General features: G+C 67.9%; 94 protein-coding genes, 2 tRNA genes and 3 pseudogenes (2 of these 99 running past the window's edge). 47 read left to right on the top strand and 52 right to left on the bottom strand.

Annotation, left to right across the window (positions count from 1 at the left end):
* The 7 genes from ACFJGT_RS21115 to ACFJGT_RS21085 form a co-directional block, all read right to left on the bottom strand.
* A protein-coding gene (locus tag ACFJGT_RS21115; RefSeq protein ID WP_377842007.1) for a M20 aminoacylase family protein crosses the window boundary here: on the bottom strand, positions 1 to 776 show its 5' portion. It extends 385 nt beyond the left edge of the window; only the first 776 of its 1161 coding nucleotides appear in the window; its start codon is at positions 774 to 776; the stop codon falls past the left edge of the window.
* A 23-nt stretch (positions 777 to 799) separates the two neighbouring features.
* Complete coding sequence (locus ACFJGT_RS21110) at positions 800 to 2299, bottom strand: M81 family metallopeptidase (RefSeq protein ID WP_377842004.1); 1500 nt, start codon at positions 2297 to 2299, stop codon at positions 800 to 802.
* A 195-nt stretch (positions 2300 to 2494) separates the two neighbouring features.
* Positions 2495 to 3064: a peroxidase-related enzyme gene (locus ACFJGT_RS21105; protein WP_377842002.1), complete on the bottom strand. Its 570-nt coding sequence runs from the start codon at positions 3062 to 3064 to the stop codon at positions 2495 to 2497.
* Between the two features lie 78 nt (positions 3065 to 3142).
* On the bottom strand, positions 3143 to 5455 hold the full coding sequence (locus ACFJGT_RS21100; protein WP_377842000.1) for a molybdopterin-dependent oxidoreductase: 2313 nt from the start codon (positions 5453 to 5455) through the stop codon (positions 3143 to 3145).
* Positions 5452 to 6687 (bottom strand): CaiB/BaiF CoA transferase family protein, encoded by a 1236-nt coding sequence (locus tag ACFJGT_RS21095; RefSeq protein WP_377841996.1) that lies wholly within the window; start codon positions 6685 to 6687, stop codon positions 5452 to 5454. The genes ACFJGT_RS21100 and ACFJGT_RS21095 overlap by 4 nt, the downstream gene beginning before the upstream one ends.
* 37 nt (positions 6688 to 6724) lie before the next feature.
* Positions 6725 to 7474 (bottom strand): CoA-transferase, encoded by a 750-nt coding sequence (locus ACFJGT_RS21090; protein ID WP_377841993.1) that lies wholly within the window; start codon positions 7472 to 7474, stop codon positions 6725 to 6727.
* Positions 7471 to 8286: a CoA transferase subunit A gene (locus ACFJGT_RS21085; protein ID WP_377841991.1), complete on the bottom strand. Its 816-nt coding sequence runs from the start codon at positions 8284 to 8286 to the stop codon at positions 7471 to 7473. The genes ACFJGT_RS21090 and ACFJGT_RS21085 overlap by 4 nt, the downstream gene beginning before the upstream one ends.
* A 254-nt stretch (positions 8287 to 8540) precedes the next feature.
* Here ACFJGT_RS21085 and ACFJGT_RS21080 point away from each other — a divergent pair, with 254 nt between their 5' ends.
* The 8 genes and pseudogenes from ACFJGT_RS21080 to ACFJGT_RS21045 all read left to right on the top strand — a co-directional run bounded on the left by ACFJGT_RS21080 (position 8541) and on the right by ACFJGT_RS21045 (position 17101).
* Positions 8541 to 9683, top strand: a complete 1143-nt coding sequence (locus ACFJGT_RS21080) for an ABC transporter ATP-binding protein (RefSeq protein ID WP_377841989.1) — start codon at positions 8541 to 8543, stop codon at positions 9681 to 9683.
* Positions 9680 to 11467 (top strand): ABC transporter permease subunit, encoded by a 1788-nt coding sequence (locus tag ACFJGT_RS21075; protein WP_377841986.1) that lies wholly within the window; start codon positions 9680 to 9682, stop codon positions 11465 to 11467. Before ACFJGT_RS21080 ends, ACFJGT_RS21075 begins: the two co-directional genes overlap by 4 nt.
* A 33-nt stretch (positions 11468 to 11500) precedes the next feature.
* The gene (locus ACFJGT_RS21070; RefSeq protein ID WP_377841984.1) at positions 11501 to 12592 is read left to right on the top strand and encodes an extracellular solute-binding protein; all 1092 of its coding nucleotides are present in this window, start codon (positions 11501 to 11503) and stop codon (positions 12590 to 12592) included.
* A 93-nt stretch (positions 12593 to 12685) separates the two neighbouring features.
* Positions 12686 to 13441, top strand: coding sequence for an IclR family transcriptional regulator (locus tag ACFJGT_RS21065; protein ID WP_377841981.1), 756 nt, complete (start codon positions 12686 to 12688; stop codon positions 13439 to 13441).
* Positions 13442 to 13512: 71 nt separating this feature from the next.
* Positions 13513 to 14509 (top strand): annotated as a pseudogene (locus ACFJGT_RS21060) (MDR family oxidoreductase).
* A gap of 88 nt (positions 14510 to 14597) precedes the next feature.
* Entirely contained in the window at positions 14598 to 15287 is a 690-nt protein-coding gene (locus ACFJGT_RS21055) for a class II aldolase/adducin family protein (protein ID WP_377841979.1), read from the top strand.
* A 63-nt stretch (positions 15288 to 15350) separates the two neighbouring features.
* Complete coding sequence (locus ACFJGT_RS21050; RefSeq protein WP_377841976.1) at positions 15351 to 16307, top strand: carbohydrate kinase family protein; 957 nt, start codon at positions 15351 to 15353, stop codon at positions 16305 to 16307.
* A gap of 47 nt (positions 16308 to 16354) precedes the next feature.
* On the top strand, positions 16355 to 17101 hold the full coding sequence (locus ACFJGT_RS21045; RefSeq protein ID WP_377841974.1) for an SDR family NAD(P)-dependent oxidoreductase: 747 nt from the start codon (positions 16355 to 16357) through the stop codon (positions 17099 to 17101).
* 301 nt (positions 17102 to 17402) lie between these two features.
* On the opposite strand, the gene ACFJGT_RS21040 is transcribed toward ACFJGT_RS21045, so the two are convergent.
* Positions 17403 to 19049: an IclR family transcriptional regulator C-terminal domain-containing protein gene (locus tag ACFJGT_RS21040; protein WP_377841972.1), complete on the bottom strand. Its 1647-nt coding sequence runs from the start codon at positions 19047 to 19049 to the stop codon at positions 17403 to 17405.
* 159 nt (positions 19050 to 19208) lie between these two features.
* On the opposite strand from ACFJGT_RS21040, the gene ACFJGT_RS21035 reads away from it, so the two are divergent.
* The 6 genes from ACFJGT_RS21035 to ACFJGT_RS21010 all read left to right on the top strand — a co-directional run bounded on the left by ACFJGT_RS21035 (position 19209) and on the right by ACFJGT_RS21010 (position 24795).
* Positions 19209 to 19997: a ribonuclease activity regulator RraA gene (locus tag ACFJGT_RS21035; RefSeq protein ID WP_377841970.1), complete on the top strand. Its 789-nt coding sequence runs from the start codon at positions 19209 to 19211 to the stop codon at positions 19995 to 19997.
* The gene (locus ACFJGT_RS21030) at positions 19990 to 20442 is read left to right on the top strand and encodes a nuclear transport factor 2 family protein (protein ID WP_377841967.1); all 453 of its coding nucleotides are present in this window, start codon (positions 19990 to 19992) and stop codon (positions 20440 to 20442) included. The genes ACFJGT_RS21035 and ACFJGT_RS21030 overlap by 8 nt, the downstream gene beginning before the upstream one ends.
* A gap of 30 nt (positions 20443 to 20472) precedes the next feature.
* Positions 20473 to 21429: a hypothetical protein gene (locus ACFJGT_RS21025; RefSeq protein ID WP_377841965.1), complete on the top strand. Its 957-nt coding sequence runs from the start codon at positions 20473 to 20475 to the stop codon at positions 21427 to 21429.
* Positions 21426 to 22241 (top strand): NAD-dependent epimerase/dehydratase family protein, encoded by an 816-nt coding sequence (locus ACFJGT_RS21020; protein WP_377841962.1) that lies wholly within the window; start codon positions 21426 to 21428, stop codon positions 22239 to 22241. The genes ACFJGT_RS21025 and ACFJGT_RS21020 overlap by 4 nt, the downstream gene beginning before the upstream one ends.
* 109 nt (positions 22242 to 22350) lie before the next feature.
* On the top strand, positions 22351 to 23529 hold the full coding sequence (locus ACFJGT_RS21015; RefSeq protein WP_377849031.1) for an ABC transporter substrate-binding protein: 1179 nt from the start codon (positions 22351 to 22353) through the stop codon (positions 23527 to 23529).
* A 177-nt stretch (positions 23530 to 23706) separates the two neighbouring features.
* On the top strand, positions 23707 to 24795 hold the full coding sequence (locus ACFJGT_RS21010) for a mandelate racemase/muconate lactonizing enzyme family protein (protein ID WP_377841958.1): 1089 nt from the start codon (positions 23707 to 23709) through the stop codon (positions 24793 to 24795).
* A gap of 343 nt (positions 24796 to 25138) precedes the next feature.
* Here ACFJGT_RS21010 and ACFJGT_RS21005 read toward each other — a convergent pair whose 3' ends face one another.
* Positions 25139 to 25759 carry a TetR/AcrR family transcriptional regulator gene (locus ACFJGT_RS21005; protein WP_377841955.1) on the bottom strand — a complete coding sequence of 207 codons (621 nt, stop codon included), beginning with the start codon at positions 25757 to 25759 and terminating at the stop codon, positions 25139 to 25141.
* Positions 25760 to 25960: 201 nt separating this feature from the next.
* On the opposite strand from ACFJGT_RS21005, the gene ACFJGT_RS21000 reads away from it, so the two are divergent.
* The 3 genes from ACFJGT_RS21000 to ACFJGT_RS20990 are packed head-to-tail and all read left to right on the top strand — an operon-like array spanning position 25961 to position 29229.
* Positions 25961 to 26419 carry a (2Fe-2S)-binding protein gene (locus tag ACFJGT_RS21000; RefSeq protein ID WP_377841953.1) on the top strand — a complete coding sequence of 153 codons (459 nt, stop codon included), beginning with the start codon at positions 25961 to 25963 and terminating at the stop codon, positions 26417 to 26419.
* A gap of 3 nt (positions 26420 to 26422) precedes the next feature.
* Positions 26423 to 28603: a molybdopterin cofactor-binding domain-containing protein gene (locus ACFJGT_RS20995; RefSeq protein ID WP_377841951.1), complete on the top strand. Its 2181-nt coding sequence runs from the start codon at positions 26423 to 26425 to the stop codon at positions 28601 to 28603.
* Entirely contained in the window at positions 28603 to 29229 is a 627-nt protein-coding gene (locus ACFJGT_RS20990; RefSeq protein ID WP_377841948.1) for an Isoquinoline 1-oxidoreductase subunit, read from the top strand. The genes ACFJGT_RS20995 and ACFJGT_RS20990 overlap by 1 nt, the downstream gene beginning before the upstream one ends.
* Before the next feature lie 284 nt (positions 29230 to 29513).
* Here ACFJGT_RS20990 and ACFJGT_RS20985 read toward each other — a convergent pair.
* Positions 29514 to 29590 (bottom strand) — tRNA-Arg (locus ACFJGT_RS20985).
* Positions 29591 to 29851: 261 nt separating this feature from the next.
* Positions 29852 to 30061: a hypothetical protein gene (locus ACFJGT_RS20980; RefSeq protein ID WP_377841946.1), complete on the bottom strand. Its 210-nt coding sequence runs from the start codon at positions 30059 to 30061 to the stop codon at positions 29852 to 29854.
* Between the two features lie 244 nt (positions 30062 to 30305).
* Here ACFJGT_RS20980 and ykgO point away from each other — a divergent pair, with 244 nt between their 5' ends.
* Complete coding sequence (ykgO, locus tag ACFJGT_RS20975) at positions 30306 to 30431, top strand: type B 50S ribosomal protein L36 (protein ID WP_038363015.1); 126 nt, start codon at positions 30306 to 30308, stop codon at positions 30429 to 30431.
* Between the two features lie 140 nt (positions 30432 to 30571).
* The gene (locus ACFJGT_RS20970) at positions 30572 to 31225 is read left to right on the top strand and encodes a tetratricopeptide repeat protein (RefSeq protein WP_377841943.1); all 654 of its coding nucleotides are present in this window, start codon (positions 30572 to 30574) and stop codon (positions 31223 to 31225) included.
* A gap of 176 nt (positions 31226 to 31401) precedes the next feature.
* Here the strand turns inward: ACFJGT_RS20970 and pyk are convergent, their stop codons facing one another.
* The 3 genes and pseudogenes from pyk to ACFJGT_RS20955 form a co-directional block, all read right to left on the bottom strand.
* Positions 31402 to 32841 (bottom strand): pyruvate kinase, encoded by a 1440-nt coding sequence (gene pyk / locus ACFJGT_RS20965; protein WP_377841941.1) that lies wholly within the window; start codon positions 32839 to 32841, stop codon positions 31402 to 31404.
* 173 nt (positions 32842 to 33014) lie between these two features.
* Complete coding sequence (locus ACFJGT_RS20960; RefSeq protein WP_377841937.1) at positions 33015 to 33458, bottom strand: DUF1036 domain-containing protein; 444 nt, start codon at positions 33456 to 33458, stop codon at positions 33015 to 33017.
* A gap of 2 nt (positions 33459 to 33460) precedes the next feature.
* A pseudogene (locus tag ACFJGT_RS20955) lies at positions 33461 to 34736 on the bottom strand (glycerate kinase).
* A 292-nt stretch (positions 34737 to 35028) separates the two neighbouring features.
* On the opposite strand from ACFJGT_RS20955, the gene ACFJGT_RS20950 reads away from it, so the two are divergent.
* Entirely contained in the window at positions 35029 to 35271 is a 243-nt protein-coding gene (locus ACFJGT_RS20950) for a DUF2312 domain-containing protein (protein WP_061971296.1), read from the top strand.
* A 125-nt stretch (positions 35272 to 35396) separates the two neighbouring features.
* Here ACFJGT_RS20950 and ACFJGT_RS20945 read toward each other — a convergent pair whose 3' ends face one another.
* Positions 35397 to 35984: a nitroreductase family protein gene (locus ACFJGT_RS20945; RefSeq protein WP_377841933.1), complete on the bottom strand. Its 588-nt coding sequence runs from the start codon at positions 35982 to 35984 to the stop codon at positions 35397 to 35399.
* Positions 35985 to 36170: 186 nt separating this feature from the next.
* On the opposite strand from ACFJGT_RS20945, the gene ACFJGT_RS20940 reads away from it, so the two are divergent.
* The gene (locus tag ACFJGT_RS20940; protein ID WP_377841931.1) at positions 36171 to 37163 is read left to right on the top strand and encodes a LysR family transcriptional regulator; all 993 of its coding nucleotides are present in this window, start codon (positions 36171 to 36173) and stop codon (positions 37161 to 37163) included.
* A 78-nt stretch (positions 37164 to 37241) separates the two neighbouring features.
* Positions 37242 to 37850 (top strand): glutathione S-transferase family protein, encoded by a 609-nt coding sequence (locus ACFJGT_RS20935; RefSeq protein ID WP_377841928.1) that lies wholly within the window; start codon positions 37242 to 37244, stop codon positions 37848 to 37850.
* 3 nt (positions 37851 to 37853) lie between these two features.
* On the opposite strand, the gene ACFJGT_RS20930 is transcribed toward ACFJGT_RS20935, so the two are convergent.
* From ACFJGT_RS20930 to ACFJGT_RS20920, 3 genes are all read right to left on the bottom strand, one after another.
* On the bottom strand, positions 37854 to 39644 hold the full coding sequence (locus ACFJGT_RS20930) for a DUF882 domain-containing protein (protein ID WP_377841925.1): 1791 nt from the start codon (positions 39642 to 39644) through the stop codon (positions 37854 to 37856).
* 186 nt (positions 39645 to 39830) lie between these two features.
* Positions 39831 to 41747: a murein L,D-transpeptidase gene (locus ACFJGT_RS20925; protein WP_377841922.1), complete on the bottom strand. Its 1917-nt coding sequence runs from the start codon at positions 41745 to 41747 to the stop codon at positions 39831 to 39833.
* 106 nt (positions 41748 to 41853) lie between these two features.
* The gene (locus ACFJGT_RS20920) at positions 41854 to 43350 is read right to left on the bottom strand and encodes a sigma-54-dependent transcriptional regulator (RefSeq protein WP_377841920.1); all 1497 of its coding nucleotides are present in this window, start codon (positions 43348 to 43350) and stop codon (positions 41854 to 41856) included.
* A 205-nt stretch (positions 43351 to 43555) separates the two neighbouring features.
* Here ACFJGT_RS20920 and ACFJGT_RS20915 point away from each other — a divergent pair, with 205 nt between their 5' ends.
* Positions 43556 to 45397, top strand: coding sequence for a M3 family oligoendopeptidase (locus ACFJGT_RS20915; protein WP_377841917.1), 1842 nt, complete (start codon positions 43556 to 43558; stop codon positions 45395 to 45397).
* Between the two features lie 109 nt (positions 45398 to 45506).
* On the opposite strand, the gene ACFJGT_RS20910 is transcribed toward ACFJGT_RS20915, so the two are convergent.
* Entirely contained in the window at positions 45507 to 47042 is a 1536-nt protein-coding gene (locus ACFJGT_RS20910) for an outer membrane beta-barrel protein (RefSeq protein ID WP_377841915.1), read from the bottom strand.
* Positions 47043 to 47192: 150 nt separating this feature from the next.
* Between ACFJGT_RS20910 and ACFJGT_RS20905 the strand changes: the two genes are divergently transcribed.
* From ACFJGT_RS20905 to ACFJGT_RS20880, 6 genes are all read left to right on the top strand, one after another.
* A complete protein-coding gene (locus tag ACFJGT_RS20905; protein WP_377841912.1) occupies positions 47193 to 48167 on the top strand; it encodes an SIS domain-containing protein in 975 nt (324 codons plus the stop codon).
* Between the two features lie 94 nt (positions 48168 to 48261).
* Positions 48262 to 48681 carry a helix-turn-helix domain-containing protein gene (locus ACFJGT_RS20900; RefSeq protein WP_377849030.1) on the top strand — a complete coding sequence of 140 codons (420 nt, stop codon included), beginning with the start codon at positions 48262 to 48264 and terminating at the stop codon, positions 48679 to 48681.
* Positions 48682 to 48987: 306 nt separating this feature from the next.
* Entirely contained in the window at positions 48988 to 52335 is a 3348-nt protein-coding gene (locus ACFJGT_RS20895) for a helicase-related protein (RefSeq protein WP_377841910.1), read from the top strand.
* A gap of 21 nt (positions 52336 to 52356) precedes the next feature.
* Positions 52357 to 52665 carry an RNA-binding S4 domain-containing protein gene (locus ACFJGT_RS20890; RefSeq protein ID WP_377841907.1) on the top strand — a complete coding sequence of 103 codons (309 nt, stop codon included), beginning with the start codon at positions 52357 to 52359 and terminating at the stop codon, positions 52663 to 52665.
* A gap of 169 nt (positions 52666 to 52834) precedes the next feature.
* Positions 52835 to 53170, top strand: coding sequence for a ferredoxin FdxA (fdxA, locus tag ACFJGT_RS20885; RefSeq protein WP_377841905.1), 336 nt, complete (start codon positions 52835 to 52837; stop codon positions 53168 to 53170).
* 375 nt (positions 53171 to 53545) lie between these two features.
* Entirely contained in the window at positions 53546 to 54142 is a 597-nt protein-coding gene (locus ACFJGT_RS20880) for a CarD family transcriptional regulator (RefSeq protein ID WP_377841902.1), read from the top strand.
* Between the two features lie 178 nt (positions 54143 to 54320).
* Here the strand turns inward: ACFJGT_RS20880 and ACFJGT_RS20875 are convergent, their stop codons facing one another.
* From ACFJGT_RS20875 to ACFJGT_RS20865, 3 genes are all read right to left on the bottom strand, one after another.
* Positions 54321 to 55190 (bottom strand): dienelactone hydrolase family protein, encoded by an 870-nt coding sequence (locus ACFJGT_RS20875; RefSeq protein WP_377841900.1) that lies wholly within the window; start codon positions 55188 to 55190, stop codon positions 54321 to 54323.
* A 100-nt stretch (positions 55191 to 55290) separates the two neighbouring features.
* Positions 55291 to 56718, bottom strand: a complete 1428-nt coding sequence (locus tag ACFJGT_RS20870) for a M48 family metalloprotease (protein WP_377841898.1) — start codon at positions 56716 to 56718, stop codon at positions 55291 to 55293.
* Positions 56719 to 56779: 61 nt separating this feature from the next.
* Complete coding sequence (locus ACFJGT_RS20865; protein ID WP_377841894.1) at positions 56780 to 57556, bottom strand: hypothetical protein; 777 nt, start codon at positions 57554 to 57556, stop codon at positions 56780 to 56782.
* A 28-nt stretch (positions 57557 to 57584) separates the two neighbouring features.
* Here ACFJGT_RS20865 and ACFJGT_RS20860 point away from each other — a divergent pair.
* A tRNA-Arg gene (locus tag ACFJGT_RS20860) sits at positions 57585 to 57661 on the top strand.
* A gap of 66 nt (positions 57662 to 57727) precedes the next feature.
* Here the strand turns inward: ACFJGT_RS20860 and ACFJGT_RS20855 are convergent.
* Positions 57728 to 58879 carry an MFS transporter gene (locus ACFJGT_RS20855; RefSeq protein WP_377841892.1) on the bottom strand — a complete coding sequence of 384 codons (1152 nt, stop codon included), beginning with the start codon at positions 58877 to 58879 and terminating at the stop codon, positions 57728 to 57730.
* A 250-nt stretch (positions 58880 to 59129) separates the two neighbouring features.
* Here ACFJGT_RS20855 and ACFJGT_RS20850 point away from each other — a divergent pair, with 250 nt between their 5' ends.
* Positions 59130 to 59717, top strand: a complete 588-nt coding sequence (locus ACFJGT_RS20850; RefSeq protein ID WP_377841890.1) for a hypothetical protein — start codon at positions 59130 to 59132, stop codon at positions 59715 to 59717.
* Between the two features lie 7 nt (positions 59718 to 59724).
* On the opposite strand, the gene ACFJGT_RS20845 is transcribed toward ACFJGT_RS20850, so the two are convergent.
* The 9 genes from ACFJGT_RS20845 to proB form a co-directional block, all read right to left on the bottom strand.
* Entirely contained in the window at positions 59725 to 60249 is a 525-nt protein-coding gene (locus ACFJGT_RS20845) for an RNA pyrophosphohydrolase (RefSeq protein ID WP_377841888.1), read from the bottom strand.
* Positions 60246 to 61328 (bottom strand): divergent polysaccharide deacetylase family protein, encoded by a 1083-nt coding sequence (locus ACFJGT_RS20840; RefSeq protein ID WP_377841886.1) that lies wholly within the window; start codon positions 61326 to 61328, stop codon positions 60246 to 60248. Before ACFJGT_RS20840 ends, ACFJGT_RS20845 begins: the two co-directional genes overlap by 4 nt.
* Positions 61329 to 61728: 400 nt before the next feature.
* Positions 61729 to 63072: a S41 family peptidase gene (locus ACFJGT_RS20835; RefSeq protein WP_377841885.1), complete on the bottom strand. Its 1344-nt coding sequence runs from the start codon at positions 63070 to 63072 to the stop codon at positions 61729 to 61731.
* Complete coding sequence (locus ACFJGT_RS20830; protein WP_377841884.1) at positions 63072 to 64418, bottom strand: murein hydrolase activator EnvC family protein; 1347 nt, start codon at positions 64416 to 64418, stop codon at positions 63072 to 63074. The genes ACFJGT_RS20835 and ACFJGT_RS20830 overlap by 1 nt, the downstream gene beginning before the upstream one ends.
* Positions 64415 to 64894, bottom strand: coding sequence for a 23S rRNA (pseudouridine(1915)-N(3))-methyltransferase RlmH (rlmH, locus tag ACFJGT_RS20825; protein WP_377841883.1), 480 nt, complete (start codon positions 64892 to 64894; stop codon positions 64415 to 64417). Before rlmH ends, ACFJGT_RS20830 begins: the two co-directional genes overlap by 4 nt.
* A gap of 12 nt (positions 64895 to 64906) precedes the next feature.
* Positions 64907 to 65446 carry a ribosome silencing factor gene (rsfS, locus tag ACFJGT_RS20820; RefSeq protein ID WP_377841882.1) on the bottom strand — a complete coding sequence of 180 codons (540 nt, stop codon included), beginning with the start codon at positions 65444 to 65446 and terminating at the stop codon, positions 64907 to 64909.
* The gene (locus ACFJGT_RS20815; RefSeq protein ID WP_377841879.1) at positions 65388 to 66011 is read right to left on the bottom strand and encodes a nicotinate-nucleotide adenylyltransferase; all 624 of its coding nucleotides are present in this window, start codon (positions 66009 to 66011) and stop codon (positions 65388 to 65390) included. Before ACFJGT_RS20815 ends, rsfS begins: the two co-directional genes overlap by 59 nt.
* A gap of 15 nt (positions 66012 to 66026) precedes the next feature.
* The gene (locus tag ACFJGT_RS20810; protein ID WP_377849029.1) at positions 66027 to 67268 is read right to left on the bottom strand and encodes a glutamate-5-semialdehyde dehydrogenase; all 1242 of its coding nucleotides are present in this window, start codon (positions 67266 to 67268) and stop codon (positions 66027 to 66029) included.
* A 109-nt stretch (positions 67269 to 67377) separates the two neighbouring features.
* A complete protein-coding gene (gene proB, locus ACFJGT_RS20805) occupies positions 67378 to 68502 on the bottom strand; it encodes a glutamate 5-kinase (RefSeq protein ID WP_377841876.1) in 1125 nt (374 codons plus the stop codon).
* 343 nt (positions 68503 to 68845) lie between these two features.
* Between proB and ACFJGT_RS20800 the strand changes: the two genes are divergently transcribed.
* From ACFJGT_RS20800 to ACFJGT_RS20785, 4 genes are all read left to right on the top strand, one after another.
* A complete protein-coding gene (locus ACFJGT_RS20800) occupies positions 68846 to 69220 on the top strand; it encodes a DUF6481 family protein (protein WP_377841874.1) in 375 nt (124 codons plus the stop codon).
* A 262-nt stretch (positions 69221 to 69482) separates the two neighbouring features.
* A complete protein-coding gene (locus ACFJGT_RS20795; protein WP_377849028.1) occupies positions 69483 to 70064 on the top strand; it encodes a sigma-70 family RNA polymerase sigma factor in 582 nt (193 codons plus the stop codon).
* Positions 70065 to 70112: 48 nt separating this feature from the next.
* Positions 70113 to 70805 (top strand): anti-sigma factor family protein, encoded by a 693-nt coding sequence (locus ACFJGT_RS20790; protein WP_377841872.1) that lies wholly within the window; start codon positions 70113 to 70115, stop codon positions 70803 to 70805.
* Between the two features lie 61 nt (positions 70806 to 70866).
* Positions 70867 to 72354, top strand: coding sequence for a S8 family serine peptidase (locus ACFJGT_RS20785; protein ID WP_377841870.1), 1488 nt, complete (start codon positions 70867 to 70869; stop codon positions 72352 to 72354).
* Between the two features lie 16 nt (positions 72355 to 72370).
* Here the strand turns inward: ACFJGT_RS20785 and ACFJGT_RS20780 are convergent, their stop codons facing one another.
* Positions 72371 to 72844, bottom strand: coding sequence for a 2TM domain-containing protein (locus ACFJGT_RS20780; RefSeq protein WP_377841868.1), 474 nt, complete (start codon positions 72842 to 72844; stop codon positions 72371 to 72373).
* Positions 72845 to 72986: 142 nt separating this feature from the next.
* Between ACFJGT_RS20780 and ACFJGT_RS20775 the strand changes: the two genes are divergently transcribed.
* Entirely contained in the window at positions 72987 to 74141 is a 1155-nt protein-coding gene (locus tag ACFJGT_RS20775) for a glycosyltransferase (RefSeq protein ID WP_377841866.1), read from the top strand.
* On the top strand, positions 74138 to 74818 hold the full coding sequence (locus ACFJGT_RS20770) for a class I SAM-dependent methyltransferase (protein ID WP_377841864.1): 681 nt from the start codon (positions 74138 to 74140) through the stop codon (positions 74816 to 74818). Before ACFJGT_RS20775 ends, ACFJGT_RS20770 begins: the two co-directional genes overlap by 4 nt.
* On the opposite strand, the gene ACFJGT_RS20765 is transcribed toward ACFJGT_RS20770, so the two are convergent.
* Both ACFJGT_RS20765 and ACFJGT_RS20760 read right to left on the bottom strand, forming a co-directional pair.
* Complete coding sequence (locus ACFJGT_RS20765; protein ID WP_377841862.1) at positions 74819 to 76336, bottom strand: methyl-accepting chemotaxis protein; 1518 nt, start codon at positions 76334 to 76336, stop codon at positions 74819 to 74821.
* Between the two features lie 196 nt (positions 76337 to 76532).
* On the bottom strand, positions 76533 to 77156 hold the full coding sequence (locus tag ACFJGT_RS20760; protein ID WP_377841860.1) for a chloramphenicol acetyltransferase: 624 nt from the start codon (positions 77154 to 77156) through the stop codon (positions 76533 to 76535).
* Between ACFJGT_RS20760 and phnN the strand changes: the two genes are divergently transcribed.
* Positions 77155 to 77754 (top strand): phosphonate metabolism protein/1,5-bisphosphokinase (PRPP-forming) PhnN, encoded by a 600-nt coding sequence (gene phnN, locus ACFJGT_RS20755; protein ID WP_377841858.1) that lies wholly within the window; start codon positions 77155 to 77157, stop codon positions 77752 to 77754. The genes ACFJGT_RS20760 and phnN overlap by 2 nt on opposite strands.
* A 192-nt stretch (positions 77755 to 77946) precedes the next feature.
* Here the strand turns inward: phnN and ACFJGT_RS20750 are convergent, their stop codons facing one another.
* From ACFJGT_RS20750 to phnG, 8 genes are read right to left on the bottom strand one after another with little or no spacing between them, the layout of a single operon-like run.
* Positions 77947 to 78642, bottom strand: coding sequence for a DUF1045 domain-containing protein (locus ACFJGT_RS20750; protein ID WP_377841856.1), 696 nt, complete (start codon positions 78640 to 78642; stop codon positions 77947 to 77949).
* The gene (locus ACFJGT_RS20745; RefSeq protein ID WP_377841854.1) at positions 78639 to 79781 is read right to left on the bottom strand and encodes an alpha-D-ribose 1-methylphosphonate 5-triphosphate diphosphatase; all 1143 of its coding nucleotides are present in this window, start codon (positions 79779 to 79781) and stop codon (positions 78639 to 78641) included. The genes ACFJGT_RS20750 and ACFJGT_RS20745 overlap by 4 nt, the downstream gene beginning before the upstream one ends.
* Entirely contained in the window at positions 79781 to 80476 is a 696-nt protein-coding gene (gene phnL, locus ACFJGT_RS20740; RefSeq protein WP_377841852.1) for a phosphonate C-P lyase system protein PhnL, read from the bottom strand. The genes ACFJGT_RS20745 and phnL overlap by 1 nt, the downstream gene beginning before the upstream one ends.
* A gap of 49 nt (positions 80477 to 80525) precedes the next feature.
* Complete coding sequence (gene phnK / locus ACFJGT_RS20735; RefSeq protein ID WP_377841850.1) at positions 80526 to 81332, bottom strand: phosphonate C-P lyase system protein PhnK; 807 nt, start codon at positions 81330 to 81332, stop codon at positions 80526 to 80528.
* Entirely contained in the window at positions 81329 to 82252 is a 924-nt protein-coding gene (locus tag ACFJGT_RS20730) for an alpha-D-ribose 1-methylphosphonate 5-phosphate C-P-lyase PhnJ (protein ID WP_377841848.1), read from the bottom strand. The genes phnK and ACFJGT_RS20730 overlap by 4 nt, the downstream gene beginning before the upstream one ends.
* Positions 82249 to 83451 carry a carbon-phosphorus lyase complex subunit PhnI gene (locus ACFJGT_RS20725; RefSeq protein WP_377841846.1) on the bottom strand — a complete coding sequence of 401 codons (1203 nt, stop codon included), beginning with the start codon at positions 83449 to 83451 and terminating at the stop codon, positions 82249 to 82251. Before ACFJGT_RS20725 ends, ACFJGT_RS20730 begins: the two co-directional genes overlap by 4 nt.
* Positions 83451 to 84053: a phosphonate C-P lyase system protein PhnH gene (gene phnH, locus ACFJGT_RS20720; protein WP_377841844.1), complete on the bottom strand. Its 603-nt coding sequence runs from the start codon at positions 84051 to 84053 to the stop codon at positions 83451 to 83453. Before phnH ends, ACFJGT_RS20725 begins: the two co-directional genes overlap by 1 nt.
* The gene (phnG, locus tag ACFJGT_RS20715; protein WP_377841842.1) at positions 84053 to 84484 is read right to left on the bottom strand and encodes a phosphonate C-P lyase system protein PhnG; all 432 of its coding nucleotides are present in this window, start codon (positions 84482 to 84484) and stop codon (positions 84053 to 84055) included. The genes phnH and phnG overlap by 1 nt, the downstream gene beginning before the upstream one ends.
* A gap of 88 nt (positions 84485 to 84572) precedes the next feature.
* On the opposite strand from phnG, the gene phnF reads away from it, so the two are divergent.
* On the top strand, positions 84573 to 85352 hold the full coding sequence (gene phnF, locus ACFJGT_RS20710; RefSeq protein ID WP_377841840.1) for a phosphonate metabolism transcriptional regulator PhnF: 780 nt from the start codon (positions 84573 to 84575) through the stop codon (positions 85350 to 85352).
* A gap of 111 nt (positions 85353 to 85463) precedes the next feature.
* Here the strand turns inward: phnF and phnE (ACFJGT_RS20705) are convergent.
* The 4 genes and pseudogenes from phnE (ACFJGT_RS20705) to phnC all read right to left on the bottom strand — a co-directional run bounded on the left by phnE (ACFJGT_RS20705) (position 85464) and on the right by phnC (position 89150).
* Positions 85464 to 86319, bottom strand: a pseudogene (gene phnE / locus ACFJGT_RS20705) (phosphonate ABC transporter, permease protein PhnE).
* Positions 86316 to 87197 carry a phosphonate ABC transporter, permease protein PhnE gene (phnE, locus tag ACFJGT_RS20700; RefSeq protein WP_377841838.1) on the bottom strand — a complete coding sequence of 294 codons (882 nt, stop codon included), beginning with the start codon at positions 87195 to 87197 and terminating at the stop codon, positions 86316 to 86318. Before phnE (ACFJGT_RS20700) ends, phnE (ACFJGT_RS20705) begins: the two are co-directional and overlap by 4 nt.
* Before the next feature lie 141 nt (positions 87198 to 87338).
* Positions 87339 to 88253, bottom strand: a complete 915-nt coding sequence (gene phnD / locus ACFJGT_RS20695) for a phosphonate ABC transporter substrate-binding protein (protein WP_377841836.1) — start codon at positions 88251 to 88253, stop codon at positions 87339 to 87341.
* A gap of 78 nt (positions 88254 to 88331) precedes the next feature.
* Complete coding sequence (gene phnC, locus ACFJGT_RS20690; protein ID WP_377841833.1) at positions 88332 to 89150, bottom strand: phosphonate ABC transporter ATP-binding protein; 819 nt, start codon at positions 89148 to 89150, stop codon at positions 88332 to 88334.
* 425 nt (positions 89151 to 89575) lie between these two features.
* Between phnC and ACFJGT_RS20685 the strand changes: the two genes are divergently transcribed.
* Both ACFJGT_RS20685 and ACFJGT_RS20680 read left to right on the top strand, forming a co-directional pair.
* On the top strand, positions 89576 to 90655 hold the full coding sequence (locus ACFJGT_RS20685) for an efflux RND transporter periplasmic adaptor subunit (protein WP_377841831.1): 1080 nt from the start codon (positions 89576 to 89578) through the stop codon (positions 90653 to 90655).
* A 9-nt stretch (positions 90656 to 90664) separates the two neighbouring features.
* Entirely contained in the window at positions 90665 to 93760 is a 3096-nt protein-coding gene (locus ACFJGT_RS20680) for an efflux RND transporter permease subunit (RefSeq protein WP_377841829.1), read from the top strand.
* A 180-nt stretch (positions 93761 to 93940) separates the two neighbouring features.
* On the opposite strand, the gene pbpC is transcribed toward ACFJGT_RS20680, so the two are convergent.
* Both pbpC and ACFJGT_RS20670 read right to left on the bottom strand, forming a co-directional pair.
* Entirely contained in the window at positions 93941 to 96079 is a 2139-nt protein-coding gene (pbpC, locus tag ACFJGT_RS20675) for a penicillin-binding protein 1C (protein ID WP_377841826.1), read from the bottom strand.
* A gap of 224 nt (positions 96080 to 96303) precedes the next feature.
* Positions 96304 to 101562 carry an alpha-2-macroglobulin gene (locus tag ACFJGT_RS20670; protein WP_377841823.1) on the bottom strand — a complete coding sequence of 1753 codons (5259 nt, stop codon included), beginning with the start codon at positions 101560 to 101562 and terminating at the stop codon, positions 96304 to 96306.
* A 298-nt stretch (positions 101563 to 101860) separates the two neighbouring features.
* Between ACFJGT_RS20670 and ACFJGT_RS20665 the strand changes: the two genes are divergently transcribed.
* From ACFJGT_RS20665 to ACFJGT_RS20650, 4 genes are all read left to right on the top strand, one after another.
* Entirely contained in the window at positions 101861 to 103321 is a 1461-nt protein-coding gene (locus tag ACFJGT_RS20665; RefSeq protein WP_377841821.1) for a serine protease, read from the top strand.
* A 129-nt stretch (positions 103322 to 103450) separates the two neighbouring features.
* On the top strand, positions 103451 to 104443 hold the full coding sequence (locus tag ACFJGT_RS20660) for a tripartite tricarboxylate transporter substrate binding protein (protein WP_377841820.1): 993 nt from the start codon (positions 103451 to 103453) through the stop codon (positions 104441 to 104443).
* 101 nt (positions 104444 to 104544) lie between these two features.
* Positions 104545 to 105036, top strand: coding sequence for a tripartite tricarboxylate transporter TctB family protein (locus tag ACFJGT_RS20655; protein WP_377841818.1), 492 nt, complete (start codon positions 104545 to 104547; stop codon positions 105034 to 105036).
* 13 nt (positions 105037 to 105049) lie between these two features.
* The gene (locus tag ACFJGT_RS20650; RefSeq protein ID WP_377841816.1) at positions 105050 to 106555 is read left to right on the top strand and encodes a tripartite tricarboxylate transporter permease; all 1506 of its coding nucleotides are present in this window, start codon (positions 105050 to 105052) and stop codon (positions 106553 to 106555) included.
* A gap of 13 nt (positions 106556 to 106568) precedes the next feature.
* On the opposite strand, the gene ACFJGT_RS20645 is transcribed toward ACFJGT_RS20650, so the two are convergent.
* Positions 106569 to 107315 carry an enoyl-CoA hydratase-related protein gene (locus tag ACFJGT_RS20645; RefSeq protein ID WP_377841814.1) on the bottom strand — a complete coding sequence of 249 codons (747 nt, stop codon included), beginning with the start codon at positions 107313 to 107315 and terminating at the stop codon, positions 106569 to 106571.
* A gap of 190 nt (positions 107316 to 107505) precedes the next feature.
* Here ACFJGT_RS20645 and ACFJGT_RS20640 point away from each other — a divergent pair, with 190 nt between their 5' ends.
* Both ACFJGT_RS20640 and ACFJGT_RS20635 read left to right on the top strand, forming a co-directional pair.
* A complete protein-coding gene (locus ACFJGT_RS20640; protein WP_377841811.1) occupies positions 107506 to 109578 on the top strand; it encodes a 3-hydroxyacyl-CoA dehydrogenase NAD-binding domain-containing protein in 2073 nt (690 codons plus the stop codon).
* Positions 109579 to 109749: 171 nt separating this feature from the next.
* The gene (locus ACFJGT_RS20635) at positions 109750 to 110805 is read left to right on the top strand and encodes a DUF808 domain-containing protein (RefSeq protein WP_377841809.1); all 1056 of its coding nucleotides are present in this window, start codon (positions 109750 to 109752) and stop codon (positions 110803 to 110805) included.
* A gap of 224 nt (positions 110806 to 111029) precedes the next feature.
* Here ACFJGT_RS20635 and ACFJGT_RS20630 read toward each other — a convergent pair whose 3' ends face one another.
* Positions 111030 to 111731: a nitroreductase gene (locus ACFJGT_RS20630; RefSeq protein WP_377841807.1), complete on the bottom strand. Its 702-nt coding sequence runs from the start codon at positions 111729 to 111731 to the stop codon at positions 111030 to 111032.
* Positions 111732 to 111802: 71 nt separating this feature from the next.
* Positions 111803 to 112047 carry the 3' portion of an FAD-binding oxidoreductase gene (locus tag ACFJGT_RS20625; RefSeq protein WP_377841804.1) on the bottom strand. The gene runs 1141 nt beyond the window's last position, so only the last 245 of its 1386 coding nucleotides appear in the window; the start codon falls outside the window, past its right edge; it ends in the stop codon at positions 111803 to 111805.

Below are 112047 nucleotides of genomic sequence, written 5' to 3'. Positions count from 1 at the left end.
CGGATCGTGCCGGCGAGCACGGCCTCCTCGGGGATGACGTTATAGGCCGAGCCGGCATGGATCTGCGTGATCGAGAGCACGGCCGCCTCGCGCGGATCGGCATTGCGGCTGACGATGGTCTGCAGCGCATTGGCAAGGCTCATCGCCACGACGATGGGGTCGCGCCCCATATGCGGCATCGCGCCATGGCTGCCGCGTCCGGTGATCTTGATGTCGAAGAAATCGGCGCCGGCCATGGCAGGTCCCGGGAAGATCGAAATCTGGCCGGGGTCGAGATCGGGCGAATTGTGCAAGCCGTAGATCTCGTCGCAGGGGAAGCGCTCGAACAGCTTCTCGGCGATCATGCTGCGCGCGCCGCCGAGGCCTTCCTCCGCCGGCTGGAAGACGAAGACCGCCGTACCCTTGAAGCCGCGGTTCTCGGCGAGATAGCGGGCGGCGCCGAGCAGCATGGTGGTGTGCCCGTCATGGCCGCAGGCATGCATCTTGCCGGCGACGGTCGAGCGCCAGGGCAGGTTGGTGATCTCCTGGATCGGCAGCGCGTCCATGTCGGCACGCAGGCCGATGCGCCGGCCGGGCCCGCCGGTGCCGTGGAGGATTCCCACCAGGCCGGTCTTGCCGATGCCGCGATGGATTTCGATGCCCCAGGAGGCGAGCTTCTCCGCGACGATGTCGGAGGTCCTGACCTCCTCGAAGCCGATCTCGGGATGGGCATGGAGATCGCGGCGGATGGCGACGAGCTCGTCCGTGAAGGACAGGATCTCAGGCAGGGCGGGCATGGCGGCTCCAGGTATCGGATGGTTCAGGCGAAGGGATGGCCGAGGGGCGAGGTGCGCAGGCCCGGACGCAGTCTGCGCCAGGGCAAGGCGGCAGGGTCGACCGGCATCGGCCCCGGTGCGGCGCAGACGAGGATCGTTTCCGCGATCGGCTCGAAATCGGCGCGGAAATGCACCGAGCTCTTGTTGACGAGGATGGCCTGCTCGGTCGGCTCGATCCCGACCTGCCGATACATGGCCTGATCGGCCATCTGCGCCTTGCGCGAGCCGACGACGATCCTGACATCGCCGATGCGCAGGCAGGCGCTCGGTCCCAGATTCATCCGCGATCCGCCGTAGAACGGGCCCGGCGCGACGAAGCGCCCGTCCGACAGCTTCTCGACCAGGAACTCCCCGGTGAGCGGCCGGTCGCCGGGAATGCCGGAATTTGCGCCGAGCGAGAGCGCGATCGTCTTGCCTTCACCGGCCGCATGGGCGGCTGCCGCCGCGGCCGCATCGACGATGACGCCGATGGCGGCGCGCCTGGCGCCGCCCTGCACCAGGGCATGGGCCATGCCCATCGTGTCGGAATCGCCGCCCGCGCCGGGATTGTCCTGGGTGTCCGCGATGACGACGGGTTTCGTCGCGGTCCGGGACAATCGCATCGCTTCCGCCACGCCGTCCTCGGGCGAGAAGACCCGGCCCTTGAACGCGGCTTCGCTGGCCATGACGCGGGCGAGGACGGCATCGGCTGCCCGGTCGGCATCGGCCTGCGTCGCGCCATAGGCGAGCACGGTCGCGCCGCAATCGGGGAAATCCGCCGCCGGGAAGCCGGGCAGGAAGGAGAGCGTCGGCACGGCCGGCCCCTCGAGCGCGGCGAGCTCCGCATAGATCGTGCGGCAGGGCTCCATCGCCGTCGCCTGCCAGGCTATGGGGATCAGGTAGGGCACCTGGCGGAAGGCCTTGGCCGGGCGGTTACCGGTCTCGATCAATTGCGCCAGCACCTCGGCGGAGCGACTGCCGGTCAGGGCCATGTCGACATGCGGATAGGTGCGGAAGGCGACGAGCGCGTCAGCCATCGCCATCATGAGCGGCGTGACATTGCCGTGCAGGTCGAGGCTGACGACGAGCGGAACGTCCGGCCCGATCGCAGCGCGCACCCGCCGCAGCAATTCGCCTTCGCCGTCATCATGGTTCTGCGCGACCATGGCGCCGTGCAGGTCGAGATAGACGCCGTCCAGCGGTAGCGCCGCCGCTATGCGCTCGACCAACTCGTTAGCGAGGGTCTCGAAGGCTTCCTCCGTGACATGGGCGGAGGGGCTCGCTGCGCACCAGAGCGTCGGCACGAGTTCCCAATCCCGGCCACGAGCGCTGTCGATGAAGCCGGCGGCGCTCACATTGACGTCCTTCACGGCTGCGAAGATCGCTTCGCCGCGCGCCAGCGGCGGCCAGCCGCCGCCTTGCAGGAACGCTTCCATCCCGGCCATGCTGGGAGCGAAGGTGTTGGTTTCGTGCAGAAATCCGCCAAATACGACGCGGCGCGGCATCCGTTCTCTCCCCGGTTGCCGCCGAGGTAATCACAGGCGGCTGCGCTCTCCAACACGCAAAAGCGCCGGCCCGGCCATGGCGAAATGGCGGGGCTGTGCCGGCCGGCCGCTGCTCGCGGGAGGTCGCCAAGGTTCCATATGCTGCGGGCGAGGCGCGTTCTTCCCCGCTGCAATGGGCGCAGGCGGTCTCAGCCCCTATCGACCCATCGCGTAGAACTCGTCGTTCGGCCTCATGCTGGTCACGTTGGCGAGGCGGTTCGACATGCCGAAGAAAGCCGCGATCGCGGCGATGTCCCAGATGTCGTCCTCGCTGAAGCCGTGCTGCCGGAGGTCGGCGACGTCGTCGTCCCCCACCTCGTAGGCACGCGCCGAGACCTTCATGGCGAAGTCGAGCATCGCCTTCTGCCGGGGCGTGATGTCGGCCTTGCGGTAATTGACCGCCACCTGATCGGCGATCAACGGGTTCTTGGCCCGCACGCGCAGGATCGCGCCATGGGCGACGACGCAATACTGGCACTGGTTGGCGTTGCTGGTCGCGACCACGATCATCTCGCGCTCGGCCTTGGTCAGGCCCTCGGCCTTGTTCATCAGGGCGTCGTGATAGGCGAAGAAGGCGCGGAACTCGTCGGGGCGATGCGCCAGCGTCAGGAAGACGTTCGGCACGAAGCCCGACTTCTCCTGCACGGCGAGGATGCGTTCGCGGATATCATCCGGCAACGCGTCGATCGCGGGGACCGGAAAGCGGCTGATGGCGGGCTGCGTCATGTCTCGATTCCTCTTTTGCGCGGGTTTGGGAGGCCAAGGCAGGGAGCGTTGCTTCTCCCTGCCCGGCGACATGCAGAGCTAGACGGCGACCAGCCGCTCCATCTGCTCGCGATAGTGCTCGATCGCATCGCCGGCCTCGCCCTCATAGGGCTCGACCCTGACGAGGCAGGTATGGGCCGAGCAGCCCTGGCCGAAGCGGGACGTGCCGATATCGACCGTCAGGACGTTCGGATTGCCGGCGATGTCGAGGCCGCTGTTGCCGGTCGGCGTGAACCAGGCACCGGTCGGCAGGACGACGACCCTGCGCCGGACATCCTCGGTGAGCCGGGCCGTCGCGAGACAGGCACCGCGCTCGTTCCAGAGCCGGATCGTCTGGCCGTCGGCGATGCCCAGTTCGGCGGCGTCCTGCGGATGGAGGCGCGCCTGCTCGCGGCCGCCGCGCTTGGCGGCCATGCTGGCCGGACTCGTCTCGAGCTGGCTATGCAGCCGGCCTTCCGGCTGGTGCGAGATCAGGTGGAATTGCTCGACCGCATCGGCGGCGCCGAGCCATTCGACCGGCTCGATCCAGGCCGGGTGAGCCGGGCAATCGTCATAGCCGAGCGCGTCGAGGGTCTGGCTGCCGAGGACGATGCGCCCGCTCTCGGTTTCGAGGGCGTTGTCCTCGGGCCGCTCGCGGAACTCCGACAGATAGGTGTGCTCGGCTTCCGTCGGGCAGCGGGCGTAGCCTTGAGCCCAGAAGGCATCGAAATCCGGCATCGTGAAACCGAGGCGCGCGGCAGCGTCCGTCCGGGTCGCCTCGTAGAGATGGCGCAGCCAGCCCATCTCGTCGCGGCCCTCGTCGAAGGCCGGTCCGACGCCGAGCTTTTCGGCGATGGCGCGGAAGACATCGAAATCGGAGCGGGAATCGCCGACCGGTCCGATCGCCTTGTGCATGGCGATGACGAAATCCGAGCGCCTGTTGCCCGCGATGTCGTTGCGCTCGATCGAGGTGTTGGCCGGCAGCACGATGTCGGCGCGCTGCGCTGTCGCCGTGAACATCGGGTCCTGGACGATGATCGTCTCCGGCCGCGTCCAAGCTTCGGCGAGGCGGTTGAGGTCCTGATGGTGGTGATAGGGGTTGCCGCCGGCCCAGTAGACCAGCCGCGCATCCGGATAGGTCCTGGTTTCGCCTTCATAGCTGTATTCGCCGCCGGGATTGAGCAGCATGTCGCTGATCCGGGCGACGGGAATGAAGCTCTCGATCGGCTTGCGCAATTGCGGGAGCGCCGGCGACTTCGCCAGGTTGATCGGCGTCCCGACGCCGCCGAGCGAGGCGTAGCCATAGCCGACACCGCCGCCGGGAAGGCCGATCTGGCCCGTCATCGCCGCCAGCGCCAGCGCCGCCCAGAAGGGCTGCTCGCCATGATGGGCCCGCTGCAGGCTCCAGCTCACGGTCAGCATCGAGCGGGTCTCGACCAGTCGCTGTGCCAGATCGGCGATCCAGCCGGCTTCGAGTCCTGTGACACCCGCGGCCCAGGCCGCATCCTTGACCATTCCGTCCCGGCTGCCGTCGAGATAGGCGACCAGCCGCTCGGAGCCGCTGGTGCAGCGTTCGAGGAAGGCACGGTCGTGCCGATCCCGCTTCAGGATCTCGCCGGCGAGCCCGAGCATCAGGGCCGTGTCGGTGTTCGGCCGGATCGGCCACCATTCGGCGTCGACCCAGTCCGGAATGTCGTCGCGCAATGGCGAAACCAGGATGACCTTCACGCCCCGCTCGGCGATCCTGCGCAGATGGGTTTCGAGCGTGTGGCTCGCAATGCCGCCGGCCTCGTTCTGCGCAGTCCGCGGCGAGAGCGCGCCGAAGACGACCAGCGTTTCGGTATGCTCTGCGATGCTGTCGAGGGTGTTGGCCTGGCCACCGCAGGCGCCGTCGTCGCCCAGCGTATGACGCAGGATCACCGGGCCGGCCGCGATCGAATAGGTGTCGACATGGCCGGTATAGCCGCCGACGAGGTTGAGCATGCGCTTCAGCTGCGAGGGGGCGTGATGGAAGCGCCCGCAGCTCGTCCAGCCATAGGAGCCGGCGAAGATCGAAGCATTGCCATGGGTCTCCGCCACGCGCCGGATCTCGCCGGCGACGAGCGCGGTCGCCTCGTCCCAGCTCACCGGCACGAAACGGTCGCTTCCCCGGCCGCGGCGGTCGCTCTTCTCGCGGTTTTCCAGCCAGCCGGCGCGGACCAGCGGCGTCAGCACGCGGCGTTCCGTGCTCGCCCAATCGCGGACCGACTGGTTGATCGGCGACGGGGAGGGATCATGCTCGAAGGGTTCGATCCCGACGATCCGGCCGTCCTCGACCAGGATCGTGTAGGCGCCCCAGTGGCTGCAATGCGGAAAGCGCTGGACCCTACTCATCCGCGTACCTTCTCCCGGTCCGTCGTCTCCGCCTCGGAAGCCTGCGCCTCATCGGCCTGCACGAAACCCGGCAAGGCATCGGCGAAGAGCTCGCCCTGCACGCCGGCCTCATCGAGGATCGCCGCGGTGTGCTCGCCGAAGCGCGGCGGCGCCATGCGGTAGGTGGCCGGGGTCCGCGACAGCTTGATCGGGCTGCCGGTGCCGCGATAGGCCCCGATATCGACCACCATTCCGCGGTGATGCGTATGCGGATCGGCCATCACCTCGTCGATATTGCGGACGGCGCCGCAGGGCACGCCGGACCTGACCAGGCGCTCGGCCAGCGGGCCGCAGTCGAAACCCGTCATCGCGGCCTCCAGATCGGCCTTGAGCGCGTCGCGGTTGATGTTCCGGTCCCTGTTGGTCGCGTAGCGCGCATCCTGCGCCAGCTCCGGCCGGCCGATGGTCTTACAGAGCGTGGCGAATTGCCGGTCGTTGCCGACGGCCAGGAAGAGCGGCGCATCGCGCGTGGCGAAGACGTCGTAGGGGGTGATGTTGGGGTGGGCGTTGCCGGAACGCCCCGCCACCTTCCCCGACAGATAATAGTTCGGCAGATGCGGGTGCAGCAGCGAGACCCCGCAATCATAGAGCGTCGCCTCGACGAACTGTCCCTTGCCGCTCGATGCACGCTCCTGCAGCGCCATCAGGATGCCGATCACGGCGTTGAGGCCCGTCACCATGTCGACGACGGGCAGCCCCACCCGCAGCGGCTCTCCGCCGAGCTCGCCATTGACGCTCATGATGCCGGCGGAGGCCTGGATCGCGGCGTCGTAGCCGGGCAGGCCGCCGAGCGGCCCGTCCGCGCCGAAGCCCGAGATGCGGCAATGGACGAGGCGCGGGAAGCGCCGTTCCAGCTCCTCGCGGCCAAGGCCCCAGCGCTCGAGCGTGCCGGTCTTGAAGTTCTCGATGAAGACGTCCGCCGTCTCCAGCAGGCGCAGCAGCAGTTCGCGGCCGGCCTCCTGCGTCAGGTCGAGGGCCATGCCGCGCTTGTTGCGGTTGAGGCCGAGGAAATAGCTCGCCGCACCGTCGAGGAAGGGCGGCCCCCAGCCGCGCGTCTCGTCGCCCGCGGGCGGTTCGATCTTGATGACGTCGGCGCCATGGTCGCCAAGGATCTGGCCGGCATAGGGCCCGCCGAGAACGCGGCTGGCATCGATCACCTTGATGTCGGCGAGAGAGCCGGTGCGAGAATTCATGTCCTGTCCTGCTGGCTGTCTCGGGCGGATCCTGGCGTCATGCCTGGATCTCGCGCCGCATCTGGCTTGCGAATTCGGGATAGGTTTCCGCGAGCTCGTCCATGACCTGGCCGCGCAGGAGGTCGAGCGTCGCCCGGTCCGGCAAGTCGGTCTGCGGCGGCCGATCGGCATGCGCGAAGCTGAAGCCGGTCGCCTCCCGGACCTCCGCCAGCTCATGGCCGGGATGGAGGCTCTCCAGCGTGAAGCCGGGACGGGCCTTGTCGAAGCTGAACAGGGCCTTGCCGGTCAGCAGCGCCATCGGCCCGCCCGTCCGGTGGATGCCGGGCTCGCTGATGCCGGGCGCGCTGGTGAAGTCGACTTTTTCGACGAAGACGCGCGGGCTGTGCTCCTCGCGGAAGAGGATCACGCGGGGAACCACGAAATAGAGATAGGCCGAGCCGAAGGAGCCCGGCCAGCGCGGCGCCGAGGCCGGATAGTCGCCGATGCCGACGAGATTGATGTTGCCGTGCCCGTCGATCTGGCCTCCGCCGAGGAAGAAGGCGTCGATCCGCCCCTGTCCGGCACAGTCGAACAGTTCGGCGGAGCCGTTCGTGAAGAAATTGTGCTCGACGGAACCGAGGATCGAGATCCTGACCGGCGGCGCGCCGGCGCGCTGCTTCAAGGCGCGCAGCAGCATCGCACCGGCGGCGGGAATCGGCGAGGAGGCGCCGACCGCGACATGCCGGACGCCGTCGAGCAGCCGGGCGATCGTCGTGATCAGAATCTCGCGGGGATGGATCTCCGTCATCGGGCGGCGTCCTGCATCGGCGCGGCCGGCGCCGCGGCCATGTATTCCGCGAAGCCTTCCGGCGTGCGTGCGGCCTTGGCGTAGCGCAGGATCTCGGCCGTATCGGTCGCGTACTCGCCCCAGAGGCCATAGGGCCAGGCCCCCCGGGGCGCGACCGCGATCTCGGTCACGTAGAGCGCCGGCAGGGTTCCGGCAGCGCTCATCTCGTCGCCGAGCAGGCTCTCCTCGACGATGCGCTCGACCGTGATCAGGGTCTGCTTCGCGGCATAGGCCATCGCGGCGAGCTCGCGCCGCCGCCCGATCCAGACATTGCCGTGCCGGTCCGCCATCGGCGCATGGAAGATCGCGATATCCGGCCGTGCGGCCGGGATCAGGACGATCGGGTCGCCGTCCTCAGCGAAGGGATTGTCGATCACCCGCCAATCCGGCCGGAAGCGGAGGATGTCGCTGCCGATAATGCCGCGCAGTGGCTGGAAGGGGTTGCCCTTCTGTGCGGCCATCAGCCCGGCATGGATCGCCGGGCAGGTGGCGTCCCGGACCGTGATCCGGCCTTGCGCGATCGCCTGGTTGAAGCGCGGCGCGCCGCCGGCCTCGCCGAGCGAGACCGCGCTGGTCTCGACAGAGCGGACGAGCCCGGCGCCGACCAACTGGTCGACCTGCAGGCCACCGGTGGGAACGCAGAAGAGATCGAGATCGCCGGCGCCGTGCTCGATCAGGGCCCGGGTCATCGCCATCGAGACCCCGGCATAGTCGACCGGCAATGCCAGCTGCATCCCCGCCTCGACACGGCGCGCCATGTCTTGCAGGTCCATCGCGTCCCTCCGTTCCGCCTTCGACGCGGCATCGAAATGCGGCGTCATGCGTTCCAAATTATAGAACGATATTCTGAAAATAGCGTAGCGGCCTGCTGCTTGCGCTGTCAATACGGCCTTGGGCGCTGCCGCCGCCGATCGCCCGCCAGCCATCGCCCGGCCGTGATGAGACAGCTTGACAGCATCGCAATCAAGCTGATTATTGGAAAAAAACAGAATAGCGTTCTATAATTCAGAACACTGGGAGAAATGTGATGGCAACTGAACTGGCGTCCCTCGCCGAGCCGCCGGCGAATGCAGGGATGTCGGGGGCGGAGCGCGAGCAGAGCTCGATCGGCGCAGGCATCGTCCTGCGCGACGTGGTCAAGACCTACGGCGATTTCCGGGCTGCCGATTCCATCTCCCTCGACATCCGGCCGGGCGAGTTCATCACCCTGCTCGGCCCCTCGGGGAGCGGGAAGACGACGCTGCTCAACCTCATCGCCGGCTTCCAGAAGCTCGACGGCGGGGAGATGCATGTCGACGGCGCGCCGATCGATCACGTCCCGACGCATAAGCGCGGCTTCGGCATGGTCTTCCAGAGCTATGCGCTCTTTCCCACCATGACCGTTGCGCAGAACGTCGCGTTCCCGCTGCGCATGGCCGGATTCGACCGTGCCACCGCGGAACGCCGCGTCGCCGAGACGCTGGAGATCATGCGCCTTTCCGAGCATGCGCAGAAGACGCCCTCGCAGATGTCCGGCGGCCAGCAGCAGCGTGTCGCCATCGCCCGCGCCATCGTCCGCCGCCCCCGGATCGTCCTCATGGACGAGCCGCTCAGCGCGCTCGACCGGCGGCTCAGGGAATCCATCCAGATCGAGATCCGCGAACTGCACCGCACCATCGGCAGCACCATCCTGTTCGTCACCCATGATCAGGGCGAGGCGCTGACGATGAGCGACCGCATCGCGGTGATGGATGCCGGGCGGATCGTGCAGATCGGCACGCCGGTCGACATCTACCGGCACCCGCAGAACCGCTTCGTCGCCTCCTTCGTCGGCGAGAGCAACCTGATCGAAGCCGAAATCGTCCAGCGTCGCGGCGCGACGATGGCGCTGCGCAACCGTGCCGGCTACGTCTTCGAGGCCGATGCCGGGCACGGCATCGAGGTCGGGCGCGCGACGGTGCTGGTGCGGCCGGAGCGGATCGCCATCGCCGACGGCCCCGGGCCGCACGCGATGCCGGTCACGGTGACCTCGGCACTGTTCCTCGGCGAGATCCTGCGGATCGAGGCGCGGGCGGAGAGCGGCGAGACGCTGCTGATCCGCTGCATGGACGCGGCCGGGCGGAAGCTCCCTGCGGCCGGGGAGCGCCTGCATGTGAGCTGGGGTGCCGCCGATTGCTGGGTGCTCGCATGAGTGCCGCCGCGACCACCTTCGCCGGGCCCAGACAAGGCAGCCTGCGCGGCAGGCTCTCCAACCCGGCGCTGCTCCTGCTGCCGGCCGGCCTTTTCCTCGGCTTCATCTACCTGCTGCCGGTCATCGACCTGTTCCGCCTCAGCGTCAGCGGGCCGACATGGTCGATCTTCTTCGAGCGCGTGTTCTCGGTGCCGCTCTACTGGGATTCGCTCGTCCGGACGATGCAGATATCCCTCAGCGTCGCGACGCTGTGCCTGCTGCTCGGTTATCCCACCGCGCTTCTCATCCGGCGCACGTCAGGCATCACGCAGATGCTGATCACGGCGGCGGTGATCCTGCCTTACTTCATCGCGATCCTGATCCGCACCTATGCCTGGATGGTCCTGCTCGGACGCAACGGGCCGGTGAACAAGTTCCTGACGGGGCTCGGCGTCCTGAGCGAGCCGGCCCAGCTTCTGTTCAACCGCGGCACGGTCCTGCTCGGCATGACGGCGGTGCTGCTGCCGATCATGGTGCTCAGCATCTATTCCAGCGTGTCGCGCCTCGATGCGGCGCTGCCGCGTGCGGCGCAGGCTTCCGGCGCCGGGCCGATCGCCACCTTCTGGCGCATCCTGCTGCCGCTCACGCTGCCGGGAATGGGGGCGGGCTTCCTGCTCGTCTTCGTGGCCGCGCTCGGCTTCTTCATCACGCCGACCCTGCTCGGCGGGCCAGGCGACCAGATGTTCGCCATGCACATCGTGCAGCAGGCCGATTTCATCAACAGCGAGGGCTTCCTCCAGGCGCTTGCGGTCGTGCTCCTGGTCATCACCCTGCTCTTCGTCGGCGTCGCCGGTCATTTCCTCGGTTTCGAATTCATCTGGGGCGGCAGCAAGGCAGACGGCGGGGCAGTGCGTGCAACGGCCGCCCGCGCCAGCGAGGGGGCGCCGCGGCGCAGCCTCCTGAGCGGTATCGTCGACCGGATCGGCTGGCCGATCCTGCGGCTGCTCAGCCGCCTCAGCCCCGCCTGGGGACGCTGGACCGTCTTCATCCTGGCCGGGGCGGTGATCGCCACGCTGATCCTGCCGATCCTCGTGGTGATGGTGATCTCGTTCAGCAGTGCCTCGTTCCTCACCTTCCCGCCGCCAGGTTTCTCGCTGCGCTGGTACGAGAAGTTCTTTTCCGATCCGAACTGGATGGATGCCTTCTGGCATTCCGCCGTGATCGCTGCCGTGTCGGCCGTGATCTCGGTGGTGCTCGGCGCCTCCGCCGCCATGGGGGTCGTGCGCAGCGAGATCCGCGGCAAGTCGATCATCATGCTGCTGCTCGTCAGCCCGGTCATCGTGCCGCCGGTGGTGCTCGGCCTGTCGCTCTACAGCCTGTTCCTGCGCTTCGATCTGGTCGGCTCGATCTGGGGCCTGGCCTCGGCGCATGCGATCGGCGGCATCCCGCTCGTGGTGATCATCGTCTCGGCCGCGCTCCAGAGCGTCGACCGGCGCCTCGAACAGGCGGCCGCCCTGCATGGCGCGTCTCCGCTCAACGTCTTCCGCACGGTGACGCTGCCGGCGATCGCACCCGGGCTGGCGGCAGCGACGTTCTTCGCCTTCCTGCACTCGTTCGACGAGCTGGTGCTGTCGCTGTTCTTGTCGAGCGCGCAGCTCAAGACGCTGCCGCTGATGCTCTGGGCCGACATCAACTACCAGCTCAACCCGGTTCTGGCGGTGGTCTCCTCGCTCGAGGTCCTGCTGGTCGTGATCGGGCTCGCGCTCGCGGGCCCGGTGCTGGCGCGAACACGCGCCGGCGCCTGATACGCAATCGATAAAAGAAGAGGGAGGAAAGACATGGTGCAACGCATGAAGATCTGGCGGGTGCTGCCCGCTCTGGCGGCGATGGTGCTGCCGCTTAGCCTGGCTCAGGGCGCGTCGGCCCAGAGCAAGGAGGTGATCGTACAGGACCCGGGCGGCGCCTATGGCGAGGCCCTGCGCAAGATCATGTACGGACCGTTCGAGAAGGAGACGGGGATCAAGGTGGTGACCGTCCAGGAGGCGCGCAGCGGCCCGCGGCTGAAGGCTCAGGCCGAGGCCGGCAAGGCAGCCTGGGACCTCGCCTTCATCTTCGATCAGGAAACCAAGATCCTCGGCGATTGCTGCCTCGCCGATATCGACTACAAGAAGCTCTCCGAGCCCGCGCAGAAGACGCTCGCCGTGATGCCGGACAATCTCAAGCGGACCAAGGGCGTGGCGCTTCAGGTCATCGGCGTCGGCCTCGCCTGGAACAAGGACAAGTACAAGGCCGGCAGCGAGCCGCAGAGCTGGGCCGATTTCTGGGACGTGAAGAAATTCCCGGGGCGGCGCTGCATGCCGGCCTGGTCCCGCTTCACCTTCGAGGCGGCGCTGATGGCGGACGGCGTGGCGAAGGACAAGCTCTACCCGATCGACATGGACCGGGCGTTGAAGAAGCTCGCCGAGATCAAGCCTCATGTGACCAAGTGGTGGACCACCGCCGCGCAGCCGCCGCAGCTGCTGCTCGATGGTGAAGCCGACATGTGCATGGCCTATACCGGCTCGATGAGTAAATTCGCGCTCGAGGGCGCGCCGGTCGCGATCACCTGGAACCAGGGCTTCGTCTATTACGACTTCTTCTCGATCCCGAAGGGCGCGCCGAACTACGAGAACGCACTGAAGGTTTTGTCCTGGCGGCTCGATCCGAAGCGTGCCGCGGAGCTGACGTCCAGCTTCCCGGTCGCACTGCCGTCTTCCGTCGTGTTCGACGCGGCCGACCCGAAGGTCAGCATCTATTGGGCGAACAACCCGAAGAACCTCGCCCAGGCGATCGAGTGGAGCCCGGACTACTGGGGCGCTGCCTCGCCGGATGGCCGCTCGACCAACGAGGAGCATGGCCAGGAGAAGCTCAACGCGCTGCTGGCGAAGTAACCGGTCCCGGAGGCGGCCGCCGATGGCGGCCGTCTTCCCGCGGAGCGCGGCCGGGCCTAGAGATAGCCAGGTTCAGGAGACCGGGTTCACACGATGGATAAGGCGTTCACGAAGGGGTTGCGGCTCCTCGAAGTCCTGGCACGCAGCAGCAAGCCTCGCGGGATCACCGATCTCGCGAAGGAACTGGACTTCACGAAGAGCAATGTGCACCGCCTGCTGGCGACCCTGCAGGCCCAGGGCTTCGTCCGGCAGACGCCGCCGAACAGCACCTATGAGCTGACGCTGAAGATCTGGGAGCTCGGAAACAACGTCGTCCGGCGCCTGGACCTGGTCTCGATCGCCCGCCCGGCTATGGAACGCCTGGCCCAGGCCACCGGGGAGACGGTCCATCTCTCGGTGCTCGATGATACCGACGTGGTCTATGTCGACAAGATCGAGAGCAAGCATCAGATCAGGGCCCATACCAGCGTCGGCATGCGCGCGCCCGCCTTCGCAATGGCGACCGGCAAGGCGATGCTGGCGCATGAACCCGATGAGGCGCTCGATCGTTTCCGGCCGCTCTTCAAGCGCTTCACCGCGACGACGCGGGTGACGCCGGAGGAGCTCATGGCCGATATCCGCCAGATCCGGCAGCAGGGCTACGCCATGGTCCTGCAAGGCGAGTGGCGCGACGGGATCGCGGCCTGTGCCTGCGCGGTGCTCGGTCGGGCCGGCGAGGTCGCCGGCGCGATCGGCATATCGGGCCCGGACTCGCGGTTGAAGCGCAAGGAATTGAAGCAGTTTTCGGAAGACGTCCGCGAGGCGGCGCGCTCGATCAGCGCGGCGCTCGGCCATCTGCCGGGGCATTGAGAGCAACCGACGCGCCGCGGGCCGGCGCGTCCCGAGACACGAAATCAGCGCAACAGCGACAGGGTCGAACCATGAACGATAGCTTCCGGGCCATGATGATCGTCGATCACGACGGGCGCCCGCGCGGCGGAATTCCGCGATCTCACGGTGGCGGACCTGCCCGACCACGACGTGCTCGTGGAAATCTCCTTCTCGACGCTGAACTACAAGGACGGCCTGGCAATCAGCGGCAAGGGGCGGATCGCGCGACGGCTGCCGATGGTGGCGGGAATCGATCTCGCCGGAACGGTGGTCGAAAGCCGGTCGCCCGACTGGAAGCCGGGCGACAAGGTGCTGGTCAATGGCTGGGGCCTGTCCGAGACGGAATGGGGCGGCTATGCGCGCTTCCAGAAGCTGAAGCCGCAATGGCTGACGCGGCTGCCCGACGCCTTCAGCTTCGAGGAGGCGATGGGCATCGGGACCGCCGGCTATACCGCGGCGCTCTGCGTCGACGCGCTCGAGGACTGGGGGGCGATCGCACCGGGCGGGCGCGAGGTGCTGGTGACGGGCGCGGCCGGCGGGGTCGGCTCGACCGCGATCAGCCTGCTCGCCCGCAAGGGCTACACGGTCACCGCGGCGACCGGTCGGCCGGAGACCCATGCCTATCTGTCGGAGCTCGGCGCCACCGGCTTCGTCGACCGGGCGGCTCTCGCGGAGAAGGGCGGCGCGCTGCAGAAGGAGCGCTGGGGCGGCGCGGTCGATTCCGTGGGCTCGACCACCCTGGCCAATGTGCTGGCGCAGACGGCCTATGGCGGGGCGGTCGCGGCCTGCGGGCTGGCGGGCGGCATGGATCTTCCGGCGAGCGTCGCGCCGCATATCCTGCGGAGCGTGAGCCTGCTCGGCGTCGACAGCGTGATGGCGCCGGGCGCCAAGCGCGACCGTGCCTGGAAGACGCTGTCCGACCACCTCGACAAGGCGCATCTCGGCCGTATCGCCCGCGTCGAGCCGATGTCGGCGCTGCCGGCGCTGGCGGAAGAGATCGTCGCCGGCAGGATCCGCGGCCGCGTGGTCATCGACGTCAGCCGCTGATCGAGAGGTCCGCCGCGCGCATGGACACAGGACAAGCGCGCTTCGCGGAATTCATGGAATGCTGTTCTGACATAGGGAACACGATGCAATGACCACCCGGGACGACCGCGACTTGCGGCAATCCATCGTCTTGGCCTGCCGCGAGATGACCGCGGCGGGCATCAACCAGGGCACCTCCGGCAATATCAGCGTTCGCGTCGATGGCGGGATCCTGCTGACCCCGTCCGGCCTGGCCTATGACCAGATGACGCCCGAGGACATCGTCTTCATGGACTGGGACGGCGGCTGGACGGCGCGGGAGGGCAACGTCCCCTCCACTGAGTGGCGCTTCCACCTCGACATCCTCAGGGCGAAGCCGGAGGCGGGCGCGGTGGTTCATGCGCACCCGACCTACTGCACGACGCTGGCGATCATGCATCGCGGCATCCCGGCGATCCACTACATGATCGCGGCTGCCGGCGGGAACGACATCCCCTGCGCGCCCTATGCCCAATACGGCACGGCCGAGCTGTCGCGGCTGGCGCTGGAGGCGCTGGCTGATCGCCGCGCCTGCCTGCTCGCCCATCACGGCCTGATCGCGACCGGGGTCAGCCTGCGCAAGGCGCTTTGGCTCGCCGTCGAGGTCGAGACCCTGGCGCGGCAATATCACGGCTGCCTCCAGATCGGCACGCCGCCGCTGCTGCCGGACGAAGAGATCGACAGCATCCTCAAGCGCTGGGGCCAGTACGGCCTGCGCGAGCGGAAAGCGCACGCCTCCTCCCCCGCCGTCGGGACCTGACGCGCCGCCGTCGCCCCCTGCTTCCGCCATCACCTCCCGCTTCGATCGTTTGAGAAACCTGCCATGTCGCCCACCCATGATGTCAGCGTCTGCGGCTCCTACATCCTCGATATTCTCGGCGTGCCGGTGAGCGATATTCCGCCGGGCGGGACGCGCTACCTGATCGACGAAATCCGTCTCACCGTTGCGGGCACGGCGGGTGGAACCGTGGTTCCCTGCGCCCGGCTCGGCCTGAAGGCGCTCGCGGTCGGCGCGGTCGGCGCGGACGAGAAGGCCGATTGGGTGCTCGACGCGCTGCGGCGCGACGGCATCGACGTCTCGATGATGGAGCGCATGGCCGGCAGCCCGACCTCGGCCACCATCCTGCCGATCCGGCCGGACGGATCGCGCCCGGCCCTTCACGCCCGCGGCGCCTCCGCCCGCTGGCGCATCTCGGAGGCGGCGCAGGCCCGCGCCTGCGAGGGGCGGATCGTCCATCTCGGCGGGGTCGGCTCGCTGCTGGCGATGGACGGCGAGCCTTCGCGCGCGCTCCTTGCCGATGCGCGCAAGGCCGGCCGTACGACGACGCTCGACCTGATCTCGGCCCGCCCCGAAACCCTGGCACTGCTGGAGCCGCTCCTGCCCGAGGTCGACTTCTTCATGCCGAGCATCGACGAGACGGCCGTGATGGTCGGAACGCATGATCCGGCCGCCTGTGCCCGCTTCTTCATCGAACGCGGCGCGGGAGCCTGCGCCATCTCGCTCGGCGGCGAAGGCTCCTTCGTGATGACGCGGGACGGGCGGCAGTTCACGATGCCGGCCTTCGACGTCCCGGTGCGCGACACGACCGGCTGCGGCGACGCCTATTCCGGCGGCTTCATCGCCGGGCTCGTCCGGGGCTGGGAGCTGACCGAATGCGCAAGGCTCGCGACCGCGACGGCCGCGCTCGTCGCCACCGGCCTGGGCTCCGGCGCCAACCTCGTTTCCTTCGACGAGACCGTGACGGCAATGAACAGCCTGCCGGTCCGCAACGCCGCCTGAGAGCGACAGGCGCCGAAACCTCTTTTCCATCTGCAGTGAGAACAGACATGACCAGACATGCCATCGTGACCGGGGCCAGCCGCGGCATCGGCCGGGCCATCGCCCTTGGGCTTGCCGAGCGCGGCTATGACCTCGCGCTCACCGATATCGGCCCGCAGCAGGCCGCTCTCGCGGCGGTCGCGGGCGAGATTGCCGAGCGGGGCCGGCGCTGCGTCACCATCACCGCCGATGTCAGCAATCCCGAGGATTGCCGCCGCTCGGCCGAGGAAGCCGTGCGCGGGCTCGGCCATGTCGATGCCCTCGTCAACAATGCCGGCATCCTGAAGCTCGCTTCGATCGAGGAGCTGACGCCCGAGCTCTGGGACACCACCTTCGCCGTCAACACGCGCGGCGTGTTCCAGATGACGCAGGCGCTGATCCCGCACATGCGGGAGCGGCGCTATGGCCGCATCGTCAACATCGCTTCGCTGGCTGCGCGCACCGGCGGGCCGGGCCAGTCCCATTACGCCGCGTCGAAATCGGCGGTGGTGGGCTTCACGCGCGTCTCGTCGATGGAGCTCGGCCAGCACGGCATCACCGTGAATGCGGTCTGCCCGGGCATCATCCAGACCGAGATGGGAATGAACAACCTGCGCGATCCCGAGCGCGTCGCGTATTTCGAGAAGGTGACCGACCTGCACCGGCTCGGCAATCCGGAAGACGTGATCGGGCCGGTCGCCTTCTTCGCCTCGGACGATTCCGCTTTCGTCACCGGCCAGGCGCTGAACGTGGATGGCGGCATCTTCTACAGCTAGAGACATTTGACGGCGATCAGCCGGCTCTCGTCATCCTGCACTCCTGCCGCCTTCGCCCGTTTGGCGGAAGCGGCCTTTCGGCCAGCGGCTTCGGGACCGGGTGCAGGACCGATCCGACGAAGCGGGATGGCCGGAGGGCTCGTGGCGCGAACCGGTTACCGCTGCGGTCACATATCGCAATGGCGTTCTGGTTCAGACCCCGCGGTCCGAGCGATCGACCATCCACAACCTGATCGTTGCCGATCGCAGGAGGGAAGGCCCCGACAGCCCGCTGCAGTCCTTCGATCGCGCGTCGTCGCGGTCAGAGGGCAGTCGTTGGCTTGACCAGCAAGTGACCGGAAAGAGGCGCTTTTTCCAGGACCTCCCGGGCAAGGTCGATCCGCGAGGTGGTGACAAAAACCTCGCCCCCGCCGTTACCGCCAAATGCAAGCCCGGTTGGACGCGGCACGGGGAGCGGCAGCAGCCGCTCGATCTCGCCTTCGATCGACAACCGCGCGATGCTCCAGCCGTCATAGAGCCCGACCCAGAGCCGATCATCCGTGTCCACTGCCAGGCTGCGCGGCTCGCCGGACACGCGCGGTATGCGCGCAAAAAGCCGGGGCGCCATGCCTGCGCGTTCAAGCAGATAGATCGTGCCACTCTCGGGGTCCGATGCGAAAAGCCTGCCGCTCGCCTGGGACCAGGCGAGCGCGCCGATCCGCTTGCGCAGGGACCACTGAGGTTCGACTGTCCCGTCGCGGCCGAGCGTGCCGACCAGGGTCTCGTCGCCCTGCTGAATGGCAACCCAGGGCTGTCCGCCGGGGTTGGTCGTCATTGCAGTCGCGCGGGCAAGCTCGGGAACGGTGCGATCCTGGACGCATTCGTGCCCGCTGATCCTGAGAACACGCCCGCCCAGGAGCAGGATGACGTCGCCCTCTGCGGTCACGGCGAGCCCATCGATCGGGGCACCGGGTTCCGGCCGGAACGTCGCGGTCTGGCATCCCGCCGTCGTGTAGAGGGTGGGCCCAAGCCGATCGGCCCAGACGAGGGACGAACGCACCGGGTCCCAGACCGGGTGAGCGCCATAGAAGACGGGCTGGCGGTGGGCGTCGTGCGGCTGCCAGGACGTGCCGGGCTGCGACTGTCGGGCCGGGGTGCTCCTCAGGCCCAGGCCGATGTTGCGGGCGACATTCGCGACTTCCGGACCGAGCTGGGCCACTCTCTCGCTGGTCAGTCGATAGATCGGCCCGGCCACGCTGATGGCCGCGACTGGCCGGCCGGTGGAGTCGAGCACCGGTGCACCGACGCAGCGATTTCCCCACAGGATCTCCTGGTCTTCGATCGCATAGCCGCGCGCCCGTACGATGCGCAGCTGCCGCATCAGCGTGTCGCGATCGGTGATCGTCTGCGGCGTGAAGCGCTCCAAGGGGGCGTGGCCGAGCATGGCCTGGGCTTCCGCTTCCGGCAGGAAGGCCAGGATCGCCTTTCCCTGGCTGGTGCAGTGCAGCGGCTTGCGTGCGCCGAGGCGCGCCGCCGAGCGGATATCGTGCGGGCTTTCGAATTTGCCGAGCGCCAGGACCATGCCGTCATCGGGCACGGCGAGATAGGCGGTTTCCCCCGTCATGTCGCGCAGGCGCTGCAGCTCGATGCTGGCGATCGCGGCGAGATCGGGTGCGACCCAGACGTTCTGGGCCAGTTCGAGCAGTCGATAGCCGAGCGTATAGCCCTGGGACTGCGGGTCGAGGCGAATGAAGCCGTGTGCCGTGACCGAAGCGAGGATGCGGTAAAGCGTTGCCTTCGGCCAACCCGTCGCAGCGGCGAGTTCAGCCGCCGACACCTGGCCGGGAGCGGCCGCAATCAGATCGATCAGTCGAAAGGCCTTGCCGATCAGGGCGGTGCCGGGAACCGCCGGCTGGCCACTGCGATCGTCAGGCATCCACCGGATCGCGCCCGTCTGCGGTTTTTCCATCAAGTGATTCCATATTGTGAGACTGTTGGCATGAAGCGCCGGCCATCAGGCTTTCCGAGGATCAATATGTAGGTCAGAAAGGTCAAGGCCGAGCCCGTGAACCACCGCGCGACCGGCTTGAGACTTGAGAGCGGAACTCCTCGGGCCGGACAGCAATTCATGACCTCATCGACGCAACCCCCCGTTACCGTCCCGCAGGAGGTGATCGACCGGCTGAAGACGATCAGCAGCGGCTCGCTCACCACCGAATTGTTCCGCCGCGGTCTGCGCCAGTGCTTCTTGGTCGGGCTGAAGGCGCTGAATCCGAACGCTGCGAAATTCGCCGGCGAGGCTTTCACGATGCGCTTCATTCCGGCCCGCGAGGACATCGACACCTACGCCACCCTGACCCCCTATCCGAATCCCGATAATCTCCAGTGGGAGGCGGTCGAGCAGATCGGCCCGGGCCAGGTTCTCGTCATCGACAGCCGCGGCGACATCTCCTCCGCCTCGGCCGGCAACGTCCTTCTGACGCGGATGATGGTGAAGGGGGTGGCTGGCGTCGTCACCGACGGCGCCTTCCGTGACGGCCAGGAAATCGCCGCGATGCCGTTTCCCGCCTATGCCCGCGACGTTGTCGCCTCGACCCGGCTTTCGACCCACCACGCGGCCGATCTCAACGTGCCGATCTCCTGCGCCGGGGTCGCCATCTATCCCGGCGACATCCTCGTCGGCGACGGCGATGGCGTCACGGTGGTGCCGCGTCGCCTGGCCGCCGAGATCGCGGAGGCCGGCGAGAAGCGCGACATCCTGGAGGGCTATCTGGTCAAGCGCATCGCCTCGGGCGAGGGGCTCTACGGCGTCTATCCGCCGACGCCCCAGACACGAGCCGATTTCGAGGCCTGGCAGAAGGCCGGCGCCCGCGAAGAAGACATCACGCGCATTCGTGCGGAGGCCGCAAATGGCTGAGATCACCCCCGCCTTCATGGAAAAGGCGATACGGCGCTATTTCGAAGCCTGCAATGCCGGCGATTACGCCATGCTCGTCTCCTGCTTCACGCTCGATGCCGTCCATTATTTCCCGCCCGGCCTGCCCGACATCCCCTGGCGGACCGCCGACGTGATCGCCCGCAAATGGGTCTGGTGCGTCGAGAACCTCGGCTCGCGCTGGACGATCGAGAAGATCCTCTGCTCCTCGACCGCTCCGGAAGCCGTGATCGAATGGACGCATTGGAAGCCCAATGCCAAGACCGCGCTGCGCGGCGACGAATGGTATGTCTTCGACGAGGAAAGCGGGCTGATCCGCGAAATCCGGGCCTATTACGCCTCGGCCGCTGATGGCAGCCTGCCGATCAGCGAGCTCGTCGCGTTCGATTATGCCGGTCGCGGCTATCACCTCGGTCCGCAAACCTAGCCAACGCGATCGGCGAGGATGGCTGAAACCATGAAGCTTCCTCCGACACTGTGCGAGGGCACAGGGCAAGCGGCTCCGGCCTATGAGCGCGAGAGGGTGGTGCTGCGGGCCGGCACGCTCGAGGCGACCATCTCGCCGGCCCAGGGCGGGCGCCTCGCCACGCTTCGCGATCTAGCCAGCATACCCCCGCGCGATCTCGTCGTGCCCCTGCGCACCTGGCCGGCCGAGCCGCGGCGCTGGCCGAAGGGGGGCGCCTATCCGCTCATCCCCTATTCCAACCGCATTGCCGATGGCTGCCTGCGCCATGCCGATCGCGTGTGGTCCGTCGAACCACATTCCGATGCCGCTCCGCACAGCCTCCATGGCACGGCACATCTTCGCGAATGGCAGGTCGAGGCCACCGACGCGACGAGAGCCGTGCTGACGTTCTCCGCCGAGCCGGATGGCGACTGGCCCTGGCCTTATTCCGCCCGGCAATCCTTCGAACTCACGCCAGAGACCTTGCGCATCGTGCTGAGCATCGAGAACCGTGGCGCCGAGCCCTTTCCTGCAGGACTCGGCTGGCATCCCTACCTGGCCTGGTCGCCCGGCGCGGAGGTTCGTCACGATGCCCGGCGGCGCTGGCTGTACGACGGCGACTATATCGCGACCGGCGAGACGGTGCCGGCGGACCTTGTCGACAGTAGGACCTGTTATCTCTCGGACTGGACCGGGCTGGAAATCAGTCATGCCGATGGGCACTGCGTCCATGTCGTGGCCGACCCCGCGCTGTCCCATCTCGTCCTCCACCGCCCGGACGACGATGCCTATCTCTGTGTCGAGCCGGTCTCGCATGTCGCGAACGGCTTCAACCTGGCGGCAGATGGTGTCGTGGGGACGGGCACGAATCTGCTTGGAGCCGGCGCAAGCTTCAGCGCCTGGGTCGAGCTCGGCCTCGGGCGACGAGACGCAAGGCCTACTGCCGCAGCCCCGGTGATAGACCCGTGACGAAGACCATCCTGATCACTGGCGCCGGTGGCGTCGTCGGACGGGCCATCCGTCCCTTGCTGCGGAGCAGCTATCGTCTGCGCCTGTTCGATCGCCATGCCATCGCCGATCTCGCCGAGAACGAGGAAGCCGTCGTCGGAGACATCGCCGACACGGCCGCGCTGGCCCAGGCCCTGCAGGGTATTTCGGCGGTGGTGCATCTCGCTGGCTGCACCACCGAGGCGGGGATCGAGGAGCAGATCGCAGGCAACGTGCAGGGTGCCTGGAACGTGTTCGACGCCGCGCGGGCCGCCGGTATCGAGCGGGTGGTCTTCACCAGCTCGCATCACGTCGTCGGTCACTATCCGCGCCATAGGCGGCTCGGGTCCGATGTCCTGCTGCGTCCGGACAGCCGCTACGGCTTGACCAAGGCCTTCGGTGAGCAGGCGGGAGCCTTCTTTGCCGACCAGTTCGGGCTGCGGGTCCTGGCCATCCGGGTCGGCTTCCTGGGCGACCGGCCGGTCGATCACCGCCGCCTCGCCATCTGGACGAGCCCGCGCGATCTCGTGCAGTTGATCCGGATCGGCCTGGAACACGAGGCCCTGCGCTTCGCCGTCGTCTACGGCGTCTCCGACAATTCCCGCAGTTTCTTCGACAACGCCGTGGCGTGGCGCCTGGGATACCGGCCGCAGGACAGCGCCGATGACCATGCGCAGGCCGTGATGGCGGCGGTTCCGCCGGAGGATCCCGACAGGCTCGCCAGCCGCGTCATCGGCGGCAGCATGGCCGAGGGGAGCTTCGTCGGCGACATCGCGCGCATCGAGGACTGGTGAGGCGACGCCCTATCCGCCAGGGGTACCGAATGCGACGCAGGACACGATGGCGCCACAAGACGCCACGCAGAAGGGCCGCCCCGGCGGCAACCATTGGGAGGATGACAGGATGAAGATGACGGAGCAGTCTCGACGCCAGTTCCTGGGTGGGGCCGCAGGCCTTGCCGCCATGGCCCCGAGCCTCGCGCAGGCGCAGCTCGCCTTGCCGAAGGCTCCGGTCAATCTCAACATCGTCGATGTCGCAGGCAATCTCGCGCTGACCCAGAAGGCTTTCGAGGCCTATCGACGGGCGAAGCCGGGCCTGGTGTCGCGGATGACCTTCACCAAGGCGCCAGCCCCGGAATTGCCGGGCAAGATCAAGGCGCAGCAGGAGGCCGGACGGATCGACATCGACCTCGTGCTGACCGGCACCGACGCGCTCGCGGCCGGCATGGAGCAGAATTTGTGGGTCGATCTGCTGACGGCTCACAAGGCCGCCCTGCCGAACCTCGACGCGATCTACGAAAAGGGCGCTGCCATGATGCAGGGCCTGGCCCGCGGCCAGGGGGTGGTCGTCGCCTACTACCCTTCAGGCCCCCTGCTCGAATATCTGCCGAACCAGGTCCCGACGCCGCCCGGCTCGCTGGAGGAGCTGCTGGCCTGGGCGAAGGCTCATCCCAACAAGTTCATGTATGCCCGGCCGGCCAATTCCGGGCCGGGTCGCACCTTCATCATGGGGTTGCCCTACATCCTCGGCGACAGCAACCCGAAGGATCCCATGAAAGGCTGGGACAAGACCTGGGCCTATCTGAAGGAGCTCGGCCGCTATATCGAATACTACCCGACCGGCACCTCCGCGGTGATGAAGGAGTTCGGAGACGGCACCCGCCACATCATCGCCACCACGACGGGCTGGGACATCAATCCGCGGGTGCTCGGCGTCGTCCCGAAAGAGGCGCGCATCGCGACCTTGAAGGATTTCCGGTGGGTCATCGACGGGCAGTACATGGCGATCCCGAAGGGGTTGCCCAATGACAAGATCGCCGTCCTGCTCGACCTGATGTCGTTCATGCTGACCAAGCCGGCGCAGGCCTTCACCTATGACGAGGGCTATCTCTATCCAGGACCTGCGGTGAAGGATGTCCCGCTCTCGATGGCGCCGCCCGAAAGCCAGGCGGCGATCGCGGAGTTCGGCCGCCCCGAATATGCGAAGCTGATCGCCGACACGCCCTTCGAACTGCCTCTGGAACCCAATCAGATGGTCATGGCCTTCCGCAGATGGGACGAGGAAATCGGCAGGAAGGCCTGATCGCGCTTCAGGCCGGGGCTGCGCCGATCGTGCCCGGCCCGCCTGCTCCCGGCCGTCCGCTCGCGGGCGGCCGTATTCGGCCACGCGAGCCCGCCATGCCCATGGCAGGCGATCGGTGACCTGAGTCGCTTCGCCGGGCCGGCCTTGTCGGGCCCGCTCCTACGAGATGAGAAGGCCATGCCCGATCCGATCACCAAGGTGGAACCGATCGTTCTGCGCATTCCGTTCGACGACGGCGGCAAGGGGCAGGGCATCACGCCGACCCGGTGGAGCAATCTCGACATCGTCCTGGTCCGCGTCGAAACGCGCGCGGGTCTGGTCGGCTGGGGCGAAGCTTTCGGCTATATGTGCCAGAACGCCACCGCCATCGCGGTTCGCGACCTGGTCGCACCGGCTGTGATCGGGCGGGATTCGCAGGATCCGCAAGCCGTCAATCTAGCAGCCCAGCAGGCCCTGGCCCTCTTCGGCCGCTATGGCATCACCCTGTTCGCGATCTCCGGGCTGGATATCGCGCTCTGGGATATCGCGGGCAAGCGAGCAGGCCTGTCGCTTTCCCGCCTGATCGGGTCGCCCTGTCACGACGGGATCCGCGCCTATGCCAGCCTCGTCCGCTATGGCGAGGCCGAGCGCGTCGAGCACTTCGCGGCCGAGGCCGCGGCGCTGGGCTATGACGAGGTGAAGCTGCACGAAGTGCTGCCGGAAACGATCAGGGCCGGCCGTCGCGGCGCGGGGCCGAAGGCGCGCCTGACCGTCGACGTCAATTGCCAATGGTCGCTGGAGCAGGTGCGGACCATGCTGCCCGTGCTCGCCGAGACCGAGGTGAACTGGCTGGAGGAACCGACCTTTCCGCCCGAAGACCCCACGCCCTGGCGGGCTATCGCGGCGGAGGGGATCGCCATCGCTGCCGGCGAGAATGCCTGCACCGCTGTCGAGTTCGCCCGCCTCGTGCCTGCACTGGACGTTGTCCAGCCAAGCGTCACGAAGGTTGGCGGCGTCACCGAGTTCGTCAAGGTCGCGCAGCTCGTGCGCGCTGCCGGCAAGCGACTTGCGCCGCATTCGCCTTATTTTGGGCCTGGCTATTGGGCGAGCCTGCAGCTCGCCGCGGCGATCGACGCCTTCGAGGTTTTCGAGTTCCTCTATGTCCGGCCGGAGGCCTGGTGCGGGCTCGATCCTGTCCTGCCGGTCGGTGGGGACATCCGTATCCCCGACGTGCCAGGCATCGGCTTCGAGCCCGACATGTCCGTCATCGAACGCTATCGGGTCTAGTCAACCGCTGTCCGGAATCGTTTGTCCCGCTTGGGAATAGCCGCGTCCGCGCAACGTTTCCGTTGCCATGACGATGCTCTCTCCTCCATCCGCCGCGTTCTCCCCGGCCGGCGGGCTCCGTCCCGATCATTTTCGCATGGTCCGGGCGAGGCTCCGGCTGGTCCTGCGGTCCTGGTCGCCGTCGGCCTTGCCGCAGCACTTGGTGAACGCCGACGCCGCTGGAGCCCTTCGCGATCACCCGCTTCCGCACCGCCGCAGCCGTCAGCGAGAAATTCCTGCGGGAGTTCGACAGCGCTCCGGGGCCGGCATAGCCGGCCTTCGGACAAAACCTTTGACGGTGAGATCAAGGCGTCAGGGCGGCAGCGAAGACCGATGCGATCCCATCGAGCCTGCGTGCGTAATCCTCGGCGCTCGGCGGTGTGCCGAGCTTCGCTCCCGCTGCGGCGAAGAGCATGCCCGCGACCCAGTCCTCCGCGCTGGTCGGCAGACGTGACAGGGTGATCTCGCCCTGCTTTTCGGCCTGCCGGAGAAGCTCGCGGGCAAACCGCGCGAAGATCTGCTCGAAGGCCTGCAATTCGCGCGTCGCGATCGTATTCATCACCGCCTTCAGCTCGACGAGATGCTCGCCCGTGCCGAAGCAGGCATAGGCCTGCCCGTGATGGGCCTGAAGCAGTGCGGCGAGCCGTTCGGGAAACGGCCCCGGCGTCGCCACGACCTCACGGCAACGTGCTTCGACCCTTCGCCCGAGCAGGTCCAGCATGGCCCGGAAGACATCGTCCTTGCCCTTGAAGTGGAGGTAGAGCGTCGCCTTGGCGAGGCCGGCTTCCCGGGCGATGTCGTCCATCGCGCTGCGTTTGTAGCCGTAGCGGGCGAACAGGCGCAGCGCCGCATCGGCGATCTGGTCGGTGCGGGCATTGGCATCCTCCGCAGGGAGAACGCTGGAACCTTCGTTTCCGTCCGGCATTGCAGCTTCTACAGTCTTGACAAAATCCAAACTGCACGCGACCATCCTAGTTAGACTCAAATCGTCTAACTAGTCCAGTCGCGCGACCCAGGGCTACGGATCCATCGCCCGTCATCTGATATGTCAGATCGGGCCATCGAGGGCGAGCCCTCGATCCGCACCATGGTGCCGCGCTGCGTCATGCCAGCATCGGAGGCAGCCATGGTCTCTCTCAAGGTCAACGGAACGACGCATACCGTCGATGTCGACGACGATACGCCTCTGCTCTGGGCGATCCGCGACAATATCGGTCTCACCGGCACCAAGTTCGGCTGCGGCGTCGCCCAATGCGGCGCCTGCACCGTCTTCATCGACGGCCAGCCGTTGCGCTCCTGCGTGACACCGGTCTCTGCCATCGAGGGCCGGGAAATCACCACGATCGAAGGCCTCGCCGGCAAGGAGGCGGATGCCGTCCAGGCCGCCTGGATCGCCCGCGACGTGCCGCAATGCGGCTATTGCCAGTCCGGCCAGGTGATGAGCGCCATCGCTCTCCTGAAAGAGAACAAGAAGCCGAGCGATCGCGACATCGATCTCGCGATGAACGGCAATATCTGCCGCTGCGCCACCTATGTCCGCATCCGCGCCGCCATCCATGACGCGGCCCGCACGCTGGAGATCTGAGCCATGACCGCGCATGATCCCAAGCTCTCCCGCCGCAGCCTGCTGGCCGGCGCCGGCGCTCTCGTCATCGGAATTCACCTGCCGCGTGGCGCCAAGGCCCAGTCCGGCGCCGGCGCAGCCTATCGGCCCGGCGGCAACGCCACCTTCGCGCCCAACGCCTTCATCCGCGTCGCGCCCGACTCCACCGTGACCGTGCTGATCAAGCATATCGAGTTCGGTCAGGGTCCGTTCACCGGGCTCGCCACGCTCGCGGCCGAGGAGATGGACGCCGCCTGGAGCCAGATGCGCGCCGAGCACGCCCCGGCCGACGTCAAGCTCTATGCCAATCTCGCCTTCGGCGTGCAGGGCACCGGCGGCTCGACCGCCATCGCCAACAGCTGGGAGCAGATGCGCAAAGCCGGCGCCGCTGCCCGCATGATGCTGGTGCAGGCCGCGGCGGAGAGCTGGAAGGTCCCGGCCTCCGAGATCAAGGTCGAGGAGGGCGTGATCAGCCACGCTTCCGGCCGCAAGGGCTCGTTCGGCGAGTTCGCGGAAGCCGCCGCGAAATTGTCGGCGCCGGAGAACCCGCCGCTGAAGCCGCCCTCGGCCTATAAATTCATCGGCAAGGAAGGAGCGGTGAAGCGCCTCGACAGCGCCGACAAGTCGCGCGGCAAGGCGCAGTTCACCATCGATATCCACGCGCAGAACATGCTGACGGTGGTGGTCGCCCGCTCGCCGCGCTTCGGCGGCAAGGTCGCGAGCTTCGATGCGGCCGAGGCGCTCAAGGTCAAGGGCGTCGTCGACGTGAAGTCGATCGGTTACGGCGTCGCGGTCTATGCTAACGGCATGTGGCCGGCGCTGAAGGGCCGTGAGGCGCTGAAGGTGACCTGGGACGACAGCGCCGCCGAGAAGCGCGGCAGCCCCGAGCTCATCGCCGAATATCGCAAGCTCACCCGCCAGCCCGGCACCGTCGCCGGCAGCCATGGCGATGCGGAAGCCGCGCTGGCCAAGGCCGACAAGGTCATCGAGGCCGAGTTCGTCTTCCCCTATCTGGCCCATGCGCCGATGGAGCCGCTCGACGGCTATCTCGAATGGGATGGTGAAAAGGCGCATGCCCGTTTCGGCAGCCAGTTCCAGACCACCGAGCACCAGACGATTGCGGCGATTCTCGGCCTGCCGCCGGAGAAGGTGACGCTGGAGACCATGCTGGCCGGCGGCAGCTTCGGCCGCCGCGCGCAGGTCAGCCAGCATCTCGCGGCCGAGCTCGCCACCGTCGCCAAGACCATCGGCCCGAACCGTCCGGTCAAGGTGGTCTGGACCCGCGAGGATGATCTGACCGGCGGCTACTATCGCCCGCTCTTCGTCCATCGTTTTCGCGGCGCGGTGAAGGACGGCAAGATCGCGGCGTGGTCGAGCACGCTGGTCGGCCAGTCCTTCTTCTTGGGCACGCCGTTCGAGGCGATGGTGGTCAAGAACGGAATCGACGCGACCTCGGTCGAGGGCGCCAACGAGATATTCTACGAGGTCGCGGATTTCCGCTGCGAAGTGCACAACCCCAAGGTCGGCGTGCCGACCCTGTGGTGGCGTTCGGTCGGCCATACCCATACCGGCTACGCCGTCGAGTGCTTCGTCGACGAGTTGCTGCAGGCGGCCGGGCAGGATGCGGTGAAGGGGCGGCTTGCCCTGATGGGCGACAAGCATCCGCGCGCCGCCGGCGTGCTCAAGGCGGTCGCAGAACTCGCGGGCTGGAAGGGACCTGGACCTGTCGATGGCCGGGCGCGGGGCGTCGCGGTGGTCGAAAGCTTCGGGTCTTTCGTGGCCCAGATCGCCGAGGTCTCGATGGGGCCGGAGGGCGAGCCCAAGGTCCACAAGGTCTGGTGCGCGGTCGATTGCGGCGTCGCCGTCAATCCCGACATCATCCGCGCGCAGGTCGAGGGCGGCATCGGCTTCGGCCTCGGCCATGCCCTCTACGGCCAGATCACGCTCGATGGCGGCCGGCCGGTCCAGACGAACTTCCACGAGTACCGCTCGCTGCGCATCCACGAGATGCCGGAAGTCGAAGTGACGATCATCGCCTCGACCGAGAAGCCGAGCGGCATCGGCGAGCCCGGCGTGCCGCCGATCGGCCCCGCCGTCGCCAATGCGCTCGCCGCGCTCGGCCATGGCCGGCCGCGCCAGTTGCCGATGCAGGGAGGCACCGTCTGATGAGCAGGAACCTGATCCTCGCCGCCGGCGCGGCGCTCGTGGTCTGCATCGGCGGCAGTGCGCTGACGCTGGCGCAGAACGCCGGGCAGGCCCAGCCCGGTGGCGCAAGCCTGCGCCCCGCTTCAAGCTTCTCTTCCATCGCCAACCAGCGTGACCGCTCGGTCGCGCTCTTCACCGAGATGGGCAAGGTATTGACCCATCCGCGCTGCATGAACTGCCATCCGGCAACGGAGCGCCCACGCCAGGGCGATCTGCGCAAGCTGCACGAGCCCGTCGTGGTCCGCGGCAAGGACGGGCACGGCGCCGCGGGCCTGCCTTGCGCGACCTGCCATGGCAAGCAGAACTACGATCCCGCCGGCGTTCCCGGCGATGGGCACTGGGCGCTGGCCCCGGCCTCGATGGCCTGGGAAGGCAAGACAATCGGCCAGATCTGCGAGCAGTTGAAGGACCAGAACCGTAATGGCAGCCGCGACCTCGCTGCGCTGGTCAAGCACGTCACGACCGACACCCTCGTGCTCTGGGGCTGGAACCCCGGCAAGGGCCGCCAACCGGCGCCGGGGACGGCGGCCGAGTTCGGTGCGCTGATGCAGGCTTGGGCCGATACGGGCGCTGCCTGCCCGACATAGGCAGCTCGGAAGCTCGGCTGACCTGCCCGCCGCTGCAATGCCCGCGGCGGGCAGGTGATTCTCGACGGGCCTGAGGAGCGAGCCGGGATTCGCTGACCCGCAGCATCGGCGATCCAGCGTCGTGATGGCGCCGATTGAGCTTCGCGATTGCCCGCAACCGGCCGGGCATGGTCCAAAACGACAAAGACCCCGCTTGGCGGGGCCTTCTGGCGTCGAGGCCGGGGTGTCTAAAACCCGTGCCTAGCTGTCTAAAAGGGTCTGTAAAAACCCATTGAAATCGATGATGGCGCGCCCGAAAGGATTCGAACCTCTGACCCTCAGATTCGTAGTCTGATGCTCTATCCAGCTGAGCTACGGGCGCGTCTCAGAGCGTCATGACGCGTTGCGTCCGGCCTGATGACGGGGGAGATAGCCGGTCCGTTTTGTCTTGGCAACCCTCAAAATCGAGAAGTCATCGAATTGTTGTGATCGGGTGCCGAGGCGACTGCGATCGACCCCGTCAATGCTGGGGATCGCTGTATCGCCCCTGGGCCTCCGATCAACTCGTATCCCGGCGGTGCCAGGATACGAGTCGCGGGCTGCCGCATAGATGCCCAGGCTTGCCGATGCCGGCGGGGGCAGATCAGCGCGTCGCGCGGCGGGTGGCGCGCACGACGGACGGGCCGGTAACGGCGCCGGCCGCGCCGCCGACGACAGCCCCCACGGGACCGGCCACGACCGCGCCGGTGCCGGCGCCGACGGCGGCGCCGCCGATCCGTTGTTCCACAGTGTTGCCGCAAGCGCCGAGCATGAGCGTGACGGCAAGGGTCGAGACGAGAAGGGGCAGGCGCATGGAAGATCTCCGTGTGAGCGAGTGTCCAAACGCCATTCTGTCGTTCTGGTTCCCTTATGGCAAAAGCGGATTTCCTGCGGGCCGGAGCGCGATCGCACTTGCGATCCACGGAAAAATCCGTATACAGCCGGCATCGCATCAGTCGCACCATTGCATGGGCGGGGAGAGCCGTTGAGGTTCGCGTCGCAGACTGAAGGTTTTTGACCGGCCCATCTCACGCGGGCGGGCCGATGGAGTTGAGACGATGAAGATCCGTAATTCGTTGAAGTCGCTGCGTGCGCGTCATCGCGACAACCAGCTCGTGCGCCGCAAGGGCCGCGTCTACATCATCAACAAGGTCCAGAAGCGCTTCAAGGCGCGTCAGGGCTGAGACGCCGCGCGACTGCGGTCGCGCATCCGTCTCGGTTGGGATTTTGAAGAGCGGGACGCCGATGGCGTGCCCGCTCTTTGCGTTGCGCGCTCGCCCGGCTGTGATTTGACGGGGCGGCGATGCCGGCTAGAGTTGCGGGCATGATCCGTCCCCGCGTCGCGCCCGCCATCTTCGCGCTGCTGTTGGCCTCGGCTGGTCCGGTGGCCGTCGGTGCAGCCCTCGCACAGCCGGCTCCGCCGCCGCGGCCCGGCACCGTCGCGCCCGACGACAAGGCCGACAATCCCGTCACGCCCAATACGCCGCAGCGCAGCCCGGCGGCGACGCTGGAGCGGCTGTTCCAGCGCTTGCACGATGCGACTACGCAAGAAGAGGCGGAGGGCGTCGCCCGGCTGATCCAGCGGCGCTGGGCCCGTTCGGGTTCCGATACCGCCGATCTGCTGATGACCCGCGCCCAGCAGGCGCTGAAAGACAAGCAGAACGAGCTGGCGATCGAATTGCTCGACCGTGTCATCACCCTGCAGCCGGACTGGGCCGAGGCCTGGAACCAGCGCGCCAACGCGCTCTATCTCACGGGCGATTCGATCCGCTCCATGCTCGATATCGGCGAGACGCTGAAGCGCGAGCCGCGCCATTACGGTGCGATGATGGGGCTCGGCATGATCCTGCGCCAGCAGGGCGACGACAAGGCCGCGATGAGGGCCTTCCGCAAGGCGCTGGAGATCTATCCGCAGTTCGACGCGGTGAAGAAGGCCGTCGATTCGCTGAAGACGGATGTCGACGGGCGGGACGCCTGAGCGCGTCACGATCTGCTGATCAAGCCCGGAACCACACCGTCATCCCGGGCTTGACCCGGGATCCATCATAACGCGCGGCGCTCTACGATGGATTCCGGATCGGCGCCGCTTCGCGGCTTGTCCGGAATGACGGCGACGGTTGGTGGAGGGGCGCCCGCACCCTCCGATCCTGCGCTTCAAGCCTTCTCGACATGCTCCTGCGCGACGAAGGCGATGCGGACCATGTTGGTTGCGCCGGGCGTTCCGAACGGCACGCCGGCAACGATGATGATCCGGTCGCCGAGCTTGGCGTAATGCTCACGCACCGCGAATTTACAGGCGCGGAAGGCCATGTCGTCGGCGTCGCTGGCGTCCTTGGTGACGATGGCGTGCACGCCCCAGACCAGCGTCAGCCGGCGGGCCGTGGCACGGTTCGGAGTCAGTGCGATCACGGTCGAGTTCGGGCGCTCGCGGGCGATGCGGAAAGCGGTCGAGCCCGAGGAGGTCCAGGCGCAGATCGCCTTGAGGTTCAAGGTCTCGGCGATCTCGTGGGAGGCCTTGGCGATGGCGTCGGCGCCCGTCGCTTCCGGCTCGTTGCGCTGGGAGTCGAGAATCGAGCGGTAGACCGCGTCGTTCTCGACCTCCTCGGCGATGCGGTTCATCATCGTCACGGCTTCGATCGGATACTGGCCGGCGGCGCTCTCGGCCGAGAGCATGACGGCGTCTGCGCCCTCGAAGACGGCGGTGGCGACATCGGAGACCTCGGCGCGGGTCGGCACCGGGCTCGTGATCATGCTCTCCAGCATCTGGGTGGCGACGACGACCGGCTTGCCCTTGAGGCGCGCCATGCGGGTCAGGCGCTTTTGCGTACCCGGGACCTGCTCCAGCGGCATCTCGACGCCGAGATCGCCGCGCGCGACCATGATCGCGTCGGAGGCATCGATGATCTCCTCCATGCGCGCAACCGCCTGCGGCTTCTCGATCTTGGCGAGCGCCAGCGCCCGACCGCGCACGATCTTGCGCAAATCCGCCATGTCTTCGGGCCGCTGCACGAAGGAGAGCGCGATCCAGTCGACGCCGACCTCGGCCGCGACCTCCGCGTCGGCGCGGTCCTTGTCGGTCATGGCCGAGACCGCGATCGTGGTGTCGGGCAGGCTCACGCCCTTGCGCGAGGACAGGCGCCCGCCGACGAGCACCTTGGTCACGGCTTCCTTGGGCGAAGCCTTCTCGACGACGAGGCGCAGCTTGCCGTCATCGAGGATGAGGTGGTGACCGGGCTCGAGCGCGCTCAGGATTTCGGGATGGGGGAGGTGGACGCGCTTGGCATCACCCGGCGACGGATCGGAATCGAGCGTAAATCGCGCGCCATTTTCCAGGATGGCGCCGCCATCGCCGCCGAACTGGCCGACGCGTAGCTTCGGGCCCTGCAGGTCGGCGAGGATGCCGACCGGACGGCGGAATTTGCCCTCCAGCCCGCGCAGCATCGCAACCTTCTCGGCCAGCGTCTCACGCTGGGTATGGCTCATGTTGATGCGGAAGACGTCGACGCCGGCGGCGAACAGTTTTGCGCACATCTCCTCGGTCGAGGAGGCGGGGCCCAGGGTGGCGATAATCTTGATCCGGCGCTCGCGCTTCATTGTTCTTCCCCTGCAACCGATGGGCCCATAGGGCTCCGGCCGCATCCTTTCGCTCGTTCTGGAGCGCGGTCAGCCCGTCGCCGGGGCCTCGCTTCCGATTCTTGTCCGCGGGGCCGGCTGACCCTGCGTCGGTCGTCTACCTTATGCCGAGACTTTCGCCCGGCGTAAGCCCGTCAGGGCCGCGGAGCCGCGCCACCACTCGTGTCGGTGAGCTGGATCGTCCAGCTCTTCTGCTCGCCGGTGTCGACTTCGAAGAAGCCGGCGCGGTCATAGCCGCGCGCCAGGCAGTCCTCGATGCCGCGAATCGTGAACTCCTTGTTGCGCACGCACATGACCGATTTGCCGGTCCACTCGCCGCCCTTGTCGTAGTCGACGGCGTGAACGTAGTAGAAGCGCGCCGCCAGCGTGCCGCGCAACAGCGTCTCGCAGCCACGCGGGCTGATGTTCCACCAGCCTTCGGTGATCCAGCCCTGGGCATCGCGATAGCCGATCGAAACGCCGATGCGGCTCGAGGTGGTGTTGCACATGCGTAAGTCCGCCTTGGCCGGCGCCACGCTTCCGAGGAAGGCGGCCGCGCAGAAGGCGAGGGGGAGGACCGTTCGAGGAGAGCCCGGCATTCTCACGGTTCGATCAGGATCACGCGGCAATCGTTGACATTGGTCAGCGTCGGTCCCGGCTGCAGCAAATCACTGAGGGCTTCGAAGAAGCCGGTCGAATCGTTGTCGGCGAGGGATCGGGCGGGATCAAGGCCGATCTCGGCGGCACGGGTCAAAGTCTGGGGATCGACCACGGCACCGGCCGGGTCGGTGGCTTCGCCGCCGCCGCCATCGGTGCCGTCGGTGTCGCCGGCGAGCGCGACGATGCCGGGTTCGCCGGCCAGTGCGATGGCGAGTGCCAGCGCGTATTCCTGGTTGGGGCCGCCGCGGCCGGAGCCGCGCAGCGTCACGGTCAGCTCGCCGCCGGACAGGATCGCGGCGCGCTTGCCCTCGCGCTTCAGGCGCTTGGCGAGTTCGGCATGGGCGGCTGCGACATCGCGAGCCTCGCCTTCGAGATCGGCGCCGAGATCATGCACGGCGTAGCCGGCGGCTTCGGCCGTCGCGCGCGCCGCCGCCAGCGCGTCAGCCGGGCGGGCGATGATGCGGAAATCGCCGTTGGCGAAGGCGGGGTGGCCGGGCTTCGGCGTTTCGTTCGCGGGATCGTCCAGCAGGGTGCGGGCGGCGGGCGGGAGGTCGAGCCGGTAGCGAGCGACGATGGCGCGGGCCTGTTCGGTCGTGCTGGGATCGGCGACGGTCGGGCCAGAGGCGATCGCGGTCGGCTCGTCGCCCGGCACGTCCGAGATCGCGAGCGTCAGCAGGCGAGCGGGTGCGGCTGCAAGCGCGAGCCGGCCGCCCTTGATGCGGGAAAGTCGCTTGCGGACGATGTTCATCTCGCCGATCGGCGCGCCGGAGCGCAACAGGGCCTTGTTGACCGCCTGCTTTTCGGCCAGCGCGAGCCCGCCGGCCGGGGCGACCCAATTGGCCGAGCCGCCGCCCGAGAGCAGGACGAGCACGAGGTCGTCCGCGGTCGCGGAGGCAGCGAGCGCCAGCGCCCGTTCGGCGCTGTCCATGCTGCCCTGGTCGGGAACCGGGTGGCCGGCTGCGACCATCGGGATGTGCCGGGTCGGCGCGGTATAGCCATGGCGGGCGACGGCGTGGCCGAGAAGGCGTTCGGGCGGAAAGCCCTGGTCGAGATAATGCGCTTCGGCCAGCGCGGTCATGCTGCCGGCGGCCTTGCCGGCGGCGAGCAGGATCAGGCGTCCGTTGGTGGGCGCTGCGGGCAAATGCTGGGGCAGGCAGCCGGAGGGGGTGGGCCCGGGCGACGGCGACGTCGAAGATTGCGCGGGCGGTCGCGCGCATGGTTTCGATTTCGGCGGTGGAATGAGGCACGCCGCGCAGCTCCCTTGCTCCTGGCCGCTTCGCGGCTGGCTCCTTGTCATCGTTGTAGGGTGGCTTGGATGCGGCGTCATCCGCCGTCTATCGATCTAGTCATACTTTTTGCGATGATTGCGCGGCCCGTATGGGCAATGCGTTTGGCGCTGCGGCATCAGGACTGTTGAGAGCCGCCAGGCGCAGGCGAGTTCGGTCTTGACGGGCGGACCCGATCCGGGCGAACGCTGCCGGCCAATTTCGTATCCGGGAAGGTTATCAGATGGACGATCCGGTTGCTGGCGACCAGCTCAAGAGCATCGTCGAGCGCATCGAGCGGCTCGAGGAAGAGAAGAAGACGATCGCCGACGATATCAAGGAGGTCTATGCCGAGGCCAAGGGCACCGGCTACGACGTCAAGGTGCTGCGCAAGGTCGTGGCGCTGCGCAAGCGCGATCTCGACGAGCGCAAGGAAGAGGAAGCGATCCTTGACCTCTACCTGCAGGCCGTCGGCGAGACCGCGTAAGCGGTCTTCCGTGTCGGCATGAAAAGCCCCGCATCGGTTTCCCGATGCGGGGCTTTTCGTTGGAAGGAGAGACTCAGACGACGTGTCGGCCCGCAAGCCCCACGCTGAGCGTTTCCCAGTCTTGGTCAGGCGTGGGTGCGGAAGCGGACTTCATCGTCGATGAAGGTCTTCTCCGCGAAGCCGGCCTCGTTAGAGCCGAAAGGCATCTGGGCGGTGAGCTTCCAGGATGCCGGGATGTTCCACGCCTTGCCGGCTTCCGCGTCGACGAGAGGATGGTAGTGCTGAAGGCTTGCGCCGATGCCGGCATCGGCCAGCGCAGTCCAAACCGCCAGCTGCGCCATGCCCGTCGAATGCTCGGACCAGATCGGGAAATTATGCGCGTAGAGCGGGAAATTGGTCTGGAGCGCCTGCACCGGCTCCTGGTCCTCATAGAACAGCACTGTCCCGGCGCCGCTTGCGAAGCTGTCGATCTTCTTGCTCGTGCCCTCGAAATCGGCGGCGGGCACGACCGCGCGAAGTGCCTCCTTGGTGATGTTCCAGAACTTGTCGCTCTCCTTCCCGAACAGGATGACCGCGCGGGAGCTCTGCGAATTGAAGCTGGAAGGCGACAGGCGGATCGCTTCGCGGATCAGGCTATCCACCTGAGCTTGGGAAACCGGCAGCGTCTTGCCAAGTGCGTATTGCGTGCGGCGCTTCTTGAGTTTGTCGAGCATGGCTTCCTCGTCCTTGAATGCGGGTCGCCCGGCAGGCCGACCGGGCGGGCTCGTTTCTCGAAGCCCGTCTCCGGATGCCCGCCGGCGAAAGCGGGGTTGATCTTTGATGAGGGAGAGGTAGCGGTTCACTTCCCGCACCAGAACCCTCATAATGAGAACCAGACTGTTGCTGCGGGAGGAACGCCGATGGCGGAGCTCGACGATATCCGAAGCTTCATCGCCGTGGTCGAGGCGGGCGGCTTCGGCCGGGCGGCGCAGACGCTGGGCCTGGCGAAATCGATCGTCAGCCGACGGGTGAGCCGATTGGAGGAGGAGCTCGGCACGCGCCTGCTCAGCCGCACCACGCGCGGCGTTGCCGCGACCGAGGCCGGGCTCGAGTTCAAGGCGCGCAGCGAGCGCATCCTGGCCGAGCTGGAGGAGGCGCGCGAGGCGGTGGCGCAGCGCGCCGGCGGCGTTGCCGGGCGCTTGCGACTGGCCATGCCGATGACCTTCGGCAACCGGCATGTCTCGCCATTGCTCGGCGAACTCGCGCAGCTTTATCCGCGGCTCGAAATCGACGTGCAGGCCAGCGACCGCTATGTCGACCTGATCGGCGAGCGCTTCGATGCCGCGATCCGGATCGGCTCGCTCAAGGATTCCAGCCTGATCGCGCGCAAGATCGCGCCTGTCCATGCCACCGTGGTCGGCAGCCCCGGCTATCTGGAGCGGCGCGGGCGCCCGGCGATCCCCGCCGATCTCAACGACCATGACTGTCTGCTCTATAGCGGCACGAACGATCAGGATTGGGTGTTCCGGACCGGCAAGCGCTGGATCACGGTGCGTCCTCCCGGCCGGATGCACTCGGATAGTGGCGACACGCTGCTCTCCTGGGCCGTGGCGGGGCTTGGCTTGACGGTGCTGCCGACCTTCATCGCATCGGATGCGATCCGCTCGGGCGCGGTCGAGCCGATCCTGCTGGATCATCCGATGCCGACCCGGGCGCTCTATGTCGTGCGCCCACCCGGCGCCTATGTGCCCGGCAAGGTCCGGGTGCTGATCGACCTGCTGGTCGAGCGTTTCGGCGGCACGCCCTATTGGGACCCCTGCCAGATGGCCGCGCACGAGCGTGGCCTGAGGCTGGACGAGCCCTTGAGCGCCCAGCTCACGCCGGTCGCTAGCCCCGCGCATCAAGCGGCGTGATCCGGTGCATCACGCGAATTCGCGTGGCTTTGCGGCGAGGTTTCGGCACTCTCCCGCCGCGTCGAAACGGAGGTCGTCATGCTGCTCGTCGGAATGCTGGATAGCCCCTATGTCCGCCGTGCGGCGATCACGGGGACCTTGCTGGACATGCCGTTCGAGCATCGCTCGGTCTCGGTCTTCCGGCATATGGAGGAGTTCCGGGCGATCAACCCGCTCATCAAGGCGCCGACGCTGGTCACGGATGACGGCATCGCCATCAGCGAATCCCTGCTGATCATCCAGCATTTCGAGGATGTCGCCGGCCGCTCGCTGCGCCCGCTCGAAGGCGTGGCGCGTCGGCGTGACCTGGCGTTGACCGGCATCGGCATTGTCGCGGCCGACAAGGCGGTCTCAATCGAATACGAGCGCAAGCGCCCGGAGGCGCAGCGCTATGCGCCCTGGCAGGAACGCATCGTCACCCAGCTGCACGTCGCGCTCGACCTGCTCGACGCGGCGGCGACGGAGGGCGAGCTAACGGCGGGGCCGGAGCTGCTGCCGAGCGATATCGCGGCCGCCATCGCCTGGGGCTTCTGCCGCTTCGTGATCCCGGAATTCGCGCCGGAGGAGCGCTGGCCGGCCCTGGCGGAACAGGCGCGCGCCTGCGAGGCGCTCGACGTGTTCAAGGCCTGGCCGATCGACCGGGAATAACAATCAGTTCTGGACGAAATTCGTCGGCAGCGGGCGCACAGCCGGACCGGAGAAGGTGCCGGGCTTGGCATCGACCGGGTCGGCATGGCTGAAGCCCAGCGCCGCGGCCGGGCTCGGGCCGGCGATCGGCGCGCCGGACGGGCCGGCGGCCCTGGCGCGGGCAGTCGCGACATTCACCGGCTTGCCGGGCGTGCTGCCGGTGCGCGAGACGGTGGCGAACAGGGAATTCAGGCCGCCACGATCCATCTCGGACGTGTCTTCCGGCTCCTCAGGGACCGGAACGGAGCGCTGGGTCGCGGTCGCGAAGCTGACGCCGCCTTCGCGCGGACGCACCGGCGGCAGCGAGGCGGTGACGAGGCGCCCCTCGCTGGCCTGGGCGAGCGGGGTTTCCGGCGCGCCGGTGCCACGCAGCGAAGCGATGGCGGCATCGGCGAAGGCGGTCGGTCGGACCGGCGGCAGCGGGGCGCTTGTCGGCTGGCCGGCCACGACGATTTCGCTCGCGCTTGCCATTTCGCCCGGACGGCGCGGGGGCAGCGAGGCGAGCACGAGCTTCTGGTCAGGCTGCGGCGCGAAGGCGAGCGCGCCGCCGGCGGATGGCAGGGCCGCGATCTGGACGGGGGCGCCGTCGTCGGCCGGCACGGAGAGGCCACGCGGTCGCGCCAGCGGCAGCGGCGCGTCGATCAGTTGCGGCCGGATCTCCTGCGGGCCGCGCGGGGGCGTGGCGGCGGCCAGCTGGGCCGGGGTCGGCGCGGCGGGAGCCGGAGCGGCGGCGACCTGCGGCGCCAGACGTTCCGAGCGCTCGCGCGTCAGCGAGCGCATCGCGGGTTCGGCCGGTTGCTGCTGTCCCAGGATGACGGCGAGGCGGCCGCCATCCGGCGAATTGGCGTCGCCGTAACTGTTGGTATTGGCATAGGCCATGACCGTCGGCTGCTGCCGCGGCGCGGCGCGGCGGCCACGCGCGGCCGGGCGGGCATCGGCCTCCTCGTCGTCGCCGCCGAAGAGCGACGCCCAGAGGCTCTTGCGGCCCGAGGACATGACGGCGCCCTCGTCGAGTTCGGCCGTGGCATAGCCGGCGACAGCACCGCCGCCAGACAGGATTTCCGCCTTCGCGAGCTCGTAACCGGCGAGTGGCTGGCCGTCGGCCGGCAGGTGCACGGTCTTCTCATCGGGGAAGAGGCGCACGAGCTGGTCGCGGGTCATACGCGGCCAGGAGCGCACCGAGCCGACATCGAGATGGACGAAGGGCGTATGGGCGTTCGGGTAGAAGCCGACGCCGCCGCGCTGGAGCCGCATGCCGATCTCGCGGATGCGGGCGGTCGGCACGTCCGGCAGGTAGAAATCCATCGCCTTGCCGAGCATATGCTGGCTGTGCTTGGCGACGGCGCGCGAGCGGCGGCGCAGCATCGCGTTGGTGCCGGGCGCGCGATAGGAGGAGACGACGTGGAAGGGCTGGTCCGAGCCGAGCTGGCGCTGGACCTCCCAGACGACGTCGAAGAGCCGCGGGTCCATGCGGGTGGGCTCGTCGGTGCGCCAGTCGCGCAGGGCCCAGTTCAGTTTCTCGAGCCCGGACGAATCGTAGCGGCCGTCACGCTTGAAGGTGACGGTCGTCTCTTCCTTCGTGTGCATATGCCGGATCGTGATGGTGCGGGTGTCGCCATTGGCGGCGGCGTCCTGCGTGCCGCGGATGCCGACGAGCGAGGCGATCACGGCCAGCCCGAGCGACAGCGCCTGCCGCGCGGTCGGCCTAGTGCCGGACGGCGCGCATCCTGCAAGCGTGGCGGTTGTCCTGCCCAATCTGTCTGACCCGTCTCGGTGTCCCCGCCGAAGCGGTGCGATAAACGTGAACGAACAGTTGCGGAGAAGCGTTAACGTCTCGTTAGCGAGCCGGCAATCGCCACGCCAAGAAATTCCTGCCGAACGTGGCTAAAGTCGGATCATGGCGAAAAGGTGCCCGTAGGACAGGGCGCCTTCGCCGGGGGATCAGCCGCCCTGCTGCTCCAGCGCCTGACGGACGAGCCTGTGGAAACCGTAGACGTCGTCGAAGCGGGTGATCTGGCCGTCCTCGCCGACGACGATGGTGTTGTAGACGAGGTGGATCGGCATGGGCTGCGGCAGGTTGATGCGGCGCTCGCCCGAGCCGATCAGGCGCTTCAGCCGCTCATGCGACCATTCCGGGCCGAGCACCTGATCTGCCAGCGCGAAGGGGTTCTCGACGCGAACGCAGCCATGGCTGAGCGCGCGACGCTCGCCGGCGAAGAGGCGGCGATTCGGCGTGTCGTGCAGATAGACCGCATGCTCGTTCGGGAACATGAACTTGATCCAGCCGAGCGCGTTGCGCTCGCCCGGCGGCTGGCGCACCGAGATGCCGCCGCCCTTGGTGCGGGTCACGACATAGCCGCGCTTGGCGGCGTATTCCGGATCGGCCGCGAGCCCCGGCAGGAATTCCTTCTTCAGGATCGAGGGCGGCACGTACCAGGACGGATTGACGATGACGTGGTCCATCTTGTGCGAGAAGATGGGCGTCGCCGAGTCCGGCTTGCCGATGATGGCGCGGGTTTCGTGCACGACCTTGCCGGAACGGATGACGCGCACGCGCATCTCCGGGATATTGGCCATGATGTGGTCGGTGCCGAGATCGGGCGGCAGCCAACGCCAGCGCTCCATCTGGGCGATGATGTCTTCCTCGCCGCGGGCGGTTGCCGGCTTGCCGAGCGCGGCCAGTGTCCGCTCGCTGAGGATGCCGTTGGCGGGGAGGCCGGCCTTCTTCTGGAAATCGGTGAGGGCGAGCGCCGTCGAGCGGTCGAAGACCGGCTCCTCGCTGGGGCCAAGGCCGAGGCGGGCGCGCACCAGCGGGACGCGCTCGTCGCGCATGCCGAGTTTGAGCGGCGGGCCGGCGGGGATGCGCACCAGCGGCGTGTCGTCGAGATGCTCGCGCATCTCCGCGAGCTTGGCCTTGAGGCGGCGATAGCCCTCGTGCGGCGGGTTGTAGGCGGCGAGCACGGCGCCGGCATCCGTAGCACCTGCGAGCTCCGAGAGAACTTCGGTCGCGGAGGGCAGGTAGAGCGTCGGCGTGATCAGCTTGGAGAGCTGGCGCGGGTTGAGCCGGCCGCCGCGGGCGTCGCGGGCATAGAGCACGGCGATGGCCGAGAGGCGGATATCGGCCTCGGCGAGCCTGGCCTTGTCGCTGGCTTCGAAGACGGGCAGGGCATAGTCGTTCGGGCGCAAGGCATCCTCGCCGGCGCGGCCGAGCTGCGTCGCGATGCGCTTGCCGGCCTCGTTCCAGCCCTTCGAGCCGACCCAGAACGGACGATTCTCATTGGCCTGATAGGCGGCGATGATCTCGTTGCGCTCACGCTCGCCGAGGCGGCGCACCGCCAGGGCTTCAGGCAGCGCAGCGGCGATGGCGGCGGCGAATTCCGAGCCCGGCGGCAATTCGACGACGACCTTCGGCACCTCCGGCAGCGGCACCAGCGGCTCGACGGTGCGCAATGGCCCCGTCTGCGGGGCGATCTCGGTCGGAGCCGGCGGCTTGACGACGGGCGTCAGGGCCGGGTCGGCCGCCGGCATCTCGACGGCGGGGATGTCGAGCGTGACCGCTTCCTCGGTGATGTCGAGGGGGGCGGCGGCATCCTGCTTCGCCGGGTCCGGCAAGCGGTTGCCGGGGATGACCGTGCCGGTGACGATCTCGGCTTCGGCGGAAGGGGCAGCCGCCGTCGCGGCAGGCACTGCCGGGGCCTGCGGGGCGATGTCGGACAGGCGGAGTTCCGGCTGCTCCGGCAGCGGAATGCCGAGCGTCGCATCGGTGTTGAGAGGGGTCTCGGCGCGGAGCGGGAGGCATCCCAGGATGATGGCCAGGGCGGATGCCGAGGTCAGTTTCGCCCAATGGCGAGGACGCATGGTCGCTATCCCGATTGCTGCCGAACCCCGCCATTCCTGCGTGACTCGGCTGGTTGAGACAAGATGCGGCGGTGCAACAGACCGCCCCATTTCGATTGGTCGCGGCTCAGGCCGCGTCGGTTTCATCGCCGTTCGCTTCGCTCTCGATCAGCCCGTAATCCTTGAGCTTGCGGTAGAGCGTCGAGCGGCCGATGCCGAGTTTGCGCGAAACCTCGGACATGTGGCCGCGGTAATGCGCGAGCGCGAAGGTGATGATCTCGCGTTCGAGATCGTCGAGCTTGCGCATGTCGGAGCCGGTGACGAGGTCGAGCGCGTTGGGATCGCGCACCGGCATCTGGATGATGCGCGGCGGCGGCTCGCCATGTGTCTCGGAGCGGGCGAGCGGGGCGGGGGCCGGCGGGATCCGGACCTCGTAGCCGTCCATCTGCGCGGCGATCTGCGGGAATTCGGTGACGTCGAGCTCCGGTCCGTCGGCGAGGACCACGGCGCGGAAGACGGCGTTCTCGAGCTGGCGGACATTGCCCGGCCAGTCATAGCCGGTGATGAGCGCGGTGGCCTCAGGCGTGAGCCCCGAAAGCTTGCGCCCCTCTTCGGCGGCAAAGCGGGCGAGGAAGCCGCGCGCGAGGTCGGCGATGTCCTCGCGGCGCTGGCGCAAGGGCGGCAGCGTGATCGGGAAGACGTTGAGGCGGTAATACAGGTCCTCGCGGAATTCGCCGCGCTTCACTTGGTCGAGCAGGCTCTTGTTGGTGGCCGAGATCAGGCGGATGTCGACGCGCACCGATTTCTTGCCGCCGACGGGATCGACCTCACCCTCCTGGATCGCGCGCAGCAACTTGACCTGCGCATCGAGCGGCAATTCGCCGACCTCGTCGAGGAAGAGCGTGCCGCCATTGGCCTCGACGAATTTGCCGAGATGGCGCTCGGTCGCGCCGGTAAAGGCGCCCTTCTCATGGCCGAACAGGATGGATTCGACGAGGTTATGCGGGATCGCGCCGCAGTTCACCGTGACGAAGGGCTTGCCCTTGCGGTCGCTGGAGCCCTGGATCGCGCGCGCCAGCACCTCCTTGCCGACGCCCGATTCGCCCTCGATCAGGATCGGGATGTTTGATTTCGCCGCGCGCTCGGCCAGGCGCACGACGCGGGCCATGTCCGGGCTCTTAGTCGCGAGATCGCGGAAGCCCAGCGTGTTCGAGGCGCGGCGCTTGATGTGGCGCAGCTCATGCTCCAGCGCGCCGAGTTTGAGGGCGTTGCGCAGCGAGACCTGCAGGCGCTCGGCCCCGACCGGCTTCACCACGAAATCGACGGCACCGGCCCGCATCGCGGTGACCACGGTCTCGATCGAAGCGTTCGCGGTCTGGACGATGACGGGAATTTCGATGCCACGTTCGCGCAAAGCCGCCAGCACGCCCATGCCGTCGAGCCCGGGCATGTTGAGGTCGAGCACGATCGCGCTGAAACGCTCGCCTTCGGGCACGCCAAGCAGGGCCAGCGCCGCATCGCCGTTCTCGGCGCTGGCGACGTCGTAGCCGAAGCGCTTCAGCATCGCGTCGAGCAGGCGGCGCTGGACGGGATCGTCGTCGACGATGAGGACGGTGTCGGTCATGGCACCTCGAAAGCGCGGGCAATATGAAAGAAATATTCGGCGTCGGCGGAATCGCCTGTTCCGTTCTGGGGCATGGTCGGCCAGAAGGGTTAAGCGGGGTTTAAGCCCAGGGCCGATGGCAGCGCTGCGAGCCGCCGCCGTTGATCGCCGGCCCCGGGCCGGCCTAAGGATGGGGCTCGTTTCAGTGCGCGAAGGTATCGAGCGAATGGCTTTTCATGAGACCGTCCTGCGTTCCGCCACGAAGGCGGGGGCGGCAAAGCCGGCCCAGACCACCGGCGATCTGCCGGAATGGGACCTGACCCATCTTTATCCCGGCATCGAATCACCGGAGTTCAAGCGGGATCTCGACCGCGGTCTCGTCGAGGCGCAGGCGCTGGCCGGCCGCTATCGCGGCAAGCTTGCCGATATCGCCGCCGCGACTGACGCCAGCGAGACCCTGGCTGCCGCGGTGAAGAGCTATGAGGGCCTGAGCGACCTGCTCGGCCGGATCGGCGCCTATGCCGGCCTCGTCTATTCCGGCGACACCACCGATCCGCAGCGCGCCAAGTTCTATGGCGACACGCAGGACAAGCTGAACGCCGCGATCACCGAATTGCTGTTCTTCGAGCTGGAACTGAACCGGATCGAGCCCGAATTGCTGGCGAAGGTCGCGAACCAGGCGCCGCTCTCGCACTGGAAGCCCTGGCTCGAGGATCTGGCCAAGGACAAGCCGCACCAGCTCGACGACCGGATCGAGGCGCTGTTCCACGAGAAGTCGATGACGGGTGCTGCCGCCTGGAACCGGCTCTTCGACGAGACCATCGCCTCGCTGCGCTTCATCGTCGACGGCGAGGAGCTGACGCTCGAACTCACGCTCAACAAGCTGCAGGACAGCGATGGCGAGGTCCGTCGCAAGGCGGCGGAGGCGTTGAGCACGGTGTTCCGCAAGGAGTTGCGGACCTTCGCGCTGATCACCAACACGCTGGCCAAGGACAAGGAAATCTCCGACCGCTGGCGGAAATTCGAGGATGTCGCGGATTCCCGGCATCTCGCCAATCGGGTCGAGCGCGAAGTGGTCGATGCGCTGGTTGCCGCCGTGCGCGAGGCCTATCCGCGCCTGTCGCATCGCTACTATCGCCTGAAGGCGAAGTGGTTCGGCCGCGAGGAGCTGGATTTCTGGGATCGCAACGCGCCGCTGCCGCAGGTCGAGCAGCGGACGATTCCGTGGACCGAGGCGCGCGAGACCGTGCTGTCGGCCTATGGCGCGTTCTCTCCGGAGATGGCGGCGATCGCGAAGCGCTTCTTCGACGAGCGCTGGATCGACGCCCCGCCGCGTCCTGGCAAGGCACCGGGCGCGTTTGCTCACCCTACGGTGCCATCCGCGCACCCCTATGTGCTGCTGAACTATCAGGGCAAGCCGCGCGACGTGATGACGCTGGCGCATGAGCTCGGCCACGGCGTGCATCAGGTGCTGGCGGCGCCGAACGGGGCCCTGATGGCGCCGACGCCGCTGACGCTGGCGGAAACGGCGAGCGTCTTCGGGGAGATGCTGACCTTCCGCAAGCTGCTCGATTCGACCAACGACAAGAAGCAGCGCAAGGCGATGCTGGCGGCCAAGGTCGAGGACATGATCAACACGGTCGTGCGCCAGATCGCCTTCTACACCTTCGAACGCAAGGTCCATGAGGCGCGCCGCGAAGGCGAGCTGACGCCGGAAGCGCTCTGCGAGATCTGGATGAGCGTGCAGGAAGAGAGCCTGGGCCCGGCGATCCGGCTGTCGAGCGGATACGAGCCCTATTGGTGCTACATCCCGCACTTCATCCATTCGCCCTTCTACGTCTACGCCTATGCCTTCGGGGACTGCCTGGTGAACTCGCTCTACGGCGTCTACCAGAACGCCGCGGAGGGCTTCCAGGAGCGCTATTTCGCGCTGCTCTCGGCCGGCGGCAGCAAGCCTTACGGCGAGCTGCTGGCGCCCTTCGGGCTCGACGCGAAGGACCCTGGCTTCTGGCAGATCGGGCTCAGGATGATCGAGGGTATGATCATCGAGCTTGAAGGGATGGAGTGATCTCAGCCGTCATTCTCGGGCGAAGCGAAGCGTAGACCCGAGAATCTCGGGACGAGAAGACACTGGTTTCCGAGATGCCCGGGTCAGGCCCGGGCATGACGCGCTTGAATCAGAACTGCATCCTCAAGCCCACCAGCGAGACATTCGCGGTGTAGTCCGAGCCCTGAGCCGTCGAATTCAGGCGCTCATGGGTGAAGCTCGCGCGGACGGAGAAGGTGCGCGTCAGCTTGTATTCGAGCCGCACGCCGACATTCATGTAGTCCTCGCGCAGGCCCTGGCCGTCATATTCGGTCCGGTTGAAATTGGTGAAGCCGGTGACGGTGAGGTTGCGGCGCAAAGCATGCGCCACCTCCAGCGTGGCGCGCCGCACCGTCGTGCCCGAGGAGCCGGCGATCGTGGTGTCGCCGAGTTCGGCGCCGCCGCGCAGCGTGACCGTTGTCAGCGGCGTCGGCGACCACAGCACCGCGGCATCGCCGACGAAGCCGCGCAGGTTCTTCAGGCGCGTATCGTCGTATTTGCGGTCCTGATAGCCGCCGGAGACCTCGCCGGTGAGCTGACGGCTGATCTCGAAGGTCGAGCCGATGCGGCCGGTCACGCCGTTCGACGAACGCATATAGCCGCTGGAATCGCTCTTCTCGTCGAATTCGCGCTGGTCGATTTCGGCCTGGACGAAGGGCTTGAAGCCGGGCGTAACCTCGTAGGCGGCGCGCAGCCGGACGCCGTACTGCGTCATGTTGCGGTCCTTCTGCGACAGCATGGCGCCGTTCGACAGACGAGCGTCTTCGTAGTCGCTGCGGTCGACCGAGCCGCGCAACGTCAATTGCAGCCGGTTGATATCGTGCGTGACGCCGGCAGAGGCGCCATACTGGTAGATCTGCGGGCGCCCGGTGACGGCGGCGGTCAGGTCGGGCGAGCCCGGCCGCTGCGTATCGAGCCTGAGGCGCGATTCCAGCAGGATGCGGGTGTCGCGCGTCGCGTCGAGCCGCAGGTCGAGATTGCCCTCGGCATCCGGGCGCGAGGCGTCCTTGGCGCGGAAGAATTCGAGATAGCCGCCGCGCAACTGGCCCTTGAGCTCGTGGACGTTCCAGTCGGACTGGATCGCCAGCTCGCCCTCATGCCGGCTATAGGCCGAGCCCTTGGTGCCCGGCGCCGATGTGCGCTGCGGATTGGTGTCGTAGCCGATCGAGTTGGTGACCGAGGGGCGCAAGGTGATCGAGCCGATCCGGATGCCGAGCGCGGCATAAGGGTCTTCCTCGCTCGCCGAGCGGCGCCGGGGCGGTGGCGGAGCCGGAGGGGGAGGTGGCGGCAGGACCGTGACGGCGGGCTGCGGCGGCCGGAACTGGCGCTGGGTGACGCCGCGCAGCGCCGGCGCCTGGATCGGCTGGCTGGCGCGCGGCGGCTGCCGTCCCGAGACAGCCGAGCCTTGCCGCTGGATCATTCCGGCGGGATCGCGGACGGCTTCCGGTTCGGCGGTGGCGGGCGTGAGAGCGGGCTGAGGCGCTGCCGGCTGCTGCGCGACATAGGCCGGGGTGCCGGTCCTGAGATTGCCGCGCGGCATCTGCTGCGCCTGCGCCGTCGTACAGGCGAGCGCGAGCCCGGCCAAAGCCGTGCCGGACAGAAGCAGGGTCGTGGCGCGGCCGGACACGGGCGTCGCAGAGCTCCAGAGGGCGAGGCGCGCGAGTGGCGCGCATGGTTAATGGAGTTAGAACGAACAGGGTTAAGGAGCCGTCAACGTTGGCCGGATGTGTCGGCAGACGGTGGAAATGGCCAAGGCCGCTGTGTTAAAGCGCCGGCCATGACAGCCGATATTCGCGATTCCGCCCTTCGCACCATCGCCACCGAGCGCGCCGGGCTCGACGCGCTCCATGCCGCGTTGGCGGATGGGCTGGGCGGGCCTTTCGCCGAGGCCGTGGCGATGATCCGCGCTTCGAGCGGGCGCGTGATCGTCTCCGGCATGGGCAAGTCCGGCCATGTCGGGCGCAAGCTCACGGCGACGCTGGCCTCGACCGGCACGCCCGCGCATTTCGTCCATCCGGCCGAGGCGAGCCATGGCGATCTCGGCATGGTGCAGCCGGAGGATGTGGTGATCGCTCTGTCCTGGTCCGGCGAGGCGGTCGAGCTTGCCGCGCTCGTCGGCTACACCCGCCGCTTCCGCGTCGGCTTGATTGCGATCACGGCCAATGCCGAGAGCACATTGGGCAAGGAGGCGGATATCGCGCTCGTCCTGCCCAAGGCGACGGAGGCCTGCCCGAACGGGCTCGCGCCGACCACCTCGACGACGATGCAGATGGCGCTCGGCGACGCGCTGGCGGTGGCGTTGCTGGAGGCGCGCGGCTTTTCGCGGCAGGATTTCTTCGTCTACCACCCCGGCGGCAAGCTCGGCGCCCAGCTCAAGACCGTCGAGAGCATCATGCATCGCGGCGCCGACCTGCCGTTGATCGGCCTCGACACGCTGCTGCCGGACGTCATCGCGATGATTTCCGACAAGGGCTTCGGCTGCGCCGTGGTGATGGACCTGGACGGCAGGCTCGCCGGTGTCGTCACCGATGGCGACCTGCGCCGCAAGACGGCGATGGGCGGCGGTGCCTCGCTCAGGGCGCGCGACATCATGTCGGCGAATCCGCGCCGCGTCGGTCTTGATACGCTCGCGGTCGAGGCGCTGGAGCTGGTCAATCGCAGCCGGATCACGGCGCTGATCGTGGTCGATGCCGAAGATCGCCCGGCCGGGCTCGTCCATGTCCATGACCTCTTGGCGATGGGCGTCGCCTGATCGCGCTTGCAAACGGGTCGGGTAGGATTATCTAAAGCTCCAGAAGCTATAGCTTTCGGAGGGTGCCATGACCGGGACTGCCAGGCTCGAACGCGTGATGCCGATCGGCGCGCTCGCCGATCGCACCGGGGTCAAGGTCGAGACCATCCGCTATTACGAGCAGGTCGGTCTGCTGCCGTCGCCGGAACGCTCCGAGGGCAACCAGCGCCGCTATGGCCGGCGCCATGCCGAGCGGCTCGCCTTCATCAAGCATGCGCGCGATCTCGGCTTCGCGGTCGAGAACATCCGCACGCTGCTGAAGCTCTCCGACACGCCCGGCATGGCCTGCGACGAGGCGCATGCGATCTCGGTCGCCCATCTCGACGAGGTCCGCGACAAGATCGCGAAGCTGCGCTCGCTGGAGAAGGAATTGGAGCGGATCGCGACGACCTGCTCGGGCGGTGTCGCGGCCTGCGATTGCGCCATCATCGAGGCACTCGCCGATCACGGGCAGTGCGACCACGCCCATCATTGAAGCAGGGGCGTAGGCCCGAAATCCGCCTTGCCTCTCGTTTCCGGGGTGAAAAGGCTTAAATAGAACTCTTGCCAGGCGGCCTTCGGGCCGCTTGCCACGCCATTCGGGAGGGCGCGCGATGACGACAGGGCTCATGCCGCCATGGGATGGACTCCGAACAGGGAACAAAACCCGATTCTGTCGGAGTCAGCGATTCGCCCCTGCTTCGTTCCAGACTCGTTCTTGTCGGGTTTCTGTTTGAGACCTGCATAAGCTCCGTCCACGCTCCCGCCCGCATGGGCGGGCGAGAAGATCGGCTCCTTCGCCTTGCTTCCTTTCCGTTCGCTGCCGCCCGCCGCCCGCGCCAATAGCGTCACGGCCGTGCTGGGCCCGACCAATACCGGCAAGACCCATCTCGCCATCGAGCGCATGATCGCCCATCCCACCGGGATGATCGGCCTTCCGCTGCGGCTGCTGGCGCGCGAGGTCTATCAGCGCGTGGTCGACAAGGTCGGCGCGCAATCCGTCGCTCTCGTCACCGGCGAGGAGAAGATCAAGCCGGAGCGGCCGCGCTTCTGGGTCTGCACGGTCGAGGCGATGCCGCGCGATCTCGCGGTCGATTTCGTGGCGATCGACGAGATCCAGCTCGCCTCCGATCTCGACCGCGGCCATGTCTTCACCGATCGCCTGCTGAACCGGCGCGGCCGGGCCGAGACCATGCTGATCGGCGCGGCGACGATGCGCCCGCTGATCGAGCAGCTCATGCCCGGCGTGAATGTCGTGACGCGCCCGCGCCTGTCGCAGCTCACCTTTGCCGGCGACCGCAAGATCACCAGGCTGGCGCCGCGCTCGGCCATCGTTGCCTTCTCGGTCGAGGAGGTCTATGCGATCGCTGAGCTGATCCGCCGGCAGAAGGGCGGGGCGGCCGTGGTGCTGGGCGCGCTCAGCCCGCGGACCCGCAATGCGCAGGTCGAGATCTACCAGTCCGGCGATGTCGATTATCTCGTCGCGACCGACGCGATCGGCATGGGGCTCAATCTCGACGTCAACCACATCGCCTTCGCCGCCGACAAGAAATTCGACGGGCATCATTACCGCAAGCTCAACCCGGCCGAGTTCGGCCAGATCGCCGGGCGGGCCGGGCGGCATCTGCGCGACGGCACCTTCGGCACCAGCGGGCGCTGCCCGCCTTTCGACGCGGAGCTGGTCGAGGCGATCGAGAATCACCGCTTCGAGCCGATCCGCCAGATGCAGTGGCGCAATTCCGATCTCGACCTGCGCTCGGTCGGCGGTTTGCTCGACACGCTGAACATGCAACCTTCGGAACAGGGCCTGACGCGGGCGCTGATCGCCGAGGACATGACGACGCTTGAGGTGCTGGCGCGGGACCCGGATATCGCGAAGCTCGCGCAAGGACGCGCGGCGGTCGAGCGGCTCTGGGAGGTCTGCGGGCTGCCGGATTATCGCAAGATATCGCCGATGCAGCACGCGGATCTCGCGACGACGCTGTATCTGCGATTGATGCGCCATGGCCGGCTCGACAGCGACTGGTATCAGGCGCAACTCGCCGCGCTCGACCGTACCGATGGCGAGATCGACACCCTCTCGGCGCGGATCGCGCAGGTCCGGACTTGGACCTATGTCGCGAACCGTCCCGACTGGTTGCCTGATCCAGAGCATTGGCAGGGCATGGCGCGTCTTGTAGAGGACAAGCTGTCGGATGCTCTGCATGAGCGGCTGACCCATAGATTTGTCGATCGGCGCACCAGCGTGTTGATGCGCCGCTTGCGGGAGAATGCGATGTTGGAGGCTGAGGTCACTGCGACGGGCGACGTGCTCGTCGAGGGCCAGCATGTGGGGATGCTGCAGGGCTTCCGCTTCACGGCGGATCCGAAAGCCGGCGGTTCCGAGGTCAAGGCCCTGAACCTGGCGGCGATGAAGGCGCTCGGCTCCGAGATCGAGGCCCGGGCGGCGCGCGTCGTGCTGGCGGGCGACGATGCCTTCGTGCTGTCGCATGACGGGCTGGTGCGCTGGACCGGCGAGCCGGTCGCGCGCCTGACGGCCGGCGAGAAGGTGCTGGAGCCTCGGCTGCGCCTGCTGGTCGAGGAGCACCTCACCGGTCCCGCGCGCGAGCAGGTCGAGGGCCGGCTCACGCTCTGGGTGAAGAATCACATCACCCGCCTGCTCGGCGCCGTGCAGATCCTCGAAGCGGCCGAGAACGTCACCGGCATCGCGCGCGGCATCGCCTATCAGGCGGCCGAGGCACTCGGTGTGCTCGAGCGCTCCAAGGTCGGCGACGAGATGAAGGCCCTCGACCAGGAAGGCCGCGCGGCGCTCCGCCAGCTCGGCATCCGCTTCGGCGCCTTCCACATCTACATGCCGGCGCTGCTGAAGCCGGCGCCGCGCGCACTCGCCGCCCAGCTCTGGGCGCTGAAGCATGGCGGGCCGGAGACGGCGGGGCTCGACGACATCGCCCATCTCGCGGCATCCGGCCGCACCTCCTTCCCGGTCGACAAGGCCGTGCCGAAGGGGCTCTACCGGGCCGCCGGCTACCGCGTCTGCGGCGAGCGGGCCGTGCGCGTCGACATTCTCGAACGCCTCGCCGACCTGATCCGCCCGGCGATCGCCTATCGCCCTGGCGTCACGCAGGGCACGCCGCCGACCGGCGCCGCCGACCAGGACGGCTTCGTCGCGACCGGCGCGATGACCTCGCTCGTCGGCTGCGCCGGCGAGGATTTCGCCTCGATCCTGCGTTCGCTCGGCTATGTCTCGATCAAGCGTCCGGGGCCTGCGATCACCGTGCCGCTGGCGCCGCCTCCGGCCGCGACCGAGCCGGCGAAGCCTGTCGTGGCTGGTGAAGCGGAGATCGCCGCCCCGCCGGAAGCCGCTCCGGCCGAGAGCGATGCCGTCGAGGCCACAGTCGAGGCGGAAGGCCCGAGCGAGCCCGCCGTCGCGCTGAACGAGGATGCGCTGACGCAAGGCGAGACGCCTGTCGTCGAAACGCCGGCGGCCGAGACGGCGGATGCGCCGATCCTGACCGAGACGGAACTTGACGTGGCGCGCGAGCCGGTTCCGGCCGATGCGATGGTCGCGCTTCCGGCTGCTGCGGCCGAAGAGGCCGCTTCTGCTGAAGCCGTTGCCGAGGAGGCTTCCGCTGCCGAGACGACCCCTGCCGAACCTGAATTGATCGAGGTCTGGCGGCCGCATCGCCATCAGGGCGGACGCCGGCCCGAACATGGCAACCCGCGTGGCCGTCGTGAGGGCGGTGAGCGCCGCGAAGGTGGCGAGCGCCGTGGCGGCGACCGGCCGCAGCGCGAGGGACGCCCCGGCGGCCCGCGCCGTGACGGGCGGCCCGATAACCGGCCTGCAGCCGCAGCCGGCGAGGGGGCTCCCGCGCAACGCCAGGAGCGCCAGGATGCGCGTCCGCGGCAGGACGAGCGCCCGCGTCGCGACGACCGGCCGCAGCGGCAGGATCGTCCCGAGGGCAATCGCGGCCCGCGTCCCGATTTCAAGCGCGACGGCCGCCCCGGCGGCCCGCGTCGCGAGGAACGGGGCGGGGCCGAGCGCTTCCAGCAGGCGTCGCGTCCGCGTCCGGCCAATCGCGAGCCGGACCCTGATTCGCCCTTCGCCAAGCTGGCGGCCCTCAAGGCCCAGCTCGAAGGCAGCAAGAACTGAGAGCACGGAGGTGCGGGCGGTTTGCAGGACGATCGTCAGCGTCTCGACAAATGGCTCTGGTTCGCGCGCTTCGCCCGAAACCGCCCCGCCGCCGTGCGCCTGGTGGAGGATGGGCATGTCCGCATCGAGGGGCGGCGCGCCGAGAACCCCGCGCAGGGCATCAAGCTCGGCACCGTGCTGACGCTCGCCCTGCCGCATGCGACGGTGGTGATCAGGGTGCTCGGTTTCGCCGAGCGGCGCGGCTCCTTCACGATGGCGCAGCAGCTCTACGAGCGGCTCGACGGCGGCAGCGGCGATGCGTCGCTTGCGGAGGCCGAAGGCGAGGATTAAGTCCGCGCCCTGGCGGTGGCCGGCGCTGAAATGGGACCGGAGAGGCCAATGTTCTCCGTAGTGCCTGCCGAATGACAGATCGTTCTGCCAGAGATCACGAAAACGACCTTGAAACCTGCGCCGGGCAAGGGTTTATGGGGCTGTTTAGAAGCGTTGGAAGGGCCGACCCATGACCTATGTGGTCACCGAGAACTGCATCAAGTGCAAGTACATGGACTGCGTCGAGGTTTGCCCGGTCGACTGCTTCTATGAAGGCGAGAACATGCTCGTCATCCACCCTGACGAGTGCATCGATTGCGGCGTCTGCGAGCCGGAATGCCCGGCCGAGGCGATCAAGCCGGACACCGAGCCCGGCCTCGAAAGCTGGCTGCAGCTCAACGGCAAGTTCGCTGCGAGCTGGCCCGATATCACCCAGAAGAAGGACCCGCCGGCCGACGCCAAGGCGTTCGACGGCGTGCCCGGAAAGCTCGAGATGCTCTCGCCGGAACCGGGCGAAGGCGACTGATCCGACCGGCTTTTACCGCCGGCGCTGCATTAACCACGACCTCGCCATGCCGCTGCAGGGGAGCGCCGTCCGGCGTTTACCTTTGATTCGGCGTGTTTTTTGTGCTACAAGCTAGCCCTAGTCGAAGTCGTTCCGCATGCCCCTGCGAGATTCTGCAATCGGGGCGCCCCCAGAGATCAAAGACGATGAAAGAGCCGGCCTCGGCGCCGGGATTTCGATCGTCGTTCTCGTCAGGGCATAATGAAACAATCGACTAGGGAGCGTGAAGCGGTGCGTTCTTGAAGCGTCGCGTCAGGCGAAAGTCTCCTGCCAACCGGCCGGGGGCTAAATTATCACGCGCTCGCGTCAAGCGGGCCGGTCAGGAGTCGTAACGGCATGTCCACTGCGAAGAAAGCTGTTGTGCGCCAGGGTTTCAAGACGGGCGAGTACGTCGTCTATCCGTCCCATGGTGTCGGTCAGATCACGGCGATCGAAGAGCAGGAAGTCGCGGGTTTCAAGCTGGAACTGTTCGTTGTCAGCTTCGCCAAAGACAAGATGACGTTGCGTGTTCCCACCGCCAAGGCCGCCAGCGTCGGCCTGCGCAAGCTCGCCGATGCCGAGTCCGTCGCCAAGGCGCTGACCACGCTCACCGGCCGCGCCCGCGTCAAGCGCACCATGTGGTCGCGTCGCGCGCAGGAATACGAAGCGAAGATCAATTCCGGCGACCTCGTCGCCATCGCCGAAGTGGTGCGCGACCTCTATCGTTCCGAGGCCCAGCCCGAGCAGTCCTATTCCGAGCGCCAGCTCTATGAGGCCGCCCTCGACCGCATGACCCGCGAGATCGCTGTCGTCGACGACGTCACCGAGACCGAGGCCCTCAAGAAGATCGAAGGCCAGCTCGCCAAGTCGCCGCGCCGCGCCGGCAAGGCGGAAGCCGAGGCCGAGGCGGACATGGAAGGCGACAACGACGATCTGGCGGAAGAGGCCGCCTGAGCGGTTTGCTCCTACCGTTTCGAAAAACCCGGCGGGCGACCGCCGGGTTTTTTGTTGGTTTGAACCCGGCGATGAAGCCGTCATGCTCGGGCTTGACCCGAGCATATCCTGCCGGAGGGGCTCGGGAGCCCTCTCGTCTTGAGATTCTCGGGGCGAGCCCGAGAATGACGCCCTTTCCTCAGGCCGTTCCCGTCCCCGCCTTCAGGAAAGCCACTGTCCGCGTCCAGGCCTGCTTCGCCGTCGCGGCGTCGTAGCGCTCGGCGCTGGTGTCGTTCATGAAGGCGTGGTCGACATCGGGATAGACGATGGCCTCGTACTGGATGTCGGCGGCCTTCAGCGCCTTCTCGTAATCCGGCAGCATCTGGACGAGGCGGGCGTCGCGGGAGGCCTGCTGGATCAGGAGGCGCGCCTTGATCTGCGGCACCTTGGCGAGATCGGGCGAGCGGCCATAGAAGACCACGCCGGCCGAGAGCTCCGGCACCGAGACGGCGAGATCGTTGACCGCCCCGCCGCCCCAGCAGAAGCCGACCGCGCCGGTGCGCCCGGTCGCGTCCGGCCGCGCGGCCAGGTATTTCAGCGCGGCGCGGCCCTGGGCGACGACCGTCTCTACGGAAAGCTGCGGGAAAAGCGCGCGGGCTGCGTCGGGGTCGCTGGGCGTGCCGCCGAGCGGGTTGAGGAAATCGAGCCCGAGTGCCGTGAAGCCCTCCAGCGCCATGCGGCGGGTGATATCCTCGATATGGGGATTGAGGCCGCGGTTCTCGTGGATGACGAGCACGCCGCCGCGCTTGGCTTCCGCCCTGGGCGTGACGAGATAGCCCTTCAGCGCCACGCCATCGACGGCCTGGTCGAACCGGCTCGTCGTGATGCGGGCATCGTCCGGCGCGATCTGCTGGGCGTGGGCGTAATTGGGCTCCAGCAGCGCGAGTGCGGCTTCGGCCGCCGCCGCGGTTCCGGCGATGGCAAGCAGCCGGTTCATGAAGACGCGGCGGTCCAGCGGCTTATGCGTGTATTCGTCGTAGAGTTCGACGATCCGGCGATCGAGCGCCATCCTTGCCTCCCTTGAACATGGCCTTGCGCCGATCATAGCGGCGGACGAGGGCGATGCAGGAGGGGCTCTGGTGGGGCTCGCGGCCTTGTGAAGGCGTGAGCTACTCGGCGACGACCTTGTAGCGCTGGCCGGGCGTCAGGGCGGCGTTGCGGTCGAGCCCGTTGAGGAGCTGGAAGAGCTCGCCCGGCCGGTCCTGCTCGAGCATGCGCTCGGCCATGCTGGCGATGGTCTCACCAGCTTCTGCCGCGACCAGCCGGATCTGCATCGGGCGGACGGCCTGGGCTTCCGCCGCCGTCATCACCCGGAAGCTGTCGACGATGCCGCGCATCTGTCGTTCGGGGTCGCTGCCGCCGCGTGCTGCCAGGATGAAGCGATAGACGCGCTCGCCGATCTGGACGGCCGCGAGCCGGAAGGTCCAGTCGGTGCCGCGGCCATGGGCGAGGACGGCGGATTGCCCGCCGATCTCGGTTTTCTCGATGCCGGTCGTCTCGACGCCTTCGATCCAGCCGGCGGCGACATAGGATTCCAGCGTCTGGCCGCTCTTCAGCGTGACGGAATCGAAGCGCAGGGCTTGCGCGCCATTGGCGCTGACGCCGATCACCATGTCCTGGGCGGATTCCAGGCTGAAGCCCTCGGGTGCGCTGAAGGCGATGCGCAGCGCACTGTTGAGATAGCGCCGGCCCCGAACCACGCCGTCGCGCGGGTCGTCGCCATAGGCCAGGCCCTCGATCGCGTTCAGCCAGCGATTGGCGTCGCGCTCGCCGATGCCGGGCGCGCCGATCTGGCGGGCTGCCGCGGTGACGGCGGCGATACGCTCCGGCGTCTGCGGATGGCTGGACAGGATATCGAGCCGCTTGTCGTCCGGGTTCTGGTTCTGGCCGCTGCTGCGGAAGGCGGTGTTGCGGCCGAGCGTGGCGAGGAAGCGCCCGGCGCCATAGGGGTCGTAGCCGGCACGGGAAATGTTGCGGACGCTGATCTGGTCGGCGGTCAGTTCCTGCTGGCGCGAGAACTTCGCGAGCGAGAGCTTCGAGCCGGCGCTGACCGCCGCGCCGCGGCTCGGATCCTTCAGCACCTGCGAGACGACCTGGCTGACCAGGGCCGATTCCGCCTCCTTCTCCGCGCGCTCGACGGCGTGCTGCGCGGTGACATGGGCGATCTCGTGCGCCAGCACCGAGGCGATCTCCGCGGTATCGTTGGCCAGCGCCAGCAGGCCGCGCGTCACATAGAGCCGGCCATTGGGCAGGGCGAAGGCGTTGACCACCGGCGAATTCAGGATGGTGATCTCGTAATGGCCGATCTGGCCCTCGCCGGCCTTGGCGAGGCGCTGGACCACTTCGTCGAGGGCGGCGCGGGCGCGGGGTGCCCGATATTCGCCGCCGAAGGCCGCGAGCAGGCGCTGGTGCTCCTGGTCGGAGGCGCGCTGGACGGTGCTGATGCGCGGCGCGATCTCGCTGTCGGACGTGGAGCTGGCCGGCAGGAGGGCGCTCTGGTCGCCGAGGCAGCCGACAAGCAGCAGGCCCGGCAGCATGATCGCTGCCAGCCGGCTCGAAAGTCGCGAAAGCGATGCTCGCGGGGGCTGCTGCATGTCCTCAGTCGATCAGTTCCAGCGCGGTCCGGGATGCGACCTCCAGCAGAAGGCCATCGCGCCCGGACAGGACACCATAGGCGCGCAGCCGTTTACCGCCGAGAGCGCTCGCGGTCCAGCCGGCGCTCTTGAGTTCGCGCCAGAGGCTGCGCGACAGGACGATCGAAACAGCCTCCTTGGGACGGCGGGAGAAGTTCAGATAGGTCCGCTGGGAGCGCTCGCCGACCGAGGCGATCCGGCCTTCCAGCATGACGTATCGCCCCTCCTGCGCCTTTACCGCGGCGAGATCATGGCCATCGATGGCCCCTTGGGGCGAAAGTTGCGGCCCAGATGTTACCGTTTTCTGAACAGGCGCCTTCTGCGGCGTCTCGCAGGGAGACAAGCCGGGTTCGGGCATCGGTAGGGCCGCGCCCTGCCGCAGCAGCAACTCAGCGAGGTCCTGGGCCGGTTCGCCCGATGACGAGGGGGGCACCGACAGACGCGCGGGCAGGCGGCCCCAGCGATCGGGCTCGCCCAGAACGGAAAGGCCAAGCGGGCGGCCGAGAAAGCTGCGCAGCCCTGCGTCGAAGCGCGATGCCTCCTCGGCGCTCTGGCGTGGTGCGAGGCCGACGAGTCGCAAGCGGCGACCATCGCCCAGAAGCGGGTCGCCGGCAGGGTCGAGCCCGGAGAGCTGCACCGCTGCTGCGGTGTCGGCATCGGACGCGCAGCCGGGCGTGGCCCATGCCGGAGCAGCCGGAAGGGCGGCGAATATGACGATGGCAAGAAGGGACTTCACCCGCATCGCGATTATGCTACACGGAGTTCCGTGCGTCCCGGTAGCTCAGCAGGATAGAGCAACGGTTTCCTAAACCGTAGGTCAGGGGTTCGAATCCCTTCCGGGACGCCATTTCCAACGCAACGGATCGCGGTCGCTGTCCGTGATGTCGCCGTTGGGCAGGGTAGGCTGCGATCGCTACGCTCGGGACCGGCGCGACGCGATGCCGACGACGATCACGACGGATGCCATCATGCAACTGACGACGATCAGCGACGTCGAGAGGGAAAGCGCGGTCATCACCGCGCTCACCACGATCACGCCGACCGCGTTCGCCGTCCGCAGCAATGCGAAGACCTCCGCACGTCTCTTCGGCGGCGCGAGGCCATCGAGGGCGAGCGAGTAGTAGGTGCCCAGCGGTGCGAGGACCGCGCCGATCAAGACGGCGCCGACCACAGTCACGATCATCGAAACCTGGAGCGCCGCCAGGATCGCTCCCGACGTCATGATCGCCAACTGGACCAGGACGGCCCGACGGCTCGCCATGCGGTTCCGGATGCTGACCCAGATGCCGCCCGCGACCGAAGCCATGCAAAGCGGGACGGTGAACAGGATCGCCAGCGACGGCGCATAACCAAAATGCAGCGCCAGCGCGACGGCGCCGATCTCCAGCGCGGCCACCGTCGCCCCACCTGCGGCTGCGCACACCAGCCACAGCAGAATCGACGGGCTGATGATCGAGGCGTCGGGGGCATGCATGCCCTCGGGCGAGGCCTCGGGCCTGACGGTCGGCAGTAAGAACACGGGAGCCGCCCCGAGAACTGCGATGGCGAGGATTGCGAAAACGGGCGAGATGGTGCCGAGCCCGGAAGCCGCCACTGGCGCGAGGACGAACGTGGTCTCGTTCAGCGTGGCCGAAATCCCGAGCGCGCGCGGAAGTTTTGACGCTGGTGCGAGCTCATTGAGGATCGTTCGCAGATATCCGGCGGCCGCGCCATTCACCAGCCCCGCCAGTGCCGATGCCGCGACCAGCCAGACGATGGGCGCCGCATAATGCGCGAGCATGGCGAGGGTCCCGAGCGCGATCGTCCTGAACAGCACCAGCAGCCGCAGGAACGTCGTGGGCGGGAAGCCTCGGCCCAGGCGCGTGATGGGAATGGCGCCGATCACCTGGGCGAGCGTCATCGACAGGATCATGGCCGCGCCGGCGCTGGTGTCGCCGGTGAGCGCCAGGGCGACGAGCGCGAAGGCGACCGGGCCCGCCGCCTGCGGAACCGTCATCGTCGCTGAGGAGATGAACCACCGGATCAGCGGCGCTGCGGTGATCGTGCGGGTCGAGGATGTCGTCATCAGCCGGCCCGCAGGGAAAAGGGCCGGGCCGTTCCCGGACATTCTGTATCCCGTGACGGGATCGAGGACGTTACCTCGCGACAGGCGCTTTAGCGTTCGCAGGCGCGACTGGCAAGCCGGCTGCCTGAAGCGATGGCGGCGGCTTCACGACGGGCCTGCCGGCTTTCCCTGTTGCCGAAGAAGCGCAGCCGCCACGCCGGTTTCGTAAAATCGGTGGTCAGCGGCGCGCTCGATGTTCTAAGCACGGAGCATGGAGACGGTCTCGCCGCACGAACTCTTCACCCATATCCGCATCGTGCTCGGCATGGTCATCGGTCTGGGCATCACGCGGATGCTGGCTGGGCTTGCCGGCTTCATCCAGCATCCCGGCCGCTATCGCGTCTCGCTGCTCCACATGCTCTGGGTCGGCTCGATCCTGCTCGAGCTGGTGCTGTTCTGGTGGTGGGAATTCGGGCTGTCGCGCATCCCGGCCTGGAGCTTCGGCGTTTATCTCTTCCTGATCGGCTATGCCGTCGTGCTCTACCTGCTCTCGGCGCTGCTCTTCCCGGACAACATCGCCGAATATGCCGGCTATGAGGATTTCTTCATCCGGCGGCGGCGCTGGTTCTTCGGCCTACTGGCGGCGACCTTCGTGCTGGATGTCGTCGATACCCTGATCAAGGGCACCGAGCATTGGACGCAGCTCAGCGGCGACTATCTCGTTCAGGTGCCGATCGGGCTGGCGCTCTGCCTCATCGCGTATGTTTCCGCGCGGCGCTGGGTCCATATCGCGCTCGCCAGCGTGCACATCCTCTACCAGTGCTACTGGATCGGCCGCGTCGTCTACACGATGGGCTGAAGCGGACTCAGCCCTTCCCGAGGACACCGCTCGCGAACGGGGCGAAGTGCTTCACGACCTGTCGGTAGACGTCCCGCTTGAACGGGATGATCAGCTCCGGCGTCTCGTCGAGTCTGGCCCAGCGCCAGGCATCGAACTCGGCCTTGTGGCCGCCGGCCGGGGTCAGGATGTCGATCTCGTCCTCGGAGCCGGTGAGGCGGAAGGCGAACCATCTCTGGGCCTGGCCGCGCCAGCGACCCTTCCAGGCCTCTTTGCCGATATCGACGGGCAAGTCGTACGCGAGCCAGCCCGGCGCCTCGGCGAGAAGCTCGACCGAGGTGACGTTGGTTTCCTCGGCGAGCTCGCGGCGGGCGGCCTCCAGCGGCGTTTCGCCCGCGTCGATGCCGCCCTGCGGCATCTGCCAGGCATGGCCCGGGGCGACATGCTCGCGCTTGGTCTTGTCGGCGCGGCGGCCGACGAAGACGAGGCCCTCCGCGTTGAACAGGGCGAGGCCCACGCAGGGGCGGTAGCCTTCGGGTGCCTCGTCGGTCATTGCAGCGATCCGGTGGTCTTGATCGATCCGGTGCTCTTGGGCGAGCGGAAGCCGCGGGCGGCGCTCACCGGAACGATCACGATCTTCTTGGCTTCCAGCGACTGTGCCCAGCGGTTGATGCGCTCGATCGAGACCGGCAAGGCGCTGGCGGCCGCAACCACGACGCCCTGCTCACGGGCGAGGCTTTCTAATGCGCCCAGCTCCTTGTCGATGGCGTCGGGCCGGGTGACGCCGTCGATGACACGGTCGATCTTGAGAGACGGTATGCGGGCGCGGTCTGCCGAGCCGGCGAGCAGGCTGCGCGCGGAGGAGCCGTCGTCGACGACCATCAGGCCGCGGCCAGCGAGTTCGCGCAGGACCGGGGAGAGGGCGCTTTCGTCGGCGGTGAAGCGGCCGCCGAGGAAATTGACGATGCCGACATAGCCGGTGAACCGCCCCAGCGCCCAATGCAGCTTGTCGGTATTATCCGGCGCCTTCGGGCCGGTCAGCAGCGTATGCGGGCCGGGATCGTTATCGGGATAGTCGAAGGGCTCCATCGGCAATTGCAGGAAGACCTCATGGCCCTCGCCGCGGGCGCGCTGGACGGTGCGTTCGAGCTCGGTGCCATAGGGGGCGAAGGCGAGCGAGACCTGCGGGGGCAGTTTGGCGATGGCGTCGGCCGTGCCGCTCTGGCTGATGCCGAGGCCGCCGACGAGGAGGGCGATGCGTCCGGCCGGCTTGGTGGCCGGCTCCGGGCCGAGCGGGCGGGCATAGACCTTGGCCGGGGTCGCGCCATCCGGGCCGGTTTTCGGCAGCAGGCCGTAGCGCGAGCGCTCGACCAGCCGGTTGTCGGGGGCCGTCGCGAGCGTGATCGTACGGGCCTCGCTGGGAATGGTGATGATGATGGCGTCCGGTGCATCCTCGCCGGCACGCGTCACGGTAACGCCTGCGCTATTCTCAAGCTGGGCCGCGCTGGCTGGTCCGCGCGGCGCGGCAGCGATCGGATCTGCGGCAGGAACGGAGGCGACGGGCGCCGGGCGCTTCTCGATCGCGGCCACGACCATCGGCTCGCCGCCATCGGGATCACGGCGTAGGGCCACTGTCAGCACAAGCCCTAAAATGGCCACGCCGACGCCGCCGGCAGCCGCTGTCGCGAGCCAGTGTCCCCAGGGCCTGCCAGAGGCCGCCGGGCGATCCCTGCCGAGGGGTCGATTGAGCTCCGTCAGCGGCGTATCGGCCGTGAGAGGCCGTCCTCGAAATTGCGGTACGGACCCGAATCAGCAGCCCGCGCGCTAGTGTTGGCGCCTCGGAGTCGGTTTGGAAAGTCTCTCAGCCCTCATCCCGAGGAGCCATTCCCTTGGGAATGGCGTCGCGAAGGATGCTTCAGGAGGCTCCGGAGATCGCTGGAACATCCTTCGAGACGCGCTCTCCGAGCGCTCATCAGGATGAGGGCTGCCTTTTCAGGCAGCCTCTCGAAGGTCCAGGATCAGGCCCGCAGGCTCAGTTCGGCTGCTTGGGCGCCTCGGGCGTGGCCGGCTTCTCGGCCGGTGCCGCGGCACCCGTCTTGACGCCGCGGAGCTGGTTCAGCGCGGCGATGAGCTGGGTGTCCTTAGTCGCGTCGGCGGGGACATAGGAGCCCGAGCCGGACTGCTCCTCGCCCTCGCCGGCCTTGAGATGGCCCTTGAGCGCGGCTTCGCCCTTGTTCTCGACGAGCTTGTCCTTGATCTCCTGCGGGATCTCCTGCTGGACCTCGATATCCGGCGTGATGCCCTTGGCCTGGATCGAGTTGCCCGACGGCGTGTAGTAGCGCGCCGTGGTCAGGCGCAGGCCGCCATTGGAGCCGAGCGGGATCACCGTCTGCACCGAACCCTTGCCGAAGGAGCGCGTGCCCATCACGGTCGCGCGCTTGTGGTCCTGCAGGGCGCCTGCGACGATCTCGGCCGCCGAGGCCGACGAGCCGTTGATCAGCACCACGACCGGCTTGCCCTTGGTCAGGTCGCCCGACTTGGCGTTGAAGACCTGGGTCTCCTCGGCGTTGCGGCCGCGCGTCGAGACGATCTTGCCGCGCTCCAGGAAGGCGTCGGAGACCAGCACGGACTGGTCGAGGCGCCCGCCGCGGTTGTTGCGGAGGTCGATGACGAAGCCCTTGAGCTTGTCGGCGCCGATCTCGCTCGTGGTCTTCTCGATCGCCTTGCGCAGGCCGTCATAGGTCTGCTCGGAGAAGGTGCCGATACGGATATAGCCGATATCGTTCTCGACCCGCTCCTCGACGGCCGGCACGACGATGGTCGAGCGGGTCAGGGTGAATTCGAGCGGCTCGGTCTTGCCCGGGCGGTCGATCTTCAGCGTGACCTGGGTGTTGATCAGCCCGCGCATCTTCTCGACCGCCTGGGTCAGGGACAGGCCCTTCACCTCGGCGCCGTCGATCTGCTTGATGATGTCGTTGGCGAGGATGCCGGCCTTGGAGGCGGGCGTGTCCTTGATCGGCTTGGCGACCTTGAGGACGCCGTCCTCCATCGTCACCTCGATGCCGAGCCCGCCGAACTGGCCGCGCATGTCGGTGTCCATGTCGCGGAACGACTTGGAGTCGAGATAGGAGGAATGCGGGTCGAGCGAGGAGACCATGCCGTTGATAGCGGCCTCGATCAGCTTCTGCTCGTCGGGCTTGTCGACATAGTCGGTGCGGATCTTCTCGAAGATGTCACCGAACAGGTTGAGGCTGCGGTAGACCTCCGCCGAGGCGGCCACCGCGCTGGTCGACGAGAGCAGCCTGGTCTGGGTAGCCAGTCCGGTCAGGCCCGCGCCCATGATGGCGCCGGCGAGAACGAGGGAAACCTTGCGCATCATCCGCGAACCTTTTCGCCTTGCGATTTCGTCCACCACGACGTTGGGTCGATCGAGACGCCGTCTTTCCTGAATTCAATATACAGAACCGGCTGCCCGGTTCCCACCCCTACCGTCGTCGCGGCAGCTTCCGACGTTTCGCCCATCGTCGCAACCGGCTCCCCTGCCAGCACGAACTGATTGAGCGCGACATCGATCCGCTGCATGCCGGCTAGCAAGATGTAGTACCCTCCGCCGGCGTTCAGGATCAAGAGTTGCCCGAACGAACGGAACGGGCCCGCGTAAACCACCCAAGCGTCAGAAGGCGCCGAAACTAGGGCGCCCGGCCGGGTCTCCAGCGAAATCCCGCGAATCGTGCCTCCGGCGCCGTCGGGGTCGCCGAAACCACGCAATCGTGATCCCGCCACCGGCAGGGACAGCAGGCCCTTGGCCTCCGCGAAGGCGATCTTGGGGGCGAGCCGCGCCGGGTCCTTGAAGGCCAGTGCCGTCATGCGCTCACGCTGCTCGCGCGTTTCCTGCTCGATCGCCTGGCGGGCGGCGTCCACCGCCTTGTTGGCGACGGAGATCTCCTTCTCGATCTTCTCGACGAAATCCCGCATCGAACGGGCCTGGCCGGCAAGCTCTTTGCCGAGCGCAGCCTGTGATTCGACATCCCTGGCGGCGCTGGCCTCGCGCCCGCGCCGGGCTTCGATCAGGGAGGCCAGGCGCTGGCGTTCGGCCGCGATCTGCTCCATCTCCGCGCTGATCCGGCCCTTTTCGGTGGCGATGCCGTCGCGCAGACGAACGAGTTCGGCGAGATCTGTCCCGAGAATCTCGACCTCCTGCCGCAGGTCGGGCACGACGGCGCCGAGCAGCATCGAGGCGCGCACGGCTTCCAGGATATCCTCGGGGCGAACCAGAACGGCTGGGGGCGGACGCCGGCCGATGCGCTGCAGCGCGGCCAGCACCTCGGCGATCAGGTTGCGCCGGCCTTCGAGCGAGCGGCGAATCGCGGCCTCGCTGGATTGCAGCAGGGAAAGCCGGGTTTCCAGCGCGCCCAGCCGCTCTTCGGTAGCCTGGGTTCGCGCGGTGGTGTCCAGCAGAGCCTTGTTGAGAGCGGCGCGATCGGCCCGGATCGTCGCGATTTCCTTTTCGAGGTTCGCGCGGGCCTCGGTGTTGCCGGCAAGGCGCTGCTCGATCGCCTTGAGCTCGCTTTCGCGGGCCTGTTTCTCAACGAGCTTCTGCATCGCCTCGCGCTGGAGGGCTTCCGGATCGGGCTGCGGGGCCTGGGCGAGGGCGGCGGGCGACGCAGCCAGCAGGGCGGCAAGGCACAGGCCGCGCAGTCCGGGGCGAATCAGCGAGCTCATACGCGATGATAGGGGTGGCCGGAGATGATCGTCATCGCGCGATAGAGCTGCTCGAGCACGAGCGCCCGCACGATCTGATGCGGGATGGTCAGGGCGCCGAAAGCGAGCGTGATATCCGCCTTGTCGCGGATCTCCTCGCTCAGGCCGTCGGCGCCGCCGATGATCAGGCTGGCATGGCCGGTGCCGGAATCGCGGGCTGTGGCGAGACGGGTGGCGAAGGCTTCGCTGCCGAGCTGGCGGCCGCGTTCGTCGAGCGCGATGATCAGGCCGGGCTGGGCTTTGGCGAGGATGGCCTGCGCCTCCTCGCGCTTGCGTTCATCGGCGCGCCGGCCCCGGCCCTCGGCGATCTCGACGATGTCGGGACCGCTGAGGCCGATGCCGCGGCCGAGCGCGACGCCGCGCTCGCGATAGCGCTCGCAGAGCTCGCGCTCCGGCCCGTCCTTGAGCCGGCCGACGGCGATGACCGCGAGCCGCATGCGAAGCGGACGTCAGCTATCGAGGCGTTCGTTCGGCCGGTCGGTGCCCCACATCTTCTCGAGATTGTAGAATTGGCGCACTTCGGGCCGGAAGACGTGGATGATGATATCGCCGGTATCGATCAGCACCCAGTCGCAGGCCGGCATGCCTTCGACGTTCGGCGTCGGAAGTCCGGACGCCTTCAGGGCTTCGATCAGCGCATCCGAGATGGCCGCGACATGGCGGTTGACGTTGCCCGAGGCGATAATCATCGCGTCGGCCAGCGACGTCTTGCCAACGAGGTCGATCACCGTGATGTCCTCGGCCTTCATGTCATCGAGGACACGCTGGGCGAGGGCGATGCTGTCGGCAGAGGGATTCTCCGCGATGGCAGCCTGGGGAAGCGGCTTCGGCTCGGCTTCACCAAGGGTTTGACGGGTCAGTGACGTATCCTCTCGATCCTGATGCGCGGTTGGCGCGATGGGCCCAAAATAGGCCGGAAGGCGCCGGAATTCAATCGCGGCCGGCCTGTTTGCGCAGCATCGTGGAGGATAATGTCGAGCGCTTGCCATGCAGGAAGACCCAGGCCGGCGGTTTCATGCGCGGCAGGCTCGCCGCCCGGCTTTCGGGCAGGCGCCAGCGCGAGAGCCAGTTGGCGGCGGGTGAAGCCATGGCGCTATGGGTCGAGCCCGGCCGGTCGATGATCGCGATCGGCATCATCCGGGCGATCGCGCGCCATTCGTTCCAGCGGTGGAAGCCGGCGAGATTGTCCGAGCCCATGATCCAGACGAAGTTCACGCCGGGGCAGCGCCGCTTCAGCGCGCGCAGCGTGTCGGCGGTGTAGCGGGTGCGCAGCATCGCCTCGACGCCGGTGACGTCGATGCGGGCATGGCCGGCGACGCCTTCAGCCTGGCGGATGCGCTCGGCCAGTGAGGGCAGCCGGGCATTGTCCTTGAGCGGATTGCCAGGGGTGACCAGCCACCAGACGCGGTCGAGCCGGAGGCGGCGGAGCGCGGTGAGGCTCGCGAGCCGGTGGCCGTCATGCGCCGGGTTGAAGCTGCCGCCGAACAGACCGACGCGCAGGCCGGGCGCAAAGGTAGGCAGCCGGGACGGCAGACGCGTCAGCTCGCTCGTCATAAGCCGGGTTTCGCCTCAGGGCCGGGTCTGGCCCGCGCCATGGACGCGGTACTTGAAGGAGCAGAGCTGCTCGACGCCGACCGGGCCGCGCGCATGCATGCGGCCGGTGGCGATGCCGATCTCGGCGCCGAAGCCGAATTCGCCGCCATCGGCGAACTGGGTCGAGGCGTTGTGGATGACGATGGCCGAATCGACCTCGGCCAGGAAGCGGGCGGCGGCGGTCTCGTCGGCGGTGACGATCGCATCGGTGTGATGCGAGCCGTAGCGCTCGACATGGTCGATCGCCGCGTCGAGGCCGGGCACGGTCCTCACCGCGATGATCCGGTCGAGATATTCTGTCGCCCAGTCCTCTTCCGTGGCGGCGGTCACGCGCGCGTCGATCGCCTGGGCCGCTTCATCGCCACGCACGGCGCAGCCGGCTTCGAGCAGGGCGGTGACGAGCGGGGCGAGATGGCTCGCGGCGCAGGCCTCGTCGACGAGCAGCGTCTCGGCGGCGCCGCAGACGCCGGTGCGGCGGAGCTTGGCGTTGAGCAGGATCTCGCGGGCCATGGCGAGATCGGCCTTGGCATCGACATAGACATGGCAGTTGCCGTCGAGATGGGCGAAGACCGGCACGCGCGCCTCGCTCTGGACGCGGGCCACGAGGCTCTTGCCGCCGCGCGGCACGACGACATCGATATTGCCGTCGAGCCCTGCGAGGATTTCGCCCACAGCAGCGCGATCGCGCGTCGGCACGAGCTGGATCGCGTCGCCGGGCAGGTCGGCGGCTTCCAGGCCCTCGCGCATCGCGGCGGCGATCTCGGTCGAGGAGCGGAAGGAATCGGAGCCCGCGCGCAGGATCGCGGCATTGCCGCTCTTCAGGCAGAGCGCACCGGCATCGGCGGTGACGTTCGGGCGGCTCTCGAAGATCACGGCGATGACGCCGAGCGGGGTCGCGACGCGCTCGAAGCGCAGTCCGTTCGGCCTCGTCCACTCCGCCAGCACGCGCCCGAGCGGATCGGGCAGGTCGGCGACCTCGGCGACGCCGTCCGCAATGGCGGCGAGGCGCGTCTCGTCGAGCGTGAGCCGGTCCATGAAGGAGGCGCTCAAGCCCGCTGCCTTGCCGTCGGCGAGGTCCTGGGCGTTGGCGGCGAGGATTTTGGCCGTGCGGGCGCGCAGCGCATCGGCCATGGCGAGGAGGGCGGCGTTGCGCTGCGCGGCCGGGCTCAGCGCGACCTTGCGCGCGGCGGCGCGGGCGCGGCGGCCGAGTTCCTGCATGACGCTGCCGATATCGGCGGCTTCGTTCGTCGCGATGATGCGCAATGCGCTGTCGCCGGTCATCTCGTTCAGCCCGATATTCGCCGGCAAAGCCAGCCCGTGAGGAAGCTTAGCCCAGCCCGAGCGCCATGTCGTCCCGGTGGATCATCTCGGCGCGGCCGGGATAGCCAAGCACCGCCTCGATATCGCGCGAGGCCTTGCCGAGCACCAGCGCCGCCTCGGAAGCGTCGTAGGCGACGAGGCCGCGGCCGAGCAATTGCCCCTCGGGATCGCGGATCAGCACGGCGTCACCGCGCGCGAATTCGCCCTCGATCCTGACAACGCCGACCGGCAGGAGGCTCGCGCCGCCGCGCAGCGCACGGGCCGCGCCGGCATCGAGATGCAGCGTGCCGCGCGGCTCCAGCGAGCCGGCGATCCAGGTCTTGCGCGCGGTGGCGGGCGTCGAGGCCGTGAGGAACCAGGTGCAGCGGCCGCCATCGGCGACGCTGGCGAGCGGGTTCTTGGCGCGCCCGTCGGCGATCAGCATGTGTGTGCCGCCGGCCGCCGCGATCTTGCCGGCCTCGATCTTGGTGCGCATGCCGCCGCGTGACAATTCGGAGGCTGCGCCGCCGGCCATGGCGTCGATCTCCGGCGTGATCCGCTCGACAAGAGGGATATGCCGCGCCTCCGGGTCCTTCGCAGGCGGGGCGGTATAGAGTCCGTCGATATCCGAGAACAGCACCAGAAGATCGGCGCCGGCCATTGTCGCGACACGGGCGGCTAGTCGGTCGTTGTCGCCATAGCGGATTTCGGTGGTGGCGACGGTGTCGTTCTCGTTGATGACGGGGATGGCGCGCAGGTCGAGCAGGCGGCCGAGCGTCGCGCGCGCGTTGAGATAGCGGCGGCGCTGCTCGGTGTCGGCCAGCGTCAGCAGCACCTGCCCGGCGGTGAGGCCGTGGGCGCCCAGCGCCTCGGCCCAGTTGCGGGCGAGCGCGATCTGGCCGACGGCGGCGGCGGCCTGGCTTTCCTCCAGACGCAAGGGGCCGGAGGGCAGGCCAAGCACGGTGCGCCCCAGCGCGATCGCGCCGGAGGAGACGACGAGCACGTCGGCGCCGCGCTGGTGCAGGTCGGCAAGATCCTCGGCCAGTGCCGCGAGCCAGGCGTGGCGGAGGCGGCCGCGGTCGCGGTCGACCAGCAGGCTGGAGCCGACCTTGACGACGATGCGGCGGAAATCGGTGAGCAGGGGCGTCTTCACGGGAGCACGGCGTTGTTGCGGCAGTTGCCCTGCCTGTTGGGGAAAATGCCGCGCTTGTAAAGCATAGACCTGCTTTCCGTGGCGCAATGCAGGCAGCAAGGGGCTCTTTTCATTGACAGGGCGGGCTGCGCTGCCCATATGCATGGTCCGGCCCGCCCGCTAACCGGGTGCCGATCCTGCCGTTCTCATGCATTTTTAGCGTGCAGTATGCAGGACCTGCTGCCCGATAAGCGCTGGAAGCGGGGCTGCCGCGCGTCGATTTCGATACCAATCCTGCCGGATCTGGATTATCTCGCCCGCGCGGGCCGATGAACGCCCGTAACAACCCGAGAGAAGATCACCCTTGAAGAACCCGAACGACCGCAGCTTTACCGACCGCCAGTCCAATTCCGCCAATGCCAAGAAGGCGCTGCTCGAGCGTTTCCAGGCCCGGCCGAAGGCCGACGACCCGGTGATGGTGCAGCGACGCGAGGAGCGGGAAGCCATCGCCCAGGCTCGCGCCGAGCGCGAAGCCGAGAAGGCGAAGATCCGGGCCGAGAACGAGCGCCTGGAAGCGATCGAACGCGCGCGCATCGAAGAAGAGAAGCGCCTGGAAGAGATCGCCCGCGAAGTCGCCCGCAAGGCCGAGCAGGCCAAGCGCGACGCCGAGCGTCCGCGCAAGGTGTTGCTGGAAGCCGTGCAGTACATGCAGATGCGGACGGCCGGCAAGCGCCGCTGACGCCTTTGCAGTTCGGCCGATAGAGGCCGGATGCCAAGACTTTCCGCATCTCCTGAGAATGCGATCTGGGGCGCCGCGAGCGCCCCTTTTCATATCTGCTTAACCGCGCTGGCAGCGCCTGCCGTGGCCCATGGCTGCTTTTCGGGCAAAAAACACCTATCCGTTGCACATCGGCCTATCGGCAAATCCGCGCGTGCAGATTAATGTGCGCGCCGGGTTGAACCTTTTCTCCGCTCGCCGCGACAACCGAATGCGAGCCGGGATGCCTGGCCTTCGAGGGGCAATGCATACGGAATCGGACGAGGATCTCGTCAAACGGATCGCCTCTGGTGACCGGCTCGCGATGAAGGTGCTGTTTTCGCGGCATCAGGTGCGGGTCTACCGTTTCGTGCTGCGGCTCGTCCGCGACGAGACGCTTGCCGAGGATGTGATCAGTGACGTGTTCATGGATCTGTGGCGACAGGCGGATCGGTTCGAGGCTCGCGCCTCGGTTTCGACCTGGCTGCTCGCCATTGCCCGGAACAAGGCCTGGTCGCTGCTGCGCAAGCGCCGCGATGCCGAGCTGGACGAGGATTATGCCGAAAGCATCGAGGATGAGACCGACGGCCCGGAAGTTGTCCTGCAGAAGCAGGACAAGGGTCTCGCCATCCGCGCCTGCCTCGGACGTCTTTCGGCCGAGCATCGCGAGGTCATCGACCTCGTCTATTACCACGAGACCTCCGTCGAGGAGGTCGCGCGGATCGTCGGCATCCCCGAGAACACCGTCAAGACCCGGCTTTTCCACGCCCGCAAGAAGCTGGGCGAGATGCTCAAGGCCGCCGGCATCGACCGCGGCTGGCCGTAGAATTTCCGTTTTTGTAAGGCGCGGCCCGGCTGCGCAGGGAGTGGCGTGATGAACGACAGCATCGCCAGCGATCCGAAGCGCCGCGAGCTCGAGGAGCTGCTGCCCTTCTACGCCAATGGCCGCATCTCGGATGCCGACAAGCGCCGCGTCGAGACGGCGCTCGCCACCGATGCCGAGCTTGCGGCCCGGCTCGACCTCATCCGCGACGACATGGCCGAGACGGTCCTGCTCAACGAGAGCCTGGGCGCCCCCTCTCACAACGCCCTCGACAAGCTGATGGCCGGAATCGAGGCCGAGTCCCGCCCGGTGCCTCTTCTAGCCCGCGCCCAGGAAAACAGCCGCGGCCTGCTGGGCTGGCTCGGCGGCCTCCTGGCCGCGCAGACGCCGCGCCGCCTGGCCTATGCCAGCGCTGCGGCCATCGCCTTGATCGCGCTGCAGGGCGTGGCGATCACCGGGCTTGCGCTGCGCGATAGCGGCCCCGGTTTCCAGACCGCTTCGGCTCCGGGTGTTCGCCCCTCGGAGAGCTATGTGCTGCTGAGCTTCTCGCCCGAGGCGCGGGCCGGCGAGATCGCCTCATTCTTCAAGCGCTTCGATGCCTCGGTGGTCGACGGCCCGCGTGCCAACGGCTTCTTCAAGGTGCGGGTCGGTGACGCCTCGCTCTCCTCCAGCCAGCTCGATGCGATCGCGGCGCGGATGAAGGGCGAGAGCGCCATCGTCAGCTTCGTCGCGCCGGCGCCGTGATCCGGCTGGCGCGGTTGCTGGGCGCCATGGCATGATGTCGTCGTCGCAGGAGGGTGAGGCCATGCTGCCATCCCCATTCGCCCGTCGGAGATCATCGGTTCGGGGCCTCGCCGGCGCCGGCCTTCTCGCATGCATGCTGGCGCTCGCGCCGGGGCTGGCTTTCGCCCAGCCCGCAGGCGGAACCGGCGACGGCAAGGACAAGCGCGTCGCGCCGACGACGAGCCCGCAGCAGCCCTCGGCCGGCGGAACCAATCGCTCGATGCGCGTGCCGCCCGGTTCCTGGCTCCAGCCGCGCACCCAGCGCAGCATCGTGCCGGCGATGGACGAGACCCGCTTCGTCCCCGACGAGGTGCTGTTCGAACTCGCGCCCAATGCCGAGGCTGAAGCCGTACTGCGCCGCTATGGTGCGACATTGATCGCCAGCCAGCGCTTCGAGCTTGCCGGCGTCACCATCATCCGCGCCAGGATCGAGCCCGGGCGCGACCTGCGCGCCGTGCTCACGGCGATGGCGGATGATACCAGCATCACCGGGGCGCAGCCGAATTTCCTCTTCGAGCTGCAGCAGGATTCGCGGTCCGGCGCCGGTGCGCCGGCAGGCGCGAGCACCGCATCCTCGGAAGCCACGACCTCGGCGCCGGCGTCCGGCCTGCGGCTGGCCGATCCCGCGACGGCCGCGCGCGGCACGGCAGCGGTGCGGCGCATCCTGCCGCCGCAATATATCGTCGACAAACTGCGGCTAAGCGAGGCGCGCAAGCTGGCGCAAGGGCGCAATATCCGGGTCGGCCTGATCGATTCCGGCGTCGACATGGAGCATCCGGAGATCCGAGGCTCGGTCCTCGGCTATCTCGACGCGGTCGACGGGCTGGCGACGCCGCATGCGCATGGCACCTCGATGGCGACGGCGATCGTCGCGCATGGCGAATTGCAGGGCATCGCCCCGGCCGCCCGCCTGATCGTCGCCCGCGCCTTCGGCGGCCCGCAGGCGGCTTCCGCCAACGGCAAGTCGTTCCAGATCCTGACCGCGCTCGAATGGATCGTCCAGCAGCGTGCCAAGGTGATCAATCTCAGCTTCGCCGGCCCGCAGGATCGCCTGCTCTCCAAGGCGCTGGCCGGCGCGAAGGAGCGCGGTGTCATCACCGTCGCCGCTGCCGGCAATGGTGGCGCCCGGTCGGCGCCGCTCTATCCCGGCGCCGACCCGAGCGTCATCGCGGTGACCGCGACCGATGCGGAAGACAAGGTCTTCAGCGACGCCAATCGCGGTTCTTACGTCGCGATCGCGGCGCCTGGCGTCGACGTTCTGACCGCGGAGCCCGGCGGGCGCTATGCCTTCACCTCGGGCACCTCGATCGCTGCCGCCCATGTTACCGCGCTGGTCGCCCTCCTGCTCGAAAAGCAGCCGGAGCTTGATACCGACGGTATCCGCCGGGTGCTTGCCGAAAGTGCGACCGATCTCGGCTCGCGCGGGCGCGACCCGGTCTATGGCGCCGGCCGGATCGATCCGCCTGCGGCACTCGCCCGCGTATTGCCGGTGGCGACGGCGCGGCCCTGAAAGCCTCGTGCCCGGCTCAGAGCTGGCGGCCCAGCCTGCGTTCGACCTGCCGCTTCTCCCAGGCGGCGTTGAGGAACGGGACTTTGTCGAAAACGCGCAGCCCCTTGAAGGCCAGCGCAGCGCCCCAGAACAAAGCGACCCACAGGAACCAGAGATAGTTGGGGGTCACCGTCAGGTTGATCGCGGCGAGGATCGCGATGAAGACGCCGGACTGCACCACGCGCAGGTAGAAGCGCTTGATCTGCCTGACCTGGTCGAGCGCCAGCTCCTCGTCCTGCGTGAGGCCGTTCGCCTGATTTGCCGATGTCATGTCGTTTTCCCTCAGTTCGCTGAAATCCATCTCGAAGACGGAGGCGAGCGATTTGAGGGATTCCACGCTCGGGGTCTGGCCGTTCTCGATCCTCTGGATCGTCCGGACGCTGAGCCCGCTGAGATGCGCCAACTGCTCCTGCGACCAGCCGTGCCGGAGTCTGAGCTTCTGAATGAGCATGGATCCCTCGTTGCTCGCCTCGATCGCAGGATGCGGCGGAGTGGAACGGGTGCGCCACGTCAGGAGCCCGACATCAACCCGACATTAGCACGACAGCGCGGTGCCGGGTTGCATTTCGCCGCCGTATCGGCCTGATGGCGCGATGCCGCGCCCGAAACTCCTTTTCGTCGCCACCGAGGACTGGTTCTTCGCCTCGCATTTCCTGCCGATGGCGCGGGCGGCGCGCGAACTCGGCTTCGACGTCGTGGTGATCGCGCGCGAGCGCAACCACCGGCATGTCATCGAGGCGGCCGGTGCCCGGTTGATCGGGCTGGAGGCGGAGCGGCGCAGCCTCGATCCGCGGGCCCTGTTCAAGCAGATGGGGGCGCTGAAGCGGCTTATCGCGGCGGAGAAGCCCGACATCCTGCATTGCATCGCGCTGAAGCCGATCGCGCTCGCCGGGCTGGCCGGCAAGCTCGCCGGTGTCGAGCGCCGCGTCTATGCGCTGACCGGGCTCGGCTTTCTCGGCGCCAAGCAGGGCGCGCTCGCGGCGATGGCGCGCTTCGCGGCGATCACCTGGCTGCGCGGCGCGATCGACGGGCCGCAGGTGCGGTTCCTGTTCGAGAATCCCGACGATCCCGTGACGCTCGGTCTCGATCCGCAGGATACCAGCAAGGTCGCGATCGTCGGCGGGGCCGGGGTCGACCCGCTGATCCTGATGCCCTCGCCGATGCCGCCGGCACCGCCGCTCAAGGTCGCGCTGGTCGCGCGCATGCTCTGGTCCAAAGGCGTCGATCTCGCCGTGGAGGCGGTGAGGCTGGCGCGGGCCGAGGGGGCGAAGGTTACGCTCACCATCCATGGCGCGCCCGACCCGTCGAACCCCAAGGCCATTCCCGAGACGACGCTGAAGGAATGGGCGGCACGGCCGGGGATCACCTGGGCCGGGCCGACGCGCGATATCGAGGGCGTCTGGAAGGCGCATCATCTCTGCATCCTGCCGTCGCGCGGCGGCGAGGGCCTGCCGCGCACGATCCTGGAAGCGGCGGCCTGCGGCCGGGCGATCCTGACCACGGACGTGCCGGGCTGCCGCAGCTTCGTCCGCGACGGACAGGACGGCATGGTGGTTCCGGCCGATAACGCCGCGGCGCTGGCCAAGGCGCTCATCGCGCTCGCCGGCACGCCGCGCCTTGCCGAGCGCATGGGCGAGAATGCGCGCGCCCGCCTGCTCGACGGCCATACCGAGCGGGACGTGATGAACGGCGTGAAGGCGCTCTATCTCAGCCTGCTCGGCCGCACAGCGCCGGAGGCTGCGGCATGAGCGGCGAGGCCGTCCTCGATCACGAAGCCTTCATCCGCGCCCATACACGGCTGCTTCCCGTGCCGCATGCGCCGGAGATCGCGCTGCATGTCGCGCAGGAGGCGACGGAACTCTGGCAGAAGACCGAGGACGAACTTGCGGTGATCGGTCTGCCGCCGCCGTTCTGGGCCTTCGCCTGGGCCGGTGGACAGGCGCTTGCGCGGTATCTGCTGGATCATCCGGAAATCGTCGCCGGGCGGCGGATGCTGGATTTTGCCTCGGGCTCCGGGCTCGTGGCGATCGCGGCGGCGAAGGCGGGCGCGGCGCCGGTCGAGGCCTGCGATATCGACGCTTTCGCGGCGGCGGCGATCGGCATCAACGCGACCGCAAACGCCGTCGTGGTGACGCCGCGCTGCGAGGACCTGATTGGCCGCGACGAAGGCTGGGATGTCGTCTGTGCCGGGGACGTCTGCTACGAGCGCGAGATGGCCGAGCGTGTCATCGATTGGCTGTCCGGGCTTTCGGCGCGGGGCGCGACGGTGCTGATCGGTGATCCCGGCCGCAGCTATCTGCCGCGCGAAAGGCTGGAAGCGCTCGCGACCTATGAGGTGCCGGTGACGCGCGCGCTGGAGGATGCCGAGATCAAGCGCAGCTCGGTCTGGCGGCTCGCCGGGCAGGCGCGCCGCCAGCCGGGATGATCAGGCCGCGCGCCGACGTGCCGCTCCGGCGTTGCCGGTCGCCCCACCCTGTTCGGTCCGGAAGGCCGAGACCAGCCGGTTCAACTGGCCGATCTGGTCGAGCAGCACGCGGGCCGAGGCCGCGCTTTCCTCAGCCAGCGCAGCATTCTGCTGGGTGATCTCGTCCATGTGGCTGACGGTCTGGCTCATCTCGTCGATGCCGTTGGCCTGCTCGCTTGAGGCCGAGGCGATCTCCTCGACCGTGCTGGAGACCTTGGCGGAGGCGGCGACGATGCGGTCCAGCGTCTCGCCGGCCTGGCGGACGAGCTTGACGCCATCGGCGACCTCCGCGTCCGAGGACGAGATCAGGCCGGTGATGTCCTTGGCGGCACCGGCAGAGCGCTGGGCCAATGCCCGGACCTCGGCCGCGACGACGGCGAAGCCGCGCCCGGCATCGCCGGCACGGGCGGCCTCGACGGCGGCATTGAGCGCCAGCAGGTTGGTCTGGAAGGCGATGCCGTCGATCACATCGGTGATCTCCGAGATGCGCTTCGAGGCGCCTTCGATCCGGGCCATCGCCTCGACGGCCTCGCGGACGATATCGCCGCCGGTGCGGGCGACATTGGCGGCTTCGTCGGCCAGCGAGACGGATTCGCGAGAGGCCTGGGTCGAGGTCTTGACGGAGGCCGCGAGCTGCTCGGTCGTCGCCGCGCTCTCCTCCAGCGCCGAGGCCTGCTGCTCGGTGCGCATAGAGAGGTCCTGCGCGCCGGTGCTGATCTCCTGCGAGGAGGAGGCGATCGCGGCCGAGGTCGCCTTGATCGTGCCGACCATCTCCTGAAGACGCGCCATGGCGCCGTTGAAATGGTCGCGGATCTCGGAATATTCGGCCGGGATCTCGGCGCTCATGCGATAGGTCAGGTCGCCCTCGGCGAGCGCCGCCATGCTCTGGCTGACGCAGGCGATGGCCTGGTCGCGCTCGGCCGCCTTGGCCTGCTCGATGGCGCGGGCCTCGGCCTCGGCCTTCAGCCGGGCTTCCTCGGAGGCTTCGAGATAGACGGTGATCGCGTAATCCATGTCGAGCAGCGCCGCCTTGACGATGGCGCCGATCTCGGCCGAGCGCTCGGCCGCGCCGGCCATGCGCTTGCCCAGGGCGTTCTTCGGCCAGCGCGCTTCCAGCACGCCGGCGACCAGCTTCTCCAGGATCAGCGCGTAGCCGCCGATATACCAGCGCGGCTCCAGGCCGATGCGGGCATGGACTTTCCCGACCTGGGTGACGGCGCCGATATAATTCTCGTCGAACTTGCCGGTGGCGATGCCGCCCCAATGCCTGGCCTGGCGCTGCTTGGCGCCCTCGATATGCTGCTCGTTGCTGAAGAACGCCTTCGTTTCCGGGAAGGCGCGCAACTGCGCGTAGAAAGCGTCAAGCGCGGCTGGAATGGACGGGCCCAAAGCGTCGCCGACATCGCGAATGCGCGCCTGCGCTTCCGGGCCGAGTTGCATGAAGGCAAGCCGCTTGCCGAGATGATCCAGTGCCGACATCAGGAGGTCCCCAGCCTCGGGCGGAACCCGTTTCCGCCGAAGGCCGACCATGGTCCCACAAGGTTAACAACCTATGAGGGTGTGTCTTGATCTGGGTCAATTTCTACAGGGGTAGCGCGTACTATACGGCGGGGCGGCTGCTTCCGAGCCGCCTTCGTGAAGGAAATTCATTTTATTTCAAAATGATAGATTGCTCTCAGGTTTCCTCGTAGCGCTTCAGGAAGTGTTCCACGGAGAGGTGTCGAAAATCGTCGAGGGCCGCGCGCAGCCGCGTGTGCTCCCAGTCCCACCAGGCGAGATTCTGCAACCTGTCCGCGATTTCTTCGGCGAATCTTCGCCGGACCAGCTTCGCCGGATTGCCGGCGACGATGGTGTAGGGCGCCACGTCCTTGGTGACGACGGCGCCGCCCGCGACCACCGCGCCGGTGCCGATCGAGCGGCCGGCGAGGACGATCGCGCCATGGCCGATCCAGACATCGTGGCCGATTGTCACGGCATGTGCCCGGCGCCAGTCGAAGAAGGCCTCGTCGTCCTCGGCATCGTCGAAATAGGCGGCGGCGCGATAGGTGAAATGCGACTGGCTTGCGCGGTGCATCGGGTGGTTGCCGGGATTGATCCGGGTCATCGCCGCGATCGAGCAGAACTTGCCGATTGTCGTGTAAATGACATTCGCATCGTTCACGACATAGGAGTAGTCATCCATCGTCGACTCGGCGAAGACGGTGCGCGCACCGATGGCGGTGTAGCGGCCGAGCGTCGCCTGCCTCACCTGGGCGGTCGGGTCGATCAGCGGTTCGAGTCCCAGCTTCTTCGCAGCCATGTCCTCATCCTCTTCCGATATCGCAATCCCCGCCGCTGCGGCGGGCGTGCTGGTTCTCGTGGTCGGTCCCTCCGGCGCGGGGAAGGACACGCTGATGGATGCGGCGCGAGCGGGGCTCGCCGGCGATCCCGGCTATCGCTTCGCCCGCCGCCTGATCACCCGGCCGGCCATGGCCGGCGCCGAGGATCACGATTCCTGCGACGAGGCCGCTTTTCGCGCGATCGAGGCCGATGGCGGGCTGGCACTGAGCTGGCAGGCGCATGGGCTGAGCTACGGCATTCCAGTCGCCGAGCTTTCCGGCATCGATGCGGGCGCCGTCGTGATCGTCAATGTTTCGCGCGCGGCCATTGCAACGGCCGAGCAGCTTGCGGAGCGTGTCGTCGTGCTCAACATCACCGCGCCGGTCGCGGTGCTGGCGCAGCGTCTGGCGGCGCGCGGGCGCGAGACCGAGGCCGACATCGCGGCCCGCCTGAAGCGCGAGGCGCCGCTGACGGCGCAGCGCGCCGAGATCGTCACGATCCTGAACGACCGCAGCGTCGCCGAGGCGGTGGAGGAGCTGCTGGCGGTGCTGCGAGGGTTGGGGCGAGGGTCGGTTTAGCGGTTGAACCGTGCCGTCATTCCGGGGCGAGCGCGAAGCGCTTGAGCCCGGAACCCAGAACCGAGCCGGCTGTTCGGTGAAGCGCGGGATATCCGATACTCTCTTCGTCCACGGCATCGGTTCTGGGTTCCGGGCTCGGCCCTGCGGTCCGCCCCGGAATGACGTCTTGGTTCCGTCGGGAACCTGCACACCTCACCCGAACGAATAGGAATCGAGCAGGCGGAAGCGGCCGGCGCGCTCGTCCTGTTTGAACAGCGCGAAGCGATCGATCCTGACCGGGCCGGCTGGCAGCGCCGCCGCATAGGCGGTCTCAAGCGCCTGCTTCACCGGTCCCGCCTGCTCGCTCGGCAGGGAGCCGGTCAGCGTCATGTGGAAGCGGAAGGCATCGCCGACATAAGGGTAGCCATAGGCTTCGAGATAGGCGTGCTGGGCCGGCGTCAGCGGGCTTTTGAGGCGCCGCGCCTTGTCCGCTTCGGACAGAGGCGCGCGGAAGAGTTCGAAGGCCTGCACGGCCGAGAAGGCGAAGCGCTGCAAAGCCTCGCTCGGCTCGGCCGGCGTCAGCGCGACGAAGGAGCCGAGCGCGGTGATGCTCAGGCCTGCGAGTTCGACGGCGTCGAGCCCGGCGGCATGATTGCGGGCGAAGGCGCGCAATTGCTCCTCACTGCGGCCATCGGCGAGCTCGAAAGGCGCTTTCAGCGTGGCATGGAAGCCGTAACGCCGCGGTTCCTCGGTGAGGGCGGGCCACAGGGCCGGATCGCATCCGGGCGGAACCGCGAAGGGCAGGTCTTCGCCGGTCAGCGCATCATAGCCGAGCACCGCCGAGCCGAAGCGCCAGAGAGCGCTGTCGGCGGCGGGGGCGTAATAGACGGCGTAGCGCGGCTTGCTCAAAATGCGCGCTCGCCCTGCGACCAGACGGCGGCGAGGACAGGCGTCGCGCCGAGTACCTTGAAGCGGACGAGATCGGCGCGCAGGCCGGTCTTGAGATGGCCGCGATCCTTGAGGCCGAGGATGTCGGCGACCTTCCAGGTCACCATGCCCATCGCTTCGGGGAGCGCGATGCCATGGCTGGAATTGAGCTTGACCACGGCCTGGAGCAGGCTCGCCGGGACGTAGTCCGACGAGAGACCATCCAGGAGGCCCTTCTCGGCTAGCTCGGAGACCGAGACGCCGCCGGAATGCGATCCGCCGCGCACGACGTTCGGCGCGCCGGCAACCGTCGCGAGGCCGGCCTGCTTGGCGGCGGCGGCGGCCTCGACCGTGGTCGGGAATTCCGAGATCACCGCGCCTGAGGCGACGCCTTCCTCGACATGCTCCGGGATCGTGTCGTCATGGGTGGCGAGCGGGATGCCGCGTCCGCGGAAGATGTCGACCACGGCCTGCCAGTTCCTGGCGACATTGGCGGCGCCTTCGCGCTGGCGCACCGCGACGTCCTCCTCGAACTCAGCGACCGTCTTGCCGTTGCCGACGGCATAGGTCTTGAGGTGCTGGAGATCGCGCCACTGGCGCTGGCCGGGAGTGTGATCCATCAGCGACACCAGCTGGACCAGCTCATCGTCCTGATAGGGCGCGATATCGGCGAGCAGGTTCGGGCTCGTCAGCTCGCAGCGCATATGAATGCGATGGTCGATGCGGAAAACGTTCTCGCTCTTGCCATAGGCCAGCGACTTCATCACGTCGGCGAAGATGTCCTTGCGGTAGTCCTTGGCCGAGAAGGGCGTGCCGGCGCAGACCGCGTCATAGACGGTGGTGACGCCGGCCGCGGCCATCTGCGCGTCATGGACCAGCGCCGCGGCGAGCCCGTTCGGCCAGAAGACCTTCGGGCGCGGCATGAAATGCTTTTCCATGTTGTCGGTGTGCATCTCGACGAGGCCGGGCGCGACATAGTCGCCGCCGACATCGATCGCGCCGGGCAGGGACGACTTGCCCTGGTCGACGGCGGTGATGCCGTTCGCGTCGAAGGCAATGGTGCCGGTGACGACCTCGTTCTCGAGGATCAGCTTGGCATTGGTGAGAACGGTTTGCATCATCAGGCCTTCCGGAAAGCGGTGATGTCGAGATAGCGCGTCGCGACGCGTTCGCGAACCGCTTCGTCATGGAAAATGCCGACGATCGCGGAGCCGGCGGCGCGGGCCTCGGCGATGAGCTCGACGACGACGTCGCGATTGGCGGCATCAAGCGAGGCGGTCGGTTCGTCGATCAGCATGATTGCCGAGGGGTCGACGAAGGAGCGTGCGATGTTGACGCGCTGCTGCTCGCCGCCGGAGAAGGTGGCGGGCGCGAGGTTCCAGAGCCGCTCGGGCAGGTTGAGCCGGGCGAGCATGGCCTTGGCGCGCTCGGTCGCGGTTTCCGGCGCGGCGCCGCGCGCCAGCAGCGGGTCGCGCACGATGTCGAGCGTGGAGACGCGCGGGATCACGCGCAGGAACTGCGAGACGAAGCCGAGCGTGCGGCGGCGGATGTCGAGCACGGTGCGCGGGACGGCCGCGACGATGTCGACGGGCCGGCCGGCATGGGTGATGCGGATCGCGCCTGCGGTCGGCTTGTAATTGCCGTAGAGGATGCGCAACAGGCTCGACTTGCCGGCGCCGGACGCGCCGGCCAGCACCAGCGCCTCGCCGGCCTCGACATGGAAATTGACGTTGTCGAAGACGGGCAGACGTGCTCCGCCCTGGTTGTGCAGGGTGAAGGTCTTGGCGACGTTCTCGACCTGAATCATCGTGGTCATGGTGTCAGTGCCTTGCCGATTCGCGGTGACGAGGGTGTGACGGAAGCCATCACACGCTCAGCACGGCCGAGGTCAGGAGTTGCGTATAGGCGTGGTGCGGATCGTCGAGGACCTGGTCGGTCAGGCCCTGTTCGACGACGCGGCCGTCCTTCATCACCATCAGCCGATCGGTCAGGAGGCGGGCGACGGCGAGGTCATGGGTGACGATGATCGCGGCGAGGCCGAGATCGCGCACCAGCACGCGCAGCAGGTCGAGCAGGCGGGCCTGCACGGAGACGTCGAGGCCGCCGGTCGGCTCGTCCATGAAGACGAGGCGCGGTTCGGAGACCAATACACGGGCGATCTGCAGGCGCTGCTGCATGCCGCCGGAGAACTGGCGCGGCCGATCGTCGATGCGGGTGCCGGCGATCTCGACGCGCTGGAGCCAGTCGAGGGCGCGCTCGCGGATCTGGCCATAGTGCCGGTCGCCGCGGTCCATCAGGCGCTCGCCGACATTGCCGCCAGCGGTGACGTCCATGCGCAGGCCGTCGCGCGGGTTCTGGTGGACGATGCCCCAGGCGGTGCGCATCAGGCGGCGGCGCTCCTGCTCGGAGACCGAGTAGATATCGAGCGGTTCGGTGCCGCCGCGGAACAGCACGTCGCCCGCGTCGGGCTTGTCGATGCCGGCGAGGCAGCGCAGCAGGGTCGACTTGCCCGAGCCGGATTCGCCGACGATGCCGAGCACCTCGCCCGGCCAGAGGTCGAAGGAGACATCGGCGCAGCCGATGCGCTCGCCATAGAAGCGGCTGACGCTGTCGACGGAGAGCAGGGGCGCGGGTTCGAGCGCGAGCGCGGCCGCTGCGACATGCAGGGTCATGGGGTGGTCTCCTCGACCAGGCCGCTCGCGGCAGCATCGCCCAGCATCGTGCCGCGATGGCCTTCCGCCCGGCGGGTCTCGCAATAATGGCTGTCGGAGCAGACGAACATGCGTCCGCCCTGGTCGTCGATCACGACCTCGTCCAGATAGCTGTCGCCCGCGCCGCAGAGGCCGCAAGGCTGCGTCCAGCTCTGGATGCGGAAGGGATGATCCTCGAAATCGAGGCTGCGCACGCTGGTATAGGGCGGCAGCGCGTAGATGCGCTTCTCGCGGCCGGCGCCGAACAATTGCAGCGACGGCGACATGTGCATCTTCGGGTTGTCGAATTTCGGGATCGGCGAGGGCGCCATCACGTAGCGGCCGTTGACCATGACCGGGTAGTCATAGGTCTTGGTGATCTCGCCATAGCGGGCGATGTCCTCGTAGAGCTTGACCTGCATCAGTCCGTATTCGGCCCAGGCGTGCATCTTGCGCGTCTCGGCCTCGCGCGGCTCCAGACGGCGCAGCGGCTCAGGCGTCGGCACCTGATAGACCATGACCTGCCCGGGCTTCAGCGGCGCTTCCGGGATGCGGTGGCGGGTCTGGATGATCGTCGCCTCGTCCGTCGCCTCGCAGGTACGGGCGTCGGCGGTGCGCTCGAAGAACCTGCGGATCGAGACGGCATTTGTGGTGTCGTCGGCGCCCTGGTCGATGACCTTCAGCGTGTCCGCGGGGCCGATGATCGCGGCGGTGACCTGGATGCCGCCGGTGCCCCAGCCGCGGGCCAGCGGCATCTCGCGCGAGCCGAACGGCACTTGATAGCCGGGCACCGCGACGGCCTTGAGCAGGGCGCGGCGGATCATCCGCTTGGTCTGCTCGTCGAGATAGGCGTAGTTGTAAGCCGGCTTGGTATCGTCCGCCGGCATCTGGTGAATGGTCATTCCGCAGCCTCCGGCATCGCGTTCTGCTCTTGGGCGCCCTGTTCGCGGGCGATCCGCTCCTCGCGCTCCCGGCGGATGCGGCGGATCAGTTCGAGCTCGCCCTGGAAATCGACATAGTGCGGCAGCTTGAGATGCTCGACGAAGCCGGCCGCCTCGACATTGTCGGCGTGGTAGAGGACGAACTCGTCCTGCTGCGCCGGGTAATTGGTGGCTTCGCCGAAATCGCGCGCCTTCAAGGCGCGGTCGACCAGCGACATCGACATCGCCTTGCGCTCGCTATGGCCGAAGACGAGGCCGTAGCCGCGGGTGAATTGCGGCGGCACCTCTTTCGAGCCTTGGAACTGGTTGACCATCTGGCATTCGGTCAGGGTGACGTCGCCGAGATCGACCGCGAAGCCGAGCTCTTCGGGCACGAACTCCACCGCAACCTCGCCGACGCGGACCTCGCCGACGAAGGGATGCGTGCCGCCGAAACCGCGCTGCACGGAATAGCCGAGGCCGAGCAGGAAGCCCTCGTCGCCGCGCGCCATGGATTGCAGGCGCACGTCGCGATCGGCCGGGAAGGAGACCGGATCGCGCGTCAGGTCGAAGGGGCGCGGATCGCCTTCCGGCGGCTCCTCTGCTTCCATCAGGCCCTCGGCGCCGAGGATGTCGGGGACGCGCGGCATGCGAGCGTCGAGCGGGGCTTTCAGGTCGTCATGCTCGGGCTCGACCCGAGCATCTCCGGACACGGAGGTTCCGGCGCCGTCTCGTCTTGAGATGGCCGGGTCAGGCCCGGCCATGACGGCGGGGGAGTCCATCAACCCGAAATCGAACAGCCGGTGTGTGTAGTCATAGGTCGGGCCGAGCACCTGTCCGCCCGGCAGGTCCTTGTAGGTGGCGGAGACGCGGCGGCGGATCGCCATCGCGGCGGTGTCGAGCGGCTCGGATGAGCCGAAGCGCGGCAGCGTCGTGCGATAGGCGCGCATCAGGAAGGCGGCCTCGATCACGTCGCCCTGCGATTGCTTCAGCGCCAGCGCGGCGAGGTCCTGATCATAGAGCGAGCCCTCGTTCATCACGCGGGCGCAGGCCAAAGCCTGCTGTTCGCGGATCTGGGCGACAGAGATTTCCGGCACGGCCGGATCGCCGCGACGGGCCTCGGCGACGAGATCATGCGTGGCGAGGATGGCGGCCTCGCCGCCTTTGACGGCAACGTACATCAGCGAGCCTCCTCGATTTGCGTCGAGCGCGGCAGGCCGATCAGGCCCTCGCCATGCGCGAGCAGAACATCGACGCCGAGCGGGTAAAGCGCGCCGTTCTCGCGCAATTCATCGGTGAAGCCGGAGCGCAGACCCCGCGGCGCGATGATGCGCGAGCCGAGGATCCCAGGGCCGGCGAGGGTGATGGCGGGGCCGCCCTCCAGGCTCGTGACCTGCACGATCACGGTGGTCGAACGATCCGGGAACTGATCGGTGCCGAGATTGAAGGTCGAGAGCCTGGGCTCGTCGGCCGCGCCGTCGATGACCGCGAAGGCGGCCTCGGCGGGGTTCTCGACGAGCGTCGCGCCGCAATGGAAGCGCAGCCAGGCGCCAGCCGGGCCGTTGCGCAGGGCTTCCGGCAGCCAGACCGGGGTCTCGTAATCGGCGAGCGTCAGCAGGGCGGTTGCAGTTGCTATCGCGAGGCCTTCCGGCGGGGCGATCTCGCTGGCGACCTGCTGCAGCGTGCCGGGCTCGGAGAGGGCGGCGAGCAGGGCGCGGAAGGCGGCCTGCGACTGGAAGACCGGGTCGGAGAAGCCGGGAGCGATCCTGGTTTCAGCCGGCATCACGAACCCCTGACCAGCGTGAAGAAATCGACCTTGGTCGCCGCCGCCTTGCGCGAGGCGAGGTCGCGGGCCGATGCCTGCCGGGCGGCGAGCGTGGCGATGCCCTTATGCAATCCGCTGCCCTCGGCCTCGTCCTGGAGGCGGGCGTCGAGCAGGGCGGCGAGCCGCGCCTTCCGGCCGTCGCGGCCGAGCGCATAGGAGAAGCCCATCCGTCCGTTGGACAGGCGCACGACGCAGCGCGTCACGGTGGCCTCGCCGAGATTGAAGCGGCGGCCGGCGCCACCGGCGCGGCCCTCGACCATCACGGTGCCGGTCTCCGGCGCCTTCAACAGGTCATGGTCCGGCGGATCGCCGAGCAGGCTTTCGATCTCGCTGCGGGAGGCGCGCGCCAGCGTCGCCATCCAGCTTTGCCTCGGGGTTTTCTGCGTCATCGGCGCGGGCTCGCTGGTCAGTTCCGAATGTCTAGACTATGCTAGGGGAGTTGATGGCAAAGGTCTATACTTTTCGGATGAAACTTTGATGACGGATGCGGCACTGGCGGAGCGCGACGGGGGAACGGCCTGGCGGCGCATCGCCGACGAACTGGCGGACGCGATCGGGCGCGGCGAGTACAAGCTCGGCGACACGCTGCCGGCCTCGGTCGCGCTGGCCGAGCGCTACGGCGTGCATCGTCATACGGTGCGACAGGCCTTTCGCCATCTCGCGGAACAGGGGCTAGTCACGGTCTCACGCGGACGCGGCACGCAGGTGACAGCGCCGCGCCTGCCCTATCCGATCGGCCGGCGCGTCAGCATGCGTACCAATATGGGCAGGCTCGGCATCACCGGCACGAGCCGCATGCTCTCGGCCGAGGTGGTGGTGGGGGAGGCTGCGGCCTGCTCCGCACTCAAGCTGAAGACCGGGACGCCGCTCTGGCAGGTGCGCGGCGTAAGCCTTGCCGACGGCGTGCCGATGGGCACGGGCACGCATTGGCTCTCGGTCGAGCGCTTCCCGGATTTCGACAAGGCCTATCGCGAGGCGGCCGGCTCGATCACGGCGGCCTTCAAGATTTACGGCATCACGGATTATGTGCGCCTGTCGACGCGCCTGACAGCCCGGCTCGCCGACGAGCCTGAGGCGGAGCTGCTGGAGATCGCGCCGGAGGCGGCCGTGATGATCTCGACGGCGGTCGATGCGCTGCCGGACCTGACGCCGGTGCATCTCGTGAGCAGCGTCTTCGCCGCCGAGCGCGTGGAAATGGTGATCGAGCCGTTCGGGGACTCACCTTCTCCCCTCGGGGGAGAAGGTGGCAGCGCGTAGCGCTGACGGATGAGGGAATGCTTGGCGAGCCGATGACCGGTGAGGCCAGCCGTACCGCCCTCATCCGTCTGCTTTGCAGACACCTTCTCCCCCAAGGGGAGAAGGAAAAGATCACCTTGCCCGGCGGCCGATGATGGCGAAGCGCAGCTTGCCCGACAGGAAGTCGATGGCGGAGACCGCGGCGAGCACCAGCAGGATCAGGAACGAAACCTGCTGCCATTCCAGCGTGCGGATCGTCTCGGCGAGATAGAGGCCGATGCCGCCGGCGCCGACGATGCCGATGATGGTCGAGGATCGCGTGTTCGAACTCGATATAGTAGAGCACCTGGCTCGCGATCACCGGCAGCACCTGCGGCAGCAGGCCGAAGCGGATCTCATGGGCCTTGCCACCGCCGACGGAGGCGACGCCCTCGACCGGCTTGCGGTCGGCCGCCTCGATCGCTTCCGAATAGAGCTTGCCGAAGGCGCCGAGATCGCTGGTCATGATCGCGAGCATGCCGGCGAAGGGGCCGAGGCCCACGACATTCACCCAGATCAGCGCCCAGATCAGGGCATCGACGCCGCGCACGGTGTCGAGCGAACGGCGGGCGAGGAAATGTACGACGCGGTTGGCGACGACGTTGCGCGCCGCGATGAAGCCGAGCGGCAGGGCCAGGATGGCAGCGAGGATCGTGCCGAGGAAGGCGATGGCAATGGTCTCGAACAGCGCCTTCACGAAGATGACGGCGCGCGCCCATGAGCCGGGATCGGGCGGCAGCATCAGCACGACGAAGGTGCCGAGATTACTGAGCCCGGCAATGATCTTCCAGAGCGAGGTTTCGAGCGTCGTCAGCCCGTAGACGAAGAAGCCGGCGAGCGCGACGATGGTGCCGATCGTCGCGAGCTTCGTCTTGAGCGAGCCGCGGATCGCGGCGTCGTGGCGGCGCAGGATGTCGGCGCGCTCGGCCGTCGAGAAGGCGAGGCTCATCGGCCATGCTCCAGGCTGAGGAGGGCGTGGCGCAGCCGCTCGGTGCCGTAGTCGATCAGCATGACCGCGATGATGATCAGCAACAGGATGGCGCTGACATCGGTGAAGTAGAATTTCCGGATCGCTTCGATCAGGTCCTGGCCGATGCCGCCGGCGCCGACGAAGCCCATGATCGAGGCGCCGCGGACATTGATCTCGAAGCGCAGCAGCGCGTAGCTGGCGAAATTGGAGAGCACCTGCGGCACCACCGCGAAGCGCACGATCTGCCACCAGTTGCCGCCGGCGGCGGTGACGCCGTCGACCGGCTTCAGGTCGATGTTCTCGACGACTTCCGAGAAGAGCTTGCCAAGCGCGCCCATGGTATGGATCGCGATGGCGAGCACGCCGGGCAGGGGCCCAAGGCCAAAGGCGATGACGAAGATCAGCGCGAAGACGATCTCGGGAACGGTGCGGCAGAATTCGAGATAGCGGCGCACCGCGAAGCGCAGCCAGGTGGCGCGGCCGAGATTGGCGGCGGCGGCGAAGCAGAACAGGAAGGCGCCGGCGACGCCGAGGATGGTGCCGACATAGGCGATCAGCACGGTCTGCCAGAGCAGCTTCAGCCAGCCCTTCAGGCCCCAGTACCATTCGGAAAGGTCGGCACTGATGCTGGAGAGGCGCAGCGTCGGCAGCGTCTCGTAGATGTATTTCGGGAAGCGGTGGATGTTCTCGAAGAACTTGGCGAGATCGACCTCCGCGCCACGGGCCGAGAGCAGCACGCAGGCGATGAAGACGACGATGCCGATCAGGGCCTGCCGGCGCTTGGCGGAGGAAGCCTGCCGGTAGGCCTCGGCATGGGCCCTGATGGCCGGGTCGTTGCTGTCGATCGCGAGGGTCATTGAGAAGCGCTTCCGAGGGGTCGCGGGATCGGCGGGTGCGATACCGGACAAGGGCGTCATTCCCGGGCGAAGCGAAGCGCAGACCCGGGAATCTCGATCAGGAGATGCCCGGGTCAAGCCCGGGCATGACGGCTTGTTGAATTACGACGACTTCTTCTTGCGGAGCTCGTCGACGAACTTGTTGAGCTCGATGATCGGGTCGTAGGCCTTGTTGTCGACGGCGACGAGCGGGCCCTGCTTGCCTTCATAGATCTTGTCGAAGGCTGCCTTGTCCTTGGTCGCGAGGTTCAGGACCGCGTCGCGGATCTTGGCCTTCAGCTCTTCCGGCATGTCGGTGAGATAGGCCATCGGCGAGTTCACGATCTGCTCGGACTTGAAGATGATCCGGAAGTCCTCGGCCTTGGCCATGTTCTTGCGGGCCATGCGCTGCAGGTTCGATTCCTGCTCGTCGTTCCACCAGTTGGCGGCGATGTCGACCGTGCCCTGCTGGAGCGCGATGATCGCGTTCTCGTGGCTGCCGGTATAGACGACCTTCGAGAAGAAGGTTTCCGGCTCGATCTTCATGCCGTTCAGCGCGAAGCGCGGGACGTTGTTGCCGGAGGTCGAGTTCGGGTCGACGAGGCCGAGGTTCTTGCCCTTGAGGTCCTCGACCTTCTGATAGGGCGAGTCCTTCTTCACGTAGAAGACCGAGTGATAGCCCTTGGTGCCGTCCAGGTTGGTCTCGATGGCGAAGGCATCGACCTTGGCGCCGGTCATGCGGGCGCGGGCGAAGGAGGACGGGCCGTAGGAGGCGATGTGGATGTTGCCGGTGCGCTGGCCCTCGATGATCGCGGCGTAGTCGTTGGCGATGCGCAGGGTGACCTTGGTGCCGAGCTCCTTGGCGAGGTACTGCACGAAGGGGGTGTAGCGCTCGGTGACGCCGGAGGCGTTCTCGGAGGGGATGATCGCGAAGACGAGCTCGGGATACTTGGCCTTCCAGTCCTGGGCGAAGGCCGGGGAGGCGGCGAGCGCCAGGCCGGCGACGGCGAGCGAGAGGGTATGACGACGGGTCAGCATCGATTGGCTCCTGGTTCTAGGCGGGGATAGTCTTCTCGCGGCGACGGCCGTCGGGCCGGTCCGGCGATCTTCTGGAAATCAGGCAGTCTTCTGGCGGGCGCGCTTCGCCTCGGAGGCGGCGATGGCGTCGAGCGCATCCAGCGCCTCGGCGCCGGCATCCTTGGCCTCGATGCCGTAAAGCTCGGCCGCGATCTCGCGGGTCAGCGCCTGCGGCACGTCGTCGAACACGACCTTGCCGGCGGACATGCCGATCAGGCGGTCACAGTATTTCGCGGCGATGTCGAGGTCGTGCAGGTTGCACATCACGGTGATGCCGTCCTCGCGATTGATGCGGAACAGTGCGTCCATGACGACCTGGGTATTGCGCGGGTCGAGCGAGGCGATCGGCTCGTCGGCGAGGATGATGCGCGGCTCCTGGACGAGGGCACGGGCGATGGCGACGCGCTGCTGCTGGCCGCCGGACAGGGTCTCGGCGCGCTGCGCCAGGAGATGGCCCATATCGAGACGCTCGAGTGCCGCGATGGCGCGGATCTTGTCGTCCTCGGAGAAGCTCTTGACCAATGTCAGCGCCGCCGAGCGGTGGTTCAGCCGGCCGAGCAGGACATTGGTCAGCACGTCGAGGCGGCCGACGAGGTTGAACTGCTGGAAGATCATCGCCGTGTCGCGGCGCCAGCGGCGCAGCGAAGCGCCTTTCAGGCCGGTGACGTCCTGCTCCTCGCAGACGATCCGTCCGGAGGTCGGCTCGGTCAGGCGGTTCAGCGTGCGCAGCAGCGTCGACTTGCCGGCGCCGGAGGGGCCGATCACGCCGACCATCTCGCCCTTCGGCACGGTCAGGGTCACAGCGTCGACCGCGTTCCTGTCGCCAAAGCGCTTGGTCAGGCCTTCGATGCGGAGCATGGACTGGTTCTCGGGGCAGATGCGGGCACGAGCGCGTCGCCGCCCGGCCAAGGCCGGAGGGGCAGACATCTCGATTGCCGGGAGCCCTAACGACCACGGATGACAGCGGCGTGACAGCAGGGCGAAAGCCTCGAATGGCGCGATTGAGCTCCCGCGAGCCGGTCAACGTTTCGTGAGGTCTCCAGAATGCGCTTGGACGATCCGCGGCTTACCGGCAGGATGATCGTGGATGCTTGTGTGCGGCGGAGATGCCCGTGACGGTGGGCCTCTTATCGGCAAGCATCTTGCATCGATGGCTACAAGGCCGGATCGATGCGGCATCGGCGCAAGAACCGCTGTTTTTGTGCCGCTGTGGCGCGCCGGCATCTTAGCAACGCCTTTCGTTCCATTTAAGACCAATGGGCGGCAACGGAGCCTCCAGCCTGATGAAGCGGTTCGTCCTTCTTGTTCTCGTCGCCGCCATCGCGGGCGGCGGCTATTATGCCTACCGCAACCAGCGCGCCGGCACCCAGCAGGCCCAGGCGAGCGCGGTCTCGGGTCCGCGCGGCGTTCCCGTCGAGGTCGCCGCCATCGAGCTTGCGACGGTCAGCGAAGAGGTCGAGGCGCTCGGCACGCTTGCCGCCGATGAATCCGTGGTGATCGCACCGGAGATCGCGGGTCGCGTGGTCGCGCTCGGCTTCAAGGAAGGCGAGCGCGTCAAGGTGGGCCAGGAGCTCGTGAAGCTCGACACCGCGATCCTCGATGCCGAACTCAAGCAGTCGCAGGCCGATCTCGGCCTTGCGCGCGATACCTATGAGCGCCTGCGCTCGCTGGTGCAGCGCGGCTCGGGAACGCAAGTCGCGCTTGACGAGGCCGCGGCGAAGCTGGCTTCGAGCGAGGCGCGGATCCAGCTCGCCAAGGCCAAGCTCGCGCAGTCGACCATCGTGGCGCCGTTCACCGGCGTCGTCGGCCTGCGCTCGGTCGGCGTCGGCGACTTCGTCTCTGTCGGCAAGCAGTTGATCACGGTGACCAGCATCGACCCGATCAAGATCGATTTCCGCGTGCCCGAGATCTATCTCAGCCGCCTGAAGGTCGGCCAGCCCGTGCAGATGCGGGTCGATGCGGTGCCGGACCGCAAGTTCCAGGGGCAGATCTACGCGATCGACCCGGTCGTGGATGTGAACGGCCGGGCGATCCGCCTGCGCGCCGCCATTCCGAATGCAGACCTTGTGTTGAAGCCCGGCCTTTTCGCCCGTCTCGTCATCACCATCGACCAGCGCGAGAACGCGATCCTCATTCCTGAAATGGCGGTCGTGCCGGATGCCGTCGGCAAGATGGTCTACATCGTCGATAAGGGTAAGGCGAAGCGCGTCACCGTCGAACTGGGCAAGCGCCTGCCTGGCAAGGTCGAGATCGTCAGCGGGCTGAAGCCCGATATGCAGGTGATCACCGCCGGCCAGATGCGGCTGCGCGACGGCGCCATCATCGCGATCAAGGACAAGGTCGTCCAGACGAGCCAGCTCTAGGACCGACGCATGAGCCTCTTCGAACTCTTCGTCCGCCGGCCCGTTCTCTCGACGGTGTTGAGCCTCTTGGTGATGCTGATCGGCATCGTCTCCTATGGCCGCCTGACGATCCGCGAATACCCCAATATCGACGAGCCGATCGTCTCGGTGCGCACCGATTATCGCGGCGCCTCGGCCGAGATCATCGAGACGCAGGTCACCCAGATCCTGGAGAACTCGATCGCCGGCATCGAGGGCATCGAGATCCTGTCCTCGACCAGCCGCCAGGAGCGCAGCTTCATCCAGGTGCGCTTCCGGCCGGATGTCGATCCGGACGTCGCGGCGTCCGACGTGCGCGACCGCGTCAGCCGCGTGCGCAGCCGCATGCCCGACGAGATCGACGAGCCGGTCATCGCCAAGGTCGAGGCCGACTCGCAGCCGATCCTCTACCTCTCGCTGACCAGCTCGCGGCACGGACCGCTCGAACTGACCGATTTCGCCGATCGCTCGATCTCAGACCGCGTCCAGAACGTCACCGGCGTGGCGGAAGTCCGCATCCTCGGCCAGCGCCAGTACGCGATGCGGATCTGGCTCGATCGCGCCCGCATGTCGGCCTACAGCGTCAGCGTCCAGGAGGTCGAGGCCGCCGTCCGGGCGCAGAATATCGAGATTCCGTCGGGCCGCATCGAGAGCAACGACCGCGAATTCACGGTGCTCTCGCAGACCAGCATGACGACGCCGGGGGAATTCCGCGAGATCGTCGTCAAGGACGCCAGCGGCTTCCCGGTCAAGGTCAAGGACATCGCCAAAGTCGAGCTCGCCGCGCGCGAGGAGCGCAACGCCGCCTGGTTCAAAGGCACGCCTTCGGTCACGATCGGCATCGTCAAGCAGGCGACGGCGAACCCGCTCGATGTCTCCGCCGGCATCGAGGAAGCGCTGCCCGGCATCATCGAGGACCTGCCGGAAGGCATGTCGATCGCCAAGTCCTATGACAGCTCGGTGTTCATCGACCGCTCGATCAAGGCGGTCTACCAGACGATCATCGAGGCGATCGTGCTGGTCGTGCTGATCATCTTCATCTTCCTGCGATCGGTCCGCGCGACCCTGATTCCGCTGGTGACGATCCCGGTCTCGCTGATCGGCTCGTTTGCGCTGATGTATGCGTTCGGCTTCACCGTCAACACGCTGACGCTGCTCTCGATGGTGCTCGCCATCGGCCTCGTCGTCGACGACGCCATCGTCGTGCTGGAGAACGTGCATCGCCATATCGAGGACGGCATGCAGCCGACCCCCGCCGCGATCCGCGGCATCAACGAGATCGCCTTCGCCGTGGTGGCGATGACGCTGACGCTGGTCGCGGTCTACGCACCGATGGCCTTCTCGACCGGCCGCACCGGCAAGCTCTTCATCGAGTTCGCGCTGACGCTGGCCGGCGCGGTGCTGGTCTCCGGCTTCGTGGCGCTGACGCTGACGCCGATGATGTGCGCCAAGCTGCTGCGCCACCACGAGAAGCACAACTGGCTCTACAATGTGCTGGAACGCGGCTTCGACGGGTTGTCGCGCGGCTACAGGGCTTCGCTGCGTGCGGCGCTCCAGGTGCGTCCGCTCGTCGTCCTGCTTGCGATCGGCGTCGCCGGTGGCGGTTATTATTTCTTCACGCATCTGCGCGCCGAGCTGGCGCCGGTCGAGGATCGTGGCACGATCAACGCCGTCGGCGTCGCTCCCGAGGGAGCGACGATCTCGTTCACGGCCGACTATGCCCGCCAGGTCGAGAACTACTTCCGGAACATCCCCGAGGTCGAAACCTATCTCGTCATCGTCGGCTTCCCCGATGTGACGCGCGCTGTCGGTTTCGCCCGTCTCAAGCCCTGGGAAGAACGCAAGCGCAAGCAGCAGGATCTCGTTGCCGAGATCAACCGGGGGCTCTCGCAGATCCCGGGCATCCGCCTGTTCGCGACCAACCCGGCCTCGCTGGGGCAAGGCCAGGCGAACAGCAAGCCGGTCGAGTTCGTGTTGCGCTCGTCGGAGCCCTATACGCAGATCAAGTCCTATGTCGACCAGCTGATGACGGAGGTCTCCAATTCGCCTGTTCTGACCAATGTCGAGACCAACCTCATCCTTGACAAGCCGCAGATCAAGGTCTCGATCGACCGGCAGCGCGCCGCCGATCTCGGCGTCAATGTCGACATCATCGGCCGCACCATGGAGACGCTGCTCGGTGGCCGGCAGGTCACCCGCTTCAACATGAACAGCAAGCAGTACGACGTCATGCTGCAGGTGGAGGGGGCCGAGCGCAACACGCCGCAGGCGCTGCAGTCGATCTACCTGATGGGCCGCGGCGGCGCCGTGGTGCAGCTCTCCAGCCTGGTCAAGGTCGAGGAGAATGTGGCGCCGAAGGAACTCGTCCGCTTCAATCAGCTGCGCTCGGCGACGGTCACTGCGATCCCCGCGCCGGGATACTCGCTCGGCGATGCGCTCAAGGTTCTGGAGGATGCCGCGACGCGGGTGCTGCCCAATTCGGTGCAGGTCGACTATGCCGGCCAGAGCCGCGAGTTCAAGCAGTCGGGCGCGAGCATCTTCATCGTCTTCCTGCTGGCGCTGGGCTTCATCTACCTGGTGCTGGCGGCGCAGTTCGAGAGCTTCGTCGACCCGGTCGTGATCATGGTCTCGGTGCCGCTCTCGTTGACCGGCGCGCTCGCGGCACTCTACTTCACGGGCGGGACGATGAACGTGTACAGCCAGATCGGCCTGATCACGCTGGTCGGCCTGATCACCAAGCACGGCATCCTGATCCTGGAGTTCACCAACCAGCTCCGCGAGGAGGGACGCGAGATGATCGACGCCCTCGTCGAGGCGGCGGAGCTGCGCTTGCGGCCGATCCTGATGACCACGGGCGCGATGGTGCTCGGCGCCGTGCCCCTCGCCATCGCGGCGGGCGCCGGCGCGGAGAGCCGCTCCCAGATCGGCTGGGTCATCGTCGGCGGCATGACCTTCGGCACGCTGCTGACGCTCTATGTGGTGCCGGTCGCCTATAGCTATCTCGCCCGCACGGTCCATGGCTCGCGCCACGGCGCGCATGACGAGGCGCAGGGCACTCATGGAGCGCATCCGGCGCCGGCGGAGTGAACGACCACCCGCTGTCATCCCGTGCGCGCCGCAGCGTGCAGCGCTGCTGCGCAGACACGGGACCGCGTGACGAGTGGGCGCCTCACTTGGCGACGCGAGAAGGGCGCCTTTTCCTGAAGACGGTCCCGCATCTGCGCCGCAGCACTTCGTGCCGCAGCGCGTGCGGGATGACGCTGCGAGCTACTGCAGTCTCACCGAGACGCTCTCGCTCGCTCCGGTCGCATCGATCACCGAAATCCGCATGAAGCCCTTGCCGGGCGGCTGCCATTGCGTCTCGCGGCGGCGCTGCGGCTCGGTCACCGGCGCGCCGTCGACCAGCCAGGTATAGGGCGGCGAGCCGCCGGCGACCTTGAGGTTGAGCCGGCCGCCGCCGTCGAGCGCGGCGGCGGAGAGGTCGATGCGGGCACCGTCCGGCGGGAAGGCGAGCTTGAGCGTCGGCGTCGTCATCGCCGTGACGGTCTTGGGCACGTCCTGCCGGAGATGCCTGAGTGGCGGCGGCAGGTGGCCGGTGCTGGCGACGATCGCGTCGGCCGGCTGCGGGAAGGGCCGCGGATCGATGCCGAGCCGGGCGAAGGCGTCGAACAGGATCGGCGCCGCGACCGTGCGCCCGACCAATCCGGGCACGGCCCCGTTATCCGCACGGCCGACCCAGACGCCGATCGTATGCTTGCGGTCGAAGCCGACGGCCCAGGCATCGCGATAGCCGTATGACGTGCCGGTCTTGTAGGCGATGCGGCCGGGCACGGCATTGAGGGGCGGCGGCGCGCCGAGCAGGGTGTCGGCGACATACCAGGCCGCGACGGGGTCGACGAGGCGCGCTCCACCACGCGAGCCCTCATCCTGAGGAGCGCTCGCAGAGCGCGTCTCGAAGGATGGTCCAGAGCGCGCTGGAACATCCTTCGAGACGCCGCTGCGCGGCTCCTCAGGATGAGGGCTGAGGAGAGGGGCGGATATCGGCCGGAATCTCAGCGGCAGCATCTCGCCGCCGCGCGCCAGCCCGACATAGGCACGGGTCAGGTCCTGCAAGGTGATGCCGAGACCGCCGAGGCCGACCGCAAGGCCGGGCGCGCCGCTGTCTTTGGGCATGGCAATGGCGACGCCGGCATCGCGCAGGCGCGAGAGGAAGCGCTGCGGGCCGAGCGCCGAGAGCAATTCGACCGCAGGCACGTTGAGCGAGAGCTGGAGCGCCTTGCGCGCGCTGACCATGCCCTGGAAGGTCATGTCGAAATTCTCGGGGATGTAGATGCCGTAGCGGGCAGGCCTGTCCTCCAGCATCGTCTCGGGATGGGCGATGCCGTTGTCGAAGGCGAGCGCGTAGATGAAGGGTTTCAGTGCCGAGCCCGGCGAGCGCAAGGCCCGTGTCAGATCGAGCGCGCCCGCCCGCTCCGCCGCGAAATAATCGACGCCGCCGACAGAGGCACGGATTTCGCCGGTCTCGTTGTCGACGGCGAGGATCGCGATCGAGACCTGAGGTGCCAAGCCGAGGCTGCGTTCACGCGCGAGGCCTTCGAGAGCGGTTTGCAGGCGCGCGTCGAGCGAGAGCTTCTGGACGCGTTCGGCTGGCGCCTCCGCCACCGCCTGCTCGGCGATATGGGGGCTGAGATTGGGGAAGGGGCGGCGCGCGATCGGGATCGGCTCGTTGCGGGCGGCGGCGACCTCGTCACGGGTGGCGAGGCCCGCCTGCTCGACCCGCTCCAGCACGCGCTCGCGCGCCTTGCGGGCGGCCTCGACAAAGCGGTCCGGCCGCCGCGTCTCCGGCGATTGCGGCAGGGCGACGAGCAGGGCGGCCTCCGCGGTCGAGAGCCGCTTCGGCTCCTTGCCGAAATAGGCGAAGCTCGCGGCGCGCACGCCTTCGAGATTGCCGCCGAAGGGCGCGAGCGTGAGATAAAGGTCGAGGATACGGGCTTTGTCGAAGCGCCGCTCCAGCTCGACGGCGCGCACGGCCTGTCTCAGCTTGGCGGAGAGCGTGCGCTCTTCCCGTGGTTCGAGCAGGCGCGCGACCTGCATGGTCAGGGTCGAGCCGCCGGAGACGACGCGGCCGTTGAGCAGCATCTGGCCGGCGGCGCGCATCATGCCGAGCGGGTCGATGCCGCGATGGCCATCGAAGCGCTTGTCCTCGAACGCCTTGAGCATGGCGAGATAGCGCGGATCGACATCGTCTGATGTTACGGGGAGCTTCCAGCGCCCGTCGGCGGTCAGGAAGGGGCGCAGGAGCTTGCCATCGCGATCGAGCACCACGGTCGAGCGATCGGCCGCGGCCGCGAGGTCGAGCGGGGGCAGGGAGCGGGCGTAGAGGGTAAGGGCGGTGGCGCCTGCCATCGCCGAGATGGCGAGAGCGCCGGCGGCGATCTTCAGTTTGCGAAAGCGGCGCGGAGTCTTCCCTTCTCCCCTCGGGGGAGAAGGTGGCAGCGCGGAGCGCTGACGGATGAGCGTGGCCAGGCGGGCCGGAAAACGACGGAGCGCTGCGCCGACCCTCACCCCATCCCTCTCCCCCGAGGGGAGAGGGAGCTCCGTTGTGCTCGTCTTTTCGCGCTGCGCGTCCATCACCGCGCCGAGGTGATCTCCACCGCGCCGAAGCCGGTGCGACCGAAGCGGTCCGGCCGGTACATGTCCTCGATCACGGCGGCGGGGTAGACGTAACGGCCGGGCGAGACCGCTCGCGCGATATAGGCGACGGTGTAGGAGAGCTTGTCGCTGCGCGAGCCTGAGCGCTCGAAGGCGGCGACGAAGCGGTCGTCGCGCGACTCGGTATGTACAGGCGAGACCTCCTGTTTCAGCCAGTCGAGGCCCGCGACCGAGGCGCCTTCCGTCAGATTGGCGTTCTCGATCTCGAGACCGGCCGGGACGGGATCGACGAGCAGCAGGCGGCCATAACGCGGCGTGGCCTCGGTCACCGTCAACGCCACGACATAGCGCTCGTTCTGGCGCAGGCGCGCGGGATCGGCCTTCTCGCCCTTCATCGTGTAGATCACGCGTTCCAGGCCGAAGCCCTGGTTCAGGGCCGGCTCCGGCGCGGTCGGGATGCCGGCGACGGTGATGACCGCCTGGGCATTGCCGGCGCCGGGATTGGCGATGGTGAGCGACTTCGCCTCCAGCGCCTCGGCCGAGAGCGTGCGATAGAGCGCACCCTTGCGGGCGGCGCCATCGACCGTCAGCGTCATGCCCTCGGCGTCCTTGGCCATGGCCTGCGCCGCCAGCACCATCCACATCTGCTCCTGCGTCGAGGTGTAGCTGTAGCGGGCGCTGTTGCGGGTGGCGTCGAGGATCGAGACGGCGCGGCTGATATCTGCGCGCTCGCCATTGGCTTCCGCGATCAGGGCGAGCACGCCGGCGCCGTCGCGCAGGCGGGAGCCGTAATCGGGCCGCGAGAAACCGTCATCGCTCGCTTGCTGCAGGAGGCCCAGCGCGCTGCCGAAAGCGGCGCGGCCGCGGCCGCGATCGCCCAGTGCCGAGAGCGCGGCGCCGATCTGGGCGCGGGCGAGCGGCGTCGCGAAATCGCCGAGCTTGTTGTCGGCGAGATAGCGCAGGTCGCCCATCACCGGCCGGCCGTTGCGGGCGAGCACATAGAGCGCATAGGCGATGCCGGCCGCCTCTTCCTTGTTGATCTCGCTGGTGTTGACGACCTGGTTGCGCAGGCGGTCGAGCGCGAGATTGAAGGCGATCTGCGGCACGGCGAACTGCTTCTCGCGAGCCCGGGTCAGGAAGTCGGTGACGAAGGCGTCGAGCCAGAGATCGTCGCCGCCGACGCCCCAGAGGCCGAAGGAGCCGTTGCCGCCCTGGCGCGCCAGCACGCGCTCGATCGCGTTGACGACGCGCTCGTCGGCCTTGTCGTCGAGCGCGAGCTGTTCCAGCGAGGCAAGCTGGTTGACCGCTAGCAGCGGCAGGGCGCGCGAGACGGTCTGCTCGGTGCAGCCATAGGGGTAGCGGTCGAGCGCCTTCAGCAAAGCGGGCACGTCGAGCGAGCCGAAGGGCGAGACCGTCACCGAGACCTGCCCGGAATTCGGCACGAGATCGGCCAGCAGGTCGGAGGAGACGGTAATCGCTCCGCCATTGCCGGGGATGGCGCGGACGATGCGCCGCGCGATCGTCGCGGCCGAGGGCTGCACCCTGACCGCGAGGTTCTGCACCGTGCCGATGCCGTTCGGGCCGGAGACGCGCACGTCGAACTCGGCGCGGCCGAGGCCGGCGGCTGTGACGGGGATCGTCATCTGCGCCTTGGCGCCGGCGCCGAGCTGCATCGTGCGGCGGGTGGCGTCGGCTGCGACCAGCACCGGGCCCTTGACGTCGAGATCGACGGTATAGGCGCCGGCGGGCCCCTCGACATTGTCGACCTGGAGATGGAAGCGCGACTGGTCGCCGATGGCGAGGAAGCGCGGCAGCGTCGCTTGCGCGACGATCTGGTCGCGCACGATCACGTCGGCGCTGGCCTGGCCGGTGCGGCCGGCCGACCAGGCGACGCCCATGACGCGCACGGACCCGTTGAAGGCAGGCAGGTCGAAATCGACCTTGGCCGTGCCATCGGCGCCGACCTTGACCACGCCGGAATAGCGGGCGAGCGGCTCCTGCGTCGGCTTCTCGCCGTCCATCTTGGGCGCGGCGTCGCCGCCGGTGCGGATCGCGCCGCGCGTGCCCTGCATGCCGTCGATCAGATAGCCGTAGAGATCACGCAGGTCATGGCCGAGCTGGCGTTGGCCGAAGAAGAACTTGCTCGGGTCCGGGCTTTCGTAGCGGGTGAGGTTGAGGATGCCGATATCGACGGCGGCCAGCGTGACATAGGCCTCTTCGCCGGCCTTCATGCCGGTGACCTTGACCGGCAGCGACAGCGTCGTGAGCGGGCGCACCAGCTTGGGCGCACCGAGATCGAGCGCCAGCGTGCGCGTCTCCTTGCCGATCTGGAACCAGGAGAGGCCGATGGCCCGGCCGGGCAGGCGCTTGGCGGCGGCGTCCATCGGGCGATGCGCGAGCACGACGAGATAGGCGCTCGCGCCCCATTCGGCCTTGACCGGGATCGAGGCGGAGGTGCCGCCCTCCGTGATGTCGATGGTGCGGATATCCGCGACCTTGTCGGTGATGACGGCGAGCGTCGCCTTGCCGGCGAAGCGCGGCGACAGGCGGACCTGCAGGCTCTCGCCATCGGCATAGGAAGCCTTGTCCAGCGCAACGTCGAGCACATCCGGCGTGTCGGCGGTCTTGTCGCTCTCATAGCCGACGCTGAAGGAGACCGAGGTCTCGGCCGCCTCAACGCCGTCCGAGGTCACGTCGAGCCGGTAATTGCCCCATTCGACGGGCGCGGCGATCTTGGCGCCAGCGGCCTCCGCCACAGCGATCTCGCCATCGGCGACGCGGCGGGTGGTCTTGACGCCCTCATAGTTCCAGCGGCCGTCCTGGAAGAACCACTGGTAGTTGCGGCGGACCTTGGACAGAACCCATTTGACACCGGGCCGTGCGAGGCGCTTGCCGTCGCCGGTCGCCATGATCACTTCGAAATTGGCGGTCTGGCCGTTGCCGAGATCGCCGTCGCGGAACAGCTTCTTCACGCCGATCGCGGCGCCCTTGGGCACGACCGGCATCGTGACCGAGCGGGCGATGGCGCGCCCGCCGGGCTCGCCGACGCGCACGGTCATCTCGACCTCGAGCGGGCGATTGGTATCGGCCTGCTGGACGGGGTTGGAGATCGTCGCCTTGCCGGCGGCGTCGGTCGTGGCGCTCTCCTCGAATTCGCTCTGGACCGGCTCGAAAGCCTCGTCGGTGAGGCCGACCTGATAGTCCTTGAAGCCGGGGATGGCGCTGGCATCGGCCGCGCGGATCGTCATCGAGCCGGTGACGTCGAGCTCGGAGCCCGGCGCGCCGTAGAGATAGCGGGCGTTGACGTCGAGCTCCGCCGGCTGGCCGGCCTGGAGCAGCGGCGCCTTCGGCGTCAACGTCAGCTCCAGCCGCTCGGGCACGTAATCCTCGACGAGGAAGGAGGTCTCGCCGATCGCCTGGCCCTTCGGGTCGGAATAGGCGAGGACGCGCCAGGTGCCGGTGGCGGAGCCGGAGACGAGCTGGATCGAATGGGCGCGGCCGCCCGCGCCCTGGTCCTCGACCTGTCGGCGGCGATATTCGACGCCATCCGGGCGCTTGACGACGATGGTCAGCGGCAGGCCGGTGACGGCGGCGCCCTTGGCGTCGCGCAGGAGCGAGGTGAGATAGACCGTCTCGCCCGAGCGGTACACGCCCCGCTCGGTGTAAAGGTAGGCATCGAGACCGGCCGGGGCGACGCGACCCTTCACGCCGCGATCGGACAGGTCGAAGGCGGTCTGCTTGAGATCGAGGAAGCCGTAATCCTCGGCGAGCGATGCCGTGACGAGGCCGGGCGCATTGCCGCCCTGGCCCTTGCCGAGGCCGGCATCAAAGCGAGCATAGCCATTGCCGTCGGTCTTGGCGGTGCCGAGCACCTCGTTGTTGCGGGCGATCAGCCTGAGTTCCGCATTGGCGATGGGCTTTGCATCGGCCAGCGAGCGGGCGAGCACATGCACGCCGTCCGGGCCGGTGAAGGAGGTCAGCCCGAGATCGGAGACGACGAACCACTGCGTCGCGCGCGTCGAGCCGTCATCGTAGGAATCGCCGTCGTCGCTCGCGGGCGTGGCGGCCGGACCGCCCGAGGGCTTGGCGAACATCACGTAGACGCCGGGCTTGAGGCTGCCGACCGCTTCCGTGACCGGGAAGGCCGTGATCACGTCCTGGTTCAGCTCGGACTTCACGTCCATCGTGCCGGTCCAGACGGTCTGCCCCTTGTCGCTGGAGATCTGCCTGGCGGAATAGGAGCCGATCTGGCTGAGGAAATCCTCGGAATGGACGGAGTTGATCAGGTTGCGGTCGCCGATCCGCATCACCTCGAGGTCGAGCTTGCCGGAATTGACCGAGACGACCGGGATGCCCTGTTGGCCGGTGCGCGGGAGCACGTAGTTCTTGCCGGTGAAGCGCACCGAGGGGGTGCGGTCGCGGACATAGATCTCGTAATCGGCCGATTTCAACAGGGTTTCGTCGGGGATGGCGGAGGGCACGCCCTGGCGGATGACGATGGCGTAGCGCTCGCCATGCTTGAGGCCGTCGACGCAGATCTGGCGGTCCTCGGCACTGACGGCGAAATCGCCCTTGCCGCCTGAGATCGCCACATAAGGCGCGAAATCGACGCGGCCGCGTGCGAGCGCCTCCGAGAACTCGAAGCAGGCACGGGGCGAGGCGGCGTCGGAATCAGTCTTGTTGGAGGTCAACCGGAAGCCGCGCTTCTCGCGCAGGCTCTCATAGGAGCTTTGCAAGGCGGGGTTGGCGGCGAGGTCGAGGCTGAGCCGATAAGTGGTCAGCGCCGGGCGCCAGAGCTCGTTCTTCTCGAAGGTGCGGGCGAGCACGCCGAGCGAGGCGGCCTCGTCATTGCGGTTGGTCGAGCGCTGATAGGCGAGATAGGCGGCGGCGACCGCGCGCTCGCGCAGTTCCCAGCGCTCGCGATAGTCGCGCGGCTCGATCGCGTTGGCGGCGCGCGCCATCAGGCGCCAGCCGGCGGCATTGGTGGAATCGGCGACGATCGCGGCATTGGCCTGGGGCAGGGCGGAGCGGGCGTCGCCGCGGCCGAGCGCGATCTCGCCGGCGCGGATGGCGTCCGCCGCCGAGCGATTCCCGGTCGCGACCTCGCGCTTCAGGCGCTCCTCGAGACGCTGTCCGTCGGCCTGCAGGTCGTTGCGGACATAGGCCTTCTGGGCGAAGGCGGGGGCTGCCGCCAGCGTGAGCGAGAGGGCGAGCGCCAGACGGGAAAGCAGGGTCATCGTCGGTCCTCTTCGTCGATCGGCCCGGCCAGGATCGGCGGACATGGCTTCAGGCCGATGACGGCGTGAGACGGGGCCGGCAGGCTATCACCCTGCCGCGCGCGTTCAAGTCATGCGAATGCAGGGCGTGCCGGGTTCTGCGCCGATCTACCCATTCCGATCCTCACGCGCGTGCCATCCCGGATCTTTGCTTCGCTGCATCCGGGATGACACGCGCGCAAATGCCATCTCCCGGTTGCGGCGCGGCGCGTTCTGACGCTCAATGCAGCCGCTTCGCCCGTTCTCAAGGACGAGACCCATGCCGCGCGCCCTTCTCCACCCCCTGCGAATCACGTTGCTCCGGAGTGCCGCCCTGGCGCTCGCGCTGGTGGTGCCGACGCTTGCCGGCGCGCAGGCTCCCGCGCCCGGCCCCTCGCCGCAGATGGCGGCGGCGCAGGCCGGGTTCGAGGCCTTGCCCGAGGCCGAGCGCAAGGCGATCCAGAACGACCTGATCTGGGCCGGGCAGTTCAACGGCGCGGTTTCCGGTTCCTATGGCCCGCTGACCTTCCGGGCGATCAACGCCTTCAAGGGTGGGCGCGGCCCGGCCGACGGGTTGCTGCCGCCGGCCGAGCGGGCGGCGCTCGCGAAGGCCGCGCAGGCGGCGCGCGATGCGGCCGGGTTCAAGGTCCTGGCCGACGACAAGACCGGCGTGCAGATCGGCATTCCCTCGAGGCTCCTGCCGAAACGCGACGTGACGCCCTCCGGCGGCAGCCGCTGGCAGAGCGCCGACGAGAAGGTCACGCTCGACACCTCGACCACGCCGCCGGGCGGCGAGGACCTGGCGGCGATCTACGAGAAGGCGATCGCGGTCAGCCCGAACAGCCCGCGCAAGATCACCTACAAGCTGCTGCGGCCGGATTTCTTCGTCGTCACCGGCGAGACGCCGACCGGGCGGTTCTATCGCCGGCTTTCGGCCGGGCCGCAGGGCCTGCGCGGCTTCTCGATCGGCTATGACAAGGCGCTGGCGCCGACCGTCGACAAGCTGGTCATCGCGATCGCGGCGAGCTTCGAGCCGTTCCCGACCGGACCCGCGCCGCGGATGGTCGCCACCGTCCGCGTTTCGAGCGACGGTACGATCTCGCCATCCGCAGCGCCGGCACAGCCGGCCGCGCCGACGCCGTTCGGAGCGCGCAGCAACGAGCGCTATGGCGTAGCGCTCGCCCTCGACGAACGGGTCGCGCTGAGCGTTGCGGCGGCGGTGGATAACTGCCGCAGCCTGCGGGTCGGCACCCGCAATGCGAAGCTGCGTCTCAAGGATGATGCAAGCGGGCTCGTGCTGCTCGATCTGGAAGGCGCGGGCGCCGCGAAGCCGCCCGGCCTGCGTAGCGAGGCGGCGGGCGCCTCGGAGGCGCTGGTTCTGGTCGCCTACGGCAACGACGCCGGCAAGCGGGCCGCGGTCGCGTTGCCCGGACAGAATGCGCAGGCCGGCGGCAAGCCGGCTCTCAAGGCGCCGCTCCAGCCGGGGCAAGCGGGCGCGCCGGCCTTCGACCGGCAGGGGCGGCTCGTCGGCGTCGTCACCGACAACCCCTCCGACAAGATCCTGATCGCCGGCGTCGCGCCGCAGCGCAGCTATGGCTTCGCCGATGCGGCGGCGATCCAGGCGATGCTCGGCAAGGCGGGCATCACATTGCCGGCGGCCTCTGCGGGGCCAGAACTCAGCACGGGCGCGGTGGTCGAGCGGGTCTCCGGCGCGGTCCAGCCCATCGTCTGCGGACTGTAGCCTCCGCCAAAATGACAGGTTGTCTGCCGCCGCGCGATCGGCTCAGATGACGCCCGTCGGATCAAGGGAGCCCCGTCGCGGACGAGGAGCACCCGGACACTAAATCGATTTAACGGGAGGAACTGGGGAATGAGCGATTTCATCGACAGGCGAACTGTGCTCAAGGGCGCGGCCGCGGCCGGCGCGAGCCTGATTGCGGCGCCTGCCATCGCACAGGCGAATTACCCGTCGCGGCCGATCACCATGGTCTGCCCATGGGGCGCCGGCGGCGGCACGGACGCGACCGCGCGCATCGTCGCGCAGCTCCTGGAAAAGGACCTCGGCCAGCCGGTCAATGTCGTCAACCGCACGGGCGGCTCCGGCGTGGTCGGCCATTCGGCCATCGCGACCGCGGCGCCGGACGGCTACAATATCGGCATGCTGACGGTCGAGATCGCCATGATGCATCATCAGGGCCTGACCGACCTGAAATCGACGAGCTACACCTCGCTTGCATTGATGAACGAGGACCCACCGGGCGTGCAGGTCTCGACCGCGGGCCCCTACAAGGACATCAAGGCGCTGGCCGATGCGATCAAGGCCGCACCTCCCGGCAAGCTGAAGGCGTCGGGCACCGGCCAGGGCGGTATCTGGCATCTCGCGCTGATCGGCTGGCTCGTCGCGATGGGTCTGAAGCCTGATCACGTCGCCTGGGTGCCGTCGAACGGCGCGGCGCCCGGCATGCAGGATCTGGCGGCCGGCGGCATCGATATCGTGACCTGCTCGGTGCCGGAAGCGCGCGCGATGATCGATGCCGGCAAGGCCAAGTCGCTGGCGATCATGGCAGAAGCGCGCAACCCGCAGTTCAAGGACGTGCCGACGCTGAACGAGACGCTCGGCATCAACTACTCGATCGGCGCCTGGCGCGGCATCGGCGCGCCGAAGGGTCTGCCGCCCGAGATCGCGGCGAAGCTCACGGCGGCGCTGAAGAAGGCCTTCGACTCGAAGGACTACCAGGACTTCATGAATGCGCGCGGCTTCGGCATGAAGTTCGCGGACGGCAAGGGTTTTGCCGACTTCATGGCCGCGAGCGACACCTCCATGGCCTCGGCCATGAAGGCGGCAGGGCTCGCCAAGGGCTGAGCCCACGAGCGCAGATCGCCCCGGGCAACCGAAAGGAGGCCCGGGATGGCGGTCTGTTTCCGCATAAGTGCCTGAAAGCGCGAGTTGCGAGACGTTCCAGCATGTTGTTGTCAGACCGTATTACCGGCTCGGCGCTTGCCGCGCTCGGCGCCACCGCCTTCTTCTACGGCTCGAAACTGCCGCCGGTGCCCGGCCAGCAGGTCGGCCCCTCCGCCTTTCCGATGGTCGTCGGGGCCGGGCTCGTCATCTGCGGCAGCCTGATCGTCTTCGGGATCGGCCGCCATTTCGAGGAAGTCGCCGAGGCCGATGTCGCGAGCCACGCGACGCCGGAGGAGCTCGCGCCGGTGCCGGCCTGGCGCAACTGGCTGGCCCTGCTGCCGCCGGCCCTGCTCGCCTTCTACGCGCTGGCCTCGGAGACATTGGGCTTCCTGCCGACGACGGCGATCATGGTGCTGCTGTGCAGCCTCGCCTTCGGTGCGAAGCCCAGGCTCGCGGTGCCGCTCGCGATCATCGCGCCCTTCGCGATCAACCTGATCTTCCTGAAGCTGCTGCGCGTGCCTTTGCCCGGCGGCATGCTGCCCTTCCCCTGGTGAGCGAGGCCTGACGATGGATACCGTCATCAAGGCCTTCGGGCTGGTTTTCCAATTCGACGTGATGATCGCCATCGTGGCGTCGGCCTTCTACGGGCTGACGGTCGGGGCGCTGCCCGGCCTCTCGGCCACCATGGCGACGGCGCTGCTGGTGCCGGTCACCTTCTATCTCTCGCCGATCGCGGCGATCGCGACGATCATCACGGCTTCCGCCATGGCGATCTTCTCCGGCGACATTCCGGGCTGCCTGCTGCGCATCCCGGGCACGCCGGCCTCGGCCGCCTATACCGACGAAGCCTATGCGATGACGCGCAAGGGCCAGGCGGAGACGGCGCTCGGCATCTGCCTGTGGTTCTCGGCGCTCGGCGGCATCGCCGGGACGCTCTCGCTGATGCTGATCGCGCCGCTTCTGGCGGAAATGGCCCTGTCCTTCTCGACCTATGAGAATTTCTGGCTCGCGATGCTCGGCCTGATGTGCTCGACGCTGGTGGCCCGTTCCTCGCCGATCAAGGCGATCGCGGCGATGCTGCTCGGCCTGCTGATCACCTGCATCGGCATCGACAATCCCGGCGGCGTGCCGCGCTTCACCTTTGGTTCCACCGACCTCCTGGGGGGCATCGAGGTCATTCCGGCACTGGTCGGCGTCTTCGCGCTGGCCGAGCTGATGCGCTCGCTGACCGAGCGCGACCCGCCGAAAATCGAGAACCGCAAGCTCGGCTCGATCCTCAAGGGCCAGTGGAAGCTCACCAAGGAATATCCGAAGCAGCAGACGCGCGGGAACATCGTCGGCATCATCATCGGTGTGCTGCCGGGTGCCGGCGCCGACATGGCGGCCTGGGTCAGCTATGCCATGTCCAAGCGCTTCTCGAAGACGCCGGAGAAGTTCGGCACCGGCCATCCGGAAGGGCTGATCGAGGCCGGCGCCTCCAACAACGCCTCGCTCGCTTCGGGCTGGGTGCCGGCGCTGCTCTTCGGCATTCCCGGCGACACGATCACCGCGATCGCGATCGGCGTGCTCTACATGAAAGGGCTGAACCCCGGGCCTTCGCTGTTCACCACCCAGGCCGAGAGCATGTATGCGCTCTACATCATCTTCATCCTCGGCAACATCATCATGATCCCCTTCGGCATCATCATGATCCGGCTGGCGAGCAAGGTTGTCGGCGCGCCGCGCTCGGCGGTGATGCCGGTGATCATGATCTTCTGCGCGGTCGGCGCCTTCGCGACGGCGGGCAACAACCTGTTCGCGGTCTGGTGCGTCGCCTTCTTCGGCGTGTTCGGCTTCGTGATGGAGAAGAACGGCTATCCGGTCGCCGCGATGGTGCTCGGCATCGTCATGGGCACGATGGTGGAGCAGAGCTTCGTGACCTCGCTGATCAAGTCCGACGGGTCGGTTCTGCCCTTCTTCGACCGGCCGGTCTCCTCCGTGCTGGCGGCGATGACCTTCGCGGCGCTGCTCTGGCCGGTCTTCTCCTGGACGCGCGACTGGCTGAAGGGACGCAGGCGGGTGGCGGCGGTCTGAGGGGTGACACGCCTCACTTCTTCAGGAAGGCCATGAAGGCTGCCATCGCCTCCGGTGATTTCAGGCGCTCGCCGAAATGGCGGGCTTCGGTCGCGATGGTCTCGGCCACGGCCTGGGCCGAGCCGCGCTTCAGCAGCATCTTGGTCAGGGCCAGCGATTCCGGCGGCAGCGCGGCAAGTGCCTTGGCCTTGGCGAGGCCGGCTTCCAGCGCCGTGCCATCCTCGGTGACGGCGTTGACGAGGCCGGCGGCGGCGGCCGTCTCGGCATTGAAGGCCTCGCCCAGCATCAGCAGTTCCGCCGCCTTCTTCGAGCCTGCGACCAGCGGCAGCAGATAGCTCGATCCGCCTTCGGGGCAGAGGCCCAGCGTCACGAAAGGCAAACGGAAGGTCGCGGAGCGGGCGGCGAAGGCGAGGTCGCAATGCAGCAGCATCGTCGTGCCGATGCCGACCGCGAAACCCTCGACCGCCGCGACGATCGGCTTCTTCGCGGTCGAGATCACTTCCAGGAAATCGATGGCGACGCGCGAGCCGTCGCCGGCTGCCGCGGCCATGGCGAAATCCTTGATGTCGTTGCCGCTGGTGAAACAGCCCCCGGCGCCGGTCAGCAGGATGGCGCGGATCGAGGCGTCGGCCTCGGCGGCGGCGATCGCCGCGATCAGCCCGGCGTAGCTGGCGCGGTCGAGCGCGTTCTTGCGCTCCGGCCGGTTCATGGTGATCTGCACCACGCCGGCCGCGACGGTTTCGCTCAGCACTTCGCTCATCGGTCCGCTCCTGATTGCCGTGCCGGGATCGCATGGGCCTTCGCCGGGGGTCAAGCGAGGCCGGATGCGCCTTTCGTCGCCGCCCGGCGCTTGACATCGCGCGGGTGCGATCCTCCCCTGCGCGGCGAGACGCCTTCGCTGCCTTCGCGTGCGAGTCGAGGCGCGCGGGATTGGGATTGCGGAGACGTCGATGACGAAGGTTCAGCTTGAGTTTCGCGGCAAGGTCGCGATCGCCACGATCGACAATCCGCCGGTCAACGCTCTGGGCGTGGCCGTGCGCGAAGGATTGGCGAGCGCCATCAAGCAGGCGAATGCCGATGCTGCCGTGGCCGCGATCGTCATCGCCTCCGCCGGCAAGGCCTTCATCGCTGGCGCCGATATCAGCGAGTTCGGCAAGCCGCCGGCTCCACCGAGCCTGCCGGATGTTCTCGATGCGATCGAGGCATCAGCCAAGCCGGTCGTCGCCGCGATCCAGGGCGTGGCGCTCGGCGGCGGGCTGGAGGTTGCGCTCGCCTGTCACGGCCGTGTCGCGCTGCCGGCCGCGAAGCTCGGCCTGCCCGAGGTCAAGCTCGGGCTGATCCCCGGCGCCGGCGGCACGCAACGCCTGCCGCGCCTGATCGGCGCCGCCAAGGCCTTCCCGATGATGCTCTCGGGCGAGCCGATCTCGGCCGGCAAGGGGCTGGAATACGGGCTCGTCGACGAGGTCGTCTCCAGCGATCTCGTGGCCGCCGCGGTCCATCTGGCCGAGGCGCTGGCGGCGGAGGGACGCCGCCCGGTCACGAGCGAGGCCACCGGCGAATTGACCGATGCCGATCGCGAGGCCTTCGAGGCGCTGGCCAAGGATGCCCTGAAGAAGGCCGAGGGCATGCCGAACGTGCCGGCGCTGGTCGAGGCCGTGCGCGCGAGCTTCACCCTACCTTTCGCTGAGGGCGCAGCGGTGGAGCGCAAGCTCTTCCTGTCGCTGCTCGTCGACGAGCGTTCGAAGGCGCTGCGCCATGTCTTCTTCGCCGAGCGCGAGGTCGCGAAGGTGCCGGGCATCGGGCCGGAGGTGAAGCCGCGCGAGATCGCAAGCGCCGCCGTGATCGGCGCCGGCACGATGGGTGGCGGCATTGCGATGTGCTTCGCGAATGCCGGCATCCCGGTGACGCTGATCGAGACGGCGAAAGCCGCGCTCGACAATGGCATCAACCGCATCGGCGCGATCTACGACATCTCGGTGTCGCGGGGATCGCTGACGCCAGAGGCGAAGGCCGGCCGCATGAAGCTGATCAAGCCGGCGGTTGGCCTCGCGGCCGCGGCCGGGGCGGATATCGTCATCGAGGCCGCCTTCGAGGAGATGGGCGTCAAGCAGCAGATCTTCGGCGAGCTCGACAAGGTGGCGAAGCCCGGCGCCATCCTCGCCAGCAACACCTCCTATCTCGACGTGCCCACGATCGCGGCGGCGACGAAGCGGCCGCAGGACGTGATCGGCATGCATTTCTTCAGCCCGGCCAATGTCATGAAGCTGCTGGAGATCGTCCGGCCGAACGGGGCGGCCGATGATGCGATTGCGACTGCCGTCGCGCTCGGCCGCAAGCTCGGCAAGGTGCCGGTCGTGGTCGGCAACGGCTTCGGTTTCGTCGGCAACCGCATGCTGGAGCAGCGCACCCGCGCGGCCGAACGTCTGCTGGTCGCCGGCGCCCTGCCGCATGAGGTCGATGCCGCGCTGGCCGGCTTCGGCTTCAAGATGGGCCCCTTCGCCATGGCCGATCTCGCCGGCAACGATATCGGCTGGCGCTCGCGCAAGGCGCGCGGCCTGAAGGCCGCCGTGGCCGATGCGATCTGCGAGGCCGGCTGGTTCGGCCAGAAGACGGGGCGCGGCTATTACATCTATCCGCAGGGCGCCCGCGCCGGGCAACGCTGCCCCGAGGTCGAGGCGCTGATCGCCCGCATCTCGGCCGAGCAGGGCGTGACGCGCCGCGCCTTCACGCAGGAGGAGATCCTGGCACGGCTGCTCGATCCGATGGTGAACGAAGGCGCGCGCATTCTGGAAGAGGGCATCGCCGCGCGGCCGGGCGACATCGATATCGTCTGGATCAACGGCTATAATTGGCCGGCCTGGCGCGGCGGGCCGATGTTCTGGGCCGACAGCGTCGGGCTCGACGTCATCGTCAAGCGGCTGGAGGCGCAGGCCGCCGAGATCGGCGACAAGGCACTGGAGCCGGCGCCGCTGCTCAGGCGCCTCGCGGCCGAGGGCAAGGGTTTCGTCAGCCTGAAGGGGTGATGGAGCAGGCTCGTCATGCTCGGGCTTGACCCGAGCATCTCTCGCCGGAGGAGATTCCGTCACATCTATCTGCTAGAGATTCTCGGGTCTGCGCTTCGCTCCGCCCGAGAATGACGGCTGGCCGAAACCGCTCTATCCTCGCCTGATCGATAACCTTCCGAGGAGAGCCGCTTGGCTTCGGGGCTGTTTGCGCTGCTGGACGACATCGCCGGCATCGCCAAGATCGCGGCGTCCTCCGTCGACGATGTCGTCGCACAGGCCGGCAAGGCCGGGGCCAAGGCTGCCGGGGTGGTCATCGACGATGCCGCGGTGACGCCGCGCTATGCCGTCGGCTTCGCGGCGGCGCGCGAACTGCCGATCATCTGGCGGATCGCGATGGGCTCGCTGCGCAACAAGCTGCTCATCCTGCTGCCGGGCGCGCTCGTGCTGGCGCTGGTCGCGCCATGGGCGATCACGCCGCTCCTGATGGCGGGCGGCGTCTTCCTCTGCTTCGAGGGCGCCGAGAAGCTGCTGGAACTGGTGATGCCGCATGGCGCCCATGGCGAAGGCAAAGCGGGCGAGACGACCGGCGATCCGGCGGCGCTCGAACAGCAGAAGATCGCCGGCGCGGTGAAGACCGATTTCATCCTCTCGGCCGAGATCATGGCGATCACGCTGGCCGGCGTCGCCGACCAGTCCTTCTGGATGAAGGCGGCGGTGCTCGCGATCGTCGGCGTCGGCATCACCGTCGTGGTCTACGGCGTCGTCGCGCTGATCGTGAAGGCGGACGATGCCGGCATGGCGCTCGCCGCCAACGAGCGGCCTGCGGCGAGCCTGCTGGGGCTGCGCAAGCTCCAAGCCGGTGAGGCGGGAGCGTTCGATCGTGCCCTGTCCTGGCTGACACAGCCTTTCGGGCGCGGCCTCGTCGTCGCCATGCCGCATTTCCTGAACCTGCTCGGCGTGGTCGGCACGGCCGCGATGCTTTGGGTCGGCGGCGGCATCATCATCCATGGGCTCGAAGAATATGGCCTCGCCGGGCTCGGGCATGGCGTCCACGACCTCGCGGTCGAGACGGGGCGTGCCTTACCCGCCGCGCTCGCCGGTGCCGGCGAGTGGCTCGCCGGGGCTGCGCTGGCGGCCGTGTTCGGCGTGATCGTCGGCGGCCTCACCATCGTCGCGATGCACTGGCTGGTCGGGCCGGTGGTCAAGCTGTTCCGCAAGGATGCGGCGGCGCAGCCCGGCGCCTGAGCGCTGTAACCGCTTGATCGCAGCGACCTGGCGCCACGCTTGTCATTCCGGGGCTTCGCGCAGCGAAGGACCCAGGCCCCCCGACCGGGTGGAACCTTTGATCCCTTATAGCCAGCCGCTCACCCGGTCGTAGATTCCGGGTTCACGCCTGCGGCGTGCCCCCGGAATGACAAGGGTGGTTCTGATCAGAAACCCCGATAATTGCTGGCAGCGTCTGACGCCCTTCAATCCAGCCAGGTCGTGAAACCCTCGACCGGCTCGCGCTCGGGCACGAGGCGGTTGGCGGGCGCGTCCGGATCGGCCTTGCCGATGGCGATGCCGCAGACCAGGACCTCGTCCTCGGGGATTGCGAGCTCGTGCCGCACGATCGTGTGGAACTGCGCGAAGATCGCCTGCGGGCAGGAATCGAGGCCATGGCCCTGCGCCGCGATCAGCAGGGTCTGGATGAACATGCCGAGATCGAGCCATGAGCCGATCTCCAGATCGCGGTCGATCGTCAGCATCAGCGCGACCGGCGCATCGAAGAAGCGCAGGTTCGCGGCAGTCTGGCGCTTCATCCCCTCGACATCGCCTTTGACGACGCCGAGCAGGCCGTAGAGATCCCAGCCGACCTTGCGACGGCGGGCGAGATAGGGCTCGCGGAATTGGGCGGGGTAGTAGCGATATTCCTCGGCGCCCGGCCGCTCGCCGGATTCGACAGCGACGAGCAGCGCGTTTTCGAGGCGCGCGCGCGTCTGCGGCCCGATCACGCGGAGCTTCCAGGGCTGCATATTGGTGCCGGAGGGCGCCTGCGCGGCGAGTTCGATCAGGCGGCGAACCAGGGCGGGCTCGACAGGGTCGGAAAGGAAGGCGCGGGTGGCGCGGCGCGCGCGGATCGCGCGCTCGATGGCTTGGTCAGGCGTCATCCCGTCGATCATGTTCAGCATTCCCGCGATCCGTCATGGCGCATGAGTCTGGCAGAGCCGCCGGTCCGGTGCCATAGGCCGGGGGCGAACGCTCAGGCCGGCAGGATCCGCCCACGGTTGAGGATGTTGCCGGGGTCGAGCGTCCGCTTCAGCGTGGTCATCAGCGCGAGCTCCGCATCCGAGCGGCTCATGCCGAGATAGGGCCGCTTCAGCATGCCGACGCCGTGCTCGGCCGAGATGCTGCCCTGCTTCGCGCGGACCAGCTCGTAGACGATATCGGCAAAGCCGGAGATATCCCCCGTGTGATCATGGATCGAAAGATGCAGGTTGCTGTCGG

Origin of the sequence: Allobosea sp. UC22_33 (genome assembly GCF_042700715.1) — a bacterium.
In the GTDB taxonomy this organism is placed as follows: Bacteria; Pseudomonadota; Alphaproteobacteria; order Rhizobiales; family Beijerinckiaceae; genus Allobosea.
Note: the sequence above shows the minus strand (reverse complement) of the source record. Positions and strands in the feature narration are given on the sequence as shown.

What these genes read in the sequence shown, in the direction of transcription:
- ACFJGT_RS21110 (WP_377842004.1), bottom strand. Translation starts at nt 2,299, where the DNA reads ATGCCGCGCCGCGTCGTATTTGGCGGATTTCTGCACGAAACCAACACC.
- ACFJGT_RS21105 (WP_377842002.1), bottom strand. Translation starts at nt 3,064, where the DNA reads ATGACGCAGCCCGCCATCAGCCGCTTTCCGGTCCCCGCGATCGACGCG.
- ACFJGT_RS21100 (WP_377842000.1), bottom strand. Translation starts at nt 5,455, where the DNA reads ATGAGTAGGGTCCAGCGCTTTCCGCATTGCAGCCACTGGGGCGCCTAC.
- ACFJGT_RS21095 (WP_377841996.1), bottom strand. Translation starts at nt 6,687, where the DNA reads ATGAATTCTCGCACCGGCTCTCTCGCCGACATCAAGGTGATCGATGCC.
- ACFJGT_RS21090 (WP_377841993.1), bottom strand. Translation starts at nt 7,474, where the DNA reads ATGACGGAGATCCATCCCCGCGAGATTCTGATCACGACGATCGCCCGG.
- ACFJGT_RS21085 (WP_377841991.1), bottom strand. Translation starts at nt 8,286, where the DNA reads ATGGACCTGCAAGACATGGCGCGCCGTGTCGAGGCGGGGATGCAGCTG.
- ACFJGT_RS21080 (WP_377841989.1), top strand. Translation starts at nt 8,541, where the DNA reads ATGGCAACTGAACTGGCGTCCCTCGCCGAGCCGCCGGCGAATGCAGGG.
- ACFJGT_RS21075 (WP_377841986.1), top strand. Translation starts at nt 9,680, where the DNA reads ATGAGTGCCGCCGCGACCACCTTCGCCGGGCCCAGACAAGGCAGCCTG.
- ACFJGT_RS21070 (WP_377841984.1), top strand. Translation starts at nt 11,501, where the DNA reads ATGGTGCAACGCATGAAGATCTGGCGGGTGCTGCCCGCTCTGGCGGCG.
- ACFJGT_RS21065 (WP_377841981.1), top strand. Translation starts at nt 12,686, where the DNA reads ATGGATAAGGCGTTCACGAAGGGGTTGCGGCTCCTCGAAGTCCTGGCA.
- ACFJGT_RS21055 (WP_377841979.1), top strand. Translation starts at nt 14,598, where the DNA reads ATGACCACCCGGGACGACCGCGACTTGCGGCAATCCATCGTCTTGGCC.
- ACFJGT_RS21050 (WP_377841976.1), top strand. Translation starts at nt 15,351, where the DNA reads ATGTCGCCCACCCATGATGTCAGCGTCTGCGGCTCCTACATCCTCGAT.
- ACFJGT_RS21045 (WP_377841974.1), top strand. Translation starts at nt 16,355, where the DNA reads ATGACCAGACATGCCATCGTGACCGGGGCCAGCCGCGGCATCGGCCGG.
- ACFJGT_RS21040 (WP_377841972.1), bottom strand. Translation starts at nt 19,049, where the DNA reads ATGGAAAAACCGCAGACGGGCGCGATCCGGTGGATGCCTGACGATCGC.
- ACFJGT_RS21035 (WP_377841970.1), top strand. Translation starts at nt 19,209, where the DNA reads ATGACCTCATCGACGCAACCCCCCGTTACCGTCCCGCAGGAGGTGATC.
- ACFJGT_RS21030 (WP_377841967.1), top strand. Translation starts at nt 19,990, where the DNA reads ATGGCTGAGATCACCCCCGCCTTCATGGAAAAGGCGATACGGCGCTAT.
- ACFJGT_RS21025 (WP_377841965.1), top strand. Translation starts at nt 20,473, where the DNA reads ATGAAGCTTCCTCCGACACTGTGCGAGGGCACAGGGCAAGCGGCTCCG.
- ACFJGT_RS21015 (WP_377849031.1), top strand. Translation starts at nt 22,351, where the DNA reads ATGAAGATGACGGAGCAGTCTCGACGCCAGTTCCTGGGTGGGGCCGCA.
- ACFJGT_RS21010 (WP_377841958.1), top strand. Translation starts at nt 23,707, where the DNA reads ATGCCCGATCCGATCACCAAGGTGGAACCGATCGTTCTGCGCATTCCG.
- ACFJGT_RS21005 (WP_377841955.1), bottom strand. Translation starts at nt 25,759, where the DNA reads ATGCCGGACGGAAACGAAGGTTCCAGCGTTCTCCCTGCGGAGGATGCC.
- ACFJGT_RS21000 (WP_377841953.1), top strand. Translation starts at nt 25,961, where the DNA reads ATGGTCTCTCTCAAGGTCAACGGAACGACGCATACCGTCGATGTCGAC.
- ACFJGT_RS20995 (WP_377841951.1), top strand. Translation starts at nt 26,423, where the DNA reads ATGACCGCGCATGATCCCAAGCTCTCCCGCCGCAGCCTGCTGGCCGGC.
- ACFJGT_RS20990 (WP_377841948.1), top strand. Translation starts at nt 28,603, where the DNA reads ATGAGCAGGAACCTGATCCTCGCCGCCGGCGCGGCGCTCGTGGTCTGC.
- ACFJGT_RS20980 (WP_377841946.1), bottom strand. Translation starts at nt 30,061, where the DNA reads ATGCGCCTGCCCCTTCTCGTCTCGACCCTTGCCGTCACGCTCATGCTC.
- ykgO (WP_038363015.1), top strand. Translation starts at nt 30,306, where the DNA reads ATGAAGATCCGTAATTCGTTGAAGTCGCTGCGTGCGCGTCATCGCGAC.
- ACFJGT_RS20970 (WP_377841943.1), top strand. Translation starts at nt 30,572, where the DNA reads ATGATCCGTCCCCGCGTCGCGCCCGCCATCTTCGCGCTGCTGTTGGCC.
- pyk (WP_377841941.1), bottom strand. Translation starts at nt 32,841, where the DNA reads ATGAAGCGCGAGCGCCGGATCAAGATTATCGCCACCCTGGGCCCCGCC.
- ACFJGT_RS20960 (WP_377841937.1), bottom strand. Translation starts at nt 33,458, where the DNA reads ATGCCGGGCTCTCCTCGAACGGTCCTCCCCCTCGCCTTCTGCGCGGCC.
- ACFJGT_RS20950 (WP_061971296.1), top strand. Translation starts at nt 35,029, where the DNA reads ATGGACGATCCGGTTGCTGGCGACCAGCTCAAGAGCATCGTCGAGCGC.
- ACFJGT_RS20945 (WP_377841933.1), bottom strand. Translation starts at nt 35,984, where the DNA reads ATGCTCGACAAACTCAAGAAGCGCCGCACGCAATACGCACTTGGCAAG.
- ACFJGT_RS20940 (WP_377841931.1), top strand. Translation starts at nt 36,171, where the DNA reads ATGGCGGAGCTCGACGATATCCGAAGCTTCATCGCCGTGGTCGAGGCG.
- ACFJGT_RS20935 (WP_377841928.1), top strand. Translation starts at nt 37,242, where the DNA reads ATGCTGCTCGTCGGAATGCTGGATAGCCCCTATGTCCGCCGTGCGGCG.
- ACFJGT_RS20925 (WP_377841922.1), bottom strand. Translation starts at nt 41,747, where the DNA reads ATGCGTCCTCGCCATTGGGCGAAACTGACCTCGGCATCCGCCCTGGCC.
- ACFJGT_RS20920 (WP_377841920.1), bottom strand. Translation starts at nt 43,350, where the DNA reads ATGACCGACACCGTCCTCATCGTCGACGACGATCCCGTCCAGCGCCGC.
- ACFJGT_RS20915 (WP_377841917.1), top strand. Translation starts at nt 43,556, where the DNA reads ATGGCTTTTCATGAGACCGTCCTGCGTTCCGCCACGAAGGCGGGGGCG.
- ACFJGT_RS20905 (WP_377841912.1), top strand. Translation starts at nt 47,193, where the DNA reads ATGACAGCCGATATTCGCGATTCCGCCCTTCGCACCATCGCCACCGAG.
- fdxA (WP_377841905.1), top strand. Translation starts at nt 52,835, where the DNA reads ATGACCTATGTGGTCACCGAGAACTGCATCAAGTGCAAGTACATGGAC.
- ACFJGT_RS20880 (WP_377841902.1), top strand. Translation starts at nt 53,546, where the DNA reads ATGTCCACTGCGAAGAAAGCTGTTGTGCGCCAGGGTTTCAAGACGGGC.
- ACFJGT_RS20875 (WP_377841900.1), bottom strand. Translation starts at nt 55,190, where the DNA reads ATGGCGCTCGATCGCCGGATCGTCGAACTCTACGACGAATACACGCAT.
- ACFJGT_RS20870 (WP_377841898.1), bottom strand. Translation starts at nt 56,718, where the DNA reads ATGCTGCCGGGCCTGCTGCTTGTCGGCTGCCTCGGCGACCAGAGCGCC.
- ACFJGT_RS20865 (WP_377841894.1), bottom strand. Translation starts at nt 57,556, where the DNA reads ATGCGGGTGAAGTCCCTTCTTGCCATCGTCATATTCGCCGCCCTTCCG.
- ACFJGT_RS20855 (WP_377841892.1), bottom strand. Translation starts at nt 58,879, where the DNA reads ATGACGACATCCTCGACCCGCACGATCACCGCAGCGCCGCTGATCCGG.
- ACFJGT_RS20850 (WP_377841890.1), top strand. Translation starts at nt 59,130, where the DNA reads ATGGAGACGGTCTCGCCGCACGAACTCTTCACCCATATCCGCATCGTG.
- ACFJGT_RS20845 (WP_377841888.1), bottom strand. Translation starts at nt 60,249, where the DNA reads ATGACCGACGAGGCACCCGAAGGCTACCGCCCCTGCGTGGGCCTCGCC.
- ACFJGT_RS20835 (WP_377841885.1), bottom strand. Translation starts at nt 63,072, where the DNA reads ATGCGCAAGGTTTCCCTCGTTCTCGCCGGCGCCATCATGGGCGCGGGC.
- ACFJGT_RS20830 (WP_377841884.1), bottom strand. Translation starts at nt 64,418, where the DNA reads ATGAGCTCGCTGATTCGCCCCGGACTGCGCGGCCTGTGCCTTGCCGCC.
- rlmH (WP_377841883.1), bottom strand. Translation starts at nt 64,894, where the DNA reads ATGCGGCTCGCGGTCATCGCCGTCGGCCGGCTCAAGGACGGGCCGGAG.
- rsfS (WP_377841882.1), bottom strand. Translation starts at nt 65,446, where the DNA reads ATGGCAAGCGCTCGACATTATCCTCCACGATGCTGCGCAAACAGGCCG.
- ACFJGT_RS20815 (WP_377841879.1), bottom strand. Translation starts at nt 66,011, where the DNA reads ATGACGAGCGAGCTGACGCGTCTGCCGTCCCGGCTGCCTACCTTTGCG.
- ACFJGT_RS20810 (WP_377849029.1), bottom strand. Translation starts at nt 67,268, where the DNA reads ATGCAGGAACTCGGCCGCCGCGCCCGCGCCGCCGCGCGCAAGGTCGCG.
- ACFJGT_RS20795 (WP_377849028.1), top strand. Translation starts at nt 69,483, where the DNA reads ATGCCTGGCCTTCGAGGGGCAATGCATACGGAATCGGACGAGGATCTC.
- ACFJGT_RS20790 (WP_377841872.1), top strand. Translation starts at nt 70,113, where the DNA reads ATGAACGACAGCATCGCCAGCGATCCGAAGCGCCGCGAGCTCGAGGAG.
- ACFJGT_RS20785 (WP_377841870.1), top strand. Translation starts at nt 70,867, where the DNA reads ATGCTGCCATCCCCATTCGCCCGTCGGAGATCATCGGTTCGGGGCCTC.
- ACFJGT_RS20780 (WP_377841868.1), bottom strand. Translation starts at nt 72,844, where the DNA reads ATGCTCATTCAGAAGCTCAGACTCCGGCACGGCTGGTCGCAGGAGCAG.
- ACFJGT_RS20775 (WP_377841866.1), top strand. Translation starts at nt 72,987, where the DNA reads ATGCCGCGCCCGAAACTCCTTTTCGTCGCCACCGAGGACTGGTTCTTC.
- ACFJGT_RS20770 (WP_377841864.1), top strand. Translation starts at nt 74,138, where the DNA reads ATGAGCGGCGAGGCCGTCCTCGATCACGAAGCCTTCATCCGCGCCCAT.
- ACFJGT_RS20765 (WP_377841862.1), bottom strand. Translation starts at nt 76,336, where the DNA reads ATGTCGGCACTGGATCATCTCGGCAAGCGGCTTGCCTTCATGCAACTC.
- phnN (WP_377841858.1), top strand. Translation starts at nt 77,155, where the DNA reads ATGTCCTCATCCTCTTCCGATATCGCAATCCCCGCCGCTGCGGCGGGC.
- ACFJGT_RS20760 (WP_377841860.1), bottom strand. Translation starts at nt 77,156, where the DNA reads ATGGCTGCGAAGAAGCTGGGACTCGAACCGCTGATCGACCCGACCGCC.
- ACFJGT_RS20745 (WP_377841854.1), bottom strand. Translation starts at nt 79,781, where the DNA reads ATGATGCAAACCGTTCTCACCAATGCCAAGCTGATCCTCGAGAACGAG.
- phnL (WP_377841852.1), bottom strand. Translation starts at nt 80,476, where the DNA reads ATGACCACGATGATTCAGGTCGAGAACGTCGCCAAGACCTTCACCCTG.
- phnK (WP_377841850.1), bottom strand. Translation starts at nt 81,332, where the DNA reads ATGACCCTGCATGTCGCAGCGGCCGCGCTCGCGCTCGAACCCGCGCCC.
- ACFJGT_RS20730 (WP_377841848.1), bottom strand. Translation starts at nt 82,252, where the DNA reads ATGACCATTCACCAGATGCCGGCGGACGATACCAAGCCGGCTTACAAC.
- ACFJGT_RS20725 (WP_377841846.1), bottom strand. Translation starts at nt 83,451, where the DNA reads ATGTACGTTGCCGTCAAAGGCGGCGAGGCCGCCATCCTCGCCACGCAT.
- phnH (WP_377841844.1), bottom strand. Translation starts at nt 84,053, where the DNA reads ATGCCGGCTGAAACCAGGATCGCTCCCGGCTTCTCCGACCCGGTCTTC.
- phnG (WP_377841842.1), bottom strand. Translation starts at nt 84,484, where the DNA reads ATGACGCAGAAAACCCCGAGGCAAAGCTGGATGGCGACGCTGGCGCGC.
- phnF (WP_377841840.1), top strand. Translation starts at nt 84,573, where the DNA reads ATGACGGATGCGGCACTGGCGGAGCGCGACGGGGGAACGGCCTGGCGG.
- phnE (WP_377841838.1), bottom strand. Translation starts at nt 87,197, where the DNA reads ATGACCCTCGCGATCGACAGCAACGACCCGGCCATCAGGGCCCATGCC.
- phnD (WP_377841836.1), bottom strand. Translation starts at nt 88,253, where the DNA reads ATGCTGACCCGTCGTCATACCCTCTCGCTCGCCGTCGCCGGCCTGGCG.
- phnC (WP_377841833.1), bottom strand. Translation starts at nt 89,150, where the DNA reads ATGCTCCGCATCGAAGGCCTGACCAAGCGCTTTGGCGACAGGAACGCG.
- ACFJGT_RS20685 (WP_377841831.1), top strand. Translation starts at nt 89,576, where the DNA reads ATGAAGCGGTTCGTCCTTCTTGTTCTCGTCGCCGCCATCGCGGGCGGC.
- ACFJGT_RS20680 (WP_377841829.1), top strand. Translation starts at nt 90,665, where the DNA reads ATGAGCCTCTTCGAACTCTTCGTCCGCCGGCCCGTTCTCTCGACGGTG.
- pbpC (WP_377841826.1), bottom strand. Translation starts at nt 96,079, where the DNA reads ATGGCAGGCGCCACCGCCCTTACCCTCTACGCCCGCTCCCTGCCCCCG.
- ACFJGT_RS20670 (WP_377841823.1), bottom strand. Translation starts at nt 101,562, where the DNA reads ATGACCCTGCTTTCCCGTCTGGCGCTCGCCCTCTCGCTCACGCTGGCG.
- ACFJGT_RS20665 (WP_377841821.1), top strand. Translation starts at nt 101,861, where the DNA reads ATGCCGCGCGCCCTTCTCCACCCCCTGCGAATCACGTTGCTCCGGAGT.
- ACFJGT_RS20660 (WP_377841820.1), top strand. Translation starts at nt 103,451, where the DNA reads ATGAGCGATTTCATCGACAGGCGAACTGTGCTCAAGGGCGCGGCCGCG.
- ACFJGT_RS20655 (WP_377841818.1), top strand. Translation starts at nt 104,545, where the DNA reads ATGTTGTTGTCAGACCGTATTACCGGCTCGGCGCTTGCCGCGCTCGGC.
- ACFJGT_RS20650 (WP_377841816.1), top strand. Translation starts at nt 105,050, where the DNA reads ATGGATACCGTCATCAAGGCCTTCGGGCTGGTTTTCCAATTCGACGTG.
- ACFJGT_RS20645 (WP_377841814.1), bottom strand. Translation starts at nt 107,315, where the DNA reads ATGAGCGAAGTGCTGAGCGAAACCGTCGCGGCCGGCGTGGTGCAGATC.
- ACFJGT_RS20640 (WP_377841811.1), top strand. Translation starts at nt 107,506, where the DNA reads ATGACGAAGGTTCAGCTTGAGTTTCGCGGCAAGGTCGCGATCGCCACG.
- ACFJGT_RS20630 (WP_377841807.1), bottom strand. Translation starts at nt 111,731, where the DNA reads ATGCTGAACATGATCGACGGGATGACGCCTGACCAAGCCATCGAGCGC.